114 protein-coding genes and 2 pseudogenes (2 of these 116 running past the window's edge) are annotated in these 113062 nt (G+C 67.2%); 49 read left to right on the top strand and 67 right to left on the bottom strand.

Translation table 11 applies throughout. The features are described 5' to 3' along the window. Together I2456_RS06860 and I2456_RS06855 are read left to right on the top strand one after the other, a co-directional pair. Positions 1 to 1294 carry the 3' portion of a DEAD/DEAH box helicase gene (locus tag I2456_RS06860; protein WP_085075282.1) on the top strand. Its footprint begins 218 nt before the window's first position, so the window shows 1294 of its 1512 coding nt (coding positions 219–1512); the start codon falls outside the window, past its left edge; its stop codon occupies positions 1292 to 1294. 23 nt (positions 1295 to 1317) lie between these two features. Then, the gene (locus tag I2456_RS06855; RefSeq protein WP_085075283.1) at positions 1318 to 2532 is read left to right on the top strand and encodes an Rv3212 family protein; all 1215 of its coding nucleotides are present in this window, start codon (positions 1318 to 1320) and stop codon (positions 2530 to 2532) included. Between the two features lie 6 nt (positions 2533 to 2538). Here I2456_RS06855 and I2456_RS06850 read toward each other — a convergent pair whose 3' ends face one another. Further along, positions 2539 to 3339 carry a ParA family protein gene (locus tag I2456_RS06850; protein ID WP_082952166.1) on the bottom strand — a complete coding sequence of 267 codons (801 nt, stop codon included), beginning with the start codon at positions 3337 to 3339 and terminating at the stop codon, positions 2539 to 2541. Between the two features lie 132 nt (positions 3340 to 3471). On the opposite strand from I2456_RS06850, the gene I2456_RS06845 reads away from it, so the two are divergent. Genes I2456_RS06845 through I2456_RS06835 form a run of 3 tightly spaced genes read left to right on the top strand, consistent with a single transcriptional unit; the run spans position 3472 to position 5647 of the window. Then, positions 3472 to 4071 (top strand): acid phosphatase, encoded by a 600-nt coding sequence (locus I2456_RS06845; RefSeq protein ID WP_068165304.1) that lies wholly within the window; start codon positions 3472 to 3474, stop codon positions 4069 to 4071. Then, on the top strand, positions 4068 to 5168 hold the full coding sequence (locus tag I2456_RS06840; RefSeq protein ID WP_085075284.1) for an isochorismate synthase: 1101 nt from the start codon (positions 4068 to 4070) through the stop codon (positions 5166 to 5168). The genes I2456_RS06845 and I2456_RS06840 overlap by 4 nt, the downstream gene beginning before the upstream one ends. Further along, positions 5165 to 5647, top strand: coding sequence for a GNAT family N-acetyltransferase (locus I2456_RS06835; protein ID WP_085075285.1), 483 nt, complete (start codon positions 5165 to 5167; stop codon positions 5645 to 5647). Before I2456_RS06840 ends, I2456_RS06835 begins: the two co-directional genes overlap by 4 nt. Here I2456_RS06835 and I2456_RS06830 read toward each other — a convergent pair. After that, positions 5599 to 6030 carry a hypothetical protein gene (locus I2456_RS06830; protein ID WP_085075286.1) on the bottom strand — a complete coding sequence of 144 codons (432 nt, stop codon included), beginning with the start codon at positions 6028 to 6030 and terminating at the stop codon, positions 5599 to 5601. The genes I2456_RS06835 and I2456_RS06830 overlap by 49 nt on opposite strands. Further along, positions 6027 to 6176 carry a hypothetical protein gene (locus I2456_RS06825; RefSeq protein ID WP_163703771.1) on the bottom strand — a complete coding sequence of 50 codons (150 nt, stop codon included), beginning with the start codon at positions 6174 to 6176 and terminating at the stop codon, positions 6027 to 6029. Before I2456_RS06825 ends, I2456_RS06830 begins: the two co-directional genes overlap by 4 nt. 40 nt (positions 6177 to 6216) lie before the next feature. Between I2456_RS06825 and I2456_RS06820 the strand changes: the two genes are divergently transcribed. After that, positions 6217 to 7176 carry a diacylglycerol/lipid kinase family protein gene (locus I2456_RS06820; RefSeq protein WP_068162724.1) on the top strand — a complete coding sequence of 320 codons (960 nt, stop codon included), beginning with the start codon at positions 6217 to 6219 and terminating at the stop codon, positions 7174 to 7176. Positions 7177 to 7466: 290 nt separating this feature from the next. Continuing rightward, positions 7467 to 7721: a transcriptional regulator WhiB1 gene (whiB1, locus tag I2456_RS06815; RefSeq protein WP_003874607.1), complete on the top strand. Its 255-nt coding sequence runs from the start codon at positions 7467 to 7469 to the stop codon at positions 7719 to 7721. A gap of 62 nt (positions 7722 to 7783) precedes the next feature. Here the strand turns inward: whiB1 and I2456_RS06810 are convergent, their stop codons facing one another. Then, the gene (locus tag I2456_RS06810; RefSeq protein WP_068029200.1) at positions 7784 to 9286 is read right to left on the bottom strand and encodes a sensor histidine kinase; all 1503 of its coding nucleotides are present in this window, start codon (positions 9284 to 9286) and stop codon (positions 7784 to 7786) included. Between the two features lie 21 nt (positions 9287 to 9307). Next, positions 9308 to 9523 (bottom strand): biotin/lipoyl-binding carrier protein, encoded by a 216-nt coding sequence (locus tag I2456_RS06805; protein ID WP_068029369.1) that lies wholly within the window; start codon positions 9521 to 9523, stop codon positions 9308 to 9310. Between the two features lie 191 nt (positions 9524 to 9714). Here I2456_RS06805 and I2456_RS29085 point away from each other — a divergent pair, with 191 nt between their 5' ends. Then, positions 9715 to 9789, top strand: a complete 75-nt coding sequence (locus I2456_RS29085) for a 50S ribosomal protein bL37 (RefSeq protein WP_116645811.1) — start codon at positions 9715 to 9717, stop codon at positions 9787 to 9789. Between the two features lie 6 nt (positions 9790 to 9795). Here the strand turns inward: I2456_RS29085 and rsrA are convergent, their stop codons facing one another. Together rsrA and I2456_RS06795 are read right to left on the bottom strand one after the other, a co-directional pair. After that, complete coding sequence (gene rsrA / locus I2456_RS06800; RefSeq protein WP_068029196.1) at positions 9796 to 10098, bottom strand: mycothiol system anti-sigma-R factor; 303 nt, start codon at positions 10096 to 10098, stop codon at positions 9796 to 9798. Next, positions 10095 to 10742: a sigma-70 family RNA polymerase sigma factor gene (locus I2456_RS06795; RefSeq protein ID WP_163703795.1), complete on the bottom strand. Its 648-nt coding sequence runs from the start codon at positions 10740 to 10742 to the stop codon at positions 10095 to 10097. Before I2456_RS06795 ends, rsrA begins: the two co-directional genes overlap by 4 nt. A 219-nt stretch (positions 10743 to 10961) precedes the next feature. On the opposite strand from I2456_RS06795, the gene I2456_RS06790 reads away from it, so the two are divergent. From I2456_RS06790 to I2456_RS06775, 4 genes are all read left to right on the top strand, one after another. Further along, complete coding sequence (locus I2456_RS06790; protein ID WP_068029190.1) at positions 10962 to 11810, top strand: SDR family oxidoreductase; 849 nt, start codon at positions 10962 to 10964, stop codon at positions 11808 to 11810. Next, positions 11810 to 12298, top strand: coding sequence for an aminoacyl-tRNA deacylase (locus tag I2456_RS06785; RefSeq protein WP_085075288.1), 489 nt, complete (start codon positions 11810 to 11812; stop codon positions 12296 to 12298). The genes I2456_RS06790 and I2456_RS06785 overlap by 1 nt, the downstream gene beginning before the upstream one ends. 34 nt (positions 12299 to 12332) lie before the next feature. Beyond that, positions 12333 to 13661: an HNH endonuclease signature motif containing protein gene (locus I2456_RS06780; RefSeq protein WP_163703772.1), complete on the top strand. Its 1329-nt coding sequence runs from the start codon at positions 12333 to 12335 to the stop codon at positions 13659 to 13661. A gap of 219 nt (positions 13662 to 13880) precedes the next feature. Next, a complete protein-coding gene (locus tag I2456_RS06775; protein ID WP_085072901.1) occupies positions 13881 to 14978 on the top strand; it encodes an IS110 family RNA-guided transposase in 1098 nt (365 codons plus the stop codon). A 166-nt stretch (positions 14979 to 15144) separates the two neighbouring features. Here the strand turns inward: I2456_RS06775 and I2456_RS06770 are convergent, their stop codons facing one another. Beyond that, complete coding sequence (locus tag I2456_RS06770; protein ID WP_085072833.1) at positions 15145 to 15909, bottom strand: SOS response-associated peptidase; 765 nt, start codon at positions 15907 to 15909, stop codon at positions 15145 to 15147. A gap of 53 nt (positions 15910 to 15962) precedes the next feature. Between I2456_RS06770 and aroA the strand changes: the two genes are divergently transcribed. Further along, positions 15963 to 17261 carry a 3-phosphoshikimate 1-carboxyvinyltransferase gene (gene aroA / locus I2456_RS06765; RefSeq protein ID WP_139822994.1) on the top strand — a complete coding sequence of 433 codons (1299 nt, stop codon included), beginning with the start codon at positions 15963 to 15965 and terminating at the stop codon, positions 17259 to 17261. Next, on the top strand, positions 17258 to 18238 hold the full coding sequence (gene rsgA / locus I2456_RS06760; RefSeq protein ID WP_085072832.1) for a ribosome small subunit-dependent GTPase A: 981 nt from the start codon (positions 17258 to 17260) through the stop codon (positions 18236 to 18238). Before aroA ends, rsgA begins: the two co-directional genes overlap by 4 nt. Here rsgA and I2456_RS06755 read toward each other — a convergent pair. Continuing rightward, entirely contained in the window at positions 18225 to 18698 is a 474-nt protein-coding gene (locus I2456_RS06755; RefSeq protein ID WP_085072844.1) for a winged helix-turn-helix transcriptional regulator, read from the bottom strand. The two genes, rsgA and I2456_RS06755, sit on opposite strands and share 14 nt — an antisense overlap. A gap of 87 nt (positions 18699 to 18785) precedes the next feature. Here I2456_RS06755 and I2456_RS06750 point away from each other — a divergent pair, with 87 nt between their 5' ends. The 3 genes from I2456_RS06750 to I2456_RS06740 are packed head-to-tail and all read left to right on the top strand — an operon-like array spanning position 18786 to position 21420. Further along, on the top strand, positions 18786 to 19961 hold the full coding sequence (locus tag I2456_RS06750) for a thiolase family protein (protein WP_085072831.1): 1176 nt from the start codon (positions 18786 to 18788) through the stop codon (positions 19959 to 19961). Positions 19962 to 19973: 12 nt separating this feature from the next. Then, positions 19974 to 20936 carry a nitrilase-related carbon-nitrogen hydrolase gene (locus I2456_RS06745; RefSeq protein WP_085072830.1) on the top strand — a complete coding sequence of 321 codons (963 nt, stop codon included), beginning with the start codon at positions 19974 to 19976 and terminating at the stop codon, positions 20934 to 20936. Next, a complete protein-coding gene (locus tag I2456_RS06740; protein WP_085072829.1) occupies positions 20923 to 21420 on the top strand; it encodes a DUF302 domain-containing protein in 498 nt (165 codons plus the stop codon). The genes I2456_RS06745 and I2456_RS06740 overlap by 14 nt, the downstream gene beginning before the upstream one ends. A gap of 32 nt (positions 21421 to 21452) precedes the next feature. Here I2456_RS06740 and I2456_RS06735 read toward each other — a convergent pair whose 3' ends face one another. Together I2456_RS06735 and I2456_RS06730 are read right to left on the bottom strand one after the other, a co-directional pair. After that, positions 21453 to 22025 carry a TetR/AcrR family transcriptional regulator gene (locus I2456_RS06735; protein WP_085072828.1) on the bottom strand — a complete coding sequence of 191 codons (573 nt, stop codon included), beginning with the start codon at positions 22023 to 22025 and terminating at the stop codon, positions 21453 to 21455. Beyond that, the gene (locus tag I2456_RS06730) at positions 22022 to 22375 is read right to left on the bottom strand and encodes a DUF962 domain-containing protein (RefSeq protein ID WP_205880197.1); all 354 of its coding nucleotides are present in this window, start codon (positions 22373 to 22375) and stop codon (positions 22022 to 22024) included. Before I2456_RS06730 ends, I2456_RS06735 begins: the two co-directional genes overlap by 4 nt. Positions 22376 to 22448: 73 nt before the next feature. Between I2456_RS06730 and I2456_RS06725 the strand changes: the two genes are divergently transcribed. Continuing rightward, positions 22449 to 23255: an alpha/beta fold hydrolase gene (locus I2456_RS06725; RefSeq protein ID WP_085072827.1), complete on the top strand. Its 807-nt coding sequence runs from the start codon at positions 22449 to 22451 to the stop codon at positions 23253 to 23255. Positions 23256 to 23354: 99 nt separating this feature from the next. Here the strand turns inward: I2456_RS06725 and I2456_RS06720 are convergent, their stop codons facing one another. The 3 genes from I2456_RS06720 to I2456_RS06710 all read right to left on the bottom strand — a co-directional run bounded on the left by I2456_RS06720 (position 23355) and on the right by I2456_RS06710 (position 27738). After that, entirely contained in the window at positions 23355 to 25091 is a 1737-nt protein-coding gene (locus I2456_RS06720; RefSeq protein WP_085072826.1) for a GMC oxidoreductase, read from the bottom strand. Beyond that, complete coding sequence (locus tag I2456_RS06715) at positions 25088 to 26584, bottom strand: flavin-containing monooxygenase (RefSeq protein WP_085072825.1); 1497 nt, start codon at positions 26582 to 26584, stop codon at positions 25088 to 25090. The genes I2456_RS06720 and I2456_RS06715 overlap by 4 nt, the downstream gene beginning before the upstream one ends. Positions 26585 to 26664: 80 nt before the next feature. Then, positions 26665 to 27738 (bottom strand): AraC family transcriptional regulator, encoded by a 1074-nt coding sequence (locus I2456_RS06710; RefSeq protein ID WP_174814165.1) that lies wholly within the window; start codon positions 27736 to 27738, stop codon positions 26665 to 26667. Between the two features lie 27 nt (positions 27739 to 27765). On the opposite strand from I2456_RS06710, the gene I2456_RS06705 reads away from it, so the two are divergent. Further along, on the top strand, positions 27766 to 28092 hold the full coding sequence (locus tag I2456_RS06705) for a DUF1330 domain-containing protein (protein WP_068029148.1): 327 nt from the start codon (positions 27766 to 27768) through the stop codon (positions 28090 to 28092). A gap of 40 nt (positions 28093 to 28132) precedes the next feature. Here the strand turns inward: I2456_RS06705 and I2456_RS06700 are convergent, their stop codons facing one another. The 5 genes from I2456_RS06700 to I2456_RS06680 form a co-directional block, all read right to left on the bottom strand. Beyond that, on the bottom strand, positions 28133 to 29428 hold the full coding sequence (locus tag I2456_RS06700; protein WP_068164543.1) for a fatty acid desaturase family protein: 1296 nt from the start codon (positions 29426 to 29428) through the stop codon (positions 28133 to 28135). Between the two features lie 86 nt (positions 29429 to 29514). Continuing rightward, entirely contained in the window at positions 29515 to 30660 is a 1146-nt protein-coding gene (locus I2456_RS06695; RefSeq protein ID WP_085072824.1) for a ferredoxin reductase, read from the bottom strand. Positions 30661 to 30816: 156 nt separating this feature from the next. Then, complete coding sequence (locus I2456_RS06690; protein WP_116645876.1) at positions 30817 to 31314, bottom strand: DUF6912 family protein; 498 nt, start codon at positions 31312 to 31314, stop codon at positions 30817 to 30819. Next, on the bottom strand, positions 31311 to 32171 hold the full coding sequence (gene ppk2 / locus I2456_RS06685; RefSeq protein ID WP_068164537.1) for a polyphosphate kinase 2: 861 nt from the start codon (positions 32169 to 32171) through the stop codon (positions 31311 to 31313). The genes I2456_RS06690 and ppk2 overlap by 4 nt, the downstream gene beginning before the upstream one ends. A gap of 43 nt (positions 32172 to 32214) precedes the next feature. Beyond that, the gene (locus I2456_RS06680; RefSeq protein ID WP_085072823.1) at positions 32215 to 33624 is read right to left on the bottom strand and encodes a WS/DGAT/MGAT family O-acyltransferase; all 1410 of its coding nucleotides are present in this window, start codon (positions 33622 to 33624) and stop codon (positions 32215 to 32217) included. 199 nt (positions 33625 to 33823) lie between these two features. Between I2456_RS06680 and I2456_RS06675 the strand changes: the two genes are divergently transcribed. Together I2456_RS06675 and I2456_RS06670 are read left to right on the top strand one after the other, a co-directional pair. After that, entirely contained in the window at positions 33824 to 34348 is a 525-nt protein-coding gene (locus I2456_RS06675; RefSeq protein WP_085072822.1) for an Rv3235 family protein, read from the top strand. Positions 34349 to 34386: 38 nt separating this feature from the next. Beyond that, positions 34387 to 34851 (top strand): SRPBCC family protein, encoded by a 465-nt coding sequence (locus I2456_RS06670; RefSeq protein ID WP_085072821.1) that lies wholly within the window; start codon positions 34387 to 34389, stop codon positions 34849 to 34851. A 6-nt stretch (positions 34852 to 34857) separates the two neighbouring features. Here I2456_RS06670 and mddA read toward each other — a convergent pair whose 3' ends face one another. The 15 genes from mddA to I2456_RS06595 form a co-directional block, all read right to left on the bottom strand. Beyond that, positions 34858 to 35625, bottom strand: coding sequence for a methanethiol S-methyltransferase (gene mddA / locus I2456_RS06665; RefSeq protein ID WP_085072841.1), 768 nt, complete (start codon positions 35623 to 35625; stop codon positions 34858 to 34860). 59 nt (positions 35626 to 35684) lie between these two features. Then, the gene (locus I2456_RS06660) at positions 35685 to 37292 is read right to left on the bottom strand and encodes an HD domain-containing phosphohydrolase (RefSeq protein ID WP_085072820.1); all 1608 of its coding nucleotides are present in this window, start codon (positions 37290 to 37292) and stop codon (positions 35685 to 35687) included. Further along, positions 37261 to 38007, bottom strand: coding sequence for a hypothetical protein (locus I2456_RS06655; RefSeq protein ID WP_085072840.1), 747 nt, complete (start codon positions 38005 to 38007; stop codon positions 37261 to 37263). Before I2456_RS06655 ends, I2456_RS06660 begins: the two co-directional genes overlap by 32 nt. 133 nt (positions 38008 to 38140) lie before the next feature. After that, positions 38141 to 41008 carry a preprotein translocase subunit SecA gene (gene secA / locus I2456_RS06650; protein WP_068029119.1) on the bottom strand — a complete coding sequence of 956 codons (2868 nt, stop codon included), beginning with the start codon at positions 41006 to 41008 and terminating at the stop codon, positions 38141 to 38143. A gap of 101 nt (positions 41009 to 41109) precedes the next feature. After that, the gene (hpf, locus tag I2456_RS06645; protein ID WP_371869904.1) at positions 41110 to 41781 is read right to left on the bottom strand and encodes a ribosome hibernation-promoting factor, HPF/YfiA family; all 672 of its coding nucleotides are present in this window, start codon (positions 41779 to 41781) and stop codon (positions 41110 to 41112) included. A gap of 287 nt (positions 41782 to 42068) precedes the next feature. After that, entirely contained in the window at positions 42069 to 42701 is a 633-nt protein-coding gene (locus tag I2456_RS06640; RefSeq protein ID WP_085072819.1) for a ComF family protein, read from the bottom strand. A 70-nt stretch (positions 42702 to 42771) separates the two neighbouring features. Then, the gene (locus I2456_RS06635) at positions 42772 to 43251 is read right to left on the bottom strand and encodes a hypothetical protein (RefSeq protein ID WP_241007873.1); all 480 of its coding nucleotides are present in this window, start codon (positions 43249 to 43251) and stop codon (positions 42772 to 42774) included. 280 nt (positions 43252 to 43531) lie between these two features. Further along, positions 43532 to 44737: a cytochrome P450 gene (locus I2456_RS06630; protein ID WP_085072818.1), complete on the bottom strand. Its 1206-nt coding sequence runs from the start codon at positions 44735 to 44737 to the stop codon at positions 43532 to 43534. A gap of 250 nt (positions 44738 to 44987) precedes the next feature. Then, positions 44988 to 45812: a hypothetical protein gene (locus I2456_RS06625; protein ID WP_085072817.1), complete on the bottom strand. Its 825-nt coding sequence runs from the start codon at positions 45810 to 45812 to the stop codon at positions 44988 to 44990. Positions 45813 to 45859: 47 nt separating this feature from the next. Next, a complete protein-coding gene (locus I2456_RS06620) occupies positions 45860 to 46915 on the bottom strand; it encodes a methyltransferase (RefSeq protein WP_085072816.1) in 1056 nt (351 codons plus the stop codon). Between the two features lie 82 nt (positions 46916 to 46997). Continuing rightward, the gene (locus tag I2456_RS06615; RefSeq protein WP_085072815.1) at positions 46998 to 48626 is read right to left on the bottom strand and encodes a GMC family oxidoreductase; all 1629 of its coding nucleotides are present in this window, start codon (positions 48624 to 48626) and stop codon (positions 46998 to 47000) included. Positions 48627 to 48653: 27 nt separating this feature from the next. Continuing rightward, entirely contained in the window at positions 48654 to 49382 is a 729-nt protein-coding gene (locus I2456_RS06610) for an SDR family NAD(P)-dependent oxidoreductase (RefSeq protein ID WP_085072814.1), read from the bottom strand. 29 nt (positions 49383 to 49411) lie between these two features. Then, a complete protein-coding gene (locus I2456_RS06605) occupies positions 49412 to 50380 on the bottom strand; it encodes a nitronate monooxygenase (protein ID WP_241007872.1) in 969 nt (322 codons plus the stop codon). Positions 50381 to 50426: 46 nt separating this feature from the next. Further along, complete coding sequence (locus I2456_RS06600) at positions 50427 to 51203, bottom strand: Crp/Fnr family transcriptional regulator (RefSeq protein ID WP_085072812.1); 777 nt, start codon at positions 51201 to 51203, stop codon at positions 50427 to 50429. A 94-nt stretch (positions 51204 to 51297) separates the two neighbouring features. Further along, positions 51298 to 52155, bottom strand: a complete 858-nt coding sequence (locus I2456_RS06595; RefSeq protein WP_085072811.1) for a class I SAM-dependent methyltransferase — start codon at positions 52153 to 52155, stop codon at positions 51298 to 51300. A 226-nt stretch (positions 52156 to 52381) separates the two neighbouring features. On the opposite strand from I2456_RS06595, the gene I2456_RS06590 reads away from it, so the two are divergent. Continuing rightward, positions 52382 to 53230 (top strand): mycofactocin-coupled SDR family oxidoreductase, encoded by an 849-nt coding sequence (locus I2456_RS06590; protein WP_085072839.1) that lies wholly within the window; start codon positions 52382 to 52384, stop codon positions 53228 to 53230. Between the two features lie 18 nt (positions 53231 to 53248). Here the strand turns inward: I2456_RS06590 and I2456_RS06585 are convergent, their stop codons facing one another. Continuing rightward, positions 53249 to 54247: a helix-turn-helix transcriptional regulator gene (locus I2456_RS06585; RefSeq protein WP_163703775.1), complete on the bottom strand. Its 999-nt coding sequence runs from the start codon at positions 54245 to 54247 to the stop codon at positions 53249 to 53251. A 50-nt stretch (positions 54248 to 54297) separates the two neighbouring features. Further along, positions 54298 to 55362, bottom strand: coding sequence for an AraC family transcriptional regulator (locus I2456_RS06580; protein ID WP_139822993.1), 1065 nt, complete (start codon positions 55360 to 55362; stop codon positions 54298 to 54300). A 198-nt stretch (positions 55363 to 55560) separates the two neighbouring features. Here I2456_RS06580 and I2456_RS06575 point away from each other — a divergent pair, with 198 nt between their 5' ends. From I2456_RS06575 to I2456_RS06565, 3 genes are all read left to right on the top strand, one after another. Continuing rightward, a complete protein-coding gene (locus I2456_RS06575; protein WP_085072808.1) occupies positions 55561 to 57009 on the top strand; it encodes an FAD-binding oxidoreductase in 1449 nt (482 codons plus the stop codon). Positions 57010 to 57299: 290 nt separating this feature from the next. Beyond that, the gene (locus I2456_RS06570) at positions 57300 to 58097 is read left to right on the top strand and encodes a helix-turn-helix transcriptional regulator (RefSeq protein WP_085072807.1); all 798 of its coding nucleotides are present in this window, start codon (positions 57300 to 57302) and stop codon (positions 58095 to 58097) included. Positions 58098 to 58167: 70 nt separating this feature from the next. Next, the gene (locus I2456_RS06565) at positions 58168 to 59412 is read left to right on the top strand and encodes a cytochrome P450 family protein (RefSeq protein WP_085072838.1); all 1245 of its coding nucleotides are present in this window, start codon (positions 58168 to 58170) and stop codon (positions 59410 to 59412) included. Between the two features lie 31 nt (positions 59413 to 59443). Here I2456_RS06565 and lpqB read toward each other — a convergent pair whose 3' ends face one another. The 10 genes from lpqB to I2456_RS06515 all read right to left on the bottom strand — a co-directional run bounded on the left by lpqB (position 59444) and on the right by I2456_RS06515 (position 69832). Further along, positions 59444 to 61201: an MtrAB system accessory lipoprotein LpqB gene (gene lpqB, locus I2456_RS06560; RefSeq protein WP_163703776.1), complete on the bottom strand. Its 1758-nt coding sequence runs from the start codon at positions 61199 to 61201 to the stop codon at positions 59444 to 59446. After that, the gene (gene mtrB, locus I2456_RS06555) at positions 61201 to 62889 is read right to left on the bottom strand and encodes an MtrAB system histidine kinase MtrB (RefSeq protein ID WP_068159185.1); all 1689 of its coding nucleotides are present in this window, start codon (positions 62887 to 62889) and stop codon (positions 61201 to 61203) included. Before mtrB ends, lpqB begins: the two co-directional genes overlap by 1 nt. Before the next feature lie 46 nt (positions 62890 to 62935). Next, positions 62936 to 63622, bottom strand: coding sequence for a two-component system response regulator MtrA (gene mtrA, locus I2456_RS06550; protein ID WP_065160645.1), 687 nt, complete (start codon positions 63620 to 63622; stop codon positions 62936 to 62938). Between the two features lie 75 nt (positions 63623 to 63697). Beyond that, positions 63698 to 64336 carry a dTMP kinase gene (locus I2456_RS06545; RefSeq protein ID WP_085072805.1) on the bottom strand — a complete coding sequence of 213 codons (639 nt, stop codon included), beginning with the start codon at positions 64334 to 64336 and terminating at the stop codon, positions 63698 to 63700. A 92-nt stretch (positions 64337 to 64428) separates the two neighbouring features. Next, a complete protein-coding gene (gene ahcY, locus I2456_RS06540) occupies positions 64429 to 65907 on the bottom strand; it encodes an adenosylhomocysteinase (protein ID WP_068029063.1) in 1479 nt (492 codons plus the stop codon). Between the two features lie 101 nt (positions 65908 to 66008). Continuing rightward, positions 66009 to 66614, bottom strand: a complete 606-nt coding sequence (gene alkX, locus I2456_RS06535) for a TetR family transcriptional regulator AlkX (RefSeq protein WP_068029059.1) — start codon at positions 66612 to 66614, stop codon at positions 66009 to 66011. A gap of 29 nt (positions 66615 to 66643) precedes the next feature. Further along, complete coding sequence (locus I2456_RS06530) at positions 66644 to 66838, bottom strand: rubredoxin (protein WP_068029057.1); 195 nt, start codon at positions 66836 to 66838, stop codon at positions 66644 to 66646. Next, entirely contained in the window at positions 66835 to 67023 is a 189-nt protein-coding gene (locus I2456_RS06525; protein WP_085072804.1) for a rubredoxin, read from the bottom strand. Before I2456_RS06525 ends, I2456_RS06530 begins: the two co-directional genes overlap by 4 nt. Next, a complete protein-coding gene (locus I2456_RS06520; protein ID WP_085072803.1) occupies positions 67020 to 68258 on the bottom strand; it encodes an alkane 1-monooxygenase in 1239 nt (412 codons plus the stop codon). Before I2456_RS06520 ends, I2456_RS06525 begins: the two co-directional genes overlap by 4 nt. Before the next feature lie 98 nt (positions 68259 to 68356). Further along, complete coding sequence (locus I2456_RS06515) at positions 68357 to 69832, bottom strand: amino acid permease (RefSeq protein ID WP_085072802.1); 1476 nt, start codon at positions 69830 to 69832, stop codon at positions 68357 to 68359. 64 nt (positions 69833 to 69896) lie between these two features. On the opposite strand from I2456_RS06515, the gene I2456_RS06510 reads away from it, so the two are divergent. Beyond that, the gene (locus I2456_RS06510; RefSeq protein WP_085072801.1) at positions 69897 to 71315 is read left to right on the top strand and encodes an FAD-dependent oxidoreductase; all 1419 of its coding nucleotides are present in this window, start codon (positions 69897 to 69899) and stop codon (positions 71313 to 71315) included. On the opposite strand, the gene manA is transcribed toward I2456_RS06510, so the two are convergent. The 4 genes from manA to I2456_RS06490 form a co-directional block, all read right to left on the bottom strand. Continuing rightward, the gene (gene manA, locus I2456_RS06505) at positions 71299 to 72525 is read right to left on the bottom strand and encodes a mannose-6-phosphate isomerase, class I (protein ID WP_085072800.1); all 1227 of its coding nucleotides are present in this window, start codon (positions 72523 to 72525) and stop codon (positions 71299 to 71301) included. The genes I2456_RS06510 and manA overlap by 17 nt on opposite strands. A 7-nt stretch (positions 72526 to 72532) precedes the next feature. Further along, a complete protein-coding gene (locus I2456_RS06500) occupies positions 72533 to 73633 on the bottom strand; it encodes a TobH protein (protein ID WP_085072799.1) in 1101 nt (366 codons plus the stop codon). Then, a complete protein-coding gene (locus I2456_RS06495) occupies positions 73630 to 75027 on the bottom strand; it encodes a phosphomannomutase/phosphoglucomutase (protein ID WP_085072798.1) in 1398 nt (465 codons plus the stop codon). Before I2456_RS06495 ends, I2456_RS06500 begins: the two co-directional genes overlap by 4 nt. Positions 75028 to 75117: 90 nt before the next feature. Beyond that, entirely contained in the window at positions 75118 to 75639 is a 522-nt protein-coding gene (locus I2456_RS06490) for a DUF3499 domain-containing protein (protein ID WP_186246605.1), read from the bottom strand. Between the two features lie 178 nt (positions 75640 to 75817). Between I2456_RS06490 and I2456_RS06485 the strand changes: the two genes are divergently transcribed. Then, positions 75818 to 76237: a metallopeptidase family protein gene (locus I2456_RS06485; RefSeq protein WP_068159192.1), complete on the top strand. Its 420-nt coding sequence runs from the start codon at positions 75818 to 75820 to the stop codon at positions 76235 to 76237. Between the two features lie 13 nt (positions 76238 to 76250). Here I2456_RS06485 and I2456_RS06480 read toward each other — a convergent pair whose 3' ends face one another. Further along, a complete protein-coding gene (locus I2456_RS06480) occupies positions 76251 to 76595 on the bottom strand; it encodes a WhiB family transcriptional regulator (protein ID WP_068029346.1) in 345 nt (114 codons plus the stop codon). 343 nt (positions 76596 to 76938) lie between these two features. On the opposite strand from I2456_RS06480, the gene cofD reads away from it, so the two are divergent. Genes cofD through I2456_RS06460 form a run of 4 tightly spaced genes read left to right on the top strand, consistent with a single transcriptional unit; the run spans position 76939 to position 81396 of the window. Next, positions 76939 to 77928, top strand: coding sequence for a 2-phospho-L-lactate transferase (gene cofD / locus I2456_RS06475; RefSeq protein ID WP_085072796.1), 990 nt, complete (start codon positions 76939 to 76941; stop codon positions 77926 to 77928). Continuing rightward, positions 77925 to 79286 carry a coenzyme F420-0:L-glutamate ligase gene (locus I2456_RS06470; protein ID WP_085072795.1) on the top strand — a complete coding sequence of 454 codons (1362 nt, stop codon included), beginning with the start codon at positions 77925 to 77927 and terminating at the stop codon, positions 79284 to 79286. Before cofD ends, I2456_RS06470 begins: the two co-directional genes overlap by 4 nt. Next, positions 79283 to 80860 carry an Eco57I restriction-modification methylase domain-containing protein gene (locus I2456_RS06465; RefSeq protein ID WP_085072794.1) on the top strand — a complete coding sequence of 526 codons (1578 nt, stop codon included), beginning with the start codon at positions 79283 to 79285 and terminating at the stop codon, positions 80858 to 80860. The genes I2456_RS06470 and I2456_RS06465 overlap by 4 nt, the downstream gene beginning before the upstream one ends. Then, positions 80857 to 81396 carry an NUDIX hydrolase gene (locus I2456_RS06460; protein ID WP_085072793.1) on the top strand — a complete coding sequence of 180 codons (540 nt, stop codon included), beginning with the start codon at positions 80857 to 80859 and terminating at the stop codon, positions 81394 to 81396. Before I2456_RS06465 ends, I2456_RS06460 begins: the two co-directional genes overlap by 4 nt. Here I2456_RS06460 and manB read toward each other — a convergent pair. The 3 genes from manB to rfbD are packed head-to-tail and all read right to left on the bottom strand — an operon-like array spanning position 81378 to position 84277. Next, positions 81378 to 82457 (bottom strand): mannose-1-phosphate guanylyltransferase, encoded by a 1080-nt coding sequence (gene manB, locus I2456_RS06455; RefSeq protein WP_085072792.1) that lies wholly within the window; start codon positions 82455 to 82457, stop codon positions 81378 to 81380. The genes I2456_RS06460 and manB overlap by 19 nt on opposite strands. A 1-nt stretch (position 82458) precedes the next feature. Then, complete coding sequence (locus tag I2456_RS06450) at positions 82459 to 83352, bottom strand: glycosyltransferase family 2 protein (RefSeq protein WP_116645682.1); 894 nt, start codon at positions 83350 to 83352, stop codon at positions 82459 to 82461. A 34-nt stretch (positions 83353 to 83386) separates the two neighbouring features. Further along, on the bottom strand, positions 83387 to 84277 hold the full coding sequence (gene rfbD / locus I2456_RS06445) for a dTDP-4-dehydrorhamnose reductase (RefSeq protein WP_085072791.1): 891 nt from the start codon (positions 84275 to 84277) through the stop codon (positions 83387 to 83389). Positions 84278 to 84344: 67 nt separating this feature from the next. Here rfbD and I2456_RS06440 point away from each other — a divergent pair, with 67 nt between their 5' ends. The 4 genes and pseudogenes from I2456_RS06440 to I2456_RS06425 all read left to right on the top strand — a co-directional run bounded on the left by I2456_RS06440 (position 84345) and on the right by I2456_RS06425 (position 87983). Beyond that, the gene (locus I2456_RS06440) at positions 84345 to 85811 is read left to right on the top strand and encodes an LCP family protein (protein ID WP_085072790.1); all 1467 of its coding nucleotides are present in this window, start codon (positions 84345 to 84347) and stop codon (positions 85809 to 85811) included. Continuing rightward, positions 85799 to 86518, top strand: a complete 720-nt coding sequence (locus tag I2456_RS06435) for a TIGR03089 family protein (RefSeq protein ID WP_085072789.1) — start codon at positions 85799 to 85801, stop codon at positions 86516 to 86518. Before I2456_RS06440 ends, I2456_RS06435 begins: the two co-directional genes overlap by 13 nt. Before the next feature lie 23 nt (positions 86519 to 86541). Then, positions 86542 to 86976, top strand: a pseudogene (locus I2456_RS06430) (HAD-IC family P-type ATPase); the annotation flags it as partial. 83 nt (positions 86977 to 87059) lie between these two features. Continuing rightward, entirely contained in the window at positions 87060 to 87983 is a 924-nt protein-coding gene (locus I2456_RS06425; RefSeq protein ID WP_085072788.1) for a class I SAM-dependent methyltransferase, read from the top strand. Positions 87984 to 87990: 7 nt separating this feature from the next. Here the strand turns inward: I2456_RS06425 and I2456_RS06420 are convergent, their stop codons facing one another. Beyond that, positions 87991 to 88662, bottom strand: a complete 672-nt coding sequence (locus tag I2456_RS06420; RefSeq protein WP_085072837.1) for a cation diffusion facilitator family transporter — start codon at positions 88660 to 88662, stop codon at positions 87991 to 87993. 97 nt (positions 88663 to 88759) lie between these two features. On the opposite strand from I2456_RS06420, the gene I2456_RS06415 reads away from it, so the two are divergent. The 3 genes from I2456_RS06415 (at position 88760) to I2456_RS06405 (ending at position 93388) form a co-directional block, all read left to right on the top strand. Then, entirely contained in the window at positions 88760 to 89686 is a 927-nt protein-coding gene (locus I2456_RS06415) for a class I SAM-dependent methyltransferase (RefSeq protein WP_085072836.1), read from the top strand. Beyond that, positions 89683 to 90864, top strand: a complete 1182-nt coding sequence (locus tag I2456_RS06410; protein ID WP_085072787.1) for a CoA transferase — start codon at positions 89683 to 89685, stop codon at positions 90862 to 90864. Before I2456_RS06415 ends, I2456_RS06410 begins: the two co-directional genes overlap by 4 nt. 265 nt (positions 90865 to 91129) lie before the next feature. After that, positions 91130 to 93388 (top strand): SulP family inorganic anion transporter, encoded by a 2259-nt coding sequence (locus tag I2456_RS06405; protein WP_085072786.1) that lies wholly within the window; start codon positions 91130 to 91132, stop codon positions 93386 to 93388. Between the two features lie 15 nt (positions 93389 to 93403). On the opposite strand, the gene I2456_RS06400 is transcribed toward I2456_RS06405, so the two are convergent. The 6 genes from I2456_RS06400 to I2456_RS06375 all read right to left on the bottom strand — a co-directional run bounded on the left by I2456_RS06400 (position 93404) and on the right by I2456_RS06375 (position 99945). Then, on the bottom strand, positions 93404 to 93844 hold the full coding sequence (locus I2456_RS06400) for a response regulator (RefSeq protein WP_068028990.1): 441 nt from the start codon (positions 93842 to 93844) through the stop codon (positions 93404 to 93406). Then, entirely contained in the window at positions 93841 to 95469 is a 1629-nt protein-coding gene (locus I2456_RS06395) for a sensor histidine kinase (RefSeq protein WP_068028988.1), read from the bottom strand. The genes I2456_RS06400 and I2456_RS06395 overlap by 4 nt, the downstream gene beginning before the upstream one ends. Next, the gene (locus I2456_RS06390) at positions 95469 to 96659 is read right to left on the bottom strand and encodes a PP2C family protein-serine/threonine phosphatase (RefSeq protein ID WP_371869911.1); all 1191 of its coding nucleotides are present in this window, start codon (positions 96657 to 96659) and stop codon (positions 95469 to 95471) included. Before I2456_RS06390 ends, I2456_RS06395 begins: the two co-directional genes overlap by 1 nt. 287 nt (positions 96660 to 96946) lie before the next feature. Further along, positions 96947 to 98116, bottom strand: coding sequence for an acyl-CoA dehydrogenase (locus I2456_RS06385; protein WP_068028982.1), 1170 nt, complete (start codon positions 98114 to 98116; stop codon positions 96947 to 96949). A gap of 84 nt (positions 98117 to 98200) precedes the next feature. Further along, positions 98201 to 98722, bottom strand: coding sequence for a 5-(carboxyamino)imidazole ribonucleotide mutase (gene purE, locus I2456_RS06380; RefSeq protein WP_085072835.1), 522 nt, complete (start codon positions 98720 to 98722; stop codon positions 98201 to 98203). Next, complete coding sequence (locus I2456_RS06375; RefSeq protein ID WP_085072785.1) at positions 98719 to 99945, bottom strand: 5-(carboxyamino)imidazole ribonucleotide synthase; 1227 nt, start codon at positions 99943 to 99945, stop codon at positions 98719 to 98721. Before I2456_RS06375 ends, purE begins: the two co-directional genes overlap by 4 nt. A gap of 99 nt (positions 99946 to 100044) precedes the next feature. Here I2456_RS06375 and I2456_RS06370 point away from each other — a divergent pair, with 99 nt between their 5' ends. After that, the gene (locus I2456_RS06370; RefSeq protein ID WP_068028976.1) at positions 100045 to 100707 is read left to right on the top strand and encodes a GtrA family protein; all 663 of its coding nucleotides are present in this window, start codon (positions 100045 to 100047) and stop codon (positions 100705 to 100707) included. Here the strand turns inward: I2456_RS06370 and I2456_RS06365 are convergent. Both I2456_RS06365 and I2456_RS06360 read right to left on the bottom strand, forming a co-directional pair. Beyond that, positions 100662 to 101180: a PH domain-containing protein gene (locus tag I2456_RS06365; protein ID WP_068162320.1), complete on the bottom strand. Its 519-nt coding sequence runs from the start codon at positions 101178 to 101180 to the stop codon at positions 100662 to 100664. The two genes, I2456_RS06370 and I2456_RS06365, sit on opposite strands and share 46 nt — an antisense overlap. Positions 101181 to 101211: 31 nt before the next feature. Continuing rightward, positions 101212 to 102036, bottom strand: a complete 825-nt coding sequence (locus I2456_RS06360) for a biotin--[acetyl-CoA-carboxylase] ligase (RefSeq protein WP_068162316.1) — start codon at positions 102034 to 102036, stop codon at positions 101212 to 101214. Between the two features lie 85 nt (positions 102037 to 102121). Between I2456_RS06360 and I2456_RS06355 the strand changes: the two genes are divergently transcribed. The 8 genes and pseudogenes from I2456_RS06355 (at position 102122) to I2456_RS06320 (ending at position 109047) form a co-directional block, all read left to right on the top strand. Further along, the gene (locus tag I2456_RS06355) at positions 102122 to 103762 is read left to right on the top strand and encodes an acyl-CoA carboxylase subunit beta (protein WP_085072784.1); all 1641 of its coding nucleotides are present in this window, start codon (positions 102122 to 102124) and stop codon (positions 103760 to 103762) included. Between the two features lie 23 nt (positions 103763 to 103785). After that, positions 103786 to 103998 (top strand): annotated as a pseudogene (locus tag I2456_RS06350) (acyl-CoA carboxylase subunit epsilon); the annotation flags it as partial. After that, on the top strand, positions 103995 to 104642 hold the full coding sequence (locus I2456_RS06345; protein WP_085072782.1) for a Maf family protein: 648 nt from the start codon (positions 103995 to 103997) through the stop codon (positions 104640 to 104642). The pseudogene I2456_RS06350 and the gene I2456_RS06345, both read left to right, overlap by 4 nt. Before the next feature lie 3 nt (positions 104643 to 104645). After that, positions 104646 to 105137, top strand: coding sequence for a pyridoxamine 5'-phosphate oxidase family protein (locus I2456_RS06340; protein ID WP_085072781.1), 492 nt, complete (start codon positions 104646 to 104648; stop codon positions 105135 to 105137). A 38-nt stretch (positions 105138 to 105175) separates the two neighbouring features. Further along, positions 105176 to 106069, top strand: a complete 894-nt coding sequence (locus I2456_RS06335; RefSeq protein WP_068028956.1) for a sulfurtransferase — start codon at positions 105176 to 105178, stop codon at positions 106067 to 106069. Positions 106070 to 106079: 10 nt separating this feature from the next. Then, positions 106080 to 106499: a SufE family protein gene (locus I2456_RS06330; protein WP_068028953.1), complete on the top strand. Its 420-nt coding sequence runs from the start codon at positions 106080 to 106082 to the stop codon at positions 106497 to 106499. 123 nt (positions 106500 to 106622) lie between these two features. Continuing rightward, entirely contained in the window at positions 106623 to 108416 is a 1794-nt protein-coding gene (locus I2456_RS06325; protein ID WP_068028951.1) for an acetyl-CoA carboxylase biotin carboxylase subunit, read from the top strand. 220 nt (positions 108417 to 108636) lie between these two features. Then, on the top strand, positions 108637 to 109047 hold the full coding sequence (locus I2456_RS06320) for an STAS domain-containing protein (protein ID WP_082952160.1): 411 nt from the start codon (positions 108637 to 108639) through the stop codon (positions 109045 to 109047). Here I2456_RS06320 and I2456_RS06315 read toward each other — a convergent pair. From I2456_RS06315 to I2456_RS06300, 4 genes are all read right to left on the bottom strand, one after another. After that, on the bottom strand, positions 109018 to 109806 hold the full coding sequence (locus I2456_RS06315) for an RNA polymerase sigma factor SigF (RefSeq protein WP_068028947.1): 789 nt from the start codon (positions 109804 to 109806) through the stop codon (positions 109018 to 109020). The genes I2456_RS06320 and I2456_RS06315 overlap by 30 nt on opposite strands. Next, positions 109803 to 110240 carry an ATP-binding protein gene (locus I2456_RS06310; RefSeq protein ID WP_068028943.1) on the bottom strand — a complete coding sequence of 146 codons (438 nt, stop codon included), beginning with the start codon at positions 110238 to 110240 and terminating at the stop codon, positions 109803 to 109805. The genes I2456_RS06315 and I2456_RS06310 overlap by 4 nt, the downstream gene beginning before the upstream one ends. 403 nt (positions 110241 to 110643) lie before the next feature. Beyond that, positions 110644 to 110955 carry a protein UsfY gene (gene usfY / locus I2456_RS06305; RefSeq protein ID WP_068029331.1) on the bottom strand — a complete coding sequence of 104 codons (312 nt, stop codon included), beginning with the start codon at positions 110953 to 110955 and terminating at the stop codon, positions 110644 to 110646. A gap of 105 nt (positions 110956 to 111060) precedes the next feature. Next, a complete protein-coding gene (locus I2456_RS06300; protein ID WP_085072780.1) occupies positions 111061 to 111444 on the bottom strand; it encodes a hypothetical protein in 384 nt (127 codons plus the stop codon). A gap of 365 nt (positions 111445 to 111809) precedes the next feature. Here I2456_RS06300 and I2456_RS06295 point away from each other — a divergent pair, with 365 nt between their 5' ends. Both I2456_RS06295 and I2456_RS06290 read left to right on the top strand, forming a co-directional pair. After that, positions 111810 to 112487 (top strand): TetR/AcrR family transcriptional regulator, encoded by a 678-nt coding sequence (locus I2456_RS06295; protein WP_068028935.1) that lies wholly within the window; start codon positions 111810 to 111812, stop codon positions 112485 to 112487. A gap of 48 nt (positions 112488 to 112535) precedes the next feature. Continuing rightward, on the top strand, positions 112536 to 113062 hold the 5' end (the start) of the coding sequence (locus I2456_RS06290; protein ID WP_139822997.1) for an ATP-dependent helicase. Its footprint extends 4021 nt past the window's final position; the window shows 527 of its 4548 coding nt (coding positions 1–527); the start codon lies at positions 112536 to 112538; its stop codon lies off the right edge, out of view.

Genomic DNA, 113062 nt, shown 5'->3' with positions numbered 1-113062 from the left:
GATCACCTCCGACACCGCTGCGCGGCCGTTGACCGGCGCCCCGCGGGCCCTGATCGTGGTCCCCACCCGTGAGTTGTGCCTGCAGGTCACCGGCGACCTGGCCACCGCGGCCAAGTACCTGACCGTGGACGACGGCCGGCGCCTGGCGGTGGTGTCCATCTACGGCGGCCGCGCTTACGAGCCGCAGATCGAGGCGCTGCAGAAGGGCGCCGACGTCGTCGTGGGCACTCCGGGCCGGCTGCTCGACCTGTGCCAGCAAGGCCACCTGCAGCTGGGTGGGCTGTCGGTGCTGGTGCTCGACGAAGCCGACGAGATGCTGGACCTGGGCTTTTTGCCCGACATCGAGCGCATCCTGCGCCAAATACCCGCCGATCGGCAGTCGATGCTCTTCTCGGCGACCATGCCGGACCAGATCATCACGCTGGCCCGCACCTTCATGGTCCAGCCCACGCACATCCGCGCCGAGGCGCCGCACTCGGCCGCCACGCACGACACCACCGAGCAGTTCATCTACCGCGCCCACGCCCTCGACAAGGTCGAGTTGGTCACGCGGGTGCTGCAGGCCCAGGGCCGTGGCGCGACGATGGTCTTCACCCGCACCAAGCGCACCGCCCAGAAGGTTGCCGACGAGCTCGCCGAGCGCGGCTTCAAGGTGGGCGCCGTGCACGGTGACCTTGGACAGGTGGCACGCGAGAAGGCGCTCAAGGCGTTCCGCAACGGCGAGATCGACGTGCTGGTGGCCACCGACGTGGCCGCACGTGGTATCGACATCGACGACGTCACCCACGTCATCAACTACCAGATCCCCGAGGACGAGCAGGCCTATGTGCACCGCATCGGCCGCACCGGCCGCGCCGGTAAGACCGGCGTCGCGGTCACGTTGGTGGACTGGGACGAACTGCCCCGCTGGTCGATGATCGACAAGGCGCTGGGCTTGGGCATCCCAGAGCCGGCGGAAACCTATTCCAGCTCCCCGCACTTGTACGAAGAGCTGGACATCCCGACCGGGGCCGGCGGAACCGTGGGATCCGCGAGCAAGCCGCAGGTCAAGCGCCGCGAAGCCGACGGACAAGCGCCTGAGAAAGCCGAGAAGCCCGCCCGCACGCGCAGCGGCGCCAGGCGCCGGCGCACCCGCGGCGGCAAGCCGATCACCGCACACCCCGCTGCCGCCGGTGCGGACGGCAACGCGGAGTCCGGCTCGGGCGCAGGTTCGGAATCTTCGACCAGCACCTCCCCCCCTCGCCGCCGCCGGCGGCGCCGCAAGCCCGCTGAGGCTTCGGCTTCCGCCAACTGAGCCGACCCGAGCCGCGCTTAGGCATGGTCAAACCCGAACGCCGCACCAAGGTCGACATCGTGGCCGCCGCGACGATCGCGGTCGTCGTCGCCGTGGTCGCGGGGCTGATCTGGTGGACCAGCGACGCCCGGGCCACGATCAGTCGCCCGGCCGCCCGACCGGTGCAGGCTCCGACTCCGCCCCGCGAGGTTCCGGCCACGCTCAAGCAGCTGTGGACTGCGGCCAGCCCCGGGACCCGCGCACCGGTCGCGGTGGGCGGAACGGTGGTGACCGCCAACGGGCGCCAAGTCGACGGCCGCGACCCGGCCACCGGCGAATCGTTGTGGAGCTATGCCCGCGACACCGACCTGTGCGGCGTGAGCTGGGTCTACCACTATGCGGTCGCCGTCTATCGGGATGATCGGGGTTGCGGACAGGTCAGCACCATCGACGGCTCTACCGGCCGACGCGGCCCGGCGCGCAGCAGCTACGCCGACCCGCGGGTGCGGCTGTCCACCGACGGCACCACGGTGTTGTCGGCCGGCACCACCCGGCTGGAGATGTGGCGCTCGGACATGGTCCGGATGCTCGCCTACGGTGAAACCGACGCCCGGGTCAAACCGTCGTCGCGCGGGCTGCATTCGGGATGCACGTTGGAATCCGCTACGGCCAGTGCATCGATGGTGGCGGTGTTCGAGGCGTGCACCAGCCAGGCCGACCTACGTCTGGTCCTGTTGCGCCCGGGCAAAGAAGACGACGAACCGCAGCAGCAGATCGTGCAGGAGCCCGGGGTACGGCCGGGAACCGGGGCCCGGGTGCTGGTGGTCTCCCAGAACAACACCGCGGTGTACCTGCCCACCCCGCAACCCCACGTCGACGTGGTCGACGACACCGGCACCACCGTGGCCAGCACCCCGCTGGCCAAGCCGCCATCGGATGCGGCGGTCGCATCGGTCAGCGGCAACGTGGTGACCTGGTGGACCGGTGACGCGCTCCTGGTGTTCGACGCCAGCAACCTGACGCAGCGCTACACCATCGCCGCAGGGGAAACCGCCGTGCCGCTAGGGCCGGGTGTGATGATGGCGGGCCAGCTGCTGGTGCCGGTCACCGGCGCGATCGGCGTCTACGACCCGGTCAGCGGCGCCGACCTGCGCTATATCCCGGTGGAGCGACCGCCGAGCAGCGCACCGGTGGTCCCGGCCGTGTCAGGCTCCAAAGTGATCGAGCAGCGCGGCGATACGCTCGCGGTGCTGGGCTGAGCGCCGCTACAGTTCGACCGCGAAAGTCGGCAGCGGCTTGCCCGACTTCCAGTGCTTGACCAGCGCCTGCGCCAGTTCCCGGTACGCCACCGCGCCCTTGTTCTTGCGTCCGGAAATCACCGACGATCCCGAAGCGCTGGCCTCGGCGAATCGCACCGTGCGCGGAATCGGCGGCGCGAGCACCGGCAGGTCGTAGCGGTCGGCCACGTCAAGCAGCACGTCGCGGGTGTGGGTGGTGCGCGAGTCGTACAGCGTCGGCAGCGCGCCCAGCAGCTTGAGATCGGGGTTGGTGATCTGCTGGACGTCAGAGACCGTGCGCAGGAACTGTCCGACGCCGCGGTGGGCCAGCGTCTCGCACTGCAGCGGCACGATCACCTCGTCTGCGGCGGTCAGGCCGTTGAGGGTGAGCACGCCCAGCGACGGCGGGCAGTCGATGATGACCACGTCGAAGTCGTCGGACAGCTTGGCCAGCGCGCGTTTGAGCGCATATTCCCGGCCGGCCCGCATGAGCAGCATCGCCTCGGCGCCCGCGAGGTCAATGTTGGCCGGTAGCAACGTCATTCCCTCGAGCGTGGTGACCAGCGCTGCGCTGGGCTCGACGTCGCCGAGCAACACCTCGTGCACCGACACCGGCAACTTGTCCGGGTCTTGCCCCAACGAGAAGGTCAGACAGCCTTGCGGGTCCAGATCGACCAGCAACACTCGCCGGCCCTGATCCATCAACGCCGCACCCAGCGAGGCGACCGTCGTCGTCTTGGCCACCCCGCCCTTCTGGTTGGCCACCGCCAGTACCCGCATCTTCGTCACAAGCGCCGCTCCTGTCCGTCCGCTGCGTCGTGGCGCGCATTACAGTGCCCATCCTGGCATGTTTGCCTCGGCGCGGTTGGGGCGATGGGCCCGGCATGTCTCCACTCGGGAGTACGGGCAGAATCGGTCGGCATGGGACTTCACGACCACCGCCTGGTGCTGCTGCGCCACGGCGAGACCGAATGGTCCATATCGGGCCAGCACACCGGCCGCACCGACATCGACCTGACCGACGATGGACGCAAGCAGGCACAACTGGCCGGGAAGGTTCTTGACCAGCTGGACCTGGTCGACCCGTTGGTGGTGAGCAGCCCCCGCAAACGCTCGGTGGACACCGCCGAACTTGCGGGCCTGACCGTCGACGAGGTGTCGGAAGTGCTTGCCGAGTGGGATTACGGCGCCTACGAAGGCCTGACGACCGCGCAGATTCAGGAATCCGAACCCGATTGGCTGGTGTGGACGCATGGCTGCCGGGACGGGGAGACCGTTGCCGAGGTCAGCGACCGCGCCGATCAGGCGGTCGCCCTGGCACTGAAGACCATGGAATCGCGTGACGTGGTGTTCGTCAGTCATGGCCACTTCTCCCGCGCCGTGATCACGCGCTGGGTTGAGCTGCCGTTGGTCGAAGGCAGCAGGTTCGGTATGGCGACCGCCTCGATCGGAATCTTGGGGTTCGAACACGGCGTACGTCAGCTCAGCGTGCTCGGGTTGACGGGCCAGTTGGGGACGTGAAATTCGAGGAGCCACCGTTCGCGCTGTCCGGCCCTCGAGGGACGTTGGTTGCCGACGGAGTGCGAACCCACTATTGCGACGTGCGCGCCGCGCAGGCGGCCCTGCGATCGCAGGATGCCCGGATTGTGCTGGGCGCGTTGCCGTTTGATGTGAATCAGCCCGCCGCGTTGCTCGCGCCCGACGGGTTGCAGCACTTGTCGGCGCTGCCCGATTGGCCCACTGGCCCACTGCCGTCGGTGCGCATCCAGGCCGCGGTCCCGCCGGCCGCCGAACACCGCGCCCGGATCGACCGCGCTCGCGCGGAACTCGCCGCACCCGGCGCGCAGTTGCACAAGGTGGTGCTGGCCCGCGCGTTGGAACTGGTCGCCGACGCCGAATTGGACGCCCGAGTGATCCTGCGCCGGTTGGTCGCCGCCGATCCCGCCGCCTACGGCTACCTGGTCGACCTGACCGCCGCCGGTGCGGCCTACCGGGGGCAGGCCCTGGTGGGCGCGACCCCGGAACTGTTGGTGGCGCGCAACGGTGACCGCGTCACGTGCCAACCCTTCGCCGGCTCGGCGCCCCGGGCCAGCGACCCTGAAACCGATGCCGCCAACGGCGCGGCCCTGGCCGCGTCGACGAAGAACCGCCACGAGCACCAGCTCGTCATCGACACCATGCGCGCGGCACTGGAACCGCTGTGCGATGAACTGACGATCGCCTCTCGGCCGCAATTGACCCGCACCGCCGCGGTATGGCATCTGTGCACCCCGATCAGCGGCCGGTTGCGCGAATCATCCACGACCGCAATCGATCTGGCGTTGGCCCTGCATCCCACCCCGGCGGTGGGCGGGGTCCCGACCGGAGCCGCCACCGAGCTCATCGCTGCGCTGGAAGGCGACCGCGGCTTCTACGCCGGCGCCGTCGGTTGGTGCGACGCGCGCGGTGACGGCTACTGGGCGGTGTCCATCCGCTGCGCGCAACTGTCCGCCGACCGCCGTACCGCCCTGGCCCACGCCGGGGGTGGCATTGTCGCCGAATCCGACCCCGACGACGAAGTCGCGGAAACCACAACCAAATTCGCGACGATCCTCACTGCGCTCGGAGTGCAGCAATGACGGAGAGCATTCGTCGCGCCGCCCCGCATGACAGCGCCGAGATTGCGGCCATGATCCACGAACTCGCCGAATTCGAGCATGCCGCCGAACACTGCTCGGTCACCGAATCCCTAATCGCCACAGCACTTTTCGGTAGCTCACCGACCGTGCACGGACACGTCGTCGAGATCGACGGCGAAATCGCCGCGATGGCGCTGTGGTTTCTCAACTTCTCCACCTGGGACGGCGTCGCCGGCATCTACCTGGAGGACCTCTACGTGCGTCCGAGGTTCCGCCGTCGCGGTCTGGCCCGCGGACTGCTGGCCACCCTGGCCCGCGAATGCATCGACAACGGATACACGCGCCTGACATGGGCGGTGCTGAACTGGAATTCCGATGCGATCGCCCTCTACGACCGCGTCGGCGGGACGCCGCAAACCGAGTGGACGACTTATCGACTGTCCGGGCCGCGGCTGGCAGCGCTGGCCGAACCCCGCTGATCACCGCCGGCGGCCCACCGCACCGCCGCGGGGCTGAACAGCAATATCAGCGCGGCAATGGCCACGACGGCCAGCGGAATCCCGATCGCTGCCCGGTGCGAACCGACCGCGAGGTACCAGGCGACCGGCAGCAGCAGAAGTTGGGTGAAGACGGCCAGCCCGCGGCCCCAGCGCTTGCCCAGGAACAAGGCGCGGCCGGCGGCCAGCACCACACCGCCGATCAGCAAAAACCAGGCGGCCGTGCCCAGGCCGTTGACCACATGCTGGTCGGCGCCGGCCAATGCGCGCACCGCCAATACGGCGGCCATCACCAGGGCCGCGACGCCTTGTGCCGCAGCCACCAACCCGGCCAGACGCACCGGGGTGGGAGGCGAAACCGTCACAGCGCCAGCGTAGTCACGCTGGGGGTTCCGTCGATGGTGGCGTCCGGGGTGGCGTCGGGCGTGCGCTGGGGGCTTCCGGCGTGCGTCCAGGGCGGCCGAATCCCGGATTTCCCGCCCTGAGAACACAGTCGAAGCCAGGGACGCACGTTCGATCCCCCACCGCCCGCGCGCCTAAGCTCATGCCTCATGCGCGCCATGTTGATCGTGAACCCGATTGCCACCACCATCACACCGGCCGCTCGCGACCTCGTGACGCACGCGCTCGAAAGCCGCCTTCAGCTCACCATCCGGCACACCAAACACGCTGGCCACGCCGACGAGCTCGGCCGTGAGGCCGTGGCCGATGGCTACGACCTGGTCGTCGTCCACGGCGGTGACGGAACGGTTAGCGCGGTGGTCAACGGCATGCTCGGGCGGCCGGGCTCCACTCCGCCGGGGCCGGTGCCGGCGGTGGGCATCGTGCCCGGCGGCTCAGCGAATGTGCTGGCCAGGGCGTTGGGCATAGCCAAAGACGCGCCGGCGGCCTGCAACCAGTTGATTGCCCTGGTCGACGAGTATGAGCGTCATGGTCAGTGGCGCCGCATCTCGCTGATCGACTGCGGCGAGATCTGGGCGCTGGTCAACGCGGGTATGGGTGTGGATGCCGAGGTCGTGGAGGCGGTGGAAGCCAAGCGCAAGAAGGGCGTCAAGGTGACACCGCTGAACTACTGGCGGGTTGCGGTGCCCGTCTCGGTGGCCTTCAGCCGCCGGGAGCCCAACCTCATCCTGGAGCAGCCGGATAGCGAGCCGGTATCGGGCGTGCACTTCGTCTGGGTGTCCAACACCAATCCGTGGACCTACAGCAACAACAAGCCGATGGTGACCAACCCGGGCTGCAGCTTCGAGACGGGTCTCGGCCTGTTCGCGCTCACCAGCATGAAGGTCATTCCCACCCTCCGATTGCTCCGCCAACTGCTGGCGAAACGACCAAAGCTCGAGGCTGAGCAGCTGATCCGTGACGACAATGTGGCCTATGTCCGCATCAAGACCATGACCGCTCCGGCGGCCTGTCAGTACGACGGAGAATATCTCGGCCTGCGCGAATCCATGACGTTCCGCGCGGTCCCCAACGCTTTACAGGTGGTGGCTCCGCCGCCGAAGAAATAGCTTTTGGCCTGCGCAAAGAGAAGCTGTGACCCGCTTGGGACACAAATGTAGGGCGCAACGGGCCAGGCAGTGTAGTACAACGGACTAAGGGCTCAAGTAAGAGATCACTAAAGTGAGATAGCCCACGAGCGCCCGTAACACTATTGACATCTGTTGAGCCTGTGAAACGATCAAAAGGTTGCATGCGAGAGACGTGTGAAGGTACTGGAAACCCTTTCTTGTGCAAGCGTTAACAGCCAAGGAAAAAGTCCCGTGCGCGATGCTGCGCACGTAGTGAGGAGTAGCAACTAATGGATTGGCGCCATAAGGCGGTCTGCCGTGACGAGGACCCGGAGCTGTTCTTCCCGGTTGGGAACAGCGGCCCGGCGCTCGCGCAGATCGCTGACGCGAAGTTGGTCTGTAATCGGTGTCCAGTGACAACGGAATGTCTTGGCTGGGCCCTGAACACAGGCCAGGACTCGGGCGTCTGGGGCGGCATGAGTGAAGACGAGCGGCGCGCCCTGAAGCGTCGTAACGCCCGGACGAAGGCCCGCAGCGGAGTCTGACGACCCCGTAACTGCACAGTGCGGCCCCGACAAAGTCGGGGCCGCACTGTTGTGTTCACAGTTCACAACACCAACCGGCCGCGACGGCCAATCGGCACCCGCAGCACCACATCGGTGCCGCGCTCGCCGCCCTGGCGCATTCCCAGTGATCCGTCCAGCTCGGCCGACACCAGCGTCCGCACGATCTGCAGACCCAGGCTGTCCGATTTCTCCAGGCTGAACCCCTCGGGCAGCCCGCGTCCGTCGTCGTGCACCACCACATCCAGCCAGCGGGCAGAGCGTTCGGCTCGAATCGTCACCGATCCTTCGGCGGCGGCCGGGTCGAAAGCGTGCTCTATGGCGTTCTGCACCAACTCGGTGATGACCATGATCAGGGCCGTCGCGCGGTCGGAATCCAGCACGCCCAGGGCACCGACGCGGTTGATCCGAATGGGCCGGTCCACCGACGCGACGTCGTTCATGATCGGCAGGATCCGGTCGATCACCTCGTCGAGGTTCACCTGCTCGTCGACCGACATGGACAACGCGTCGTGGACCAGCGCAATCGAGGACACCCGGCGCACCGACTCGATGAGCGCTTCGCGTCCCTCGGCGTTGACGGTCCGGCGAGCCTGCAACCGCAGCAGTGCGGCCACCGTCTGCAGATTGTTCTTGACCCGGTGGTGGATCTCGCGGATGGTGGCGTCTTTGGAGATCAGCGCCCGGTCGCGCCGCTTCACCTCGGTGACGTCGCGGATCAGTATCGCCGCCCCGGCGTTCTTGCCGTGCACCACCAGCGGCAGCGTCCGCAGCAGCACGGTGGCCCCGCCCGCGTCGACCTCCATACGCATGCTCGACCCGCCGGCCAGCAGACCCAGTATGTGCTCGGCGACCTCCTGGGCCTCGAACGGGTCGGAGATCAGCGGTCGGGTGACCTTGATGAGGTTATGGCCCTCCAAGTCGCTGGTCAGGCCCATCCGGTGGTAGGCCGACAGGGCGTTGGGGCTGGCGTAGGCGACCACGCCGTTGACGTCCAGGCGGATGAAGCCGTCCCCGGCGCGCGGGGTCGACCGCGACATCGCCACGTCACCCACGTCGGGGAAGGTACCCTCGGCGATCATCTGGAGCAGGTCCGTCGCGCAATCGCGGTAGGCGGCCTCCATATGACCTGACATGCGCTCGACGGCCACGTCGGTTTGATGCTGGGTCAGCACCGCCACTACTTGTTCTCCGTACCGAACCGCCGAGGCCTCGACGTGCGGCCCGGGCAGCGCCCAGGACTCGGTGTCACCGGAACCGGTCTGCCGTACGGTAGTGCCCTTCTCGAAGGTCTCCGCCACCAAAGGCAGCTGCTCGGCGGCGACCACACTGCCCACAGCGTCGGTCTGCAGCACCGTCGGCGCGGTATTCGGGCGGCACTGCGCGACGCATACCAGCACGCCGTCGTCGCGGCGCACCCACATCAAATAGTCGGCGAAAGACAAGTCGGCGAGCAGTTGCCACTCCCCGACCACCGCATGCAGGTGGTCAACCGCATTGCCTGGCAGCACAGTGTGCTCGGCCAGCAGATCACCGAGAGTCGACATGCGATTATGCGGGTCCGGCGCCTAGCTAATCACGGCGATGAGGTCGCCGGCCTGGATGACGTCGCCGACCGCGACGCTCACCTTGCTGACGGTGCCGCCGACTTCGGCGAGCACGGGGATCTCCATCTTCATCGATTCCAGCAGCACCACGACGTCACCCTGACCGATTTGGTCACCCTCGCTGACCACAACTTCGAGCACGCTGGCCACAATCTCGGCGCGAACCTCCTCGGACATTTTCACCCCACTCGTCTCGGCCACTTGCGCATGCTGACTGCCGGTCCATCAGGCTGGTGTATATCGAACCATAAGCCCGTGCGGGCCCGCGGCGCGCGGGCTACTGAGGCCACCGGGCGGCCGCGTGAGATACTGGACAGCAACTGGCGGCCGTTAGCCGCCCTGCCCACACCGAACTACGGAGGTTCCCGATGGCCAAGCGTGGCCGTAAGAAGCGCGACCGCAAGCACAACAAGGCCAACCACGGCAAGCGCCCCAACGCCTAAGACGGCTTACGAACCACCTCGGATGATGGTGGTTCGGCTGATCTCGAGCCGCAAACGCTCGCGCAGCCCCTCCGGGGCTTTTTCGCCCTTGCACTTGGCGGCGATCAGCGTTTTGATCCGCTCTTCGAGTCCGTAATGCTGCAGGCAGCCGGGGCACGCCTCGAGGTGCTGACGCAGCCTTTGCCGCGCCTCCGGCGTGCACTCGCCGTCCAGCAGCGTCCAGACTTCGGCGATCACTTCGGCGCAGCCGACATGGGCGTGGGACTGCCCGTCCGCGCAAGTGCCGGATGGGCCGGAAAACTCACTCATGACGACACCTCCTCGTGCGCCTGCTCGCCGCGAACAAAGCCCCGATCCTTGGCGACATCCAACAGCAGGCCGCGCAGTTGGCGCCGGCCGCGGTGCAGCCTGGACATCACCGTCCCGATCGGCGTGTCCATGATCTCGGCGATCTCTTTATAAGGGAAACCCTCGACGTCGGCGTAGTAAACCGCCATCCGGAATTCCTCCGGCAACGCCTGCAGCGCCTCTTTGATCTCGGTGTCCGGCAGCGCTTCCAGGGCTTCGACTTCCGCCGAACGCAGTCCGGTCGAGGAGTGCTCGGCATTGGAGGCCAGCTGCCAGTCGGTGATCTCCTCGGTCGGATACTCCGCGGGCTGGCGCTGCTTTTTGCGGTAGCTGTTGATGTAGGTGTTGGTCAGGATGCGGTAGAGCCACGCCTTGAGGTTGGTGCCTTCGCGGAACGACCGGAACCCCGCGTAGGCCTTGACCATGGTCTCCTGCAGCAGGTCTTCGGCGTCAGCGGGGTTGCGGGTCATGCGCAGCGCGCCGCCGTACAACTGGTCCAGAAGCGGAATCGCATCACGCTCGAAACGCGCCGTCAGTTCCGCGTCGGTCTCAGGCGGCCTCGGTTCGGCAACCTCCACCTCGGTCACACCATCGATGTCGGCCATCTTGATTAACACGGTCCCTTCGGTTGCGGGGTCATAGGACGTCAACCGCTGCTCGCCCAAGAGGCTCGTCGCCGTTGACACCAGACTCCCCGCCTTCCAATCTAGAGGCTGCAACCGACACTAGAAACCGCACGACATAACAGCGCTAGTCGGCACACTATTTCCGGGCCGCCCGGTCCCCGGGTTCACCCGCCGCGAGCAGGGCGTTAATGTGACGCCATGTCTCTTTCCGGCAAGACCATGTTCATCTCTGGCGCCAGTCGCGGCATTGGCCTGGCGATCGCCAAACGCGCTGCCCAGGACGGGGCCAACATCGCCCTGATCGCCAAGACCGCCGAGCCTCACCCCAAGCTGCCGGGCACCGTCTACACCGCGGCCAAGGAGCTCGAGGAGGCGGGCGGACAGGCCTTGCCCATCGTCGGAGATGTGCGTGACCCGGATTCGGTCGAGTCGGCGGTGGCCAAGACCGTCGAGCAGTTCGGCGGCATCGACATCTGCGTCAACAATGCCTCGGCCATCAATCTCGGCTCGATCACCGACGTGCCGATGAAGCGCTTCGACTTGATGAACGGCATCCAGGTGCGCGGCACATATGCGGTGTCCCAGGCGTGTATCCCGCATTTGAAGGGCCGGGAGAATCCGCACATCCTGACGCTGTCGCCGCCGGTGCTGCTGGAAAGCAAGTGGCTCAAGCCCACCGCGTACATGATGGCCAAGTTCGGAATGACGTTGTGCGCGTTGGGGATTGCCGAGGAGATGCGCGAGGAGGGCATCGCTTCGAACACGTTGTGGCCGCGCACGCTGGTCGCCACCGCCGCGGTGCAGAACCTGCTGGGCGGCGAGGAGGCGATGGGCCGCGCCCGCAAGCCTGAGGTGTACGCCGATGCCGCGTACATCATTTTGAACAAGCCGTCCAAGGAGTACACCGGCAACATGCTGCTGTGCGAGGACGTATTGGTGGAGTCCGGCGTCACGGATCTCTCGGTGTACGACTGCATTCCGGGCTCGCAGCTCGGCGTCGACTTCTGGGTCGACGGCGTCAACCCGCCGGGATACACCGGGCCTTAATGGTCGCCGCGGCGACGCCGGCGATCGCGGCCTTGGTCAAAGTCGGTGTGCCGCACGAGGTTCTGAAGTTCGGCCACGACCGGCGCGAGGATTCGTTCGGTGCCGAGGCGGTCAACGCGTTGACCCAGGACGGCGGTATCGCCGCCGAGCAGATCTTCAAGACATTGGTGATCGCGGTGCCCGATGGTCTGGCCGTCGCGGTGGTGCCGGTGCCGGCGCGGTTGTCGTTGAAGGCGGCCGCCGCGGCGTTGGGGGTTACGAAAGCCGGCATGGCCGAACCCGCCGTCGTGCAGCGTGTCACCGGCTATGTGGTCGGCGCGGTGTCGCCGTTCGGCCAGCGCAAGCCGCTGCCCACCGTTGTCGACTCGAGCGCGCTCGCATGGGATCGGGTGTACTGCAGCGCGGGGCGACGCGGGTGGGATGTCGCCGTGAGTTCGGCGGATCTGATCCGGCTGACCGGGGCGGTCGTGGCGGATATTCGCGCCTGACGCGTTTGTCGGTGCCTGGCGATATCATTCGAACATGCGTTCGAGTACGCGGGAGGAGATCAGTGAGGTCTTCGACGCGCTCGATGCCGACTTGGATCGCTTGTGTGAGTTGTCCTTTGATGCGTTGACCACTCCGGAGCGGTTGCGGTTGTTGGAGCGGTTGGAGCGGGTGGCGCGGCGGTTGCCGGCGGCGCGGCATCAGTTGATCAATCAGCTGGCCGCCCAAGCCAGCGAGGCAGAACTGGGCGGCCGGTTGCCTGCGGCGTTGGCGTCGCGGTTGCGGATCACTCGCGGTGAGGCCAGTCGGCGGATCGGGGAAGCCGCTGATCTCGGTGAGCGCCGCGCGTTGACCGGGGAGGCGTTGGCGCCGCGGTTGACCGCCACCGCCCACGGCCAGCGCGCCGGTCACATTGGTGAGGGTCATGTGCGGGTCATCCGGGATTTCGTCAAGCACCTGCCGGCCCATGTGGATGTGGAGACGCAGGAGAAGGCCGAAGCCCATCTCGCGCGCTTGGCCGGTCAGTACCGGCCAGACCAGTTGGCCAAACTCGCCGAACGCCTGATGGACTGCCTGCACCCGGACGGGGACTACACCGACGACGACCGCGCGCGCCGGCGTGGGGTCACGCTGGGTAAGCAGGACGTCGATGGCATGTCGCGGCTGACGGGCTATTTGACCCCTGAAGCGCGCGCCACCCTGGAAGCGGTACTGGCGAAACTGGCCGCCCCGGGCATGTGCAACCCCGACGACGACACCCCGTGCGTCGAAGGGGCGCCGTCCGAAGACGCGGTCCGCCACGATCTGCGCTCGGCGGCCCAACGCAACCACGACGGGATGCTGGCGGCGTGTCGGGCCCTGCTGTGCAGCGGTGAGCTGGGCCAGCACAACGGCCTACCCGCCAGCATTATCGTCACCACCACCCTGCGCGACCTCGAAGCCGCCGCCGGGAAAGGCCTGACCGGCGGGGGCACCCTGCTGCCCATGTCCGACGTCATCCGACTGTCCCGCCACGCCCACCACTACCTGGCCATCTTCGACCGCGGCAAAGCCCTGGCCTTGTATCACACCAAACGCCTGGCCTCCCCGGCCCAGCGCATCGTGCTGTACGCCAAAGACCGCGGCTGCACCGCCCCGGGCTGCGACGTCACCGGCTACTACTGCGAAGTCCACCACGTCATCCCGTACGCACAGTCCCGTACGACCGACATCAACCAGTTGACCCTGGCCTGCGGCGGCCACCACCCACTCGCCGAACAGGGCTACACCACCCGCACCAACACCCAAGGCGACACCGAATGGATCCCCCCACCACACCTGGACCACGGCCAACCCCGCACCAACACCTACCACCAACTTGTCTAATGCGTGCAGGGAATCAGGTCTGCAGCCATGATTCCTAGGTGATGACCGGTCAAGGCTCGACCTTCCACTGTCGCCTGCTGGCTGACTCCGGGGTGGCTTGCCGGCCGGTCACCACCGCCTCAGGCAAGGAGTGGCTGAAGAGAGGCCTGCGTAGCCGAAAGTTGGTGTGCCCTCCTTGCTTCCAAATTGAGTTCATGAAGAAGGGTTGGTGCTCTTTCGGTGACGACAAATACTCACCTCCGCCGGGTAGTGATTGCCGTTGATCCTCACAAGGGGTCATGGACCGCTGCCGCTGTCGATGCCGCTTTGGTTCCTTTGGCCACCATTCGCGTCCCAGTTAGCCGCGATGGTTACCGGACGCTGCGGCGTTTTGCTCGTCGATGGCCCCACGCAGACTGGGCTATCGAAGGAGCCCCTGGTCTCGGGGCGCCGCTGACCACGCGGCTGCACGCAGAGGGCATCGAGGTCCTTGACGTGCCAGCCAAGCTCGCTGCACGGGTCCGGCTGCTGTCGAGCGGCCACGGCCGCAAAAATGACAATGCCGACGCACTATCAGTGGGTATCGCGGCGCTCACATCGCACGCGCTCAACAGCGCCCAGAACACCGCGGAGACCACGGCACTGCGTGCGATCGTCGAGCATCGCGATGACCTGGTCAAGGTTCGCACTCAGACCATCAACCGACTCCACGTCGTACTGACAAAGCTGGTTCTCGCCGGCGCCGGGCGCAACCTGACCGCAGACCAGGCTGCTGGACTCCTGCGCGCTGCTCGACCTCGCCACCCCGCCTCGAAAGCGTTGCGTAACCTGGCGCTCGATCTGATCAGCGAGGTGCGTCAGCTCGATCGCCGGATCACCAAAGCCACCAATGACATTGATGGCGCAGTCACCGCCACCGGCACCAACCTGACTCAACTAGCAGGCATCGGAGCCCTCACCGCAGGCAAAATCCTCGCGCGGGTTGGAGACATTACCCGTTTCCGCTCGGCGGCCGCCTTCGCCAGCTACACCGGCACCGCTCCCATCGAAGCCTCCTCCGGCGATGTGGTCCGCCACCGGCTATCCCGGGCAGGCGACCGCCAGCTCAACTACTGCCTGCACGTCATGGCGTTGACCCAGATCCGGCGCCCATCCCCAGGCAAGACCTACTACCTGCGCAAACGTTCGGAAGGAAAAAGCCGCAAAGAAGCCATGCGCTGCCTCAAACGGCGCCTATCTGACGTTGTCTACCGCCAATTACAGCGCGAAGCTCCCAGATTCAGGGCTGACCCGGCGGGACACATGGGGGCGGCTCAGAAGTCCCGCGCGGCCGGCTAAAACCCCAACACCGACGCTTCGGACTAAGTCACTCAACCGGGCCAGCTAACAACCACCATATAACCGAACCACCACACCATTGACACAGAGAGGCGCCACCCCGAAAAACTCCTGATGGACGGAGACGACGACGAGGATTGCGACGCCGGGGCGGCATGAACAGCCGCTAGAGCAACGTGATCTGCTCGGGCTCCGGCTCGGCCGGTTCCAGCAGCTCGGGCCCGTTGTTGCGCACGCTGTTCACCAGCGTCGACACCGGCCGCATCGCGATGCCGCTGACGTCTGGCGGCTTGGCCAACAGGTCCTCGTTGAGCGGCGCGTCGGGATTGAGCCAGGCGTCCCAGTCTTCTTCGGGCAACATCAGCGGCATCCGGTCGTGAATTCCGGCCAGCTCCCCCACCGCATCAGTGGTGATGATCGTGCAACTCAGCAGCGGCTCAGCGTCTTTGGCGGGTTTCCACACCGACCACAACCCCGCCATGCAGATCAGACCGCCGTCCTCCCGATGCATGAAGAACGGAGTCTTGGCGCTTTTCTTGCCCTTCGGGCCCTCCAAGCTTCCTCGCCACTCATACCAACCGTCCATCGGCACCAGACACCGCTTCGACTTGGCGCTCGACCGGAACGCCGGGGAGGTGGCGACCTTGTCCGCCCGGGCGTTGATCAACAGAGGCCCCTTGGTATCCGGGGCGCCATCCGGCCCGGCCTTGACCCAGGGCGGCAGCAGTCCCCAGCGCATCAGGCGTAACCGCCGCGTCGGGTCGTCGTCGGGATCACTATGGCGGGTGACCACGGCTGCGATGTTGACCGTCGGGGCGACGTTGTAGTTGGGACCCGCAACATCTGACGCGGCGCTGGTGGCTTCGTCGATCGCGTGAATCTTCTCGGCCAGCAGGGCCGGGTCGGTGGTGACCGCAAATCGTCCACACATATCTCCATGGTGCCTAATACCCATGACACCCGCCGACACGGCAGGATGAGACGGTGAGCAACAAGCGCTGGCCGGCCCCATTCGCACCGGCGCCGGTGCGCGCAACGGTCACCATCCCGGGCTCCAAATCGCAGACGAACCGCGCGCTGGTGCTCGCCGCACTGGCTGCCGCGCAGGGTTCGGGACGATCCACCGTCAGCGGCGCGCTCCGCAGTCGCGACACCGACCTGATGATCGGCGCGCTGAAGACGCTCGGTCTGCGCGTCGACGTCGCGGACAGTGAGTTGACGGTCAGCGGCCGCATCGAACCCGGACCCGACGCCCGGGTGGACTGCGGCCTGGCCGGCACGGTGCTGCGGTTTGTCCCGCCGCTAGCGGCGCTGAGCGCGACATCGGTCACCTTCGACGGCGACGAGCAGGCGCGGACCCGGCCGATCGCGCCGCTGCTGGATGCGCTGCGCGACCTCGGTGTCCCCATCGACGGCACCGCCTTGCCGTTCCAAGTCCGAGGCACGGGATCCGTTGCCGGCGGCACCGTGGCCATCGACGCGTCGGCGTCATCACAATTCGTCTCCGGGCTCCTGCTGTCCGGGGCATCGTTCACCGACGGCCTGACCGTCGAGCACACCGGTTCGACGCTGCCATCCGCGCCGCACATCGAAATGACCGTGGCGATGCTGCGCCAAGCCGGCGTCGACGTCGACGCCGCAACCCCCAACCGTTGGCGGGTGCGGCCCGGCACGATCGCGGCCAGGCGTTGGGACGTCGAGCCGGACTTGACCAACGCGGTCGCGTTTCTGGCCGCCGCCGTCGTCACCGGCGGGGCTGTCGAGATCACCGGTTGGCCTGCCACCAGCGTCCAACCCGCCGACCACATCCTGGCGATCCTGAAGAACATGAACGCCACTGTTCGGCAGAAGGATTCGTCACTGTCGGTGGAAGGCTCGGCGGAATACGGCGGTTTCGAGGTGGACCTGCGCGCCGTCGGCGAGCTCACGCCGTCCGTCGCCGCCCTGGCGGCGTTGGCCACGACCGGATCGGTGTCACGACTGAGCGGCATCGCGCATCTGCGCGGCCACGAAACCGACCGGCTCGCGGCCTTGAGCGCCGAGATCAACCGCCTGGGCGGCAATTGCAAGGAGACCGCCGACGGTCTGGTGATCACCGCGACGCCGCTGGGACCCGGGGTGTGGCAGGCCTACGCCGACCATCGGATGGCAATGGCCGGGGCTATCGTCGGGCTGCGCGTGCCCGGGGTCGAGGTCGACGACATCGGCGCCACCACGAAGACGCTGCCAGAGTTCCCGCGCCTCTGGGCGAGCATGTTGGCCCCTGAGGAGTCGAGCGGTTGAGACCCGGCGACTACGACGAATCCGACGTCAAAGTCCGCTCCGGACGCGGCTCGCGACCGCGTACCAAGACACGCCCCGAGCACGCCGACGCCGAGGCCGCCATGGTGGTCAGCGTCGACCGCGGCCGTTGGGGATGTGTGCTGGACGGGCGGCCCGATCGGCGCGTCACCGCCATGCGGGCGCGCGAACTGGGCCGCACCCCCATCGTCGTCGGTGACGACGTCGACATCGTCGGTGACCTCTCCGGCCGCCCGGACACCCTGGCCCGCATCGTGCGACGCGGACCGCGGCGAACGGTGTTGCGGCGCACCGCTGATGACACCGACCCCACCGAACGAGTGGTCGTCGCCAACGCCGACCAGCTGCTGATCGTGGTGGCCATGGCCGACCCGCCGCCCCGCACCGGGCTGGTCGACCGAACGCTGATCGCCGCCTTCGCCGGCGGGTTGACACCGATTCTGTGCCTGACGAAAACCGACCTGGCACCGCCCGGGCCGTTCGCCGAGCAGTTCGTCGATCTGGACCTGACGGTGGTGGTCGCCGGTCGCGACGACCCGCTGCTCGCGGTGGCCGACCTGCTCGAAGGCAAGGTCACCGTGCTGCTGGGGCACTCCGGAGTGGGCAAGTCGACCCTGGTGAATCGCCTTGTGCCGCAGGCTGACCGGGCAGTCGGCGTAGTCACCGACCTCGGCCGGGGGCGGCACACCTCCACGCAGTCGGTGGCGCTGCCGTTGGACAATTCGGGCTGGGTGATCGACACCCCGGGGATTCGTTCGTTCGGATTGGCCCACATCTCGCCCGACGATGTACTGATGGCGTTCTCCGACCTCGCCGATGCAATCGAAGACTGCCCGCGCGGCTGCGGGCACATGGGACCGCCGGCCGACCCGGAATGTGCGCTCGACACCCTTTCCGGTCCGGCGGCGCGCCGGGTCGCGGCGGCCCGGCGATTACTGGCCGCACTCAGGGAGACTTGACCAGCCGCATGCCGAGCTCGTCGGGAGTCACCAGATGTCCTTCGGTGCAGCGCATTTCGACCTCAGTCTCGGCGCCGCAGCCCAAATGGGTCAGCCGCAGGCGATTGCGCCCGGGCAGGTGCTGTCGGCCCCACTGAAACATCGACCACACGACGGGCATGAAGTCGACGCCGGCCTCGGTGAGCACGTACTCGTCGCGGCTGCGCTGTCCGGGTTCCTGGTAGGGCTGTCGCCTCAGCAGCCCGAGGTCGACCAGTTCGGTCAGCCGTGCCGACGTGGCAGCCTTGGTGATTCCCACCCGGCGGGCGAAGTCGTCGAACCGCGTGGTGCCGTAGTAGGCCTCGCGCATGATGAGCATGGCCGACTTCGTACCGACCACCGCCATAGTCTTCTCGATCGCGCACTCTCCGACCGCTGACCAGGCATCGCGGTCGGCCAAAGGTCCTTGCAGCATTGTCATGCACATCACCTCCAATCTAGGTTGCACTCAGTATACCTAGGTGTTATAGCTAGGTATAGCGATAAATACTCAGCTCAAGGAGGAGCCATGTCTCGCGACGCCGTCATCGTCGGTGCGGTACGCACCCCCATAGGTAAGGGCAAAGCCAACGGTGCGCTGCACGACGTACTGCCCGCCGACTTGCTGGCGCACAGCTTGCGCGAACTGGTCTCCCGCACCGGCGTTGACCCGGCGCAGATCGACGACGTCATCGCCGGCGCCGTCACCCAGGTGGGCGATCAGGCCGTGAACATCGCCCGAAATGCCTTGCTGGGCGCGGGATTCCCCGAGTCGGTGCCCGGTGTCACCATCGACCGCCAATGCGGCAGCAGCCAGCAAGCCATCAGTTTCGCCGCTCAGGGCGTGATCGCCGGCGCCTACGACCTGGTGGTGGCCGCCGGTGTGGAGTCGATGTCTCGGGTTCCGATGGGCACCTCGGTGCTGCCCGGCAGCAACCCGTTCGGCACCGACATGGCCGCGCGTTACCCCGAGGGCCTGGTTCCCCAAGGCATCAGCGCCGAACTGATCGCGGCCAAGTGGGGCTTTTCGCGCACCCAACTCGACGAGTTCTCCGCGGCCAGTCACGAAAAGGCCGCCCGCGCCACCAAGGACGGCCTGTTCGACGACGAACTGGTTCCGATCGCGGGGCTGGCCACCGATGAGATCATCCGCCCCGGTACGACGGTCGACACGCTGGCCGCACTCAAGCCCGCGTTCTACAGCGAGGCCACGGCCGCGCGCTTCCCACAGATCCAGTGGCAAATCACCCCTGGCAACTCCTCGCCGCTGTCCGACGGCAGCGCGGCCCTTTTGATCACCACCAGCGAGACCGCCAAGAAGCTGGGGCTGCGTCCGCTGGCGCGCATCCACACCACGACCGTCGTGGGTTCGGACCCGCTGTACATGCTGACCGGCGTCATTCCGGCCACCGAGAAAGTGTTGCGGCGCTCCGGGCTCAGCTTGGCCGACATCGACCTGTTCGAGGTCAATGAGGCGTTCGCGCCGGTCGTGCTGGCCTGGGCACAAGACACCGGCGCGGACCTGGCCAAGACCAACGTCAATGGTGGCGCCATCGCAATCGGCCACCCGCTGGGGGCCAGTGGCGCACGAATCATGACCACGCTGATCAACGCCCTAGAGCAGCGCGGAAAGCGTTATGGCCTGCAGACAATGTGCGAGGGCGGCGGCATGGCCAACGCCACCATCATCGAGCGTCTCGGCTAGAAGGGCAGACCGATGACCGTAATCCGAGCCGCCGCAGTGCAACTCAGTCCGGTGCTCTACAGCCGCGAGGGCACCGCACAGAAGGTGGTCGACAAGATTCACGAGCTGGCACTGCGCGACGTCCAGTTCGCGACCTTCCCGGAGACCGTGATTCCGTACTACCCCTACTTCTCGTTCCTGCAGCGCCCGTTCGAGATGCGGGCCGAACACCTCAAGCTGATGGAACAGGCGGTGACGATTCCCTCCCCGGAGGTCGGCGCGATCAGCGCGGCGGCCCGCGCGGCCAACATGGTGGTCTCGGTGGGGGTCACCGAGCGCGACGGCGGTTCGCTGTACAACACGCAGTTGTTGTTCGACGCCGACGGCACCCTCATTCAGCGCCGGCGCAAGACAACGCCGACCTATCACGAACGGATGGTTTGGGGCCAGGGCGACGGCAGCGGATTGCGCGCCGTCGACAGCGCGGTTGGCCGCATCGGCCAGTTGGCGTGTTGGGAGCACTACAACCCGCTGGCCCGTTACGCCATGATCGCCGACGGGGAGCAAATTCATTCCGCGATGTTCCCCGGCTCCTTCGGCGGCGACCTGTTCGCCGAGCAGACGGAACTCAGTGTGCGCAACCACGCACTGGAATCCGGCGCGTTCGTCGTCAACGCCACCGCGTGGCTCGACGCCGATCAACAGGCCCGCATCGCGGCCGACACCGGGGCTCCGTCAGCTCCCATCTCCGGCGGCTTCTTCACGGCGATCATCACACCGCAGGGTCAGTATCTGGGCGAGCCGCTGCGCTCCGGTGAGGGTGAAGTCATTGCTGATCTTGACTTTTCGTTGATCAATAATCGCAAGGTCTTGATGGATGCCCGCGGTCACTACAGCCGGCCGGAACTGCTCAGCCTCAACGTCGACCGCACGCCGGCCGCGCATACTCACAATGAGGTGCGCCAACTCGAGGAGCTCGCTGATGTCAGCAGCTGAAACCCGTTTCGACGGCGTGCGGGTGCGCTACGACAGCACCAAGAGCTACGACGAGGTTCTGGCCGCGCTGTTCGCCGACATCGGCGAGAAGCCGGTGCCGATCGGTGACATCGCCACGAGTAACGCTGAGTGGGATTCGTACCGGCGCCAGGTCGAATCTCACGTCGGGTCAAGCGGATTCATGCTCTTCGGTCTGATCGACCATGGCGCCTGGATCAGCAAAGCCGGAATCGACCGCAAGGCGTTGCGCGTCATCCTCGGCAACCCGCTGATCGCCATCACCATGTTGCGCCACGACGTGACCGCGGGGCTGTTCGCACCGGTGGAACTGTTGGTGCAAAACGAACCCGAAGGCAGCAGTCTGACCTATGTCAAGCCGTCGTCGTTGATGGTCGTCGAACCGAACCCGGAATTGCTCAGCGCGGCAAACGAACTCGATGCCAAGTTGGCGGCGCTGGCCGCGAAGGTGACCGGCAACCCGTAACCGCTTCCGAAGGAACGGCGTTACACCGCAAGTCAATGCAGGAAGCGTTTCAGGGCGTCGCGAACGGCCGGAAGCGCCTTGGTTGCTTGGTGTTCGATGAGGGCGGCTTCGGCGACCATGCCCACCCACAACTGCGCGCTTTCGTAGGGGTGTGGGTGTTCGAGCGCGGCGAAGTCGGCGCGGCACAGCTCGGCGTTGGTCTTATTTCGCTTGCCGATCTCACCGGTCACCGCGGGCTCGGCGCGAGCTTCCAGCAGTAACGCGCGCACGCCCCGGTCGCGCAAGCAACCGTCGAGGAAGGCGTTGGCCCCAGTGAGCAGGCGCTCGCGCCCGGGCGGCACGTCGTTGATGGTGTCTTGCACACGCGCGCCCAACCGATCGTGGAATTCGCGGTGCAACGCAAGCAGATACGACGCGCGGTCACCGAAGTGGTGAAAGAAAGTGCCTTTCGCCACGCCGGCGTCCTGCACGATGAGATTGACACTCAACCCGGTGAGACCGGTGCGTTCGGCCAGCCGCAAACCCGCATCGATCAACGCTTCCCGCGTTCTGGCCATGGCCTCCTTGCGCCGACCCGTCGGGGCGGGGGGCGGCGTCGAGGTCATGGGAGGACTCTAGCCCTGCCCCTGCGCGCCGTTCGGCGTTGACTGCGGCGCGCAAGGAGCTGACCGTACTGCTCGCACACGTGGATCAATCCGGTGAGCTGGTAAGTGATCCAGCCCTTGTGCGTCGAGGGCATGTTGTGCTCGAAGAGTCGGTGCCCGGCGATCTGCAGCAGCCAGCCTCCGGCCAACATCGGCACTCCCACCCTGGGCTTGACCACCAACAGGGGCATTCCCGCCAAGATCACCGGCGTGCCGATCATGTGCGTGAGTCGTACACCGCGGCTGCGGTGTTGCGTTCGGTAGTAGGCCATCTTCTCGGAGAACTCGGCGTCGGACGGCGGAACGGTCATTCTTGGCTCCTTGTGATCGGGACGACCGCGATGCTATTTTTGACCGACCGGACGGTCAATGAAAGGAAGTGCGATGGTCGAGAGGGTCCCGACCCGGGTCGGCGAGGTGGCCTACAGCGATTGCGGAGCGGGCCCGGTGGTCGTGTTGCTGCACGCGACGATGCATGACCGTCACGATTTCGACGCGATCGCGTCGAGGCTCGTCTATGACCATCGCGTCATCGCGGTGGACTGGCCGGGCCACGGCGACTCGCCTCCCCCGTCACCGAATTACCGACCTACCGCAGCCTCGTTTGCCGACGTTCTCGCCGATTTCGTTGCAGCACTGGACCTTCCACCAGCAGCCTTCATCGGAAATTCCGTCGGCGGCTTCGCCGCGGCGCGCTTGGCGATCACCGAACCGCAGCGGGTTTCGCGGTTGGTGTTGGTCAACTCGGGCGGTTTCATCACCAGTCCCGCCAGCAAGCTGTACTGCCGCGCGCTGGGAACGCCGGTAGTGATGAGACGAATCCTGCCGCGGTTCGTCCGCAGTTATCTGAAGGCGACCAGCGACAACGATCGCCTGGTGCAGGAGCGGACACTGGCCCGCGCACGTACCGGCGAGGGGGTCGAACTCACGGCCGCATTGTGGCGCAGTTTCGCCTCACCCGAGTACGACCTACGCGCGGACGCAGCGCGCATCACCGCGCCGTGCCTGATCGTGTGGGGCTCGCACGATACGGCCATTCCCTTACGATTCGGCCGACTCACAGCGGCCAGGATTCCCGGGTCGCGGTTGCAGACGTTGCCGACGGGCCATGTGCCGTTCTCGTCGGACCCCGACGGGTTCCTCTCGATCGTCGAACCGTTCCTGGTTACTGCCATGGGGCGGCCCCAGTGACCGCTATGAGAGTGCACTGACGGCTTTGAGTGTGCGCTCACAGCGGGAAGTAGGCGAAAACCCTGCCCTGGCTTCACCCTCGACGCCGCCACCGCACACTCAACCGAACAACCTGACGACCCGGCCGTCGAACGACCCGTCGGTGCGACGCAACGCCCCCGGCGCGCCCACCGGGACGGCCGGATTGTTCGGGGCGACCGGGGCGACGCGGACATAGGACGAGCCCAGCGGCGGCCGCGGATCCGCCTCGCCCTTGTTCGGCCACAGCGACGTGGCGCGCTCGGCCAGCGCAGTGATGGTGAGCGACGGGTTCACGCCCAGATTCGCGGTGATCGTGGAGCCGTCGATGACATGCAGCCCCGGATGGCCATGCATCCGGTGGTAGGGGTCCACGACGCCGTCGGCGGGCGTTTCGCCGATCACGCAGCCGCCGATGAAGTGTCCGGTCATCGGGATGTCGGCCAGGTCGGCCCAGGCGCCGCCGGCGATACCGTCCATGTGCTCAGCCGCACGCCGGGCTACCTCGTGGCCGACCGGAATCCAGGTCGGGTTCGGCTCCCCCACGCCTTGCCGGGTGACCATGCGTCGCCCGAACAGCCAGCGCCGGGTGAAGGTGGTCAGCGAGTTGTCGTGGGTCTGCATCACCAGCAGCGGAATGGTCTGCTCCGACCACCGCTTGGGGTTCAGCAGGCGGCGCAAATCCCGGCGTTGCCGCACGAATTCCTTCATCCCGGTCCGCCACCGCCGTCTGCCGTCCAGACTGTCGACCAGCACGGTGCCCAGCAGCCCCATCAGGTTGGAATCGTGGCCGTATCGGCAGGGCTCCACGTGGGTGTGCTCATCGGGGTGGATGGACGACGTGATGGCCACGCCTTCGGAATAGTCGACGTCGTCGCTGCGCGCCCGCACGGCCAGGATCGCCTCGGAGTTGGTCCGGGACAGCTCCCCCAGCCGCGGCGAAACGTGCGGCAGGCTGCCCCGGTCGCGCAGCCGGTGCAGTAGCCGCTGGGTGCCCAGCGCGGCGGCCGAGAACACCACCTGCTCCGCGGTGAAGGTGCGACGGCTCCGACGCAGCTTGCTGCCGGTACGGCGGGTGACCACGTCATACCCGCCCCCAACATGGGGCCGAACGTCGATAACCGTGGTCAGCGGATGAACCGTCGCGCCGAGCTTCTCCGCCAAGTAGAGATAGTTCTTGACCAGCGTGTTCTTGGCATTGTGCCGACACCCCGTCATGCATTCGCCGCAGTGGCGACACGCGTTGCGCTCGGGTCCCGCACCGCCGAAATACGGGTCACCGACCGCAGCGCCCGGGGCGGCCGGACTGCCGTCGGCGCCGGTGAAGCACACGCCGACCTGGGTGGCGTGAAAGGTATCCGCGACGCCGAGGTCGGTGGCCACTTGCAGCAAGACCTTGTCCGAGGGCGTCGTTCGCGGATAGGTCTCGACGCCGAGCATCCGCTTGGCCTGGTCGTAGCAGGGTACGAGCTCGTCTTTCCAGTCGGTGATGCCGCTCCACAGCGGGTCGGCGTAGAAGGGGTCGCCGGGCTCGTACAGCGTGTTGGCGTAGACGAGCGAGCCACCACCCACCCCGGCGCCGCTGAGCACCACGGCATCGGAGAGGACGTCGATGCGCTGGATCCCGTAGCAGCCGACCGACGGCTTGAAGAGGTAGTCCCGGACGTGCCAGCTGTTCTTTGCGAAGTCCTGATCGCCGAACCGTCGGCCCGCCTCGAGTACACCGACGCGATGGCCCTTCTCGCTGAGCCGCAGTGCGGTGACGCTGCCGCCGAAGCCGGACCCGATGACGAGCACGTCGTAGTCGAAAGCGCTCACGCGCTGACCTCCTGCGTTTCTTTCGCGGGCAGCACTTCGTGGTAGTCCTCGAGGGCCGCGACGCGGGTGCGGCGCTGGTATTCGTGGACCAGCCCGGGCCAGTTGGTGGTGACCCGGCCCGACGCGGTGCGATACCAGGACTGGCAGGTTGTCCAGACGCCGCTGTCCAGCCGGGACTGGATCGCCGCGTCGTAGGACTGTTCGACGTCGCGGCGCACCTCGAACGCGCGGGCCACACCGCCGCGGGCCAGCTCCTCGGTGATCTGACGGATGTAGCGGGCCTGCTGCTCCATCATCAAGATGATCGAGCTGCTCCCCAGGTTGGTGTTGGGGCCATAGATCAAGAACATGTTGGGGAAGCCGGGCACGGCCATGCCCAGGTGGGCGCGGGCACCGTCGGCCCACTCGGTGTGCAGGTCGCGCTCGTCGCGGCCGGTGACGGTCATCGGGGCGAGGAACTCGGTGGCCTTGAACCCGGTGCCGTAGATGATGACGTCTACTTCGTGCAGCCGGCCGTCCGCGGTACGCACACCGGTCGTGGTGACCTCGGTGATGGCGTCGGTCTCGACGTCGACATTGTCCTGGGCCAGCGCCGGATACCACTCGCTGCTGAAGAGCACCCGCTTGCAGCCGATCGGGTAATCGGGTGTGAGCTTGGCGCGCAGCACCGGATCCTTGATGTGGCGCTTGAGATTTGACGACGCAAGGCCTTGCAGCACCCGGGCCAGGGGCGCCGCCTTGGTCAGCGCGAAGCCCAGCAGCTCGGTCGTCTCCCAGATGGCGCCGCGCATCGCCGCGGCGAAGCCGGGAACCTTCTGGAATGCGGCGTGGTGGGTGTCGGTGTAGGCGCGATCCAGCTTCGGCACGACGTAGGGTGCGGAGCGCTGAAAGACGGTGACCCGTGCCGCGGTCTGGCGAATACGCGGGACGAACTGAATCGCCGACGCGCCGGTACCCAGCACCGCGACGCGCTTGCCGGCCAGGTCGACGTCGTGGCGCCACTGCGCGGAGTGGAACGACGGGCCGGTGAACGTGTCGAGTCCGGCGATGTTCGGCAGTGCCGGGCGGGACAACTGCCCGACTGCGGGCACCAGGACATCGGCCTCGAGGACTTCCCCGCTCGCGGTCGTCACCTGCCAGGTGGCGCTGCCGTCGTCGTAAGCGGCCGAGGTGACCTCGACCCCCGTCCGCACCAAGTCACGCAGGCCGAACCGCTCGGCGGTGTGCTGGATGTAGCCCAGGATGTCGGGTTGCTCGGCGTAACGCCGGCCCCAGTCGGTCTTTCGGGCAAACGAGTACGAGTACAGGTTCGACGGGACGTCGCAGGCGGCACCGGGATAGGTGTTCTCCCGCCAGACGCCGCCGATGTCACCGGCTTTCTCCAGCACCGTCACGTCGGCCAGACCGTCTCGGGAGAGCTCGTAGGCGGCGGCCAAGCCACCGAAACCGGCGCCGATCACCAGCACACGCGGACGACGAGTAGTCGAAGTCATAGGAAAAAATTACGAGCGCGCACCGCCTTGTCGGCAGCCGATTGCGGACGCCAAATCCATAATCGCGGCCAAACTGGCCGTCACACCGCCAACGACCGGCCGCGGGGCGCCGCCGCCCGCTGATAGCGGGCCGGAGTCGTGCCCGTCCACCGCTTGAACGCGGCGATGAAGCTCGTCGCCTCGGCATAACCCAGCCGCAGCGCGACGTCTTCCACCGAGAGTGCACCGGTCGCCAACAGCTCCTCGGCGAGGAACCGGTGGACTTCCTCGACCAGGTCCCGGAAGGTGGTGTTCTCCTCGACCAGACGCCGCCGCAACGTCCGCTCGCTCATCGCCAACTGCCGCGCCACGCTGGCGATCGTGTGCGGCTTCCCGTCGATCGATGCCAACCGCTCCCGCACGCGCCGGGCTACCCCGGTCCGCTGTCGACGGCGTTCCAGCAGGGCGTCGCATTGCTGCTCGCAGATGCTCACGCTCAGCTCGCTGGCCTGAGGTAACCGGCTTTCCAGCAGCGCGGCCGGCCAACAGGCCACGTTGGCGGGTGCGTCGTAACGCGGCGTCACGCCGAACGCCGCACGGGCCGCGGCATCACCCGAGGACGGCTGCGCACCCGCGAACTCGATGGCCGTGAACGGAATAGGACTGCCCAGCAACTCCGACATCACTCGGGCGACCGCCGCCAGGTCACGGCGCACCAGGAAGTCGGCAACCGGACCGGTCAGGTCGGGTAGATCGAGCCGCAACGCCGCCACTGGTCCGTCCACGGTGACACTGGGCAGACAGAATCCATAGCTGAGTTCATAGAACCGGGCGGCAAAACGCACCGCATCGCCCAGCGTCGAACTCGTCAGGCAGGCGAAACCGAAGATGCCGAACGATCCGACGTAATAACTGCCGCCCACCCGCACACCCAGGTCGGCGGCACCGGTCTCCTTACCCAAAAGTGTCACCAGATTCGTCACGACAGCCAGCTCTTGGCGCCCGACGATCATCCGGTTGGGGTCGCGCAGGTCGGCCTCGGACAAACCCGACCCGCTGAGCAGCTCGGAGACGGCAAGCCCGTTGGCGCAACCGAATTCGGTCATCAACGCGACGCTTCCGGTGTTGCGTGGGAAGTCCCAGTGCGACACCTGCTGTCCGGCAAAGACCTGCACGTGTCCCAGTATGTAGCGTGAGCGGCCGTGACCGTTTATGCCTTGAACTTGTTCGACGTGGCCGACCGAGCCGAATACACGCAGTACGCGCGGCAGGCGCCCGCGCAAGTGAACGCACACGGTGGTCGCGTCGTTGCGCTGGGGCAGTTCAGCGAAGCGGTAACCGGCGACATCGCGCCGCGGCAGGTGTTGATCCTGGTCGAGTGGGAGTCCCGGGAGGCCTTCGACGCCTATCGCAGCGACCCGCAACTGGCAGACCTGCACCCGCACCGCGAACAAGGCTCGTCCAACTACGTCTGGCACCTGTTCGACCGGTTGGAGGACTTGCGTCCCGTTCTACAGAGTCCGACGTAGGACCTGAACCGCTCGGTGATCGGGGGCGTCGCAACGCCGATCAGGCCGCCAAGTCCTCGGCGTCGCTGATCATCTGTTCGGCCTGCTTGGCGGCCCGTTTATCGCGCCGCCAACCCCGCACAGTGGCAATGGCGGTCCGCAGCCCGCGGCGGCGCCCGGTGGCCGGGTCGGTGCCGGCGAAACCCGGCTCCAGCTCGGCGAACATCCGCTCGCTACGGGTCTCCGGCGCGTTGTCGGCATCGTCGCGCAGGTACTTGTTCGGCAGCGACAGCTTGGCGAGCGTGCGCCACGTCTTGCCGTACTGCATCAGGAAAGAGCCCGTGGTGTAAGGCAAGTCGTACTTGTCGCACACCTCCCGCACGCGCAGCGAAATCTCGTGCAGCCGGTTGCTCGGCAGGTCGGGATACAGGTGGTGCTCGATCTGGTGGCACAGATTGCCGCTCATGAACCGCAGGGCGGGTCCGGCCTCGAAGTTGGCGCTGCCCAGCATCTGGCGCAGGTACCACTGCCCCTTGGTCTCGCCGATCATGTCGGTCTTGGTGAATTTCTCTGCGCCGTCGGGAAAGTGGCCGCAGAAGATGACGGCGTTGGCCCACACGTTGCGGATGATGTTGGCCAGGGCGTTGGCCTTCATCGTGGACGCGTAGGTGGCGCCCGGCGACAGCGAGGTCAGCGCCGGGAATGCGACGTAGTCCTTGAAGAGCTGTTGACCGGCCTTGGCCAGGAACTCGTCGATCTTCTCCCGGGCCTCGTTGTGGTCCATCCGGTTCTTGACCAGCTTGCCGATTTCCACGTGCTGCAGGCCAACGCCCCATTCGAACAGGAGCGCGAGCAACGTGTTGTACACCAGATTGAAGGCGTTGAATCGCTTCCAGCGCTGGTCGCGGGTGACGCGCAGCAGACCGTAGCCGACGTCGTCGTCCATCCCGAGGATGTTGGTGTACTTGTGATGCACGAAATTGTGTGTGTAGCGCCAGTGCTTGGACGATCCGCTCATGTCCCACTCCCAGGTCGAGGAGTGAATTTCCGGGTCGTTCATCCAGTCCCACTGGCCGTGCATCACGTTGTGGCCGATCTCCATGTTCTCGATGATCTTGGCCACACCGAGCGTCACGGCGCCTGCCCACCAGGCCGAGCGCCGTGAGCTGGCGGCCAGGATCAACCGGCCACCCACTTCCAGGGCGCGTTGTGCGGCGATGGTGCGGCGGATGTAGCGGGCATCGCGCTCGCCACGAGAGTCTTCAATGTCCTGGCGAATGGCGTCCAGCTCAACTGCCAGGTTTTCGATGTCAGCGTCCGTCAGATGCGCGAACACTTCGACGTCGGTGATAGCCATCGGCTTGCCTCCCTACGGTCATGCAATCGGTGACCTTGTACCTACGCCATCGTAACCTACGAAGCCGTAAGTTACCAGTGGGTAGCTTAAATGTTCACGACACAGTCACCCGACGCGGCGGTCACACACGTCTGGACGCGGCTGCCGGGGTCGTGCTCTCGGCCGGTGCGCAGGTCACGGACATGACCATCGACCAGCTCCACCACGCATGACTGGCATATACCCATTCGGCAGCCGAATGGCATCTGAACACCGGCATTTTCACCGGCGTCCATCACCGATGTGGCCGCGTCGGCGGATACGCTCTTGCCGCTGCGCGCGAAGGTGACCGTCCCGCCGGCTCCGGCGGGCGCGGCCTTGGACACCGCGAACCGCTCGAGGTGTAGGCGATCGCCGATGCCCGCCGCGGACCACACCTTCTCGGCCTGGTTGAGCATGGCTTCGGGCCCACAGGCCCAGGTCTGACGGTCGCGCCAGTCGGGCACGGCCTCGTCGAGGCGGGACAGGTCCAGCCGGCCCTGGGCACGCGTTTCACGCAACGACAGGCGATAGCCGGGGTGTTCGTCGGCCAGCTCGGTCAGCTCGGCGCGGAACATCACGTCTGAGGCCGTGGGCGCCGAATGCAGGTGCTCGATGTCGGTGATCTGGTCGCGACGGGCCAGGGTGCGCAGCATCGACATGATGGGCGTGATGCCCGAGCCTGCGGTCAGGAACAGGATGGACGACGGCGCCGGATCGGGCAGCACGAAGTTGCCCTGCGGTGCGGCCAGCCGCACGATGGTGCCCGGTTCGACGCCGGCCACCAGGTGGCCGGACAGGAAGCCTTCCGGCATCGCCTTGACGGTGATGGTGATCGTCCGCGTCGCGCCGGAGGTTGCGGCCGGGCTCGAGGTCAGCGAGTAGGACCGCCAGCGCCACCGTCCCTCGACCAGCAGGCCGATCCCGATGTACTGGCCCGGCTGATAGTCGAAGCTGAAGCCCCAGCCCGGCTTGATGACCAACGTGGCGGAGTCTTCGGTCTCCCGGCGCACCTGCAGGATGCGGCCGCGCAGTTCCCGCGCGGACCACAGCGGGTTGGCCAGATGCAGATAGTCGTCCGGCAACAGCGGGGTGGTGATGCGCGAGGCGATTTTGCGCAGTGCATGCCAGCCGGGGTGCGTCTGACCTTCCACGATCGTGGGACGCGTGGTGTCGACGACGTTTCCGGTGATCGACGCGTTTCTCTTGCCCATAGGAAGCTCCTGCTCGGTTGCGGCCCTCAGCTTCCGCTGCGTTGACAGCGATTTCCCGCCCGTCCAATAAAGCTACGGTACCGTAGGTTACTGGCCCGTATCCATAGCTGAGCGTGCAGAATGCGTCACACCGCGCTGACGACAAAGATTCCCGGTCTACAGCAGCTCAAGCAGAAAAGGCAGTTCCTGGTTGGCGTACCAGGCCAGATCGTGGTCTTGGGCGTCACCGACGACGAGCTCGGCATCCTCGTCCCCGAGATCGGCGGAATCGATGACTTCGATCGCAGCCCTGATGTCGGTTTCGGCGGCGACGTTGTCGACGTACGCCGCGATCACGTGATCCATTGCCACGGGTCCGGCCAGTCGGACGACGGCGTCGTCCAAGTCGGGGCGGTACGTCGCGTCGTCCACCTCGGCGGCCAGCACTGCCCGCCGGGGCGGCAGTGCACTGTCGTCGGCGGCCAGCAGGCGTAGCGAGGCCAGTGCCGCCTCGCGCAGTGCCACCTCGGCGAGTTCGTCGTCGTCACCCTCGGCGTAGGACTCGCGCAAGGTGGGGGTCACGGCGAAGGCGGTGCCGTTGACCGGCCATAGCGAACCCTCGGCGACGAGTTGCTGCAACATGGCCAGCGTTGCCGGGATGTAGACCTGCATCACCACAGTGTGGACGCGTAGTCGTCGACGTATGTCGACAGCTCACGGGGAGGTCGCTGATAGGTGCTGCTGACCACCGGCCGTTCGGGCAGTTCCACTTTCGGCCGTTCCACCTCGCGGTAGTCGATGCTGGACAGCAGGTGCGCCATCATGTTCAGTCGCGCGTGTTTCTTGATGTCGGATTCCACGACATACCAAGGACTGCTCGGTGTGTCGGTGTGCACCATCATTTCGTCCTTGGCCCGCGAATAGTCCTCCCACCGATACACCGATTCCAGGTCCATGGGGCTCAGCTTCCATTGCCGGACCGGATCGTTGAGACGGGCCTTGAAACGCCGCAGCTGCTCGCCCTCGGACACGGAGAACCAGTACTTGCGCAACAGGATTCCGTCGTCGATGAGCATCTGCTCGAAGATCGGCGTCTGGCGCAGGAACAAGACATACTCTTGCGGCGTACAGAATCCCATGACTCGTTCCACCCCGGCCCGGTTGTACCAGGACCGATCGAACAGCACCATCTCGCCTTTGGCGGGCAGATGGGCGATGTAACGCTGGTAGTACCACTGTCCGCGCTCCCGCTCGGTGGGTGCGGGCAACGCGGCGACGTGAGCGATTCGCGGGCTGAGATATTCGGTGATCCGTTTGATGGCGCCGCCCTTGCCCGCCGCATCGCGGCCCTCGAAGATGACGACGACCCGCGCGCCGGACTGCCGCACCCACTCCTGCAGCTTCACGAATTCCGTTTGCAGCCGGAATAATTCGGCTTCATAGACGTCGTCGGGAATCTTGCGCACGTTCGGCCCGCCGGCCTTGTTCTTCGCCTTGCCGGTGGCGTGGTCGCCGTTGCTGGGGGTGCTCACATCAACGGATGTTATATGCCCGCAGCGATTTCGAACGCCCGGACTACCGCGAGACTTCGAGCAGCTCTTCCAGTGCCTGATTCAGCAGTGCCGGCAACATGTCGACATCGCTCATGGCGTCCCGGTCGGCGTTGATTCCGTAGTACAACATGCCGTTGTAGGAGGTGACACTGATCGCCAACGCCTGGTTCTGCAGCAACGGCGGCACCGCATAGGTCTCCAGCAACTTGGTGCCGGCGATGTACATCTGCGACTGCGCGCCAGGAGCATTGGTGATCAGCAGGTTGAACAGTCGCGCCGAATACGTTGTCGCCACCCGGATCCCCATCGCGTGCAGAGTGGGTGGCGCGAACCCCGACAGCGTCACGATGGTTCTGGCGTCGACCCGGCTGCCCGCCGTCGGGTGGGATTCGGTGGCGTGGGCGATCTGCGAAAGCCGTATCACCGCATTGCCTTCCCCCACCGGGAGGTCGATCAGGAACGGGGTCACCTGACTGATCGCCTGACCGGGTCCGGTGGCGTCCAGCGGGTCGTCGGCGTACACCGACAGCGGGGCCATCGCCCGCACCGTGGTCGCCATCCCGACCGCTTCGCCGCGAGACATCAGCCAGTTGCTCAACGCCCCGGCGATCACGGCCAGCACCACGTCGTTGACGTCGCAGTCGTAGCGGGCGCGGACCGTCCGGTAATCCTCCAGCCGGCCACGAGCCACGGTGAACCGGCGATTGCGCGACACGGTGGCGTTGAGCGGACTGCTGGGGGCCGTACCGCGCGCCACCGTGCGGGCGACATCGAGGAACCGCCGTCCGGTGTCGACGAGCTGACCGTAGTTGGTGGCCGCCCCGGCCACCGCCGAGCCGACGGCCTGTAATTGCGCACCGGGCCCGACGATCCAGTCACCGATCGCGCCCAGGACCAGCCGGGTGTTGCCGGGGTCGCGTTCCGGGACCCAGATGTCTTCGGGGAACGCCGGTGGCCGCCGGGTGCGATCGGCGATCACGTGCCCGATTTCCAGCGCGGACATGCCGTTGATCAAGGCTTGGTGGGACTTGGTGTAGAGCGCGATGCGGTTCTTGGCCAGACCCTCGACGAGATACATCTCCCACAGCGGCCGCGATTTATCCAGCGGCCGTGCGGCCAGGCGGGCGATCAGTTCGTGCAGTTGTTCGTCGGTGCCCGGTGACGGCAGCGCCGAACGCCGGACGTGGTAGGTGATGTCGAAGTCCGGGTCGTCCAGCCACACCGGGCGGGCCATGCCGAACCGCACTTCGCGCACCTTCTGGCGGTAGCGCGGAATCTGCGGTAGCCGCTGTTCCACGGTGGCCAGCAGCGTCTCGTAGCTCAAGCCGGCGCGCGGGCGGCGCAGGATGGACAGCGACCCGACGTACATCGGGGTGGCAGTGTTCTCCAACCGATAGAAGGACGTGTCGGCCGGGGACAACCGAGTCACCATTGCGGCCGCGTCCTCCTGTCACTGCGCCCGTAATTCGGCGGCTGGCCGGATGTGGTTTTCCGCCCACCGTAACGGCAGATGGGCGGTCGCGATGGCGCGGGTACGCCACCGCGAAATTTGTGCCATGATGGCCGGCATCTGAAGATGGTCTGCCACTCTCCAGCAGGCTTGCGTTGCACCATGAGCTGGAGAGTGCCCGTTGAGCGTCAGTCCTATTGTCTCCCACCGTGACACCTTCGCCGTGCGGCCGGTGGTCGACTATGAACCCCCGACCTCAAGCGTTCCGCGCTGCCGACAATCGGCGTTGCGTCCAAGCCCTCGGGTGCCGCACCGGCCGCCTGGTGACGGCGGCGCGGGGCCCGTCGCCGCGCCGTCCCCGACGACCTCGCTGCCGATGCGACATGCCGGAACCTTCGCCGACGCCGCGTTGCGCCGAGTGCTGGAAGTCATCGACCGGCGCCGCCCGGCGGCGCAGTTGGGTTGCCTGCTGACACCGGCCCTGCTCGACTCGGTGGTTTCGGTCAGTCGTGCGCTGGGCCCGCCCCAGGGCGCGGCGGTGCTGCGGCGGATGCGTCTGCAGCCTGTGGTGGCACAGCCGCTCGCGGCCGAGGTCTTCGGGACCTACAGCCGCGGACAGCGCATCCATGCGATCGCCTGCCGGGTGGAGCAGGTGACGGTCGGCGACGCGGCCCGCTGGCTGGTCGTCGCCCTGCACATTGGCTGATTGAGGGCTGACGAACTCACGGCGGCTAGATTGGCCGGATGGACGGGAACACAGTCAGCGTCGAGCGCGTCATCGATGCCTCCCCCGAGCGGATCTTCGCGTTGCTGGCCGACGCCGGGCGACATGTGCTCTTCGACGGCTCGGAATCGCTGAACCGGGCCACGCAGCATTCGGTGCCCCTGGCGCAGGGCACCAAATTCGGGATGGCGATGCGGGGTCGGCGGGAGACGCTGTTTCTGCCCTACCGCACCGTCAACACCGTCATCGAGTTCGAACCCGACCGCCGCATCGCCTGGCAGACCTTCGGCGCGGGCGGTCTGGTCGGCGGCCGCATCTGGCGCTATGAGCTGAGCCCGGTCGATGGCGGCACATTGGTGCGCGAGACCTGGGACGTGTCCCGCGACAAGCAGCGGTGGCTGATCACTCGCGGCACCATGCCTGAACAGACTGAAGACGGGATGCGGGCCACGCTGGACCGAATCGCCCGGCTGGTCGCGGACTAGCCCGGACTAGCCCGAAACCTGCTCTCGCCCAAAGGGTTCGCCCCGATGCGGGCGTGGTATGGGTAGCAGCATGGGCACCTCGCGACGGTAGGCGCGGTACTCATCGCCCAGTGCGGCCACCAGGTCGTGCTCCTCGAGCTGCAGCGCCACCAGGATGTAGGCCGTGGTGGCGCCGGAGAACAGTAAATGCCCTGCCGTCATCGTCGGCGTGGCCCAGAAGGCGATGACGAAACCGAGCATCAACGGGTGGCGAACGAGTCGGTAGAACAGGTTGCTGCGGAATTCGACTTCGGTGTAGGGCTCTTTGCGCCAGGCCAGATAGACCTGCCGCAAGCCGAACAGGTCGAAGTGGTTGATCATGAACGTGCTCAAGAACACGATCGCCCAGCCGAGCCAGAACAGCGCCCACAGCGCCCAACGAGCGACGGGCTGACGCACGTCCCAGATCGCTGCCGGCATCGAGCGCCACTGCCAATACATCAGCAGCAGCGCAAGACTGGACAGCAAGACATAAGTACTGCGCTCAATTGCCTGCGGCACGAACCGCATCCACCATCTCTTGAACGCCGGGCGCGCCATGACGCTGTGCTGAATGGCGAAGACCGCCAGCAACCCCATGTTGATCAACACCGCCGGCCACAGCGGCGCGGCGACGCCAAGATCGATGCTGCGTGGCACCACAAAGTTTCCCACGAAACCGATCGCGTACAAGAAAGCCACCAGGAAGACGGCGTAACTTGCGACGCCGTATCCGATTGTCAGGTACCGCTTCATGAGCTGATTGTGCGCTTCCGAGGTCCCCGCGTACATGGGTTATCTGCCTCAATTTGGCGTTAGCTGCTGACCAGCCCGTGCCGAAGCGCGTACATGCTGGCGCCGATACGATTGGAAACGCCGATCTTGGCGTAGGTGCGCTCCACGTGGTTGCGGGCGGTCTTCTCGCTGATGACCAACTGCGCGGCGATGTCTTTGTTGGACGCACCCCGGGCGACCAGGCACAGCACCTCGACCTCGCGGGGGGTCAGCCCGTCCGGACGCGCCTTGGGCCGCTGGTCGCGATGCCCGGCGGCGTGCAGCACCGCCTCGGCGGCGACGGCGTCGAGTTCGCCGGCCTGGACGCGGCCCTGAAGCCGACGGGCCGCCGACTGCGGTGTCAGCTCGTCCCGGTATGGCCTTGGCTCGCAGGCGGATTGGTAACTGACCGCTGCCGCCAGTATTCGGTCCGGGAGCCCCAGTGCGGTACCGGTGAGTCCGCGGGGATATCCCGACCCGTCCAGGCACTCGTGATGGTTACCGGCCACCTCGGCGACCTGCCGCAGCGCGGGAACCTGTTTGAGGATCCGCACGGTGAAATACGGGTGCAGCCGTATCCGTTCGAAGTCTGCCGCGCTCAACGCATTTGGGCTGGACCAGATGTGGTTGGACACACCGATGCGGCCGAGGTCGTGCACGTGACCGGCACGCCGGGTCAACGCGGCCGCCTCGGCGTCCAATCCGGCAGCCAGCGCGGCGCTGCCCGCAAGCTGCGCGACGGCCCGCGAATGCCCCAGCGTGAATGGGCATTTCAGGTCGACGAAGTCACCCAGCGCAATCAGCAGCGCGTCGAGCGTCTGCTCGTCCACCCGCTGACGATCGGGTGCCGCGCGCAGGGCCGCCGCCCACGCGTCGCCGGTGAGCGGTCCGGCCAGTATCGCCTCGGCATCAGCCAGGAAGGCATCGGCCACGACGGGATCGAACTGTCCCCCCCGCCGGGAGCGCACCATCGCCATCGCGCCCGCGCTGCCGTAGGTGCGGTGGTGCACCTCTGCCAGTTCGGCAAGCTGGGCGACTCGCATCTGAATGGGGATGTCCTCAGCGCGGGCGCCGCTGGGCAGGCCGCCGCCGTCGTAACGTTCGAACGCGAAGCCCAGCGCCGCCTGCACGTCGGGGCCCAGGCCCATCCGGTCGGCCAGCAGCGCCGCAGAGGTGCAGTGCGAGTGGATCATTCGGGAGAGTTGGCCGCGCGCGTCGACGAACAGCGCGGTCATGATGCTCAGTCGGTTCAGCAGCGGCTGACCGCGCCCGACGTTTCCGATCAGGAATCGCCAGTACGGCAGACCGGCCCAGTCGACCAGATAGGAGTCGTGGCGGACCGCGATGTCGTCGCCGAACCAGCGCGCATATTCATGAGAGTCGGCGTGACAGCCGATCCACATGATCAGCGTCGTGTAGTACACGCAGTCGCGCTGCTGTTTGGTCAGGCCCAACCGATCGGCGAGCCGGGTGGCGATCAGCGCGGCCCGCAGCATGTGTTCGGCGGGCTGGCCCAGGCCCAGGTCGATCGCCACCGACAGCGCGGCGAGCAGCTCCGCGCGGGTCGGTAGTTCGGGGGCCTCGGCAGCGGCGGGCACGACCCTATTGTGCGGCCGGTCAGCTGAACGAGACAGTGCGATGGACGCCATGGTGACGATCCGCGTCGAAATTCTCGAAGTGTCCCGAGCCCACGACGAACAACCCCCGCTGCGGCGGACGGAAGCCGGCGAGCTGGGCTTGGTCGGGCAGCGGCCCGACGGGACCGAGGTCCGTGCCAGCCAGCACGGCCCGCGACCGCGACACCGCCCACACCTGCCTGGGCGCAATCATGAAGCGCTGGCCGTTGGGAGCGGTTCCGGCCAGCCGGAGCTGGCCGGCGTGCAGCGTTACACCGGCCGCTCGGCCCAGCGCGCCCAGCACCGTCCGATTGGTCCACGCTCCGGCGGGCAACCTGCGGCCGATGGCGCTCATCATCCGGGTGGCCGGCGTCGCGCGCAGGTCGATTTCCCACTCCAGCAGGCCGGTGATCCCGACGAACAGGGACCACGGCGTCACCCAGGCGATGTCGATCTCGCACTGCACGGCGGCGTTGGTGGTGACCGTGCTGAAGTAGCGAGAGCAGCTCTGCGGGCCCGGGGTGGTCGCGTAGAAGGTCCACCGGCCGTTCGGGTCGCGATGCCACACCGACCGGTAGGCGGGTGCGAAGGTCGCGGCGGGAAAGTGCCGCAGTGCAAGATAATTGCCGTTGGCAAAGGGCAGGCCCATGACACCGAAGCCGACGAATCGTTCGTCGTCTCCGGCGGGGAGGGTCGGGTTCTGCAGGACCGCCGTGGCGGCGTCGAGGGGGGTGCGGTATTTGGTCATGCACGAATGTTGCGCGTCGCCGCGTGGACCGCACATGAGGCGACTGCCTCAATTGCTCACCCGGTTGGCGAGTGTGCGGCCAGCCGCACGCTGGGTGCCGAATGCGCGGCTAGCCGCACACTCGGCGGGACGGTCAGCGCTTCTTCACCGATTTCGGCGGCTTGGTCGCGCGACCTTGCCGGCGCGCGGCTTCCCGACGCTCGCGCCGGCTGCCGCCGCCGGCCACCCCGGCCTGCGTCTTCTGCGCGCCACCGCCGTTGCGCTGCACCTGCGCCGAGCCGTCCTCGGACGGGCCGGAATAGGTGAGCGCCGGCGCCTCGCTGTCAGCATCGTCAATGCCCTTGGCGCGCAACGTGCTTGGCGGCTCTTCCCGGACGGGCGCTGGCGTCCCGTCGGCGCCACCGTTGTCCCCGCCGGCCGCGGCGGTCGCGAACTGCTCCAGCCCTTCGGGCGCCTCGACGGGCGCCACCTGCGGCGTGGGGTTGGGAACGGCTTCCACGGTGACGTTGAACAAGAAGCCGACCGACTCCTCCTTCATGCCGTCGAGCATCGCCATGAACATGTCATAGCCCTCGCGCTGGTATTCGACCAGCGGGTCACGCTGGGCCATGGCGCGCAGCCCGATGCCCTCCTTGAGGTAGTCCATCTCGTAGAGGTGTTCGCGCCACTTGCGGTCGATGACGTTGAGCAACACATTGCGCTCCAGCTGACGCATCGCGCCCTCGCCGGCAAGCTCCTCGAGCTCGGCTTCCCTTGCCGCGTAAGCCCTTTCGGCGTCGGCGAGCAGTGCTTCCAGCAACTCCTCGCGGGTCAAGTCGTCGCGCTCGGACTCTTCGTCCTGGCGCGTCAGCGTCTCGTGGCTGATGCCGACCGGGTACAGCGTCTTCAGCGCCGTCCACAGCGCATCCAGATCCCAGTCCTCGGCGTAGCCTTCGGTGGTCGCGCCGTTGACGTAGGCGGTGACGACGTCACGGACCATGTCCAACGCCTGGTCCTTGAGGTTCTCCCCTTCCAGGATGCGGCGGCGCTCGGCGTAGATGACCTTGCGCTGCTGGTTCATCACCTCGTCGTACTTGAGGACGTTCTTTCTGACCTCGAAGTTCTGCTGCTCGACCTGGGTCTGGGCGCTCTTGATGGCGCGGGTGACCATCTTGGCTTCGATGGGCACGTCGTCGGGCAGGTTCAGCCGGGTCAGCAGTGATTCCAGCGCGGCCCCGTTGAACCGGCGCATGAGCTCGTCGCCCAGCGACAGGTAGAACCGGGACTCACCCGGGTCACCCTGGCGGCCGGAACGGCCGCGCAACTGGTTGTCGATGCGCCGCGACTCGTGGCGTTCGGTGCCCAGCACGTACAGGCCGCCGGCTTCGATCACCTCGGCGGCCTCTTTGCCGGCCTCTTCCTTGACGATCGGCAGTTCTTCGTGCCAGGCCTGCTCGTATTCGTCGGGGGTTTCCACCGGGTCCAGGCCGCGTTCGCGCAGCCGCTGGTCGGTCAGGAAGTCGACGTTGCCGCCGAGCACGATGTCGGTGCCGCGGCCGGCCATGTTGGTGGCGACGGTGATGCCGCCGCGCCGCCCCGCCACGGCGACGATGCCGGCCTCTTGCTCGTGGTATTTAGCGTTGAGCACGTTGTGCGGGATGCGCTTCTTGGTGAACTGGCGCGACAGGTACTCCGAGCGCTCGACGCTGGTGGTACCGATCAGGACCGGCTGGCCCTTCTCGTAGCGTTCGGCGACGTCGTCGACCACGGCGAGGTATTTGGCTTCCTCGGTCTTGTAGATCAGGTCGGATTGGTCGGTGCGGATCATCGGCTTGTTGGTCGGGATGGAGACCACGCCCAGCTTGTAGATCTCGTGCAGCTCGGCCGCCTCGGTCTGGGCGGTACCGGTCATGCCGGCCAGCTTGTCGTAGAGCCGGAAGTAGTTCTGCAGCGTGATGGTGGCCAGCGTCTGGTTCTCGGCCTTGATCTCGACGTGCTCCTTGGCCTCGATGGCCTGGTGCATGCCTTCGTTGTAGCGGCGGCCGATCAGCACGCGGCCGGTGAACTCGTCGACGATCAGGACTTCGCCGTTGCGGACGATGTAGTCCTTGTCCCGGTTGAACAGCTCCTTGGCCTTCAGCGCGTTGTTGAGGTAGCTGACCAGTGGGGAGTTGGCGGCCTCGTAGAGGTTGTCGATGCCGAGTTGGTCTTCGACGAACTCGACCCCTTTTTCGTGCACGCCGACGGTGCGTTTACGCAGGTCGACCTCGTAGTGGACGTCCTTTTCCATCAGCGGCGCCAGCCGGGCGAACTCGGTGTACCAGTTGGAGGCGCCGTCGGCCGGGCCGGAGATGATCAGCGGGGTACGGGCCTCGTCGATCAGGATGGAGTCGACCTCGTCGACGATGGCGAAGTTGTGCCCGCGCTGCACGAGGTCGTCCAGCGAGTGCGCCATGTTGTCGCGCAGGTAGTCGAAGCCGAACTCGTTGTTGGTGCCGTAGGTGATGTCGGCGTTGTAGGCGACCCGGCGCTGGTCAGGAGTCATCTGGGCGAGGATGACCCCCACCTCCAAGCCGAGGAACCGGTGCACGCGACCCATCCACTCGCTGTCGCGTTTGGCCAGGTAGTCGTTGACGGTGACGACGTGCACGCCCTTGCCGGCCAGCGCGTTGAGGTAGGCGGGCAGCACACAGGTCAGCGTCTTGCCTTCACCGGTCTTCATCTCCGCGACGTTGCCCAGGTGCAGCGCCGCCGCGCCCATCACCTGAACGTCGAAGGGCCGTTGGTCGAGCACCCGCCAGGCGGCCTCACGGGCCACGGCGAACGCCTCGGGCAGCAGATCGTCGAGGTCTTCGGGGTTTTTCTCGTCGGCCAGGCGGCTTCTGAACTCGTCGGTCTTGGCCCTCAGTTCGGCGTCGCTGAGCTTTTCGACGTCGTCGGACAGCGTGTTGACATAGTCAGCGACCTTGGTGAGGCGCTTGACCATGCGACCTTCACCAAGGCGCAGCAACTTCTGAAGCAAAGCTATGTCCCTTACGGGTAGGAGTCATTCTTGTTGAATTCGGCGACTCCCATGGTAGGTGACGACCGCGTGATGGCCGTTCATCCTGCAGTCCCGGCGAATCAGGCCAGTCGGATGAGGCCGTAATCGTAGGCGTGGCGGCGGTAGACCACCGACGGCCGTTCGGTCTCCTTGTCCAGGAACAAGAAGAAGTCGTGGCCGACCAGTTCCATTTCGTAGAGCGCGTCGTCGACTGACATGGGTTTGGCCGGGTGTTCCTTGGTCCGCACGATTCGTCCGGGCTCATGTTCGACGATCGCTTCTTGGTCGAGGGGCTCGGCCGGCTCCCCGTCGATCATGTTCTGGGGCGGGAGCGTGACTGCGGTGGCTTCGGCCACTGAGACGGGGGTCTTGTCGCCGTAGTGGACCTTGCGGCGATCCTTGCCGCGGCGCAGCCGGTTCTCCAGCTTGTTGACCGCGGCCTCCAGCGCGCCGTAGAAGCTGTCGGCGCAAGCCTCCCCGCGCACAACCGGCCCGCGCCCGCGAGCGGTGATCTCCACGTGCTGGCAGGACTTGCGTTGGCGACGGTTGGGTTCGTGGTCGAGTTCGACGTCGAACAGATAGATCGTTCGGTCCAAGCGCTCGAGTCGGACGAGTTTCTGCGAAACGTAAGTGCGGAAATGGTCAGGAATCTCGACGTTGCGGCCCTTGAAGACGATTTCGGCGTGCGGTGTTGGTTCGACCTGTTCGTCGGTTCCAGCGGGGGCCTGCTCCAGAACCTGTGTGGAATCCACGGTGACTCTTGACATTCGTGACAACTCGTTTCTCTTGTCCACGTCACACGCGACCTGCGTGCACGGCGTTCAGATACGCCCCGACGGGGTTAGAGCGGTCATGGAAACATCGACCGCCGCAGGCTGCCCGCCGGAGCAAGATGTCGAATACTCACCTCCTACCGCGGTGCCGGGTCAACCTGAGGAAGATCGCGACCGTGAGTCGTTAAGGCTGATTTCGACGTTAGCCCGTGTTCGCCTCCCCGTGCCACCCAATTGGTGCAGCTGTTGCGAGTTCTTCACGTTCTCTAGGCCGCCGCGATCGTCAGAACCGCGGCGACGCGCACCCCGGCGGCGTGCAGCACCCGCACCGACTCGCGGGCCGTGGCGCCGGTGGTGACGATGTCGTCGACGAGCACCACATCGTTGCGCGGCCGACGACCGCGCAGCAGGACCCGGCCGGCGATATTGCGCTCCCGCGCCGACGTGCCCAGCCCCACGGAGTCGCGCACCAGGGCTCGCATCCGCAGCGCCTGCACCACGTCGATGTCGGGGTGGCCGGCCACCGCGGCCGCAGCGACCCGGGTAATGGGGTCACCGCCGCGCCGCCGCGCCGCCGAGCGCCGCGTCGGCGCCGGCACGATCGTCAGCGGGGTGTCGACCATGCCCCACGACAGCAGCCGGTGCACACCGATCGCCAGCGCCCGCGCCAGGGGCTCGACCAGATCGTCGCGGCGGTGCTCCTTCAACGCCAGGATCGCCTGGCGGCGGGCACCCCGGTACGGGCCGAGCGCGAACACCGGCACCTGAGGATCGACGCGGGGATCGACCACATGTGGTTGGTCGACGGCCACCGAAAGCTCGGCCGCGCACGCCTCACACCAGCGGGTCGACGGCGCACCACAACCACCACATTCCAGCGGCAGAATCAGATCGAGCATGCCCGCAGTGTGGCGGTCGGGGGTGACAAGAAGACCGGTAGTTGAGTGGCGGCGGAGCCCCGGCGGAGCGCTACTGCGGGTGCGGGCCGGCCGCCCCGCACGCGGGCAGAGCTGCCGTCGTTCCCGCCAGGACCGCCGGAATCGGCGCCGGCGCCGGCGCAGGTGGCGGCGGACCCGGCAGAATCAGCGGATCGAAGGTGAGGGCCGGCCCGGCGGGCGCACCCTTACCCGCGCCGGCCGCCTTGTTCACCGGAGCGGCAGCCGGCCCCGCGGCAGGAGGCGCGGCCGCGCCCGCAGCCGGCACCACCGGTGCCGCAGGAGGAGCAACCGGCGCTGGCGGGGCCCCAACGGGCGCGACCGGCACGGGCGGCACCACTGGCGGCACGGCCGGGATCACCGGGGCGAGAGGCACCGCGCCGGCTACCGGCGGACCAGGCAGCACTACCGGCGCGGCGGGCATCGGCAGAGCACCCACACCCGCCAGCTGCTCGATGCACGAGGGGCCGCCGGTCGGCAACGGCGCGGCCGCCGCGCTCGGCGTGAGCGCCATTGCGGCCCCGCATAGCCCCGCGCCGGCGACAACCGCCAAGCAGAATCGATCAATCGACAACGCCCGCTCCGTTCGTTATTGCGTGATGCGCCCGTACCTCACGCGACAATGGGGAACCGTATCGGGGCACCGGTTTCTTGCCTAGACCAGTGATTTTTGGTTGCCGAACCGATACTGTGCACCGGCCGCGTCGTGACCGCGGCTTTGTCAATCGGTGACTTGACGAATGCGTCGACCCCACCGCGGCGATAGCCAGGCTCATCTGCCCGTCCGGCCCGCGCTAGGACGCCGCAGCTGGCTTCGACGGCGTGAACACGACCGGCATCGATTCCAAGCCGCTAACGAAATTCGCTGGGCGCAAAGGCATTTCGGCCCCATCGGCGATCCGCAGGTCGGGCAATCGGTGCAGCACGCGGGCCAGCATGATCGAGAGCTCCAGCCGCGCGAGCTGATTGCCCAAGCAGAAGTGCGTGCCGAAACCGAACGCGAGGTGATTGTTGGGTCGTCGATCCACGCGGAAGTGCTCGGGGTCGCCGAAGACCGTTTCGTCGAAATTCGCCGATTCGAACAGCAGCATCATTTTCTCGCCGGCCTGCAGCTGGGCGCCGTGAAAGTCTGCCGCGGCCGTCAGAGTGCGGCACATGTTCTTGATCGGCGAGGTCCACCGCAGCATCTCTTCGACCGCGCTGGGCACCAGGGCGGGGTCGCCGCACAACCGCTCCCATTGGTCGCGGTTGCGCGACAGCTCCGCGACTCCCCCGGACAAGGTGTGCCGGGTGGTCTCGTCGCCGCCGATGAGGATGAGCAACGACTCGTAGACGATTTCGTCGTCGGACAACCTGCACCCGTCGACCTCGGCATTCGCCAGCACGCTGAACAGGTCGTCTGTCGGGTCTGTCCGCCGCCGGCCGACGGCGTCCATTGCGAACGTCGTGTAGGCCTCGAACGCGTCCCGCACCGCCCGCACCGACGCCTCGTCGTCCGACCTCGGGCCGCCCACCAGCAGCTCGGACCAACGCAGCAGCGTCGCCCGGTCCTCGGGCAGCACGCCCAGCATGTCGCCGATCACCGCCATCGGCAGCGGTGCGGCGATGTCACGCACGAAATCGCAGCAACCGGTCTCGCACACCGCATCGATCAGCTCGTCGCACAGCCTGGCGATGGACGACGCCTTGTCCTTCACCCGCTTGCCGGTGAACGCGGCGCTGACGAGCTTGCGCCGCAGCAGATGTGCGGGATCGTCCATGTCGATCAGGTAGGGCAGCTGCGGGTACGCGGGCCGGATTCCGCCGGCATTGGAGAACAACTCAGGGTTGCGCTCGGCATCGATGACCGCCCGATACGTGGCCGCCGCGGCAAGGCCATTGCGGTCGCGGAAGACCGGCTGGTGTGCCCGCATCCAGCGGTACGCCTCGCGGGCGCGCCCGTCGGCGTAGAAACACCCGTCGGTGAGATCGACGTCGATGGTGTGCGGCGTGGCCCCCATGGCAAATCACGCTATGGGCGCCCGCCCGAACCGTCTGGCCGCCACGCGAACGCCTCTGGACCGGATGCGCATCAGGCGCTGCGCCGCAGCGTCTTCGCCGGTGGCTCACGAAGCGCGCGGCGTGGGTGGCGGCGAATCGGCCGAATCGGCCGAGGTTGGAAAAACCCCACCGGCAGGCCATGGCCGCCACGGTGACCGCCCCTATCCGCGTGCCTGCACCGTCCGCCCTCCGGGGATCGGTGGGTGGCCCTCAGCCCCAGAGCAGCGACGGCCAGGTGAAGCTCAGCGCGCCCTGACTGAGTTGGGTGATCAGATCCTCCAAGTACTTCAGCGGCAACTCCATGCGCCACTCCGGGAGGCGACCGCTGACCTGCAGCGAATCGGCGCCCAACGTGACGTCGGTGATCACCAGCCCGTGCGGCAACTCGGGCAGCGCCACCTGATAGCCCGGGGTTCGGGCGGGCAGTCGCCACCGTCGTCGACCGGTGACCAGCATGCGCGGGCGCAGCCACACGCTCGTGCCGACCACGTCGACGTCGACCTCGACGCCTCCCCATCCCGGTTGGCGTGCCCAGCGCAGCCGCGCCGTTCCCCCTTCACACAGCTCACCGCGCACCTCGGGCGCCGCTTGGCGCAGCACGTCGTCGAACATGGTGCTGGGCAGCACCAAGGTCAGATCGGCGGGGGCGGCAATCACCAGCGGCGGCACCCCGGGCCGGATGTGCACGTTGTGCAGTACCGCTACGGCGCTTTCGAGATACTTTCCGTCCCAACGGATGTCGCGCGCACCCACCCGTACCGCGCCGAGTTGGCCGACGGCCAAGCCCTGCGGATCCATGGTCGAGTCCAGCTCCGCGACGACCAGAACCACGTCGTGGTCGCCGATCCGAACCGTGACCTCCTTGCCGATCAGCAGCTGCTGCAGGGTGGCGAACAACGTCCGGTACGGAACGGCGATCGCCTGAGCGGCCCCGGCGCTGACCGACGGCAACCCCGTCGACGACCACAGCGACGCCAGCATGTCCAGCGCACGCAGCGGCTCGTCCCAGCGCAACCGGGGAAAACTAGGCGACATCGACAGGGCCTCTCCTCAGTGTGAGGGTAGCCCGTTCCGTCGGTCTCTCAAGAGTTCAGGCGCTGCACCGGCGCCTGGTCGGCGACGGCCTCGATGACGCTCTGTTGCGAGCCCAGCCGCCGCACAGCCACGCGCCGCAGCCCGGCCTGGGCCAACAGCGCGTCGAACTCGGCAAGGGAGCGTTCCCGACCGCCGACCACCGCAAGCATTTCCAGATCCATCAGAGCGGTCATCGGCGAATCATCGGCCTCGTTCACCACGAACTCGATGATGGCGACGCGGCCGCCGGGAGTCATCGCCGCTCGGCAGCGGCCCAGGATCTGCACGCAGTCCGCGTCCTCCCAGTCGTGCAGGATGAACTTCAACAGATACAGGTCGGCCGGTGGCAGCGCCTTGAAGAAATCGCCACCGAGCACTTGGGTGCGATCGGCGAAGTCGCCGGCGTTGATACCGGCCGCGACGTCGGCGGCGACATGCGGACGATCGAAGACGATGCCCCGCAGCAGCGGATTCCTTTGCTGCAGTTGCCCCAGCAGTGCGCCATGCGCTCCGCCGACGTCGACTGCCAGCTTGACCTCACTGGTGTCGATGGCATCGGCGACATCGAGTGCCCACAGCGAGGTCACGGCTGCCATGGCGGCGGTGACCTGCTGAGACTGCGCCGGATGCTGACGCAGGTACTCAAAGGCATCCATGCCCAAAACGTCAGTCGCCCGGCTACGGCCGGTTCGCACCGACTCCACGAACTTCGACCAGGACAACCAGGACGCGTCGTTGGTTACACCGAGGACCAGACCCCACAACGATGTCGGTGCGTCCTTGCGCAAGGTGTCCAACAGTGCGGTGGCATGAAAGCGCTGCTCGGCGTCGATGGTCAGCAAGCCAAGCGGGATACCGGCCCGCATCAGCCGGAAGGTGGTCTGCGGCGCACTGCCTTCTCGTGCGGCCACTTCCGCGGCGGTAAGCGGGCCCGCGGCAAGGTGATCCGCCAGCGAAAGATCAGCGAACGCCCGGATGGTTTGACTGACCCGGTAACCGAAGATCATGTCTAGCATCGTCTGTTGAAGATCAGCGTTGCGCACCATGCTCGCATCTGTCGACATGCAATTCGCCTTTCGTCGGCGTCGGGCGGCCTGCTGGTAACAAGCAGCCGCACAACGTATCTGGGGATTGAGATCTCTAGAATCACGTGCTTACCGGCCGGCTTGTCAGGCCGTATTCGGACTTGATCTCGTCGGCGGCCCGCTCGCCGATGACCACACACGGCGCCATGGTGTTCCCGCTGGTTATTCGGGGCATGACGGAACCGTCAGCCACCCGCAGGTTTTCGATGCCGTAGACCTTCAGGCTGCCGTCGACAACGGCGAGCGGATCGCGGCCCATCTTCGCCGTGCCCACGTGATGCCAGAAGCTGAGGGCGGCGTCGCGCAGATAGTGCACCAGGCTCTCGCCGGTCAGATCACCGGGCATGACCTCGCGTTTGGCGAACGGCCGCAATGGCGCTGAATTGCCGACCCGACGCATGCCGTCGACGCATTGCACGGCCAACGCGAGGTCATCGGGGTGTGACATTCCGTTGTGCGTGACTCGGACCGGTTGATCGGGATCCGGGCCGGTCAGTTGCACCATGCCGCGGCTCTTGGGGTGGCTGAGCGCCCCGTGGAAGATCCAACCGGTATCGGGCAATCCGTATCGCGCAATGTTTTCCGGGCTGGCGAGCAGCAGCGCGCCTTGGCACGCGAAGAAGTCAGGACGTTCGCCGTCATTCCCGTTGGGCCAGAACAACATAATATCTCCCGTCCCGTGCAGCGGCTGATCGTCGGGTGCCTGCCACACGCAGGTGAAGCCGAGGTGATCATGGAAGTTGCGCCCCACGCCGGGCAGATGCTGTTCGACGGTTATCCCTAACGGCCGCAGCTGATTGTGGTCGCCGATTCCGGAGAGCATGAGGGCCTTCGGGGTGTGGATTGCGCCCAGGCAGAGCACCACCTCCACGTCGGCGTCGAACTGCCGCACTTCGTCGCGGTAACGGACCTCCACCCCAGCCGCCCGATTGCCACGGATCACCACTCGACGCACGATCGCCCGGGGCAACACGGTCAGGTTCGGCCGATCCAGGTAGGGATATGTGTAGGAACGGAATACGGATTGGCGCCTGCCGCCACGCACGATGAGATCCATGATCGCCACACCGCCCGGACGTTCCATCAGCTCCCCGTTGGGACTGTCGAAAGTGGCTACGCCCAGATACTTCGCGGCTTCGAGCACCGCAGCTGCGGCCGGATGTGGATGGCACTTCGGTTCGAGATAGACAGGTCCTCCGCTGCCTCGACGCTCGTCCATCGTGGCGCCATGCCAATCTTCGACGCGCCGGTAGACCTCCGATACCGACTCGTAACTCCACGCGTCGTTCCCGGACTCCGCCGCGAAGAAGTCCCAGTCTGCTTTGTGGCCCCGCACCCAGGCCATCACGTTGATGCTGGAGCCACCACCGAGGACCTTGCCCATCGACAGCACCAACTGTCGGCCGTTGAGGTGCTCGTTGGGCTCGGCGGGAAAGGCCCAGTCGGTCACGCCGCCGAGATTGGTCGGCCAAAGATCCGGTTCGGTGACACTCGGGATGTCATCGCTTCCGCCAGCCTCCAACAACAACACAGTGACCGCGGGATCCTCGGCCAACCGACGCGCAATGACCGAGCCGGACGATCCAGCCCCGCAGACGATGAAGTCGTACCGCTGCTTCAAGTTTGCGGCCAGACGCTCCTGGTTCTCCCGGATTCGCCGGTCCAGATCAGTGGCCGAATCAGTCAACATCCGTTGCTACCTCACTGTTTCGCTGATTCATGGATTGGTGTGACCGGCGCTCTGTCCGCCGTCGATGTGGAGAATTTCACCGGTCACGAACGGGGACATCTCCAGGTAGAGCGCACCGTGCACGACGTCTGCGACGCCGCCGATCCGGTTCTGCGGGTGCATACGCGCGTAGGCGGCACAGGCGTCGACACCAGCGTGTAGCGGGGTATCGATGACCCCGGGGGATATGGCGTTGACCCGGATGCCTCTGCCGGCATATTCGATCGCCAATGACCTGGTGGCGGCGGTCAATCCGCCTTTGCTCAATGCGGTCAACACTGACGGAATGGCCGCGCACGGTTGCTCGACCAGCGCGGTGGTGATGTTGACGATATGGCCGCCGCGGCCGTGGTCGAGCATGTGGGCGATCACGCGCTGGGTCACTTGGAAAAAGCCGAGGACGTTGACCGATGTGACTCGCGCGTAATCCTCAGGGGTGTACTGGGTGAACGGTTTCGGGACGAAGACACCGGCGTTGTTGATCAGAGTATCGATGCGGCCAAAGCGCGTCACCGCCTCGGCAACGATGTGCTCGGCGGTTGCCGGCTCGGCGATGTCACCCGCGACGCAGACGACTTCTGGATGGCTCGAGTCGGTGATGGTGCGCGAGTTGGCGATCACCCGGTAGCCATGCTTGCGGTAGGCCTCGACCAAGCCCGCACCGATGCCGCGCGACGCGCCGGTGACGACGGCAACTTTCTCACTGCTGAATTCCATTTCCAATCAGCTCCTTTGGTGTGACCGGGTCAGCCCGCGAGTTCGCGCACGATGTCGGCTGCCGCGGCCGTTCTTGCGTTGCGAAATGCGGTGCCGGCCCATAAAGCCGCGCCGTGCGGATCACCGACCTTGAGGGCGGCTTCCTGTAGCGGTGCTGTCATCATGGCGATTTCCGGGAAGCCGGATACCGCGTCGGCGTCGTGTTCGTCGGTGAATCGGTTGCGCAACGCGCGCGCGTACCGTCCGGTGAAGGCCCGCGTCACCACAGTCTGGCGAAACTCCGCGGCACCCAACGCCTTTCGGTGCACCGCATGGGTTCCGGCTTCCTCGGCGAGCAGAAACGCCGTACCAAGCTGCACGGCGGCGGCACCGGCGCCGCGCACCCGCAATACATCCGCGGCAGTCCCCAGCCCACCGGCCGCGGCGACCGGGCAATCGAAGCACGCCACCAGCGCGGTGACCAGATCATCGAGGGGATCGTCGGGCGGCGCGGCCAGCGCGTCGAAGGTGGCCCGGTGGCCACCGGCACTGGGACCTTGCGCGACCAGCGCATCCACGCCGCCGCCCAGTGCGATCACCGCTTCCCGAACCGTGGTGACAGTGCCGAGGGTCATGATGCCGAGCTGACCGAGCCGCCGGCACTGCTCCTGGATCGGTGCGCCGAAGGTGAACGACACCACTTGCGGTCGCAGATCGCAGACCACGTCGAGCTTGGCGTCGAACTCGTCGTCAAAATGGCGCGGTGCACCCAGCGCTACACCGTAGTGTTCGGCTTCTCGCTCCAACGCCGAGGCGTAAGCGGCGAGCCTTTCCAGGCTGGCGACGCTGCGCTGTGGCACAAAGAGATTCACGCCCAGTGGGCCCGAGGTCAGCTTCCGAGTGGCGGTGAGTGCATCGGTCAGCTCTTCGGCAGACAGTAAGCCGCCGGCCAAGAAGCCCAGACCTCCCGCGTTGGTCACCGCGGCGGCCAGCGCGGGGGTAGAGGGACCGCCAGCCATCGGCGCCGCCATCACTCGGACACTCAAATCGGCCAAGGTGAATCGGTTAAACACGGCAAACCTCCGGTGCGTTCATCGCCCGCACCGACGCTAGCGCCTGCCCATCGACGATGACGAAACTTGTTGCGTCGGAATACAGCCAGCCGCGATCGGTGAATTCGCGTAACGTCGCGGCAACGGCCTCCGGAGCTACCCCCACCATTGCAGCGAAGTCTGCCAGCGTCATGTCGTGGACCACCCGAACTACCTCGCCCTCGCGCCGGCCGAACCGCTGGCTCAAACACAGAAGGCGGCCCGCGATGCGGCTTGCCGCGACGTTGCACCTGAAGTCGACGAGGCAGTCGATTGCGGCCTTCGCCCGGCGCGCGAACAGGCGCAGCACCTGATCCGCGACCTCTGGGCGCGCGGCCATGCAACTCAGGAGCTGATCGCGTTCGATGGGAACCGCCGTGACGTCGGTGAGGGCGGTGACGCTCAATTCGCCGGATTCCTCATCGAAGATGCTTGTCGCGCCGAATGTTTCTGGCGGCCCCACCACTGACAACAGAACTTGGCAACCGTCCAGGCGCCGGTAGTGCAACTTCGCCTTGCCGGATACGACGATGTACAACCGACCGGCGAGGTCGGTTCGGGTGTCGACGACGCGCCCGGTCCGGAAGTGTCGCGGTTTCAATTCCCTCGAGACCGCCGACACGATGTGGGGATCAGTCCTACTGAAGAGGCCGGAAGCAACCAGCGCCCGGTAGACGTCGCTTTGCTCTCCGGCGCAGCGCCATGACGCCGCAGTGACTCGCGCAGGTGGAGAGGCGACTGCAGAGCTCATCACATCGTTCAAGTTAGGCAAGCCGACACAGGGATTGATAGCCAATCTGCGCAGCTTGCTGTCCTAGGCGCGTACGGAATCCGGGCCGTGGGCCTCAGGTCGCATTGTCGGCAGCGCCGGTCCTACGTGCCTTCAGGGCGTACATCACCGGGAATTTCGGTGCGCTCTCCGGCATCGCCCACCAGCCGTCGGTCGTTCGCTCCATCACCGGCCAGCGCCGCCACGGCAGCCTCGCGGTCTCAGTGAGGCTTTCGATGTGCAGACCGGCTTGCACGACGGCGGTGACAACTTCGCCCACGCCGTGCGCCCACTCGTAGTGCACGGTGTCACCAGCCAATACCGGACCGTCGGTGTAGCTGTAGGCGCTGTCGCGCTCGTTGGCGCCCCGTCCGCTCAAGTAATCGTGACGGATGACCAGATCGTCTGGCACGCCTGGCTTCTGGGTCGGTCCGAGCGCGTTGAGCAGCGGATGAAACTCGACCAGGTAGAGGAAGCCATCCGGCTTGAGCAGACCGGCCACGGTGTGCGCCCACGCCGTCAAGTCCGGCAGGTAGCACAGCGCTCCCTTGCCGGTGTAGACGATGTCGAAACGATGCGCGCCCAGGGCCGCTACCGCGTCGTACACATCGGCGCAGACGTAGTCGATGGCCAGCCCGGCTTCGTCTGCGATCCGGTGCGCCTCGCGCACGCAGACCGCGGAGAAGTCCAGGCCGATGGTGTCAGCACCCTTGCGCGCGAATGCCATCGTCTCGGTGCCCAAGTGGCATTGCAGGTGCGCGACCTCGCGGTTCCCCAGCTCGCCGAGGTCGCGCCACTCGAAGTCAGCAAACCAGCTCTCCGGGTCCCGTTGGCCGACTCCATAGAACGCGCTGCCCACGTGAATTGGCGCGCGAGCGTCCCAATTGCGCTGATTGGCAGCGAGTTTCGCGGGCGCTTCATCGTCGCAGACCACACTCAAGCCCTCCTGGCAGGTATGCGTCCAGTGTGGCTCGGCGGCCTACCGTCCCGCCAGTGTTGCGTGCGCCCCTGGGCAACATTGGTTGTCGGTGCTGCGCACGGCGGGCTTGGACTCATTGTTCGCATCTGGACTACGACGCTGCGCGCAGTGGCTATTTGTCACATGGTCGTCCGGATACCGTCGAAGTCAATGACATCGGTGGTTGCGGGAGATGGATGCGATGGTGGACAGGGTTGCGGGCAAGGTCGCGTTCATCACTGGAGCTGCTCGAGGCCAAGGACGTTCGCACGCAGTCGGACTCGCCGGAGAGGGTGCCGACATCATCGCGGTCGACAACTGCTGTGACGTCGAAACGGCGCCCTATCGGGGCGCTACCCAGGACGACCTGGCTCACACGGTCAAACTGGTCGAGGCAGCGGGACGGCGGATCCTTCCCGTCGTCGCCGACGTGCGCGATCTAGCCGCATTGCAAGCCGCAGTTCGTCAGGGTGTCGAAACCTTCGGCGGCATCGACATTGCGATCGCGAACGCCGGCATCGTCTCCTTCGGTTCCACAGTGGAGCTCGAGGAAGACACCTGGCAAACGATGCTTGACGTCAACCTCACCGGAACGTGGAAGACGGTCAAAGCCGTAGCGCCGGCCATGATCGAGCGGCGCCAAGGTGGGTCGATCATCCTCATCAGTTCCATCGCGGGTCTGGTCGCCTTCGTCAACCTGGCACATTACGTCGCCGCCAAACACGGCGTCACTGGGCTCATGCGGGCGCTGGCCGCGGAATTGGCACCGCACGGCATCCGGGTGAACTCCGTGCATCCGGGCACCGTTCACTCACCTATGTTCGGCAACTTAGAGTCATTCGAAGCGTTCACCGGCATGGTTGGCGCCACCAGTGAGCAAGTCGCGAAACTGACGATGGGAATGAACGCCCTTGCCGTGCCATGGCTGGAAGAGGCCGACGTCACTCCAGCGATCGTCTATCTCTCAGCCGAGGAGAGTCGTTATGTCACGGGAACCACCGCGGTCATCGACGCTGGGGCGGTCCTGCCCTTCAAGATCCCTCATTGCTGACGATTACCGCAGCGAACACTAGGCACCGCGACAGAACTGCCAGCGGCGCAACGTCTTCCAGGGCGGCTCTTGGTAACGTGCGCTGTGGGCAGCAGCGAACCGGCCGAGGTTGGTAAAACCCCAGCGGTACGCGACCGACGCCACGGTGACCGTCGCGGGGTCCGCGTTCAGCAAGTCCTGGTGCGCCCGGCGCAGGCGAACGTCGCGCAGGTATGCCATCGGCGTGGTGCCCAGGTTCTGTTTGAAGGCTTCCTGCAGAGAACGGACGCTGACACAACAGCGCGCGGCCAGCGTCGAGACCGTCAGCGACTGGTCGGCTTCGGCCTCGATGAGCTCGATGGCCGCGCGGAGTGCCGCGGGCGCAGGCTGCGTGGTCTGGTCAGCCAGCTCCGCACGGAACGGGTGGTCGGCGGCAAGTAGCAGGCCGTGAACCACGCTGTCGGTGAAGGGCATCCCCACCATCGGCTGCTGCAGGACACTGTCGGGCCGGAACAACTGCTGGGCCAACAGTGACACCATGTTGATCCAGCTCTGAACGGCTTGCGTCGTGTCGGCCATGGTGGGTTGGAAGTCGATCTGGGAAGTCACCGACCGCCCGAGCGCACCTGCCAGCGCGTCTTCCACGGCATGGCGATCGATCATGACGGCCAGCAGACGGCCGACGTAACTCGATACGCCGGCTTTGCCCTCGGGTCGATAGACCCCGAGTGGGCCGGGCGCTGCGACGATGGAAGGATCGTTGCCACATGCGGACGAGGGAGTCGCGACGGGGACAGTCACGTGATAGTGGGGGCGCATCTCCCCGCCGTTCACCCATACGTTGTCGTGAAAGTCCGCGTCCAACAGGGTGATCGGGCCGAGGCGGCGGATCCGGTGCGCGAATGAGAAAGCACCTGCCGGCCCGAGCGGCCCGATGTCTGGCCACCAGTACGACATTGACCCTTGCTGACTGTTGCGTAGTTGTGCGAAGTCGTCGACCGACCGCACCGTGACCCATGCGTCGGTATCTATCGTCACCGACGCATCTTTCAATCGATCCGCCATGGCGATCCTCTCTCTCGGCATGGCTATTCAGGGTTTTTGGCGACCATGTCACTTACCGCTGAATTGTTGTTGTGGGGATAGCCGCCTGGCGTGGCGTTGCGGCGGTACGCTTTGCGCCGCAAAGTCTCCGTCGGTGTTTCACGGTAACGCGCTGCGTGGGCCGCGGCAAACCTACCCAGGTTGGTGAAGCCCCACCGGTGAGCCACGGAAGAGACGGTGACCACGGATGGTTCGGACTCGAGCAGCGTCTGGTGGGCTCGGCGCAACCGCACCTCGCGCAGATACGCCATCGGCGAGGAGTCCAGGTGCCGCTGGAATCCTTGCTGCAGCGCGCGGACACTGATGTGACTGCGGCTGGCAATGGCGCTCAGGGTCAGGGGCAGATGGGCTTCGGCTTCGATAATGTCGATCGCCGTCTGGATCGCGCGAGGTGCATCCAGCCCGTCTGCTCCGGTAACGGCGTCGTGGTGGGAGTGTTCAGCAGCAACCAGGAATCCACGCACCAGGCTGTCGACGAACGGCAATCCGACAATTGGCTGTGTCACCACGCTCTCGGGACGGAAAAGCTGCTCTTTGAACGACACCACCAGGTTGATCCAGCTTCGCGTCGGCGCCGTGCCAGAGGGCATGACGGGGGTGAAGTCGGGTTGGGCCATCACCTGCCGACCGATCGCATCGCTGAGAGCATCATCGACGGCGCAACGGTCGATCTTGAGGGAGATCAACTTCGTTCCGGCGGTCCAGCGCGCCGCGGTGTGGCCCTGTGGGGCGTACACGGAAGCCGCACCTGGCCCACCCATGAGCGAAAAGCCCCGATGAAGACCTTCGATGCGGCCCGACAGCGGCACCAGGATCCGGTAAGCACCGCATACCTCGCCGGCATCCATCGAGAAGTCCGATCCGACGTCGACTTCGGAGAGGGTTACCCCACCCATCCGGGCTCTGCGGTGGGACAGCGAGAACTCGGCAGGGTCAGTCAACAAATGCATATGGGGCTGTCCGCAGCAGACCGTGGCGAAGTCGTTGAACTCCTTCGCCGGCGTCCATATCAGCGTGTCTGCAGCGTCCGCCGTCGGTCCTTTCCTCACTCGGTCGCCCTTTACTCACCGTGGGTAGATGTCTCAGCACACCCGCGGACGCGACGCTAGCGGCGGTGACTATCCTGCGCTATAGCAGGACAGCGGCTCTGCGTGATTCGTCCACAGCGCTGCGTATTTCGGGTATGCAGTCTGCGCGGGCCCCCGTTACTGTCGGGGGTGCCGGGCAGCCCGGGGGTGAAGGGTGCGATGAGCGACGCGACTCCGTTTGCTGGACAACCCATTTCCGCAGACGAGCTTGCCCAATTGAGCGATCGGCTAACTGGCGACGTGGTGCACCCGGAGCATCCGGACTTTCACAGCGCGCGTCGAATCTGGAACTACATGATCGATCGCCGCCCCGCGGCAATCATCCGGTGCGGCAACGATACTGACGTTGCTACGGCGATCGCGTTCGCCCGTGAACGCAACCTTGCACTGGCGGTCAAAGGCGGTGGCCACAGCGTCGCCGGCCATTCAATGATCGACGACGGCGTGGTCATCGACCTGTGCAGAATGCGCCAGGTCAAGGTAGATCCCGAGGCCGGCAGGGTACGCGTGGGCGGTGGTTGCCTGCTCGCCGATATGGATCAGGCCACCCTGGTCCACGGTCTGGCGACCCCGGCCGGTGTGATGTCGCAGACCGGTGTGGCGGGTCTGGCGCTGGGCGGAGGACAAGGCTGGCTGACCCGCAAGTACGGCCTGACGTGCGACAACCTGGTTTCGGCTCGCGTGGTCTTGGCCGACGGCAGTGTCGTGCGAGCCAGCGCCAGTGAGAACGCCGATCTGTATTGGGGATTGCGCGGAGCCGGCGCCAACTTCGGCGTGGTGACCGAATTCGAGTTCGCGACACATCCCGTGGCGCAAGCTCTTCCGGTCGGCATCGCACTGTATCGACTGGACGAGGCGGCCGGCGCGATCGCTCACTATGACCAGATGATGCGGCGGGCACCCGATGACCTGAAAGTGACGGTGTACTTACGCCGCGCGACGGCCGACCTCGGAATACCTGAAGAGTTGCTCAACGAACCGGTATGCATGCTGCTCAGCGTGTGGACCGGCGACACCGCCGACGCGCAAGAGATCAACGACGAGTTGTGGAGCGGCGCCCCAACACTTCTGGGCAACCTCGCCATGATGCCATTCCTGGACCTGCAGTCGGCCAACGATGCGCTGCTGGGCCCGGGCGCATGCAACTACACCAAAGGTGGCTACCTCGGGCCGATTACCGGTGACTGCACCGAAGCGCTCCTTGACGCCGCCCGCCGACTGCCGTCGCTGGTCTCAACGGTGGAGATCTCCTATCAGCACGGCGCCCAGGATCTGCTGGCTGAGAACGACACTGCGTTCGCCGACCGTCATGCGGATCACTTCATCAATATGCTGACCCGCTGGCAGCCCGACGAAGAATGGCAGCCACACGTCAACTGGGCGCGCGAGACGTCCGCGGCGACGTCTCGGTGGCAAACCGGCGGGGTCTACGCCAATTTTCTGGCGGCCGACGATGACGACCGAGTGCGCGACGCCTACCGGAACGGCAAATACGAGCGGCTGGCCAAGATCAAGCACCGGTACGACCCGGACAACATCTTTCACAACAACCCGAATATCCTGCCCGGCAATGGGTTAGGCGGCAGAACGGGTGCTCAGGCGACCTGAGGCGCGCGATGCGGGTACCGCTCAGCGCGGCAGGGCGTCGGTACAACCGTTTGAAAGGCAGTACAACCTGCGATACCATCGATACGAAAATAGTGGTAGCAGTGGAAACGCGGGGTGAGCGCGACGCCCCGGGTTGGATGCTGACTGAGTTGCTCCATTCAACAGCGAATCGTTGAGACACCGTTAAAAACGGCCGCCGCAACATTTTAGGGCCGTTGGCAGCTGGCCTGCAACTGACACCGGACGGAGGTCAAACGCTGATACCTGAGACGTCGGCAGGGCTGAGCGCCTTGCCCGAAACATCTGCCCTCGGACAATTCCTGCGGGCCCGGCGAAGCCGGGTACAGCCGGCCGATATCGGTTTGCCTGCCGGTGGACGCCGCCGAGTCACAGGGTTGCGCCGAGAGGAAGTCGCAGTGCTCGCCGGCATCAGCACCGACTACTACGTGCGTCTGGAGCAAGGGCGAGAAGATAATCCGTCGGATCAGGTGCTTGAGGCCATTGGCCGGGCTCTACAGCTGGACGAGCAAGCCGTCGCGTACATGCGCAATTTGACCCACCGTGACGACGCTCGTGTCGACTCGTTCCAACAGCTTCATCCGGCGATCCAGGTCTTGATCGACAGTTGGCCGCTCACGATCGGGCACGTCGTCGACCCGGGCCTAACCGTGGTCGCCGCCAACAAGTTGGCCACGGCGTTCTCGCCCCACTACTCGGTGGGAGCCAACACGCTACGGGCATTGTTCGTAGAGCCGGACATGCGCCATTTCCACCGCAACTGGAAGCCGTTGACCGCGTGGGCGGTGCCCTTGATTCGTGCCTTGTATGGTCAGCACCCAGATCCGGCTTTGCTGAGCCTGGTTGCCGAGTTGCATGACACCAGCCCACGGTTCAGACAATTGTGGGCCCGACACGACGTGAGACAGGTAGCCGCCGGAGTCATGTTGGTGAACCATCCGCGGGTAGGACCCCTGGATCTCAACTATCAGCAGATGATGTTGCCGTCGACCGGTCACTGGCTCGTCGCGTACTGGGCCGATGCCGGTTCTGCGTCCGAGGCCGCGCTGCGCCGCCTGGTCAGTCATTGACCCTGGGAGTCACGCAACCAGGAAATCGGCATCCTGGATAACCGCGGTGGGCGTACGCACTATGCGAGCTATGAGCCAGAACGACTGCCGGGTCGCAACAGAGCCTGTCCCGGCGCAGCCCTTGCCTCGGCTTGGCCGGGCCTTCGTCCAGAATCCGCACGCCACCTACAGCCAGCTCCGCGCCAGCGGCCCAGCGTGTCGCGTCGCGATGTGGGGTGGCCATCACGTCTGGCTGATCACCCGATATGCCGAGGCGAAAGCTGCTTTGGTCGATCCACGGCTGAGCAAGAACTGGCGTGCGGTGATGGAGCTCTACCCGGCAGGCAGAGACAGCCCGCATCAGTCGGTGCTCTACAGCCACATGCTGCTCCAGGACCCGCCTGACCACACTCGGTTGCGCAAACTGGTCACCAAAGCCTTCACTGTCCGCAGCGTGCAACGGATGCGGCCGACGATTGGCCGCATCGCCGACGAACTGCTCGATCCCATCGCAGCCACCGCCGCCGCGCACGGGGTGGTGGACCTGATGGAGTCGTACGCGCTCCAGTTGCCACTACGGGTGATCAGCGAGTTACTCGGCGTGCCGCCGGAGGTGCGCAGCGCCTTTCGCAGGCACGTTGAGCCTCTCTTGACCACCGCCAACCCCGATGAGTTAAGCGCCGCCGAGGAGGCGCTGGCCGAACTGTTGGCCAGATTGATCGATGCCAAGCGTCAGGTGCCCACCGAAGACCTGCTGGGCGCTTTGGTGCAAACGTCGGTTGCCGATGATGAACTGTCCCCGGACGAGCTGGTGTCGACCGCTTTCCTGCTGATCTTGGCGGGCTACGAGACCACGGTGAACCTCATCGGCAATGGCGTCCTGGCGTTGTTGTGCAATCCAGCTCAGCTGGCGGCAGTGCGCGCCAATAGCGCACTGTTACCGCAGGCCGTCGAGGAATTTCTGCGCATCGAGAGCCCACTCAATATGGCCACCCAACGGTTCACCACCGAGGCTGTGACAGTCGGCGACGTCGAGATACCGGCGGGTCAACCGGTGTTGGTGGCGCTGCTTTCGGCCAACCACGACGACCGCCAGTTCGACGATCCCCATCGCCTCGACGTGACCAGAACGCCCAACCCACATCTCGCGTTCGGCTACGGCATTCACCATTGCCTGGGCGCGCCACTGGCGCGCCTCGAGGGGGAGATCGCGATTGGTCGGCTGCTTGCCCGATTCACGCGAATCAGCTTGTGTGACAACTTTTCTCCCGAGTACCGCAGCAGCACTTTGATGCGTGGCCTGACCGCGCTTCCGGTCCGTTTATCGGTGACGTGACGAGCGGGACAACGCGGCTCTGCCGGCGGGGTCATCCCGGCAGTACCGGCGCCGCGCCCGCGATCACCAGGCCGGCCACATCCGACCAGCCCTGCGGATTTTCCGCGGCCGACGGCGAATACTGCAGCACCCCCTGGGGCGCGGAGACGTACACCGTGGAGGGGTTGGCCGCGATCGCGAACAGCGGGATCTGCAGGCCGTGGGACGGCGCATCGGAGTTGACGCCGTCGAGGTTCACATACGACACCGGATGAGTGGCGTCGTTGCGGGTGACGACGATGTCGTCGCTGGTGCGCCAGTACAGCGACACCACCGAAGAGCCCAGGCCGAAACCCAGCCGCCGTGGGTAGGTCAGCGCGAACTGGCCCGCCTGCGTCTGCTCGACACTGGCCAGGATCACCTGCCCGTCGATCACCATCGCGGCCCGGGTGCCGTCCCGGGACAGCTGCAAGTCGGTGATGGGACCGGGGAACCGGGAGGCGATTGCGTTGGAATCCACCGGAATTCGCGCCGGCTGCCCGGACGCCGGCTCCTGAATCGCGCGCAGCACGTTGTTGGTGTCGACCACCACCCACACCGCGTCGTCCAGCGACCAGCTCGGCCGCGACAGGTTGTGTCCGTCCGCCGACTGCACGGCCTCGCCCCCGAGGTCACCGATCCACAGTGACGCCGCCATGTCGGGCGCGCCGCGGCGCAGGGTGACCACCGCGGCCACTTGCCGGCCATTGCGCGACAGCGCCGCACCGGTCTGATCCCCCATCCGGCCGAACGCGCCGGGCACGGTGGTGACCCGCTGTCCGTCCAACTTGACCAGCGACCCACTGACCAGCGCATGCAGGCCGGCTCCGGCGCCGTCGGCGACACCGGGGTCGGTGGCGGCGACGTCGGAGGTGTTCCAACCCTGCACGAATCGGTCGTCGAGCGGGGCGCCGTCGGCGTTGATCACATACGGGCCCCGGATATCCGCGCGCGCCAGCGTCCAAATGATCTGTGCGGCAAGCAATGTCCGGCTGTGCGGGTCGGTGGTGGCCAGCTTCTCCAGATCGACGCGCGCGCCGCCGTACCCCTTGCCCACCCCGCTCTTGCCGCCGTCGGCGCGGGTCACCGGTCCGCGTAGCCGCAGCGGCGGGGACAGCAGGTTGCGCACGCTGTGCACCATCTCCGGGCGGGGCCCGGCCAGCACCTTGGAGACGAGCTCGGTGGCCAGCTGGTCGTGGTCGGACACCGCGACGTAGCGCGGATCCGGGACCACCGTTTTGCCGGTGGGGTCGGCGAAGTACAACGTGTTGCGCTTGTAGGTGGCCTGGAACTGCTGCCAGTCCAGAAACACCCCGTTGGGCAGCCGGTCAATGCGCCATCCGCCGGAGGTCTTGACCAACTCGATGGGTCCGGGATCCGGCAGCTGGCCATCGGCGGTCTCGAAGACGCCCATGTCGGACAACGAACCCAGGATGTCTGCGCGCATGTTGGCCGAAACCCGTTCCGCGCCGCGGGTTTCGACGAAGACGACGTGGTCGATCAGCAGTGCGCTACCGGCGTCGTCCCAGGAGTTGGACGCCGATTGGGTGAGGAACTGGCGTGCGGCCAGATGGCGGTTGGCCGGGTCGGCGGTGGCTTTGAGGAATTCGCGCAGCAGCACATCGGGGTCCATGCCGGGGGTCGGCTTGGGCAGGTTCGACGGTGCGGGCCGTTCCACGGTGCCGATGGCTTGCGGGGCCGAGGAGCTGGGCACGCTCGCGCAACCACCGAGCAGCAGGGCGACCATCAACAGGGCCAGCAGCCGGCGCATCAGCCGCTCCGCTCGGCGTGTTCACGCGGGCGGACTTTGGGCTCGGGGGCAATCGGTTGGGCGGCCGGCTGACCGTTGGGTTGCGGAACGGGCTTCATCGGCAGCGGGCTGGTGGTCACCTTGTGCCCGCGCACCAGGGGCAGCGTGAGCCGGAAGCAGGCGCCGTTGCCCGGCTCCCCCCAGGCTTCCAGTCGGCCCTGATGCAACCGGGCGTCTTCGATGCTGATGGCCAGGCCCAGGCCGGTGCCGCCGGAGCGCCGCACCCGCGACGGGTCCGAGCGCCAGAACCGGCTGAACACCAGCTTCTCCTCCCCCGGCCGCAATCCCACGCCGTAGTCGCGCACGGTGACCGCGACGGTGTCTTCGTCGGCGCCCATCCGGATGCGCACCGGCTTGTGCTCGGCGTGGTCGATGGCGTTGGCGATCAGGTTGCGCAGGATGCGTTCGACCCGGCGCGCGTCGACCTCGGCGATGACCTCCTCGGCGGGCATGTCGACGAGGAGCTCGATGCCGGCATCCTCGGCGAGGTGGCCGACGTTGACCAGTGCGCTGTTGACGGTGGTGCGCAGGTCGACCGCCTCGACCGACAGCTCGGCGACACCGGCGTCGTGCCGGGAGATCTCCAGCAGATCGCTGAGCAGGCTCTCGAACCGGTCCAGCTCGTTGACCATCAACTCGGTGGACCGGCGCAGCGCCGGGTCGAGGTCGGCGCTGTGGTCATAGATCAAGTCGGCGGCCATCCGCACGGTGGTCAGCGGGGTGCGCAGTTCGTGACTGACGTCGGAGGTGAAGCGGCGCTGCAGGTTGCCGAATTCTTCGAGCTGAGTGATCTGCCGCGACAGGCTCTCGGCCATGTCGTTGAACGACACCGCGAGCCGGGCCATGTCGTCCTCGCCGCGCACCGGCATGCGTTCGGACAGATGCCCGTCGGCGAACCGCTCGGCGATCCGCGACGCCGAGCGCACCGGCACCACCACCTGCCGCGACACCAGCAGCGCGATCCCGGCCAGCAGCACCAGCAGTACCAGCCCGCCGGTGGCCATGGTGCCGCGAACCAGCGTGATGGTGGCCTGCTCATTGGCCAGCGGGAAGATGAGGTAGAGCTCGAGGTTGGCCACCCGCGACGATGTCGGGGTGCCGACGATCAGGGCCGGTCCGGAGAAGCCATCGGTGTGCACGGTCGCGTATTGGTAGGCCGCCTGCCCGGCCTTGACGAAGCCGCGCAGCGAGCTGGGCACCTGGTCGACCGGCCCGGCGGTGGACGCGGCGCGCGGCCCGTCACCGGGCACCACCAGCATCGCGTCGAAGGCGCCGGCCAGGCCGGCGCCCGAGGCGGGATCCGTCTTGGACGTCAGGGTATTGCGCGCCAGTTGCAGGCTGCTGTCCAGCGAGCGCGTTTCCTCACCGTTGACGATTCCGGTCACGGTGGTGCGCGCCCGCTCGATCTGGTCGATCGCCGCCTTGACCTTGATGTCGAGGACGCGGTTGGTGACCTGACTGGTCAGCACGAAACCCAGGGCCAGGATCACCGCCAGCGAAAGCCCCAGCGTCAACGCCACGACCCGCAGCTGCAAAGACCGGCGCCAGGCGATCGCGACGGCGCGACTCAGCGCGCTCAAGCCGCGCGTCATGGGGGCACTTCGCCCCCAGCGGTGACCTCTGATGCGTCTCCGCGAGCCCCACATCACGCGCGTCGCTCTCCCCTAACGCGACGCTCAGCACCGAAGGTGCGGGTCACGGAGGTCCGGCCTTGTATCCCACTCCTCGAACGGTCAACACCACAGTCGGGTTCTCAGGGTCTTTCTCGACCTTGGCCCGCAGACGCTGGACGTGCACATTCACCAGGCGGGTATCCGCCGGGTGCCGGTATCCCCATACCTGTTCGAGCAGCACATCACGAGTAAACACCTGACGCGGTTTGCGCGCCAACGCGACCAACAGGTCGAACTCGAGCGGTGTCAGCGAAATCTGCTCGCCGTTACGGGTGACCTTGTGCGCCGGGACGTCGATGTCGACATCGGCGATCGAGAGCATCTCGGCGGGCTCGTCGTCGTTGCGGCGCAGCCGGGCCCGCACCCGGGCCACCAGCTCCTTGGGCTTGAACGGCTTCATGATGTAGTCGTCCGCGCCGGACTCCAGGCCGAGCACCACGTCCACGGTGTCGGTCTTGGCCGTGAGCATGACGATCGGCACGCCGGAGTCGGCGCGCAGCACGCGGCACACGTCGATGCCGTTCATGCCGGGCAGCATCAAGTCCAACAGCACCAGATCCGGGCGCAGCTCGCGCACCGCGGTCAGGGCCTGAGTGCCGTCACCGATGACTGCGGTGTCGAAACCCTCCCCACGCAACACGATGGTGAGCATCTCGGCCAGCGAAGCGTCGTCGTCGACGACGAGAATCCTTTGCCTCATGGCCTCCATGGTGTCACCGATTCGGGACAAAACTGGCGCACCACACGGGCGTTTCTTTCTCAGTAACGGCAAAAACCGTCAAAATCAGCCTTTCGAGGACGCCAGAGTGGCGGCCAGAGCGCTCGGATCGACATCTGCGTCGACGACCAGCCACCGTCCACCCCAGCCCGCCGCGGCCAGTTGGGCGTACACCGCACCGGTGCGGTGCTGCAGGCCGTCGTCGCGTTCGTAGCTGTCCCGGGCCCGGCCGGGATCGGCTTCGGCGCGGCTGCGGGCGCGCTGTCCGGCCAGTTCGGTGGGCACCGCGAGCAGCACCTGCCAGTCCGGCGCGGGCAGTCCCAGCCGCTGGTATTCCAGCCGCTGCACCCAGGCCACCGCCTCGCCGGCGGCGTCTTGATGCAGCCGGGCCGCGCTGTAGGCCGCGTTGGAGGCGACGTAGCGGTCCAGGATCACCACGTCGTAGTCGCGCGTCAGCCCCTCGATCTGCGCGATGGCGGCGGCGCGGTCGAGCGCGAACAGCAGCGCCATTGCATAGACCGAGGACGACAGATCACCGTGCTCGCCGTGCAGCGCCTCGGCCGCGATGTCCGCGGTCACCGCTTGGCCGTACCGCGGGAACGCCAGCGTGGTCACCGACTTGCCGGCGGATTCGAACGCCGCCCGCAGCCCGTCGGTCAACGTGCGCTTGCCCGAACCGTCGACACCTTCGATCGCGATCAGCACCGCGCGAGCCTATCGGTGGTAGCGCGAGCAGACGCAGACTCGCACTGGAAGAGGTTCCTGCGTGCGATTCTGCGTCTGCTCGGCGGAGAAACTCAGTAGCGGTAGTGGTCCGGCTTGTAGGGGCCCTCGACGTCGACACCGAGGTATTCGGCCTGCTCCTTGGTCAGCTTGGTCAGCTTGCCGCCGAGCGCCTCGACGTGGATCTTGGCCACCTTCTCGTCCAGGTGCTTGGGCAGCCGGTAGACCTCGTTGTCGTACTCGTCGTTCTTGGTCCACAGCTCGATCTGGGCGATCACCTGGTTGGAGAAGCTGTTGCTCATCACGAACGACGGGTGGCCGGTGGCGTTACCCAGGTTGAGCAACCGGCCCTCGGAGAGCACGATGATCGACTTGCCGGTGTCGCCGAAGGTCCACTGGTCCACCTGCGGCTTGATGTTGAGCTTGGTGGCGCCGGAGCGCTCCAGTGCGGCCATCTGGATCTCGTTGTCGAAGTGGCCGATGTTGCCCAGGATCGCCTGGTCTTTCATCGCCTTCATGTGCTCGAGGGTGATGATGTCCTTGTTGCCGGTCGCGGTGACGACGATGTCGGCGTCGCCGATGACGTCCTCGACGCGTTGCACGTCGAAACCTTCCATCAGCGCCTGCAGCGCGTTGATGGGGTCGACCTCGGTGACGACGACGCGGGCGCCCTGCCCCTTGACCGACTCCGCGCAGCCCTTGCCGACGTCGCCGTAGCCGCAGATCAGCACCTTCTTGCCGCCGATCAGGGCGTCGGTGCCGCGGTTGATGCCGTCGATCAGGGAGTGCCGGCAGCCGTACTTGTTGTCGAACTTGGACTTGGTGACCGAGTCGTTGACGTTGATCGCCGGGAAGGCCAGGTCACCGGCCGCGGCGAACTGGTAGAGGCGCAGCACACCGGTGGTGGTCTCTTCGGTGACGCCCTTGACGGACTCGGCGATCTTGGTCCACTTGCCCTTGTCGGTCTCGAACCGGCGGCGCAGCAGGTCGAGGAAGATCTTCCACTCCGCCGAGTCGTCCTCTTCGGCGGATGGCACCACGCCGGCCTTCTCGTACTGCATGCCGCGCAGCACCAGCATGGTGGCGTCGCCGCCGTCGTCGAGGATCATGTTGGCCGGCTTGTCGGGGTCGGGCCAGGTCAGCATCTGCTCGGCGGCCCACCAGTACTCCTCGAGCGTCTCGCCCTTCCAGGCGAACACCGGAACACCCTTGGGCTCCTCGGGGGTGCCGTGCGGGCCGACGACGACGGCTGCCGCGGCGTGGTCCTGGGTGGAGAAGATGTTGCAGGACGCCCAACGCACTTCGGCGCCCAGCGCGGTGAGGGTTTCGATCAGCACGGCCGTCTGCACGGTCATGTGCAGTGAACCCGAGATGCGGGCGCCTTTGAGGGGTTGCACCTCGGCGTACTCGCGGCGCAGCGACATCAGGCCGGGCATCTCGTGCTCGGCGATGCGGAGCTCCTTGCGACCGAACTCCGCTAGCGACAGATCGGCGATCTTGAAGTCGATGCCGTTACGAACATCTGGGGTCAGCGCATTTTCCGTCGTCGTCATGGCGTGTTTGGTCCTTACTGGGAAAACTTACGGGGGCCGAGCAACTACTTAGCTTCGGTATGCTCTTGTGCCACTGTAGCCGTCGGCCCCCGGGCGTCATGTCAGGGGACGATGTTGACCCCGTGCCGCTCGGCGAACGGCGTCATCAACCGGGCCAAGTCCGCCGCGACGTCGTGGTCGGCCTCCGGCGGCATCGACACGTAGCTCAGGCACAGCCGCACGATCGCCCGCGACAGCACGTTGGCGTCGTCGTCGCTGGTGGCCACCCAGGTCTGGGTGAAAGCGGTGGCCAGCCGGGTCGAGGCGCGGGTGATGATGGGCGCACTGTCGGTGGTGATGAGCTGCAGCAGGTCCGGCTTGGCGACGCCGGTGAGCAGCGAGATCACCAGCGGATCGGCCGCCGACTCGGTGAAGAACGCCCGGAACCCCTGCAGGAAGGATTGGTAGATGTTGCCGACGTTGGCCTCGAGGGCGGCATGCACCTCGTCGACCAGGCGGTCGGCCAGGCGCAGTGCGTAGCCCTGCGCCAGGCCCTGCCGGGAGCCGAACTCGTTGTAGATGGTCTGCCGGCTGATGCCCGCGGAGCGCGCGACGTCGGACAGGGTGATCGCCGACCAGTCGCGGGTGAGCAGCAGGTCGCGCATCGCATCCAGCACCGAATCCCGGAGCAGGGCTCGCGACGCCTCGGCGTAAGGAATGCGCTTCACAGGCGCGACAATAGTCGTGTTCGAGGCGCTCACGGCCGAGCCACCTCGACCATGATGAAGTCGGACTTGGCCGCGCCGCAGTCCGGGCAGCTCCAGTCCTCCGGGATGTCGTCCCAGCGGGTGCCGGGCGCGATGCCGTCTTCGGGCCAGCCCAGCGCCTCGTCGTATTCGAAGCCGCACTGAACGCACTGGTACAGCTTGTAGTCGTTGGCCTGGTCGCTCATTTGCTCGCTCCTATCGGTTGGAAATCGACCTTTTCGCGCACCGAGCAGTCCGGGCAGCACCAGTCCTCGGGGATCTGGTCCCATCCGGTGCCCGGGGGGAAGCCTTCGCGGGCGTCGCCTTTGGCCTCGTCGTAGACGTAGTCGCAGACAGGGCACTGGTAGGCGTTTGACGCCGGGCTCGTCATGCGGCACCGCCATACCGAGCCAGCATCTTCTCCCGCAGCCGCGGTTGCACGTTCACCTTGGTGATGTCGCCGTCGTAGTGCGCGAGTACCCGGTGGTCCATCACCTTGCGCCACAACGGCGGGAAGTAGGTCAGCGAGATCATCGACGCGTACCCGCTGGGCAGGTTCGGCGACCCTTCCATGCTGCGCAGCGTCTGGTAGCGCCGGGTGGGGTTGGCGTGGTGGTCGCTGTGCCGCTGCAGGTGGTAGAGGAACAGGTTGGTGACGATGTGGTCGGAGTTCCAGCTGTGCACCGGCGCGCACCGCTCGTAGCGGCCGTTCGCGTTCTTCTGCCGCAACAGCCCGTAGTGCTCGAGGTAGTTGACGGCTTCCAGCAGGCTGAAGCCGAAGACCGCCTGGATGACGACGAACGGCAGCAGGCCCCACCCGAACACCGCGATCAACGCGCCCCACAGCACCAGCGACATGGCCCACGCGTTGAGCACATCGTTGGACAGGTAGGTCTTGGGGTGCCACGGGCTGTTGCCCTGGCGGCGGATGCGCTGCGCCTCCAGCTTGACCGCAGAACGCAGGCTGCCGAGGACGCTGCGCGGCAGGAACTCCCAGAACGTCTCCCCGAAGCGCGCCGAGGCGGGGTCCTCCGGCGTCGAGACGCGGACATGGTGGCCGCGGTTGTGCTCGATGTAGAAGTGGCCGTAGCAGGTCTGCGCCAGCGTGATCTTGGACAGCCAGCGCTCCAGGGAGTCCTTCTTGTGGCCCATCTCGTGCGCGGTGTTGATGCCGACGCCGCCGAGCACACCGACCGACAGCGCCAGGCCGAGCTTGCCGGCCCACCCCAGTCCGCCGTCGAAGCCCAGCCAGTGCAGGTCCGACGCGGTGAACAGGTAGGCGCCCAGCAGCACGCTCAGGTACTGGAAGGGGATGTAGAGGTAGGTGCAGTAGCGGTAGTACTTGTCGTTTTCCAGCCGCTCCATCACCTCATCAGGCGGGTTCTGGCCGTCGGGTCCGAAGCGCAGGTCCAGCAGCGGCAGCAGGACGTAGACCAGGATCGGGCCGATCCACAGCGGCACCTGTGCGCCGGCGTGCCAGCCCAGGTGGTTCATAGCCCAGATGATCGGCAGCATCACGAACAGCGCCGTCGGGGCGATCAGGCCCAGCAGCCACAGGTGGCGCTTCTTGTCGCGCCACTGTGCTGCGGGCAGCTCGGGGAGTTCGGATTGGTACTGGGTGGTCATATGCCAAACCTCCTTGTGAGTCACACCACGTTGGATTTGGACAATACCGCGCTCGGAGTCTCATGTCTAGACACGAAACGCTGTTTTGTAAACCAGAGCTAGATTTGGGCGCCGGCTTCCCGGCGGCCCTGCACCGAATGGCGCCGGCCGTACCCGAAGTAGATGGCGGCGCCGAGCACCAGCCAGACCGCGAACCTGATCCAGGTCAGGGCGGTCAGGTTCAGCATCAGCCACAGACACGCGCACACCGAGGCGATCGGGAGTGCCGGAACCCACGGCGCGCGGAACCCGCGCTCCAGGTCCGGGCGGCTGCGGCGCAGCACGATCACCCCGGCCGAGACCAGCACGAAGGCAAACAGCGTCCCGACGTTGACCATTTCCTCGAGTTTGGTGATCGGGAACACCGACGCGGTCGCGGCGATGACCACCGCGACCAGCACGGTGATCCGCACCGGGGTGCCCCGCGACCCGGTCTTGGCCAACTGCCGCGGCAGCAGGCCGTCGCGCGCCATCGCGAACAACACCCGGCACTGCCCGAGCATCAGCACCATCACCACGGTGGTCAGCCCGGCCAGCGCGCCGACCGAGATGATGCCGCTGGCCCAGTGCACCCCGTTGGCCGAGAACGCGGTGGCCAGGTTGGCCTGCCCGCCGCCGGCGCCGGTCCGCAGTTGCGTGTAGGACACCATGCCCGAGAGCACCACCGACACCGCCACGTAGAGCAGGGTGACGACGCCCAAGGAAGCCAGGATGCCGCGCGGGACGTCGCGCTGGGGGTACTTGGTCTCCTCGGCCATGGTGGCGACGATGTCGAACCCGATGAACGCGAAGAACACGATCGATGCACCCGCCAGCACGCCGTACCAGCCGTAGTGGCTGCCGCCGGCGCCGGTGACCAGCGACAGCACCGACTGGTCCACGCCGCTGCCCTCCTGCTCGGCCTGCGGCTTGGGAATGAACGGTGAGTAGTTGGCCGCCTTGACGTAGAACGCGCCGACGATCACCACCAAGAAAACGACCGACACCTTGATGGCGGTGACGACGGCGGAAAACCGCGACGACAGCTTGGTGCCCAGCGCCAGCAGCACCGCCACCGCGGCGACGATCACCAGCGCGCCCCAGTCCAGCTGAAACGACCCGAAACGCGCGGTGGCTCCGCCGAACCCGAACACGGTGCCCAAGTAGCTGGACCAGCCCTTGGCGACCACCGCGGCCCCGACCGCCAGTTCCAGCACCAGGTTCCAGCCGATGATCCAGGCCAGGAGCTCGCCGAAGGTGGCGTAGGAAAAGGTGTAGGCGCTGCCGGCGACCGGCAGGGTGGAGGCGAATTCGGCGTAACACAGTGCCGCCAGCGCGCAGGTGGCCGCGGCGATCAGAAACGAGATCCAGATCGCCGGGCCGGTGATGTCGCCGGTCGTCGACGCGGTGACGGTGAAGATGCCCGCGCCGATCACCACCGAGACGCCGAACACCATCAGGTCCCACCAGGTGAGCTCCTTGCGCAGTCGGGTGGTGGGCTCATCGGTGTCGGCGATCGACTGTTCCACCGACTTGATGCGCCATCGACCGGCCATGTCAACCGTCCCTGTTGTCGTGGGTCACCCGCTGGACCAGCACAGTAGTGGGTAGTCTGCGGGAATGCGGGGGAGCGTTCAAGACAGAGACCACGCGGTAGTCATCGGCGGCAGCATCGCCGGCTTGTGCGCCGCACGGGTCCTTTCCGACTTTTTCGACCGGGTAACGGTTTACGAGCGGGACAACCTGCCCAGCGCGCCGGCCAACCGCGCCACGGTCCCCCAGGACCGGCACCTGCACATGCTGATGGCGCGCGGGGCCAACGAGTTCGAAAGCCACTTCCCCGGGTTGCTGGACGACATGGTGGCCGCCGGTGTGCCGATGCTGGAAAACCGGCCCGACTGCATCCATCTGGGCGCCGCGGGCCATGTGCTGGGCACCGGTCATACCTTGCGCGACGAGTTCACCGCCTACGTGCCCAGCCGGCCGCACCTGGAGTGGCAGATCCGGCGCCGGGTCCGTGACATCGACAACGTCGAGATCGTGCAGCGCAACGTGTTCGAGCCGCGGTACGACCGCGCTCAGCGCAAGGTGACGGGCGTGCTGCTCGATCCCCCGGCCGACGGCCCGGGTGGGGAGCCGGAGTTCGTCGCCGCCGACCTGGTGGTCGACGCGGCCGGGCGCGGCACCCGGTTGCCGGTGTGGCTCGAGCAGTGGGGCTACCCGCGCGCGCCGGAGGCGATCATCGACATCGGCATCCACTACGCCACCCATCAGTTCCGGCTGCCCGAGGGCACGCTGCGGGAGAAGGTGGTGGTCGCCGGGGCGTCGCACGACCAGTCACTGGGGTTGGGCATGCTGCACTACGAAGACGGCACCTGGGTGCTGACCACGTTCGGGGTGGCCAACGCCAAACCCCCGCGGACCTTCCCCGAGATGCTCGCGCTGGCCGAGGAACTGCTGCCCGCCCACTTCAACGAGGCGCTGGCGAAAGCCACTCCCATCGGCGAACCGGCATATCACGCCTTCCCGGCGAGCAGGTGGCGCCGCTATCACAAGCTCAAGCGGTTCCCCGGCGGCATCGTGCCGTTCGGTGACGCGGTGGCCAGCTTCAACCCGACGTTCGGGCAGGGCATGACCATGACGTCGTTGCAGGCGGGTCATCTGCGCAAGGCGCTGGAAGCCACCGACAAAGATCTGGCCACCGAACTGGCTCGGCTCACCGCGAAGACCACCTATCCGGTGTGGATGATGAACGCCATCGGCGACATCACCTTCCACCACGCCGAGACCGGGCCCATCCCGTGGTGGTGGCGGCCGTCGGGCGCACTGTTCGACCAATTCCTCGGCGCGGCCGAGACCGAACCGGTGCTGGCCGAATGGTTTTTGCGCCGGTTCTCCCTGCTCGACAGCCTGTACATGATTCCGCCGCCGCGCATCGTCGGTCGCACCATCGCCCACAACATGCGGCTGTGGCTCAAAGAGCGCCGCGAGCTGCGCGGGCACACCGAAGAGCGCCGAGCGGTTACAAGCCGACCGTAGCCCGGAACAACGTCGCGGGTTCCTGCGCCCTCAGCCGGATCGGGCAGTCGTCGGCGGACACCCAGGCCGCGGCGCCCCGCTCGAGCGTGACCGAGCCGGACTTGCCACACACCGTCGTGGAGCCCTCGGTGCACAGCAGGATCTGCGGGCCGTCGTGACGGCAGGGCGCGTCGACCTCGTGGCCCAGGTGCTCGCCGTCGAGCACCAGCTGTGCCACCGCGAACTCCACGGCCGGGGTGTCGTACACCAGGCCCAGCCCGTCGCGCACGATCGGCGCCCGCAGCTGCGATTCGGCGGTGGGGGTGAAGTCCAGCACCCGCAACAGTTCGGGCACGTCGACGTGTTTGGGGGTCAGTCCGCCACGTAACACGTTGTCGGAGTTGGCCATCACTTCCACCGCGAAGCCGCGCAGATAAGTGTGCAGGTTGCCGGCCGGGAGGAAGATCCCCTCCCCGGGGGCCAGCGTGATGCGGTTGAGTAATAGCGCGGCCAGCACGCCGGCGTCGCCGGGATAGCGTTCGCCGAGTTCGAGGACCGTCTTGACTTCACCGGCGAATTCGGTGGCGCCCGAGCTGATGTACCCGATGGCGCCGTCGAGGACGGCGGGCACCAGCACGTCGATGTCGGGCTGCGGGGCGGTGATCCAGGTGGTGAACAGCGCGCGCAGTCCGTCGGCGTCGGACTGATCGCTCAGCAACCCGATGAACGGGTCGAGGTCGGAGACGTTGAGCGCCCGCAACAGCTCCGCCGTGCGGGCCGCGTGACGAAACCCGGCCAGCGCCTCGAACGGTTGCAGCGCCACCAGCAGCTCCGGCTTGTGACTGGTGTCGCGGTAGTTGCGGATCGGAGAGTTGACCGGAATGCCAAGGCGCTCTTCGCGCAAGTACCCTTCGACGGCCTGTTCGGCGCTGGGATGGGCCTGCAACGACAGCGGCTCGTCCGCGGCCAGCACCTTGACCAGAAACGGCAGCACGTCACCGAAACGCGCGCGCGCGCCGGAGCCCAGCTGCCCCTCTGGGTCGGCGACCAACGCCTCCAGCAAAGACTTTTCACCGTCGGGGGTCGCCAAGTAGGCGGGGTCACCCGGGTGCGCGCCGAACCACAGTTCCGCCTCCGGGTGCGCCGCGGGGACCTGCCGTCCGGTGAACTCGGCGATGGCGGTACGCGACCCCCACGCGTACGTGCGTAACGCTCCCCGCAGCAGTTCCACGGTCTCTCTATCCCCGGACCAATCGCAGATAAACGGCGGCCATCTCCAGCCGAACGGCCAATACTGCCAGTTGCTGTTCGGTGCGTCCGGCGCCCCCCGGCGCCACCGGCGCCGCCGTGGCGTCGAGTCCCTCGGCCGCATCGGGCACGTCGTGGGCCGAGACCAGGACGACGTCGTCGAGCCCGGCGACGCGGGCGCTGACCACCGTGCGCTCTTCGGCCAGCGTCAGCGCCAACACCCGCAGCCGCTGCGGCAGCGGACCGTCGAGCTCTTCGTCGTGGAACAGGCCCTCGGCCGCGTCGGGAAGACCGGCGGCCGGCCGGTCTCGCAGCGCCACCACGGCGTCGGCCAGTCCGGCCGCGGCGGTGGCCTGGTGGGCAATGCGCAGCAGGACCGAACTGCCGTGCCGGGCCAGCGCCACGGTGGCCGCGTTGTCACCCACCAGTGCGACCTGATGGTCGGATATGCGGGCGGCCAGGGTCTTGGCCGGATTGGTGAACACATCCCGGCCCGCGCTGTTGCGCAGCACCTCGGCGTCGAGTTCGTCGGCTAGGGCCGCCAGATCGATGGGCAGCCTCGGGTCGACGGTTCGCATGGCCGCCAACCCCGCGGCCAAGTAGCGGCATAACCCGAACTCGTCGCGGACCAACAGCCGCGGGGGCAGCGCCGCGACCCGCCCGGCCGTGGAGTCCCGCAGCGGACCCTCATAAGGCGCCACCACCAAAACCCTTGCGCCCCTGCGCACTCCGGTCGCCGCCGCCGCGATCAGCCCTGGGTCACCGGGGTCGTCTCCGGCGACGATCAACACGTCCAGCGGCCCCACCCACGCCGGCGCTTCGGTGGCCACCGCGATGGGCTCCGCGGCCGCGCCGCTCAGGGTCGCGGCGAGCATGGTCCCGGCGGTCTCGGCCGCGCCTCGCGTAGCCACCCAGATGATGGTGCGCGGACGCTCGTCGCTGCGCAGCAAGTCCAGGTCGCCCTCGTCGGCGGCTGCGGCGACCGCACGCACCTGCGCGCCGGCCATGGACGCCGACCGCAGCAGTGCGTCCCGGTCGGCGGCGATCAGGCCATCGGTGTCTTCGAAGTCGATGACCTGGGTGGCGCTCATGGTCCGCCCTTCTCCTGCGTTGTATGGGCCGCGATTTCCGCGCTGACGTGTTGCACGACGGTGTCGACATCTTCGGTGCTGCGGCCCTCGACGTTGAGCCGCAGCAACGGCTCGGTGTTGGAGCTGCGCAGGTTGAACCAGCTGCCGTCGCCCAGGTCGACCGTGACGCCGTCCAGGTGGTCGATGGAGTGGATGCGGCTGCCGAACGACTTCAGCACGCTTTCCACGCAGGCCGATGCGTCGGCCACGGTGAAGTTGATTTCCCCGGACGACTCATAGCGTTGGTAGTCCGCGGTCAGCTCGGACAGCGGCCGGTCCTGTTCGCCGAGGGCGGCCAGGACGTACAGGGCGGCCAGCATGCCGGAATCGGCGCCCCAGAAGTCCCGGAAGTAATAGTGCGCGGAGTGTTCGCCGCCGAAGATGGCGCCGCTGTCGGCCATCATCGCCTTGATATAGGAGTGTCCTACGCGTGAGCGCAACGGGGTGCCGCCGCGCTCGGCGACCAGTTCGGGCACCGCACGCGAGGTGATCACGTTGTGGATGACCGTGGCGCCGATCTCGCGCTGCAACTCCCGCGCGGCCACCAGGCTGGTGACCGTCGACGGCGATACCGGCTGGCCCCGCTCGTCGACCACGAAGCACCGGTCGGCGTCGCCGTCGAACGCCAGGCCGATGTCGGCATTGGTGTCGCGCACATAGGCCTGCAGGTCGACCAGGTTCGCCGGGTCCAGCGGATTGGCTTCGTGATTGGGGAAAGCTCCATCGAGCTCGAAATACAACGGCAACAAGGTGATCGACTCGATCGCGCCCAGTACCGCCGGCGCGGTGTGACCGGCCATGCCGTTGCCCGCGTCCACCGCCACCCGCAGCGGCCGCAAGTCGGTGGTGTTCACCAGCGATCGCAGGAAGTCGCCGTACTCGGCCAGCACGTCCTTGTCGGTGATGTTTCCCGCCGGCCCGTCGAACCCGGGAACCCCGGCGATCAGGGCGTCGCTGATGGTCTTCAATCCCGTGTCGGCGCCGACCGGTTTGGCGCCGGCCCGGCACAGTTTGATGCCGTTGTAGGCCGCCGGGTTGTGGCTGGCGGTGAACATCGCGCCGGGGCAGTCGAGCAACCCGGAAGCGAAGTAGAGCTGGTCGGTCGACGCCAAACCGATGCGCACCACGTCGAGCCCCTGGCCGGTGACCCCGGCCGCAAACGCCGCGGCCAGCGCCGGGGAGCTGTCGCGCATGTCGTGACCGATGACCACCTGGCTTGCGTCTTCGCCGCGCATGAGCCCGGCGAACGCCGCGCCGACGTCGTTTACCAGCGGTTCGGTGATCTCCTCACCGACGAGTCCGCGAACGTCATACGCCTTGATGACACGGTGGATAGCCGCGGCGGGCCAAGACATTCTCGGGGTCTCCTGACGACCTTGGTGTTATTCAACTCTTGGCGTCAGCCTATCCGCCCGGCGAAGGGGCGGCCCCAAACGGTCGGACCGTCAGTCGGCGGGATCGGGCAATACCCGAAGATGTCCCCGCCGGCGTCCGGACCGACGCTCGGGGGGTGCGAGCACCCCACCGCTGGGTGCGGCGGCATGTGCCCCGGCGGACTGCAGGTGCGGATCACTCGCAACTCCGACCGAGGGCGGGGGCACGTCGTCCCCGTAACCGTCGTACGTGTCGGAGCCATTCAGGTAACCGTTGAGCGGCGCGCCCGAAGCGCCGGCGTAGGACCGGGTTGCGCCGGAACGGCCTTCGCGCACGGCATCCGCCAGCGCCACCAGGTCATCCTCGTCGGGATGGGTGGGCTCGAGGGTAAGAGGTCCGGCGTGGCGCACGAGCTCCCACCCACGCGGTGCGGTGATGCGGCCGGCATGACCGACGCACAAATCCCAGGAGTGGGGTTCGCGCGCGGTAGCGAGCGGACCCACCACGGCAGTCGAGTCCGAGTAGACGAACGTCAACGTTGCCACTGCGTAGTGCGGACACCCGGGCCGGCAGCAGCGACGGGGTACGTTCACGTTCGAAAGGCTATCGTGCGGCAACGCCGCCGAAGCGACGGACACGCGCATCCGGCGTTCGATGTCTAACCGTTACGATCGGCGCGTGAGCGATCCGCACGGCTTCCCGCGAAGCGGTCGGTTCGAGCCCGGGTCGGTACGGCCGCCCGCCCACCGGGGGCGGCGGCGGGGGCGAGATCTGCGGGGTCCGTTGTTGCCGCCGACCGTCCCGGGGTGGCGCAGTCGCGCCGAGCGCTTCGACATGGCGGTGCTCGAGGCATACGAACCCATCGAGCGGCGCTGGCACGACCGGGTGGCAGAACTTGACGTCGCGGTCGACGAGATTCCGCGCATTGCGGCCAAGGATCCCGAGAGTGTGCAATGGCCGCCGGAGGTCATCGCCGATGGACCCATCGCGCTGGCCCGGTTGATCCCCGCCGGGGTCGACGTTCGCGGCAACGCAACGCGGGCGCGGATTGTGTTGTTTCGCAAGCCAATTGAGCGACGCGCGAAAGACACCGTCGAGCTCGCTGAGTTACTGCACGAGATCTTGGTGGCCCAGGTGGCGATCTACCTGGACGTAGAGCCCTCGGTCATCGACCCGACGATCGATGACTGACTGACGCAAGCGGTCAGATGATGCCGCGCTTGAGGCGGCGACGCTCCCGCTCCGACAGACCGCCCCAGATACCGAAGCGCTCGTCATGAGCCAGGGCGTAGTCGAGGCATTCGTGACGGACCTCGCACCCCAGGCAAATCTTCTTGGCCTCGCGGGTGGAGCCGCCCTTCTCTGGGAAGAACGCCTCGGGATCCGTTTGCGCGCACAGCGCGCGGTCCTGCCACTGATCGGCCGGCACCGGTTCGGGTTCAGGTTCGAATGCGACCGGCGCATCGGGAACCACGCTCAGGTGAGGACGCATGGGTGCCACAGGGGGCACCGTCGCCGATCCGGCAGTGGTGTGCGGTGCGCTACCCATCAGGCCCCTAAGGTGCTCATAGGACATGCCTCCGCCTCCTCACTAATAGAGTGAAATGGTTGCCACTGTTTTGATGTACAGCTACCTAATTCGAACAAGTGATCGAATCTCGGTCTGCGACACCGGAACCGGCCGGCCAACCGGGAAATGACACTGATGTGATTAGACACGGGTTCACAGGTTCGCGCAAGCGTTTCGCCGCATTTCCATATCAGTTCGTGACCAATTTTCGGCGTTTCTGTTGTGAATGGATACCGGCGTGTCTGGTGTTACTGATCACAGGTTCCGCGGGTGGCTCTAGCGCCGAAGATCCGTGCGGCACCGGCAGGTACTGTCCTGCGGTGTGAAGGTCACCGTTCTAGTCGGTGGAGTCGGCGGCGCCCGGTTTCTGGTCGGGGTCCAGCAGTTGCTCGGTCTAGGCCAGTATGCCCCACCGCATTCCGAGCCGGGTCACGAGCTGCGCGCCGTGGTCAACATCGGTGACGACGCGTGGATTCACGGGGTGCGCGTGTGCCCGGATCTGGACACCTGCATGTACACCCTCGGCGGTGGCGTTGACCCACAGCGCGGCTGGGGCCACCGCGGCGAAACCTGGAATGCCATGGCGGAGTTGGCCGCCTATGGCGTGCAGCCCGATTGGTTCCAACTCGGGGACCGCGACCTGGCCACCCATCTGGTGCGCACGCAAATGCTCAATGCCGGCTACCGACTGACCCAGATCACCGCGGCGTTGTGTGACCGCTGGCAACCCGGTGCGCTGCTGCTCCCGGCCAGTGACGACCGTTGTGAAACGCACGTGGTGATCACCGATCCGGCCGACCAGACCACGCGGGCCATTCACTTCCAGGAATGGTGGGTGCGCTACCGCGCGCAGGTGCCCACGCACAGCTTCGCCTTCATCGGTGCCGAAAAGGCGGCCGCCACAAGCGAAGCGGTGGCGGCCATCGCCGAGGCCGACGTCATCCTGGTGGCACCGTCCAATCCGGTGGTCAGCGTCGGCGCCATCCTGGCCGTCCCCGGTATCCGCGCGGCGTTGCGCGCAGCGAGCGCCCCAATCGTCGGCTACTCCCCCATTATCGGCGGAAAACCGTTGCGCGGCATGGCCGATGCCTGTCTGTCCGTCATCGGAGTGGAGTCCACCGCCGAGGCGGTCGGTCAGCACTACGGTGCCCGCCGGGGCACCGGGATACTGGACTGCTGGCTCGTCCACGAGGGCGATCGTGCCGACATCGACGGGGTGGCGGTGCGAGCGATACCGCTGTTGATGAGCGATCCGAAAGCGACCGCCGAGATGGTGCGCGCGGGCCTCGAGCTTGCGGGCGTGGCCCCGTGACCCGTCCGGCGGACCCACCCGGCGAGCACGGCGCGGCCGCGACGATCGAGATCCTGCCGGTGATCGGGCTGCCGGAGTTCCGTCCCGGTGACGACGTGGGCGCGGCCCTGGCCGCGGCCGCGCCGTGGCTGCGCGACGGTGACGTCGTCGTGGTGACCAGCAAGGTGATCTCCAAGTGCGAAGGCCGACTGGTGCCCGCACCGGCCGACGAGGAAGAGCGAGACCGGTTGCGGCGCAAGCTCGTCGAACAAGAGGCGGTGCGAGTGCTGGCGCGCAAGGGCCGCACCCTGATCACCGAGAACCGGTTCGGGCTGATCCAGGCGGCCGCCGGAGTGGACGGCTCCAATGTCGAGCGGTCCGAGCTGGCGCTGCTGCCTGAGGATCCCGATGCCAGTGCCGCGGCGGTGCGCGCGGGGCTGCGCGAACGGCTCGGTGTCAACGTCGGCGTGGTCATCACCGACACCATGGGCCGTGCCTGGCGCAACGGCCAGATCGACGCCGCGGTGGGCGCGGCCGGGTTGCCGGTGCTGCACAACTATTCCGGTGCCGTCGACGCCTACGGCAATGAACTGGTGGTCACCGAGATAGCGGTGGCCGACGAGATCGCGGCCGCGGCCGATCTGGTGAAGGGCAAACTGACCGCGCTGCCGGTGGCGGTGGTGCGCGGGCTGACCCTGACCGATGACGGCTCGACGGCCCGGCAGTTGCTGCGCGCCGGTGAAGAAGACCTGTTCTGGCTCGGCACCGCCGAAGCGATCGACCTGGGCCGCCGGCAGGCGCAACTGCTGCGACGGTCGGTGCGCCGGTTCAGCGACGAGCCGGTACCCGCCGAACTGGTCGAGGCCGCCGTCGCCGAGGCACTGACCGCACCCGCCCCGCACCACACCCGCCCGGTGCGGTTCGTGTGGCTGACCACCCAGGCCACCCGCACCCGCCTGCTCGACCGCATGAAAGACAAGTGGCGCACCGACCTCGCCGGTGACGGGAGGCCCGCCGAGTCGATCGAACGCCGGGTGGCACGCGGCCAGATCCTCTATGACGCACCGGAAGTCGTCATCCCCTTCCTGGTTCCCGACGGCGCGCACAGCTACCCCGACGCCGCCCGTACCGAAGCCGAGCACACCATGTTCACCGTGCCGGTCGGCGCGGCCGTACAGGCGTTGCTGGTCGCGCTGGCGGTGCGCGAGGTGGGCAGTTGCTGGATCGGCTCGACGATCTTCGCCGCCGATCTGGTTCGCGAAGTGCTGGAGCTGCCCGCCGACTGGGAACCGTTGGGCGCCATCGCCGTCGGCTACCCGGCCGAGCCCGCCGGGCCGCGTGACCCGGTGGCCGTCACCGACCTGTTGCTCCGCAAGTGACGACGTTCGCGGGCAAGGCGCCCGCCTCGGCCGACAAGGTCCGCGGCGGCTATTACACCCCCGCGCCCGTCGCGCGGTTCCTGGCCGACTGGGTGTGTCAGGCCGGCCCGCGCGTCCTGGAACCCGCCTGCGGCGACGGCCGCATCCTGCGCGAGCTTGCCGCCCGCAGCCATCGTGCGCACGGGGTGGAACTCGACGGCCAGGAGGCGGCCAAGGCTCGCCGGTTCGCCTCCGTCGACACCGAAGACTTCTTCACCTGGGTTCCCGATGGCGGCGGCTGGGACGGCGTGGCCGGCAACCCGCCCTACATCCGCTTCGGCAACTGGGCGTCCGAGCAGCGTGAGCCGGCGTTGGCGCTGCTGGCCCGCGAAGGGTTGCGCCCCACCAAATTGACCAATGCCTGGGTCCCGTTCGTCGTGGCCAGCACCACGCTGGTGCGCGACGGCGGGCGCGTCGGGCTGGTCTTGCCCGCGGAGTTGCTGCAAGTCGGCTACGCCGCGCAGCTCCGCGAGTTCCTGCTGCGCCGGTATCGGGAGATCACGCTGATCAGCTTCCAGCGCCTGGTGTTCGACGGCATCCTGCAGGAGGTCGTGTTGTTCTGCGGCGTGGTCGGCCGCGCACCGGCTCCGGCGCGGATCCGCACTGTGGCGGTGCGCGACGCCGACGCGCTGGCGCACGCCGATCTTCAGGTCGAGTGGGCCCCGGCGCTGCTGCACGAGCAGGAGAAGTGGACCAAGTACTTCCTCGACCCTGCCGCGATCGACTTGTTGCGGACCCTCAAGCGCTCCGACTCGCTCACCAGGATGGGCCGGCTGGCCGAGGTCGACGTGGGCATCGTGACCGGCCGCAACAGCTTCTTCACCTTCACCGACGCCGACGCGCACACACTGGGCCTCCGCGACCACTGCGTCCCGCTGGTTTCGCGCAGCGCCCAGCTCACCGGCCTGGTGTACGACAGTGGTTGCCGCGCCGGCGATCTGGCGACGCACCACCGCACCTGGCTGCTCAATGCGCCACCGGAACCCAGTGACCCGGCGCTGCTGGCCCACATCGCCTCCGGCGAACAAGCCGGTGTGCAGCAGGGCTACAAGTGCTCGGTGCGTACGCCGTGGTGGCGGACGCCGTCACTGTGGGTTCCCGACCTGTTCCTGCTGCGCCAGATTCACCGGGCGCCACGGCTGACCGTCAACGCCGCGGCCGCCACGAGCACCGACACCGTGCATCGGGTCCGCGTCAAGGCGGAGGTGGATCCGACCGCGCTGGCCGCGGTGTTCCACAACAGCGCCACCTTCGCGTTCGCCGAGATCCTGGGCCGCAGCTACGGCGGCGGCATTTTGGAGCTGGAACCCGCCGAAGCCGAGCAGCTGCCGATTCCCGCGCCGACGCCCGCCGACACCGAACTCGCCGCAGACGTCGACCTGTTGTTGCGGGCCGGCGAGGTCGAGAAGGCACTCGACCTGGTCGATCGGCGGGTGCTGGTCGAGCGGTTGGGCTGGTCGCCGCAACTGGTCGCCGGGTGCCGCGAAGCGTGGGCGACGCTGCGGGATCGTCGGCGCAAGCGAGGGGCGCGGTGACGCTGCGCGACTCGGTCATCGCGACCCTCACCGACTGGCAGGCCCCGGACCCGGGGCAGGACTCAGTGCGTCATGCGGTGTTGGCCTTCGTCGAGGCCCGCACCGACGCCTGCCGTCGGGACTGCACGCCCGGGCACGTCACGGCATCGGCGCTGGTGGTCGACGACGGCGGACAGGTGTTGCTCACCCTGCATCCGCGCATCGGCCGCTGGGTGCAACTGGGTGGCCATTGCGAGGACGACGAGAACATCCTGGCCGCGGCGCTGCGCGAGGCCACCGAGGAATCCGGCATCGCCGGCTTGCGGATGGCGCCCGACCTGGTCGCCATCCATGTGCACCCGGTGGTGTGCTCGCTGGGCGTGCCGACTCGGCACCTGGACCTGCAATTCCTGGCGCACGCGCCGGCCGGGGCGCAGATCGCGATCAGCGACGAGTCGGTGGATCTGCGGTGGTGGCCGCCGGATGCGCTGCCGCCCGATGCCGACGACGGGCTGAAGTATCTGGTCGCCCGCGCGACTCAGACGTCCGAGGAGTAGCGGATCCCGCCGTCGGGCAACGACACCCCCGGCCACACCCGCGCACCACGCAGCAGCTCACAGCGCGCACCGATGTCGGCGCCGTCACCGATGACACCGTCGCGGATGAGCGCCCGCGGGCCGATCCGCGCACCGAAGCCGATGATCGAACGCTCGATCACGCTGCCCGCTTCCACCTTCACACCGTCGAAGATCACCGCACCGTCCAGCCGCACACCGGGGCCGATCTCGGCGCCGCGCCCGACGACGGTGCCGCCGATCAGCACCGCGCCGGGAGACACCGCGGCACCGTCGTGCACCAACTGCTCGCCGCGGTGGCCGTGCAGGGCCGGCGACGGCGCGATGCCGCGGACCAGGTCGGAGGATCCGCGCACGAAGTCCTCCGGGGTACCCATGTCCCGCCAATAGGTGGCATCGACGTAGCCGCACACCTTGACGTCGGCGGCCGACAGCAGCGTCGGGAACACCTCCCGCTCCACCGACACCTCGCGGCCCCGGGGGATGCGGTCGATGACGTGGCGCTCCAAGACGTAGCAGCCGGCGTTGATCTGGTCGGTCGGCGGATCCTGGGTCTTCTCCAAGAATGCGGTGACCCGGCCGTCGGCGTCGGTGGGCACGCAGCCGAACGCGCGCGGATCACCCACCCGCACCAGGTGCAGCGTGACGTCGGACTGATGCGCTTGGTGGAAGTCCAGCAGCTGGCCTAGGTCGGCGCCGGACAGGACGTCGCCGTTGAACACCAGCACGGTGTCGTGGCGCAGCTTGCCGGCCACATTGGCGATCCCGCCGCCGGTGCCCAGCGGATTTTCCTCGGTCACGTACTCGATCTGCAGGCCCAGCTTGGACCCGTCGCCGAACTCCGCCTCGAACACCTCGGCGCGGTAGGACGTCCCCAGGATCACGTGTTCGATGCCGGCCGCGGCGATCCGCGACAACAGATGGGTCAGGAACGGCAGCCCGGCGGTCGGCAGCATCGGCTTGGGCGCCGACAGGGTCAGGGGCCGCAGCCGGGTGCCTTTGCCGCCGACCAGGACCACCGCATCGACTTGGTGGGTGTCCAACTCAGTGCCGCCCTTCTGCCAGGTTCAGTTCGCGCCGCCCCTTGCGCAGTTCGCGGCGCACCATCAGGCGCGAGCGCATCGCCAACGATCCGCGCAGCATCCAGCGCAACGGAGCGCGCCGCCAACCGGCATGGCGATCCGCCAAGAAGATATAGGTACTGCGGTGATGGGCGGCCAGGTGACTAGCCGGGTCCCGTCCCGTCGAATGCCCCTTGTGGTGCAGAACTTCGGCGGACGGCACGTAGACCGACAGCCAGCCCGCTTTGCCCAGCCGGTCGCCGAGGTCCACGTCCTCCATGTACATGAAGTAGCGCTCGTCGAACCCGCCCACTTCGCTGAACGCCGCCCGGCGGACCAGCAGGCACGACCCGGACAGCCAGCCCACCGGTCGTTCGGTGGGTTCCAGGCGCTCCTGCCGGTAGGCCGCGGTCCACGGATTGCGCGGCCAGATCGGCGCGAGCACGGCGTGCATGCTGCCGCGGACCAGGCTGGGTAGGTGGCGCGCCGAGGGGTAGACCGAGCCGTCGGGATCGCGGATCAGCGGCCCCAACGCCCCGGCCCGGGGCCAGCGTTGGGCCGCCTCCAGCAGGGCATCGATGCTGCCCGGGCCCCATTGCACGTCGGGATTGGCGACGATGACCCAGTCCTGCATCCAGGCTTCGTCGGCCAGCCCGTCGAGTTGGGCTACGGTGCGGTTGACCGCGGTTCCGTAACCGAGGTTGGCTCCGGTCGGCAGCAACCGCACGTTGGGGTAGCGCTCGACGGCGGCCTGCGGGGTTCCGTCGGTGGAGCCGTTGTCGGCCAGCAGGACGCTGACCGGGCGATCGGTGGCCAGCGACAACGACGCCAGGAAGCGCTCCAGGTGCGGACCCGGCGAATAGGTCACCGCAACCACCGGCAGGACGTCAGTCACGCGTAGAGGGTAACGCTCACTTCGCGGTGGCTTGGTTGGCAGCCGCCAGCGCAGCGACAAGTGCACTGCGCCAAGGCCGTAGCGGTGTCAGGCCGGCCGCCTCCCAGGACCGTCCCGACAGCGCGGAATACGACGGCCGGGGGGCGGGGCGCGGGAACTCGTCGCTGCTCACCGGGTGCACGCGCCGCGGGTCGGCGCCGCTTTCCTCGAACACCGCCTGCGCCTGCCCGAACCGGGACACCGCGCCCTGGTTGGCGGCGTGTAGCACCCGTCCGCGCGCGTTGTCGTTCGGCAAGGAGTCGGCGAGTTCCAGCAGCGCGGCGGCCAGGTCGGCGGCGTAGGTCGGCGAGCCGGTCTGGTCGTCGACGACCTTGATCGGGCCGTCTGAGCCGGCCAGCCGTTGCATGACGGCGACGAAGTCCTTGGTGGCTCCCCCGGTGTAGACCCAGGCGGTGCGCACCACGATGGCCTGCGGCAGTGCGGCCAGCACGGCCTGCTCGCCGGCGAGTTTGCTGCGGGCGTACACCCCTTGCGGCGCCGTTTGGTCGTCGGGCTCGTACGGGCGCGGCGGCGCGCCGCCGAAGTCCCCGTTGAAGACGTAGTCGGTCGAGACATGCACGAAGTCGGCGCCCACCCGCCCGCAGGCGCGGGCCAGGTGCTCGGGACCGGTGGCGTTGACGGCGTAGGCGCCCGCTTCGTCGCTTTCCGCACCGTCGACGTCGGTGTAGGCCGCGCAGTTGAGCACCACGTCGCCGTCCTGGATGAACCGCTCGGCGGCCGCCGGGTCGGTGATGTCCCACTCCGAGGAGGTCTTGGCGAGCAGGTCGCGGCCCTGGCGTCCGGCCAGCGCCACCAGATGGCCGCCCAACTGCCCGCCCGCACCCGTGATCACGATCCTTCGCGACATGGTCCCGAGTCTGGCACGCCGGGCTCGGCTACCCGGAAAGCGGCTGTGACACAAGTAGCCTACAGTGATGCCTGTGCAACGTGTGGTTCGCGCGGTTGCCACCGCATTGACCCTCGCCATCGTCCTTGGCACCGGAGTCGCGTGGACCAACGTCAAGTCCTTCGAGGACGGCATCTTCCACATGTCGGCGCCGTCGCTGGGCCACGGCGCCGACGACGGCGCGATCGACATCCTGCTGGTCGGCCTGGACAGCCGCACCGACGCGCACGGCAACCCGCTGACCGCCGAAGAACTGGCCACCCTGCGCGCCGGTGACGAGGAAGCCACCAACACCGACACGATCATCTTGGTCCGCATCCCCAACAACGGGAAGTCCGCGACGGCGATCTCCATCCCCCGCGACTCCTATGTGCAGGCACCGGGGCTGGGCAAGACGAAGATCAACGGCGTCTACGGCCAGACCCGGGAAGCCAAGCGCACGACGTTGGTGAAGGCCGGGGCGTCGGCCACCGAAGCCGCCGCCGCGGGCACCGAGGCCGGGCGTGAGGCGCTGATCAAGACGGTCGCCGACCTCACCGGCGTCACGGTCGACCACTACGCCGAGATCGGGCTGCTCGGCTTCGCGTTGATCGCCGACGCGCTCGGCGGTGTCGACGTCTGCCTCAAAGAGCCGGTGTTCGAACCACTTTCGGGCGCCGACTTCCCCGCCGGGCAGCAGAAACTCAACGGGCCCCAAGCGCTCAGCTTCGTCCGGCAGCGCCACGAGTTGCCTCGCGGCGACCTCGACCGGGTGGTGCGCCAACAGGCGGTGATGGCCTCACTGGCCCACCGCGTCATCTCCGGCAAGACCCTGTCGAGCCCCACCACGCTCAAGCGACTGGAGCAGGCCGTGCAGCGCTCGGTGGTGCTGTCCTCCGGCTGGGACATCATGGACTTCGTCCGCCAGCTGCAACAGCTGGCCGGCGGCAACGTCGCCTTTGCCACCATTCCGGTGCAAGACGGGGCGGGGTGGAGTGACGACGGCATGCAAAGCGTGGTCCGGGTGGACGCCCACCAGGTGCAGGACTGGGTTGGCAGCCTGCTGCACGAGCAAGATCAGGGCAAGACCGAAGAATTGGCCTACACCCCGGCCAAGACCACGGTCAACGTCGTCAACGACACCGATATCAACGGCCTGGCCGCGGCGGTGTCAGATGTTTTGTCCGGCAAAGGCTTCAGCACGGGCAACGTCGGCAACAACGACGGCGGGCACGTGAAGGCCAGCCAGGTGCGCGCCAACAAGACCGATGACCTGGGCGCGCAGCAGGTCGCCAAGGAACTGGGTGGATTGCCGGTGATTTCCGACCCGTCGCTGGCGGCCGGAGCGGTGCGGGTGGTGCTGGCCAACGACTACACCGGCCCGGGCTCCGGGCTGGAAGGCGGCGGCACCGTGACGCCGGCTCGGGCCAACATCGTCGGCTCCAACACCGACACCGCTCCCCCGCCCTCGCCGATTCTGACCGCCGGTTCCGACAAGCCCGAATGCATCAGCTGACCACGCTCAGCGGCGCCATCCTGGACCCGATGCTGCGCGCCGACCCCGTCGGCCCGCGCATCACCTACTACGACGATGCCACCGGTGAACGCATCGAACTGTCCGCGGTGACCCTGGCCAACTGGGCCGCCAAGACCGCCAACCTGTTGCGCGACGAGCTGGGCGCCGGGCCGGGCAGCCGGGTCGCGGTGCTGCTGCCGGCGCACTGGCAGACCGCCGCCGTGTTGTTCGGGGTGTGGTGGATCGGCGCCGAGGTCCTGTTGGAACCCGACGCTGCCGACCTCGCGCTGTGCACCGCCGAGCGGCTGGACGAGGCCGACGCCGCCGTCGCCGGCGGGGAGGTCGCGGTGTTGTCGCTCGACCCCTTCGGCAAGCCGGCCGCGGACCTGCCCGTGGGCGTCACCGACTACGCGACCGCCGTGCGCGTCCACGGCGACCAGATCGTTCCCGAGGGCCGGCCCGGTCCGGCGCTGGCCGGCCGTTCGGTGGAGCAGGTGTTGGCCGACTGCGAAACCTCCGCCGCGACACGGGGTTTGACGGCCGCCGACCGGGTGCTGTCCACGGCCTCGTGGACCACTCCCGACGAGCTGGTGGACGGCCTGCTGGCGGTGCTGTCCGTCGGTGCGTCGTTGGTGCAGGTCGCCCATGCCGACGCGGCGGCGCTGCCGCGCCGCATCGAGACCGAAAAGGTCACCCGGTCGCTCTAGACGTGGCCCGGGCGCGGCCAGGTTCCGACGAGCTGGGCATCGACGAGTGGCGCGCCGAGGTGATGCCCGAGGACAAGCTCGAGGTGGTGCGCGAGCTGCAAGACCACGGCTACGTCGTGGGCATGGTCGGTGACGGCATCAACGACGCCCCCGCCCTGGCCGCCGCCGACATCGGCATCGCGATGGGGCTGGCCGGCACCGACGTCGCGGTGGAGACCGCCGATGTGGCGCTGGCCAACGACGACCTGCATCGCCTGCTCGACGTGCGGGACCTGGGCGCGCGGGCCGTGGACGTGATCCGGCAGAACTACGGCATGTCGATCGCCGTCAACGCCGCCGGGCTGCTGATCGGGGCGGGCGGCGCGCTGTCGCCGGTGCTGGCCGCGATTCTGCACAACGCATCCTCGGTGGCGGTGGTGGCCAACAGCTCCCGGCTGATCCGGTACCGCCTGGACTGACAGGAAACTCCAACCCAGTCCCGAGCCCCCCGTCGTTACCCTGTCTAAAGAGTGGGACCACGGCGGCAGAAGGGACTTTCGAGGTGGGGCGTACCGACAACGACACCTGGGATCTGGCGACCAGCGTGGGGGCTACCGCGACCATGGTCGCCGCAGGACGGGCCAGGGCGACCAGGACCGGGCTGATCGACGACCCGTTCGCCGAGCCGCTGGTGCGCGCGGTCGGCGTCGACTTCTTCACGCGTTGGGCCGCAGGCGAACTCGACGCGAGTGACGTCGACACCCCCGACGCCCCGTGGGGGATGCAACGCATGACCGACCTCCTGGCGGCCCGCACCCGCTACATCGACGCCTTCTTCGCCCAAGCCGCGGACGCGGGCATCCGCCAGGTGGTCCTGTTGGCCGCCGGGCTGGACGCGCGGGGTTATCGGCTGCCGTGGCCCGCCGGGACGACGGTGTTCGAGATCGACCAGCAGCAAGTGATCGATTTCAAGACCAGCACCATCGCGGCCCTGGACGCCGACCCGACCGCCGAGGTGCGTGCCGTGGGCGTCGACCTGCGCCACGATTGGCCGGCCGCGCTGCGCCAGGCGGGGTTCGCCGCCGAGCAACCCACCGCGTGGGCCGCCGAAGGGCTGCTCGGTTTCTTGCCGTCGCAGGCCCAGGACCGGCTGCTCGACGACATCACCGCGCTCAGCGGCGACGGCAGCCGGCTGGTCGCCGAGGTGTTCGAGAACACCGCGTCCAACCAGCAGGCGCTCAACGGTGCCGCCGAGAAATGGCGCGAACACGGCCTGGACCTGGTGCTCGACGACCTGGGCTTCCCCGGCGACCGCAACGATGTGGCGGCCTACCTCGCCGAGCGCGGATGGGAGCCGGTGAGCACGCCGCTGAACCAGTTGCTGAGCGATACCGGCCTGCCGTTGCAGCCCACCGACCCCGACGCGCCGTTCAGCAAGAACTACTACTGCACCGCGGTCCTGCACCGGGCCACGTCGCGACCCTGAGCTGAGATCAGCAGCCGCAGTCCAGGCCTCGCCAGGCGCGCACGCCTTGCCAGACCGCGACCGCGGCGATGGCCAACCCGATGGCGGGATCGACCCACCACCCCCCGGCCCACCACGCGGTGACCGCCAGGCCGACCAGCACGGCGGCCGCCTGCGCCGCGCACAGGTAGTTCTGGGTGCCCTCGCCCTTGGTCGCCGCCGAACCCAGCCGGACGGCGAGCCGGTGTTTGACCCAGCCCAGCACCGGCATGAGGACCAGCGCGCCGGCGGTCAGGGCGATGCCGATCACCGAGGTCTCGGCGTGGTGCTCGCCGGCCAGGTAGCGAATCGACTCCGCGGCGATGTACGGCGCGGTCAGCCAGAACGACACCGCAACGCCGCGCTGGGCGCGCCGCTCGGCGGTGTGCGACAACGTCCGGGCCCCGCTGAAACGCCACACCACCATCGCGCTGGCCAACGCTTCGGCCCCGCCGCCCAGCGCCCAGCCGGTCAGTGCGATGGACCCCACCGCCAGGCCCTGCCACAGACCGACGACTCCCTCGGACAGCATCACCGCCAGGCTCAGCCAGGCCAGCAGCCGCGCCCATCGAGCATCGCGCTGCCACGCCGCGTCCCGCCCCGGCGCGGCATGGGTGGCCGTGTCGCAGCAGGTGTCGGCAGTGACCTGAGCCGGGGACATCTCCATCTCGACGATGGTAAAGGCTGGACCGGCCGAATTGCCGCAACGCTTGTGGTTAATCTGGCTAAGCAGTATCGGGGCCGTCGAGGGGATCGCAATGGGGCGCACCGCCAACGACACCTGGGACGTGGCGTCCAGTGTGGGCGCCACCGCCGCCATGGTGGCGGCCGGACGCGCCCGCGCCACCCGGGCCGCGCTGATCGACGACCCGTTCGCCGAACCGCTGGTGCGGGCGGTCGGCATCGACTTCTTCACCCGCTGGGCCAGCGGCGAACTGGACCCCACCGACGTCGACATCCCGGATTCTCCGTGGGGCATGCAGCGCATGACCGACCAGCAGGCGGCCCGCACCCGCTACATCGACACCTTCTTCCGCGCCGCCGACGGCGCCGGGATCCGCCAAGTGGTCCTGCTCGCCTCCGGCCTGGACGCGCGCGGCTATCGGCTGCCCTGGTCGGCGGGCACCACGGTCTTCGAGATCGACGTGCCGCAGGTGCTGGAATTCAAGGCCGCCGCCATGGCCGCCCTGGGCGCCGTCCCGACCGCCGACGTGCGAGGGGTCCCCGCGGACCTGCGCCACGACTGGCCCAGCGCGCTGCGCCGGGCGGGCTTCGACGAACGGCGACCCACCGCCTGGGCCGCCGAAGGACTCTTCGGATACCTGCCACCGCAGTCGCAGGACCGGCTGCTCGACGACATCACCGCGCTCAGCGCGCAGCACAGCCGGCTGACCGCGGAGGTGTTCTTCAGCGCCCCGGCCAACCGGGACCTCTTCGACGCCATCTACGCGCGCTGGTATCAGCACGGACTCGACGTCAACATCGAACAACTCGGCTTCCCCGGCGACCGCAACGACGTGGCGACCTACTTAGAAGGCCACGGCTGGCGGGTGGCCCGTACCGCCATCAATCAGCTGCTGACCGACAACGGCTTCGCCCCGCACGCGGTGGACGGACCCGTCACCGAACAGGCCCCGTTCGCCCAGAACTATTACTGCACCGCCGCAAAGGAAGGGCTTCGATGACCGACGGCGCCGCCAAACCCCTCGACGGGTTCCGGGTACTGGACTTCACCCAGAACGTGGCCGGCCCGCTGGCCGGGCAGATCCTGGCCGACCTCGGCGCCGAAGTGATCAAGGTCGAGGCCCCGGGCGGTGAGGCGGCCCGCCAGATCACCTCCGTGCTGCCCGGGCGACCACCGTTGGCCACCTACTTCCTGCCCAACAACCGCGGCAAGAAGTCGGTGACCGTGGACCTGGCCACCGCGGAGGCCAAACAGCAGATTCTGCGACTGGCCGACACCGCCGACGTGGTGCTGGAAGGGTTTCGCCCCGGCGTCATGGAACGCAAGGGCTTAGGGCCTGAGGACCTGCGGAGCCGCAATCCCCGACTCATCTACGCGCGGCTGTCGGCCTACGGCGGCAACGGCCCGCACGGCAGCCGGCCCGGGGTCGATCTGATGGTCGCCGCCGAGGCCGGCATGACCACCGGAATGCCGACGCCCGACGGCAAGCCGCAGATCATCCCGTTCCAGCTCGTCGACAACGCCAGCGGGCACGTGCTGGCCCAGGCGGTGCTGGCCGCGCTGCTCAACCGGGAGCGGCACGGGGTGGGCGACACCGTGCGGGTCGCGATGTACGACGTCGCGGTGAGCCTGCAGGCCAACCAGCTGACCATGCACCTCAACCGCCCAAGTGAACCCCGGCCCAAACCCGCCGGCGCACCGAACACCAAGCGGCGCAAGAGCGTCGGCTTCGCAACTCAGCCCTCGGATGCCTTCAAGGCCGCCGACGGCTACCTCGTCATCAGCGCGTACGTGCCCAAGCACTGGGCGAAGCTGTGCGAAATCATCGGCAGGCCCGACCTTTTGGACGACGAGCGCTTCGTCGACCAGCGGGCTCGGGCGCTGAACTACCCGGAGTTGACCGAAGAGCTGGAGAAAGCGCTGGCCGGCAAGACCGCCGCGGAATGGGTGGCATTGCTGCAGGAGGGCGGGCTGATGGCCTGTCTGGCCTATACCTGGAAGCAGGTCGTCGACACTCCCCTGTTCGCCGAGAACGATCTCGCCTTGCGGGTCGGCGCCGGCGAACAGGCCGTCACGGTGATCCGCACCCCGGCGCGTTACTCGAGCTTCACCGCCGTGGTCAGCGAACCGCCGCCGTCCCCCGGCCAGCACAATGACGCGTTTCTCGCCAAATCCTAAGCACCGCGCTACGCGGACAGCGCAATTCTTTGAATTGGCAATGAATTCGCGCTAGGCCCGCCGATTCGCTGTGGCCAGCACGCACCATTTCTCACATACCTTATGTGGGCGGCCTGAATTTGCTGCTCGCTATTTGACCTCGCATACGACGCCGGGTGGACACCTAATTGACAGCTCACGTTCACGCCGATCATGAAGGGTCATCTGCCTGCGGCAGTGGGCCGCCACCGACGACCTGTGTACCGGCTCGGAGGAGTCAGAAACGATGAGCACCGCTGTCCAGAATCCCCCCGCTGCTGCAGCCCCGTCCCGAGCGCATTCGCTGATCTCCAACCTGCGGCACGACTTCCCGGCATCGCTGGTGGTGTTCCTTGTGGCACTGCCGCTTTCGCTGGGCATCGCCATCGCGTCCGGCGCTCCGCTGGCGGCCGGGCTGATCGCCGCGGTGGTGGGCGGCATCGTCGCCGGATCGTTGGGCGGGTCCGCGGTCCAGGTCAGCGGACCCGCGGCCGGTCTGACCGTGGTGGTCGCCGACCTGATCGACCAACTCGGCTGGCCGATGCTGTGCATCATGACCATCGGCGCCGGCGCCCTACAGATCATGTTCGGGGTGAGCCGCATGGCCCGTGCCGCCTTGGCCATCGCCCCGGTGGTGGTGCACGCCATGCTGGCCGGCATCGGGATCACCATCGCGCTGCAGCAGATCCACGTGCTGGTGGGTGGGACATCGCGCAGCTCGGCCTGGAAGAACATCGTCGCGCTGCCCAACGGCATCCTGCATCACGAACTCCACGAAGTCATCGTCGGCGGGTCGGTCATCCTCATCCTGGTGTTCTGGAACAAGCTGCCGCCCCGGGTGCGGATGATCCCCGGCGCCCTGATCGCGATCGTGGCGGCGACGGCGCTGGCCAAAATCGCCGGACTGGACGTCGAGCGAATCAACCTGTCCGGCAACTTCTTCCAAGCGATCAGCTTGCCCCACTTCGCCGCGAAAACACCCGACGGCCAGCCCTGGACCCAGTCAATCGGCGCCATCGCCATCGGCGTCCTGACCATCGCGTTGATCGCCAGTGTCGAATCGCTGCTGTGCGCGGTCGGGGTCGACAAGCTGCACAACGGCCCGCGCACCAACTTCAACCGGGAGATGATCGGCCAGGGCAGCGCCAACATGTTGTCCGGGTTTCTGGGCGGACTGCCCGTCACCGGCGTCATCGTGCGTAGCTCGGCCAACGTGGCCGCCGGTGCTCGCACCCGGATGTCGGCGATCCTGCACGGCGTCTGGGTGCTGCTGTTCGCGTCGCTGTTCACCAACCTGGTGGAGATGATTCCCAAGGCAGCGCTGGCCGGTCTGCTCATCGTCGTCGGCGTGCGGCTGATCAAGCTGGCCCACATCCGATTGGCTTGGCGCACGGGTAATTTCGTGGTCTACGTCATCACCATCGGGTGCGTGGTATTCCTCAACCTGCTCGAGGGCGTGGCCATCGGACTCGCCATCGCAATCCTGTTCCTGCTGATCCGGGTGGTGCGCGCGCCCATCGAGGCCAGGCCGGTGGGCGGAGAGGCCAAGCAGTGGCAAGTCGACATCGACGGAACCCTGAGCTTCCTGCTGCTGCCGCGGCTGACCAACGTGCTCTCGACGCTGCCGCGCGGCTCCGACGTCACGCTACACATCAACGCGGACTACATCGATCATTCGGTGTCCGAGGCGATCTCGGACTGGAAGACGGGGCACGAGACGACCGGCGGAACGGTCACCATTGTGGAGACGTCGCCGGCCAACCTGGTGAGCGCGCACAGCCGTCCGCCCAAGCGCCACTTCCACTCCCGGTCCCTGCGTGAGGCACCGTGGCCGTCTCGGCGCGACACTCATCACGACGACGACGAGGCTTCGATTCGGCACGGCGTCCGGGAGTACCACCGCAACGGGGTGGAGTCGCTGCATCACCACGTTCCCGAGCTGATCGATTCGCCGAACCCGGACACGGTGTTCCTCACCTGTGCCGACTCCCGGATCTTGCCGGACGTCATCACCGCGAGCCGGCCCGGTGACCTGTACATCGTCCGCAATGTCGGCAACCTGGTGCCGACGGAATCCACCGAACGCTCGGTCGACGCCGCACTCGACTTCGCCGTCAACCAACTCGGCGTGACATCGGTTGTGGTGTGCGGACATTCGTCCTGCCGGGCGATGAAGGCGCTGCTGGAGAACGCCGCCGACGACACCACCGCCCCGATGGGCGATTGGCTGCGTCACGCCAGTGAGAGTCTGGCCGCCTTCCGGGACGGACACCCGGCGCGCCGCAGCGCCACCTCCAATGGCTTTGCCTTCAGCGAAGTCGACCAATTGGCGATCGTGAACGTGGCCATCCAGGTGGAGCGGCTGACCCGCCATCCCATCCTGGCTCCCGCGGTGCAGTCCGGTGCCCTACAGGTCGTGGGCATGTTCTTCGATTTCGCGACGGTCCATGTGCACGAGGTGGACGCGCACGGCATCGTCGAGGCCGAGACCGCCGACACGCACTGACGCCAACGGCGTCGGTCAGCCCTGCGGCAGCCGCACGACCTGCAGGAAGAACTCGTCGATCTGCCGCACCGCCGTCATGAACTGGTCGAGGTCCACCGGCTTGGTGACGTAGGCGTTGGCGTGCAGCTTGTAGCTGCGCAGAATGTCCTCTTCGGCCGAGGACGTGGTGAGCACCACGACCGGAATGCGGCACAGGTCGGGGTCGGACTTGATTTTTTCCAGCAGGTGCCGGCCGTCGTATTTGGGCAGGTTCAGGTCGAGCAGGATCAGATCCGGCCGCGGCGCGTGCTGGTAGGCACCGCGCTGGTACAAGTAGTTCAGACCCTCTTCGCCGTCGTGCGCGACATGCAGCCTGTTCTTGAGCTTGTTGTGCTCGAACGCCTCTCGGGTGATCAGCTCGTCGCCTGGGTCGTCTTCGACGAGCAGGATGTCGATCGCGCGACCTTCTGGGGTCATCTCTGCGTTCCTCCCGTAATGGCTAAGTCGTCGGGTGCGCCCACGGGGTGGGCAGGGGGCTCGGGGGTGGCTTCGGCAACGGGCAGCGTGAACTCGAACCGGGTTCCATCCGAGTAGGACGTATCGATCCAAACACGGCCGCCGTGGTGCTCGATGATCTTCTTGCACAGCGCCAGACCCAGGCCGGTACCACCGTACACATCGCGACCGTGCAGGCGCTGGAATATGACGAAGACCTTGTCGGCGAACTCTTCGGGGATACCGATGCCGTTGTCGGTCACGCTGAACAGCCATTGCCCGTCCCGGTCACCGGTTCCCGGTTGGCAGTCGATGACGATGCACGGCGGCACGCCCTCTTGCCGGAACTTCACCGCATTGCCAATCAGGTTCTGCCACAACATGGTCAGCAGCGTCGGGTCGCCCATGACCTGCGGCAGCCGCTTCGGGCGCTCGATGCGGGTGCCCGATTCCTCGACCGCGGTGGACAGGTTGGCGATGGCGGCGTCCAGCGCTGTGTCCAGCGTGACCTCGCCGTACTTGGTGCCCAGCCGGCCGACCCGGGAGAAACTGAGCAGGTCGTTGATCAGCACCTGCATCCGCTTGGCTCCGTCGACGGCGAATTCGATGTATTGCAGGCCGCGCTCGTCGAGCTTGTCGCCGTATCGCTTCTCGAGCAACTGGCAGAACGAGGCGACCTTGCGCAGCGGCTCCTGCAGGTCGTGCGACGCGACGTAGGCGAACTGTTCGAGTTCGGCATTCGAGCGGCGCAACTCGATCGCCTGCTCGTCCAGCAGAGCTTGGGCCGAACGCGACGCGTTGAGCTCTGCCACGATGCGCTGGCGCATGTTCTCCACATCATTGGCGATATCGCGGATGTCTTTGGGCCGATCGGGCGCGACGATCGATTCCTCGAAGTCGCCTTCGGTGATCCGCCGACATGACGCGGCCAACGATGCGAGCGGAGTGGTCACCGCGCGCCGAATCAGCAGGCCCAACAGTGCCGCCGTCGTGATGAACACCAGCACGATGAAGCCCAGCACCCGATTCCGCCAGCGGTTGAAGCGTTCGACGTTGGCGGCCCCGTCGTCGCGAGCCGCGGCAAGCTTGTCGTTCTGGACATTGAAAAGCGTTCGGAGATGGTCGAATTGGGTCTTTCCCAGGGTGGCTATATCGCTGTTCATGACGGTCGGAGAGGCTGGGATCACGGTGGCGATCAGCGGCTCGGCATAACTCGTCCGCCAGATGGCGGCGGCACCTTCGATGGCGTCCAGGTCGGCTAGCAGCTCCGGGCGGTGACTCACCCGGCGGCGGATGTCGTCGGCCGCCGCTTTCTCGGCGCGTTGGCCGTCGTAATAGGGGCTGAGGAACTGGGGATCGGCGGCCATCAGGTAGCCGCGCACCCCGGTCTCCTGGTCGCGCAGGGCCGACTGCAGCAGCGCCGCCTGCACGCGCGCCGGCTGAACTTCGTCGCGCAGCTGGCGCGACATCTCGTCGGTGCGGTGGAGCAACACGGCGCTGGCTATCGCGCCGATGAGCACCACCGCGCCCATGACCGACAAGACCAGCGCCTGCCAGCCGCGCACCGTGAGCTGCGCTCCCCGCAGGGGCGCCGACGCCTCGGCCATCAGGGCATCCCCATCGTGCGCTCGACGCGCACCACGGCAATGTCGTCGGTGAGCCCACCGCGCGATTGGGCACGTTCTTGAGCGCCGTCGATCAGCGCGTCGACGAACGCGGGGCCCGGCAGGTTGACGTGCGAGCGTGCCAGCGCCAGCAGACCGTCCTCGCCGAGGCGTTCGATGCCACGACCGGAATAGCCTTCGAACAACCCGTCGGTGAGCAGCAGCAGGCCCTGACCGGGCGGCAGGTCGAAGTCGTAGTGCGGCCAGTGGTCGAAACGCAGGCCCAGCGCGGGGCCGCCCGGCGGCTCGATCCACTCCACCGTGTCCGCGCTTTGCAACAACATTCCGGGGTGGCCGGCGCGGACGGCGGTGACGCGGGAGCTGTCGGGATGGATCGCCAGGCTGAGCACCGTCGCGAAGATCCCCGTGTCGGTGCGCTCGGCGTGCAGGACCCGCTCGAGGCGGCGCATCAGGTCGACACCGTGAATGCCGGAGAAGGTGAGCGTGCGCCAGGCGATCCGCAGTGCCGCGCCCAGGGCCGCCTCGTCCGGGCCATGCCCGGCGACGTCACCGATCAGGACGTGCACGACCCGGTCCGGCATCTGGACGACGTCGTAGAAGTCTCCGCACAGCAGCGCGTTCTCCCGGCTGGGCCGGTAGCGGGTGACGATGTCGACGCCCGGGTTCTCCAGCAAAATCGGCGAGGGCAGCAGCCCCCGTTCCAGCAGGGCGTTCTCCCGGGCGCGCAGCTGGGTGGCATGCAGGTCGGCCGCGATGAGTTCGGCGCGTTTGCGCTCGATCGCATACAACAGCGCCCGGCGCAGCATCTCCGGCTCGACGCGGCCCTTGACCAGGTAGTCCTGCGCACCGGCGGCCACGGCCGAAGCGCCGAAGTACTCGTCGTTCAGTCCGGTCAGCACCACGATCGGGACGGTGGCGTCACTTTTGAGGATGCGGTCCAACGCGTCGATGCCGTTGGCGTCGGGCAGGTTCAGGTCGAGCAGTACGCAGTCTGGGCGGGACGAGGCGAGTTCGCGCTCCGCGTGCGCCATCGATTGGGCCCACACGACGTCGATGTTGGCGACGGCGTCGGCGATCAGGTCTTCCACCAACACCGCGTCACCGCGGTCGTCTTCGACCAACAGGAGCGAAAGCGATTGCCAATGAGCCGTCGAGTCGAGGCCGGGAGCGATACCTGGCGTCAGTTCGGGTTCATGTGGCGCACGCACGGCAGCCAACGTCCTTCAAGTAACACCCCCTGGCCGTGGTAACACCCGTCTGCTCGAGTAGGACGAAGAACGACAATAGTCGGCAGCATCACAGACTGCGCGCGTGACCTTCGACCCCCGCCGGCCGCCCGATAGCGTGCGGATTGGTTGCCCGCGTGCATCCTATGCGGTATGGCTGGCCTTTCCCTGCAGATACGCCGACATCACGCCGGGGTTTCCGGCCGGCCGGTTGCGGTTGAGGTGAACGGGGATCAGCGCAGCAGGGCGCGGCTCATCACCACGCGCTGAATCTGGTTGGTGCCTTCGTAGATCTGGGTGATCTTGGCGTCGCGCATCATGCGTTCCACCGGGAAGTCCTGGGTGTAGCCGTAGCCGCCGAACAGCTGCACGGCGTCGGTGGTCACCTCCATCGCCACGTCGGAGGCAAAGCACTTCGACGCCGCGGAGATGAAGCCGAGGTTGGACTCGCCGCGCTCGGCGCGGGCGGCGGCGTGGTAGACGGTCAGCCGCGCCGCTTCCACCTTCATCGCCATGTCGGCGAGCATGAACTGCACACCCTGGTTGTCGCTGACCGGGCGGCCGAACTGCTTGCGTTCCTTGGTGTAAGCGATCGCGGCGTCGACCGCGCCCTGGGCGATGCCGACGGCCTGGGCGCCGATGGTGGGGCGGGTGTGATCGAGGGTGGCCAGCGCGGTCTTGAAGCCGGTGCCCGGCTCGCCGATGATGCGGTCGCCGGGAATGCGGCAGTTCTCGAAGTACAACTCGGTGGTGGGCGAACCCTTGATGCCCAGCTTCTTTTCTTTCGGGCCGACGGTGAATCCCTCGTCGTCGACGTGCACCATGAACGACGAGATGCCGTTGGCGCCCTTGTCCGGGTCGGTGACGGCCATGACGGTGTACCACGACGACTTGCCGCCGTTGGTGATCCAGCACTTGGCGCCGTTGAGGATCCAGTCGTCGCCGTCGGCCTTGGCGCGGGTGCGCATCGCCGCGGCGTCCGAACCGGCTTCCCGTTCGCTCAGGGCGTAGGAGGCCATGGCCGTGCCGTCGGCGATCGAGGGCAGCACCTGCTTCTTCAGTTCGTCGGAGCCGCGCAGGATCAGACCCATGGTGCCCAGCTTGTTGACCGCCGGGATCAGCGACGCCGAGGCGTCGACGCGGGCCACCTCCTCGATGACGATGCAGGCCGCCACCGAGTCAGCGCCCTGGCCGCCGTACTCCTCCGGGACGTGTACGGCGTTGAAGCCGTTAGCATTCAGCGCGTCCAGAGCTTCCTGCGGGAAGCGGGAGTTCTCGTCCACGTCGGCGGCGTGGGGAGCGATCTCCTTTTCCGCCAGCGCCCGGATCGCGGCCCGCAATTCCTGGTGCTCTTCGGGTAACTGAAACAGATCAAACGTCGGGTTTCCGGCCCAACCGGCCATCTCGAGCCTCCTTGCGCTATGCCTACGGCGCCGTATCTCCCGGGCCGGTGCTGGGCCCGCGAGGAACAAACACTCGCCAGGCTACTAGCCAGTAACTTTACCCTGAGAATCGCGCAGCGCCGCATCCTTGGCCCGCACGCTCTGCGCCAGCTCGTCTTGGAACGCCAGGATGCGCGCCCGCAGCTGCGGGTCGGACGACCCCAGGATCCGCACCGCCAGCAACCCGGCGTTGCGGGCGCCGCCGATGGACACCGTGGCCACCGGCACCCCGGCCGGCATCTGCACGATCGACAACAGCGAATCCAGGCCGTCGAGGCGGCCCAGCGGCACCGGGACCCCGATCACCGGCAACGGCGTCGCCGCGGCGACCATGCCGGGCAGGTGCGCCGCGCCGCCTGCCCCGGCGATGATCACCTCGAGGCCGCGGTCGGCCGCGCTGCGGGCGTAGTCGAACATCACCTGCGGCGTGCGATGGGCCGAGACCACCCGCACCTCGGCCGGAATGTCGAACTCGGCCAGCGCCGCGGCGGCATCGGCCATCACCGACCAGTCGCTGTCGCTGCCCATGATGACCCCGACCCGGGGTCGGTGCTCAGGCTCTGTCATGAATGCGCATCCCATCCATCCGCCCACTGCCCGTGCGCCAACCAGTGCGCCGCCAGCTCCGCCCGTTCCCGCAGCTGCGGCAGCGCCGCGGGGTCCGCGCCGAGGAAGTTGATGTGCCCGACCTTGCGTCCGGGCCGCTCCGCCTTGCCGTACAGGTGCACCCGCGCGTCCGGCATGCGGGCGAACAGATGATGCAACCGCTCGTCGACCGACATGGCCGGCGCCTCGGCGGCACCGAGCACGTTGGCCATCACCGTCACCGGCACGGTGACTTCGGTGTCGCCGAGCGGGTAGTCCAGCACCGCGCGCAGATGCTGTTCGAACTGGCTCGTCTTGGACCCGTCCATGGTCCAGTGCCCGGAGTTGTGCGGGCGCATCGCCAACTCGTTGATCAGCAGCCCGCCCTCGACCGTCTCGAACAGCTCGACGGCGAGCACACCGACAACGCCCAGCTCGGCGGCCAACCGCAGCGCGAGCTGCTGAGCGGCGGCAGCCACGTCATCGGGCAGGTCCGGGGCAGGCGCGATCACCTGCACGCAGATCCCGTCGCGCTGCACGGTTTCCACCACCGGCCACGCCGCGCCCTGCCCGAACGGCGAACGCGCCACCAGCGCCGACAGTTCGCGGCGCAGCTGCACCCGCTCCTCGACCAGCACCGGCACCCCGCCTTCCAGGTACTCACGGGCAATGTCGCGGGCTTGGGCCAGATCACGCGCCATCCGCACACCGCGCCCGTCGTAACCCCCGCGGACCGCCTTGACCACCAGGCCGGCGTCGCCGGGGGCGTCCAGGCCGGCCGCGAACGCATCCAGCTCGCCCAGGCGGTCGAGGTTGTCGATTCCGGTGTAGCGGGGTACCGGCGCGCCCAGCGCTTCCAGGCGCTGGCGCATCACCAGCTTGTCCTGGGCATGCACCAGGGCCTGCGGCGGCGGCGCGACGTTGACGCCCTCGGCGACGAGCTTTTCCAGCAGCTCGGTGGGGACGTGTTCGTGGTCGAAGGTCAGCACGGTGGCGCCGCTGGCCACTCGGCGCAGGTCGTCCAGCTCGGTGTGGGACCCGATCACCACGTTCGGGCTGACCTGCGCGGCCGGCTCGTCGGCCGCGGTGACCAGGACGCGCAGGTTCTGGCCCAGCGCGATGGCGGCCTGATGGGTCATCCGGGCCAGCTGACCACCGCCGACCATGGCGACAACAGGGGTGCGGGGACTCGGCACGGCCATCATGGTGTCATGGCGTCTGACCGGCGTGTTTAGCGGCTGCGGAACCAAATCGTTATGTATTATTTTGCACCGCTTTCGCGTACGACCGTAGACTGCCGAGTTGTGTCCTTTGCCGATGCCACAATTGCGCGCCTGCCCAAGGTCATGCAGCCCGTCGCGGAACGCCACCACGAATTGATCAAATTCGCCATCGTGGGCGGCACGACATTCATCATCGACTCGGCAATTTTCTACACCCTCAAGCTGACAATTCTCGAGCCGAAGCCGGTGACGGCCAAGGTCATCGCGGGAATCGTCGCCGTCATCGCGTCCTACGTGCTCAACCGGGAGTGGAGCTTCCGCGACCGCGGCGGCCGCGAACGCCACCACGAAGCGCTGTTGTTCTTCGCCTTCAGCGGCGTCGGTGTGTTGCTGAGCATGGCACCGCTGTGGATCTCGAGCTACGTCCTCGAGCTACGTGTGCCCATGGTGTCGCTGACGTTGGAGAACATCGCCGACTTCATCTCCGCCTACATCATCGGAAACCTGCTGCAGATGGCGTTCCGGTTCTGGGCCTTCCGGCGCTGGGTGTTCCCCGACCAGTTCGCGCGCAACCCGGACAAGGCGCTGGAGTCGGCGCTGACCGCCGGCGGCATCGCCGAGGTGTTCGAGGACGAACTCGAGGGTGGCAACGTGACCCTGCTGCGGGCCTGGCGCGGCCGGCGCGGCAAGGGCACCGCTCAGCTGGGCGACTCCTCGGTCCCCAAGGTGTCGAAGACTTCGTGATACAGCAGCGCGTGCACCTCGCGCAGCCGCGGAATGTTGTGGAACTCCAACGGATCTTGTGACGCCGACTCGATGATCAGCGTCCCGGTCCGGAAGATCCGTTCGAAGATCCGGTCCCGGAACTCCACGCTGTTGATCCGGGCCAGCGGGATGTCGATGCCGCTGCGGGTGAGCACTCCCTGCCGGTACATCACCCGCCGGTTGGTCACCACGAAATGGGTGGTCAGCCAGGTCAAAAACGGCCACAGCGTCAGCCAGCCCACGATCACCAGCCAAATGCCCCAGACGACGCCGTAGATGATGTTCTTGGCCAGTTGCTGCCACGGCGTGGAGTTGACGAAGCCCGAGCCCGTGGCCGCCAGCGCGGTCACCAGGATCAGCACCACCACGGGCCAGATCAGACGCTTCCAGTGCGGGTGACGATGCAACACCACCTGTTCGCCCGCGGCCAGGGCATTGTCCGGATAGCTCATGACGGTGACCCTAGTGCCCGGCCGGGCGAAGCTACCGCAAATGCACCACGTCACCAGCGGAGACGACGACGATCTCGGGCGGTTTGCCGGAGTCGTCGAGCCCGGTCTCCAAGCGCAGTTGCCCATGATCGTCGATGTCGCGGGCGATGCCGACGAGTCGGCGACCGCCGGGCAGTTCGGCGCGCACCTGGGACCCGATGGTCAGGCTGCGCGCCCGGTAGTCGGCCATCAACTGCGCGTCGGCGCCGCGGGCTTGTCGCCAGCCGGCGATGCGCTCGGCGAGTTCGCGCAGCAGCCGGCGAACCAGCAGGTCGCGGTCCGGCGCGGTGACGCCCTGGTCCAGCAGCGAGGTCGCGCCGGCTCCCTCGACCTCCTGCGGTGCTTGGGTGACGTTGAGCCCGATCCCGATCACCGCGTAGGGCTGCGCGACTTCGGCCAGGATGCCGGCCAGCTTGCCGCCGCCGGCGAGCACGTCGTTGGGCCACTTCAGGCCCGCCTCGACGGTGGTTTCCGTCGCCACCGCGTCGACCACCGCCAGTCCCGCGGCCAGCGTCAGCCACCCCCAGGCCGCGGGTGGGACGTCATCCACCCGCACCCCGACCGACAGCGTGATCTGCGCGCGCGGCGCCGCCGACCAGCCACGTCCGTGCCGCCCCCGGCCGGCGGTCTGGTGTTCGGCGATCAGCACCGACCGGTCGATATCGGCACCCGCAGCCGCCCGGGACAGCAGGTCGGCGTTGGTGGATCCGGTTTGCTCGACGACGTCGAGTTGCCGCCAGAATGACGTGCCGCCGATCACCTCCGCCCGCAACGCAGCGGCGTCCAGGGGCACCCTCAGCTTTTCACGGTCGGTCACCTCCCCAGCCTAAAGAACGGCGGGTAGCCGACATGAGTGGTGCGGGAACCGACCGCCGATGCGCCTGCCGATACCATCGATTCCCATGACGAGCGTTACCGACCACACCGCCGAGCCCGCCGCCGAGCACACCATCGACATCCACACCACCGCCGGCAAGCTGGCGGAGCTGCACAAGCGCCGGGAAGAGTCGTTGCATCCGGTCGGCGAGGCCGCCGTCGACAAGGTGCACGCCAAGGGCAAGCTCACCGCGCGGGAACGGATCTACGCGCTGCTGGACGAGGATTCCTTCGTCGAACTCGACGCCCTGGCCAAACACCGCAGCACCAACTTCGGGCTGGAGAAGAACCGCCCGGTCGGCGACGGTGTGGTGACCGGTTACGGCACCATCGACGGCCGCGACGTGTGCATCTTCAGCCAGGACGCGACCGTGTTCGGCGGCAGCCTGGGCGAGGTCTACGGCGAGAAGATCGTCAAGGTGCAGGAACTGGCGATCAAGACCGGTCGCCCGCTGATCGGCATCAACGACGGCGCCGGCGCCCGCATCCAGGAGGGCGTCGTCTCGCTGGGCCTGTACAGCCGCATCTTCCGCAACAACATCCTGGCCTCCGGTGTCATCCCGCAGATCTCGCTGATCATGGGAGCCGCCGCCGGCGGGCACGTCTACTCCCCCGCCCTGACCGACTTCGTCGTGATGGTCGACCAGACCAGCCAGATGTTCATCACCGGCCCCGACGTCATCAAGACCGTCACCGGTGAGGACGTCACCATGGAGGAACTCGGCGGTGCCCACACCCACATGGCCAAGTCGGGCACCCTGCACTACGTCGCCTCCGGCGAGCAGGACGCCTTCGAGTGGGTCCGCGAGCTGCTCAGCTACCTGCCGCCCAACAACTTCACCGACCCGCCACACGAACCGGTTCCGGTGCCGGCTGGCGCCATCGAGGAAAACCTGACCGATGAGGACCTCGAACTCGACACGCTGATCCCGGACTCACCAAACCAGCCCTATGACATGCACGAGGTGATCACCCGCATTCTCGACGAGGACGAGTTCCTCGAGATCCAGGGTGGTTACGCCCAGAACATCGTGGTCGGGTTCGGCCGCATCGACGGCCGTCCGGTCGGAATCGTGGCCAACCAGCCGACGCACTTCGCCGGCTGCCTGGACATCAACGCCTCGGAGAAGGCCGCGCGGTTCGTGCGGACCTGCGACTGCTTCAACATCCCGATCGTCATGCTGGTCGACGTGCCGGGCTTCCTGCCCGGCACCGGCCAGGAATACAACGGCATCATCCGGCGCGGCGCCAAGCTGCTCTACGCCTACGGTGAGGCGACCGTCCCGAAGATCACCGTCATCACCCGCAAGGCCTACGGCGGCGCGTACTGCGTCATGGGTTCCAAGGACATGGGGTGCGACGTCAACCTGGCCTGGCCGACCGCCCAGATCGCGGTGATGGGCGCCTCGGGCGCCGTCGGCTTCGTCTACCGCCAGAAGCTCAAGGAAGCGGCCGAGGCCGGCGAGGATGTCGAGGCGCTGCGCCTGCATTTGCAGCAGGAGTACGAAGACACTCTGGTCAACCCGTATGTGGCCGCCGAGCGCGGGTACGTCGACGCCGTGATCCCGCCGTCCTACACCCGCGGCTACATCGGGACCGCCCTGCGGTTGCTGGAACGCAAGATCTCCCAGCAACCGCCGAAGAAGCATGGGAACATCCCGCTATGAGCGCTGAGCCGACCGACCAGCCACAGCCGTCGGAACCGCACATCCGGGTGCTCAAGGGGCAACCCACCGACGCCGAACTGGCCGCGCTCATCGCGGTGCTGGGCAGCGTCGGCAGCCCGCCCCCGCCGCCCGCGCCCGAACCCACCCGGTGGGGCCTTCCAGTCGACAAGCTGCGCTACCCGGTCTTCAGCTGGCAGAAGATCACGCTGCAGGAAATGATCCACATGCGCCAATGACCCGGCTGGTGCTCGGGTCCGCGTCCTCCGGCCGGCTCAAAGTGCTTCGTCAAGCCGGCATCGATCCGCTGGTGGTGGTGTCGGGCATCGACGAAGATGCGGTGATGGCCGCGCTGGGCCCACACTCCGCGCCCGCCGACGTGGTGGCCGCGCTGGCGCGCGTCAAAGCCGAGCAGGTGACCACCATGCTGGTGGGACCGCAAAGCATCGTGGCCGCCGACTGCGTCGTGATCGGCTGTGATTCGATGCTGCTGTTCAACGGCCGGCTGTGCGGCAAGCCGCGGACCGTGGACGAGGCCCGCCACCTCTGGCTGTCCATGGCCGGCGGCGCCGGTCAACTGCTCACCGGCCACTGCCTCATCCGCATGACGGACAACAGAGTCGTCTATCAGGGCGGCGAAACCTCAGTCACCACAGTGTATTTCGGCACTCCGTCGGCAGCAGACCTGGAGGCTTACCTGGGGACCGGGGAATCGTTGCGGGTTGCCGGAGGCTTCACCCTCGACGGGTTGGGGGGCTGGTTCATCGACCGCGTCGACGGTGACCCGTCTGCGGTGGTGGGCATCGGGCTGCCGGTGACCCGGTCGCTGCTGCACCGCGCCGGGGTGTCGCTAGCCGCGTTGTGGGCAGCCAACCCCGCCTGAGCCATGCAGACCACCTGGACCGAGTTCGCCGCCCAAGCGCCGCAGATCGCCGCCATCTTCGCCCGTCGCCACCGCGCCACCGGCAACCTGTGCCTGTTGGCCACCCTGCGCTCCGACGGGTTCCCGCGGATCAGTCCGATGGAGCCCCGGTTCTTCGAGGACCGACTGTGGCTGCCCGGCATGCCCGCCACCACGAAATTCGCCGACCTCAGCCGCGACCCCCGATTCTGCCTCCACACCGCCACCGTTGACACCCAGGTCAGTGAGGGCGACGCGAAGCTGTGGGGCCTGGCGCGCTACTGCACCGACGACGCGCTGCGGCACCGCTTCGCCGTCGACCTGCTACAGGAGACCGGAATGGACTTGCGCGGACAGCCATACCCGCTGTTCGGCACCGAGATCACCGGGGGGTCGGCCGTCGTCCTGCAAGACGGCCACCTCGACATCAGCGTCTGGAAGCCGGGCGCGCCGGAACGAGTGGTACGCAAGCACTGATCGACGACCGCGGCGGTGCCGGTGAGTAGGCTGGCAACGTGCCGTTGCCTCCTGATCCAAGTCCCACCCTGCTCGGTTATGCCCACCCCGAACGGCTCGTGACGGCGGACTGGCTGTCCGCCAACATGGGCGCACCGGGTCTGGCCATCGTGGAATCCGACGAAGACGTGCTGCTCTACGACATCGGCCACATCCCCGGAGCCGTCAAGATCGACTGGCATACCGACCTGAACGACCCGCGCGTGCGCGACTACATCGACGGCGAACAGTTCGCCGAACTGATGAACAGCAAGGGCATCGCGCGCGAGGACACCGTGGTGATCTACGGCGACAAGAGCAACTGGTGGGCGGCGTACGCGCTGTGGGTCTTCACGCTGTTCGGCCACCCCGACGTGCGGCTGCTCAACGGGGGCCGCGACCTGTGGCTGGCCGAAGGCCGGGAAACCACGCTCGAAGTGCCGACCAAGACGTCCACCGGCTACCCCGTCGTGCAGCGTAACGACGCACCGATCCGGGCGTTCAAAGACGACGTCCTCGAGTCTCTGGGCAGCGGGCCGCTGATCGACGTGCGCTCCCCGGACGAATACACCGGCAAACGCACCCACATGCCCGACTACCCCGAAGAGGGGGCGTTACGCGGCGGCCACATCCCGACCGCGCGCTCCATCCCGTGGGCCAAGGCCGCCGACGAAAGCGGCCGGTTCCGCAGCCGTGAGGAGCTCGAGGAGATCTACGGCTTCATCACCCCCGACGACAAGACCATCGTCTACTGCCGCATCGGGGAACGGTCCAGCCACACGTGGTTCGTGCTGACCCACCTGCTCGGCAAACCGGGAGTGCGCAACTACGACGGCTCCTGGACCGAATGGGGCAACACCGTGCGGGTGCCGATCGTGGCCGGCGAGAGCCCAGGTGAAGTGCCCGCTCGATGACTCGTCTGCCATGAGCCTGCCCGCTCCCTTAGCCGAGGTGGTGTCCGACTTCGCCGAAGTGCAGGGCCAGGACAAGCTGCGGCTGCTGCTGGAATTCGCCGACGAACTGCCGCCGCTGCCGGCCGATCTGGCCGAGGCGGCGATGGAACCGGTGCCAGAATGCCAATCCCCGCTTTTCCTGCATGTCGACGCCGACGACCCCGACCGGGTGCGGCTGTATTTCAGCGCCCCCGCCGAGGCACCGACCACCCGCGGTTTTGCGTCGATCCTGGCGACCGGGCTGGACGAACAACCCGCCGCCGACATCCTGGCGGTGCCCGACGATTTCTACACCGAACTGGGGCTGGCCGCGCTGATCAGCCCCCTGCGGCTGCGCGGAATGTCAGCGATGCTGACGCGCATCAAGCGCCGGCTACGCCAAGCCGGATGACTTTGGGGGACACCGCCTAACTCGGCTTACGGCGCAGCGCTTAGACTTCGACATCGTTGTAAGAAATTCTCTTAGAGAAACAGCGGCAAGAGTCGCCCGCAGATATGCCATACAGGAGGCGCAGTGGCTAGTCACGCCAGCTCGAGGATCTCCAAGGTGCTAGTCGCCAATCGCGGCGAAATTGCAGTCCGGGTGATCCGGGCGGCCCGCGATGCCGGGCTGGCTAGCGTGGCGGTCTACGCCGAACCTGACGCCGACGCCCCGCACGTGCGGTTGGCCGACGAGGCGTTCGCGCTGGGCGGGCAGACCTCCGCGGAGTCCTACCTGGATTTCGGCAAGCTGCTCGACGCCGCCGCCAAATCGGGCGCCAACGCCGTGCACCCCGGTTACGGCTTCCTCTCGGAAAACGCCGACTTCGCCCAGGCGGTCATCGACGCGGGGCTGATCTGGATCGGACCCAGCCCGCAGTCCATCCGCGACCTCGGCGACAAGGTCACCGCGCGCCACATCGCCGCCCGCGCGCAGGCGCCGCTGGTGCCGGGCACTCCGGACCCGGTGAAGGACGCCGACGAGGTGGTGGCATTCGCCCAGGAATACGGCGTGCCGGTGGCGATCAAGGCCGCGTTCGGTGGCGGCGGCAAGGGCATGAAGGTGGCCCGCACCATCGAGGAGATTCCGGAGCTGTACGAGTCGGCGGTGCGCGAGGCCACCGCCGCGTTCGGCCGCGGCGAGTGCTTCGTCGAGCGCTATCTGGACAAGCCCCGCCACGTCGAGGCCCAGGTCATCGCCGACCAGCACGGCAACGTCATCGTCGCCGGAACCCGCGACTGCTCGCTGCAGCGCCGCTTCCAGAAGCTGGTCGAAGAGGCGCCGGCACCATTCCTGACCGACGCCCAGCGCAAGGAGATCCACGAGTCCGCCAAACGGATCTGCAAAGAGGCGCACTACTACGGCGCCGGCACCGTCGAATACCTGGTCGGCCAGGACGGGCTGATCTCGTTCCTCGAGGTCAACACCCGCCTGCAGGTCGAGCACCCCGTCACCGAGGAGACCGCCGGCATCGACCTGGTGCTGCAGCAGTTCAAGATCGCCAACGGCGACCGGCTGGAACTGACCGAAGACCCCACTCCGCGCGGGCATGCCATCGAGTTCCGGATCAACGGCGAGGACGCCGGCCGCGGCTTCCTGCCCGCGCCCGGCCCGGTCACCCGGTACGACATCCCCACCGGTCCTGGGGTCCGGCTGGACTCCGGGGTCGAGGCCGGTTCGGTCATCGGTGGCCAGTTCGACTCGATGCTGTCCAAGCTGATCGTGTACGGCGCCGACCGCCAAGAGGCGCTGGCGCGCGCCCGCCGCGCCCTCGACGAGTTCCACGTCGAAGGGCTTGCCACCGTCATCCCATTCCACCGCGCGGTGGTGTCCGACCCGGCGTTCATCGGCGACGACAATGGCTTCTCGGTGCACACCCGCTGGATCGAGACCGAGTGGAACAACACCGTCGAGCCGTTCACCGGCGGTGAGCCCCTCGACGAGGACGAGTCCCGGCCGCGCCAGAAGGTGGTCGTCGAGGTCGACGGCCGCCGCATCGAGGTGTCGCTGCCCGGCGATCTCGCGTTGGCCAACGGCGCGCCCGACGCCGTGGGGGTCATCCGCCGCAAGCCCAAGCCGCGCAAGCGCGGCGCCAACGCCGGCGCGGCGGCCTCCGGTGACGCGGTCACCGCACCCATGCAGGGCACTGTGGTCAAGGTCGCGGTCGAGGAGGGTCAGGAGGTCGCCGCCGGTGACCTGGTGGTGGTCCTCGAGGCGATGAAGATGGAGAACCCGGTGACGGCCCACAAGGACGGCGTCATCACCGGTCTGGCCGTGGAACCCGGCGCCGCCATCACCCAGGGGACAGTGCTCGCCGAAATCAAATAGGCAAGCACAACAGCGGCCATCTGACCAGGGAAACTGAGAATGAGATTAGAGACGTTGTCGTCTGTCACCTCCCCCGGGTAGGGTACAGAGAGGTTGAGTTCACAGCCGCCCGGAATACGTCCTGTAATTGTTCGGGGCCTAACGGTGGAGGCGGTTTCTCGCCTCATCAGCGGCTCTTCGCACCCTTGACGTGATCCACAGTACGAACCTTTTTCGACTGATGGAGCCACATATGTCATCTGTGAACCACTCTCGTCTTCGCACCGGTACCGCAGAATTCTCCGCCCATTGGGGATCTGCGGCCGGGGTGATCACCGCCCAAGGTGAGCTCGACGCGGCCAACGCCGACGAGTTCGCCGATTACGTCCAGCGCTGCACCAAACACTGCAAGCGCCTTGTCCTGGACCTACGCGGCGTGGATTTCATTGGCACGGCCGGTTTTTCGGCCCTGCACCGAATCAACGTGGTGTGCTCGGCGGCCAACGCCCACTGGGCGATGGTGCCCAGCCGCGAGGTGTCCCGGCTACTGCGGGTCTGCGATCCCGACGGCGCATTGCCGATCACGGATTCGATCAACGACACCGCCGAGACCGAACCGGGTCTACTGCAGCTGATCCCGGAGCCGTGTTAACGACTTAGCCAGCAGGCGGGACACGTGCATCTGCGAGATGCCCACCCGCTCGGCGATCTGAGTCTGCGTCATGGACTCGAAGAACCGCAGGATCAGCACGGTCCGTTCCCGCTCGGGCAAGGCCTCGAGCAATGGGCGAAGGGCTTCCCGGTTCTCGATCTGGTCCAACCCCGAGTCGACGTCGCCCAACGTGTCAGCAATGGCACGGGCGTCGTCGTCTTCGCTGCCGCCGCCGCTGTCGATGGACAGCGTGTTGTAGGAGCTGCCCGCGACCAGCCCTTCCACGACCTCGCCGCGGTCCATCCCGAGTTCCGCGGCGAGTTCGGTGGCAGTGGGTGCTCTGCCCAGTCGTTGCGATAAGTCGGCGGTGGCGGTGCCTAGCCGCAGATGCAGTTCCTTGAGGCGCCGCGGCACCTTGACCGACCAGCTGTTATCGCGGAAGTGGCGGCGGACCTCCCCCATGATGGTCGGCACCGCGAAAGACACGAAATCCGAACCGGTTTCGACGTCGAACCGGACGACGGCGTTGACCAGGCCCACCCGCGCTACCTGAATCAGATCGTCGCGCGGTTCCCCGCGACCTTCGAAGCGCCGGGCGATGTGATCGGCCAACGGCAGGCAGCGTTCGACGATTTTGTCTCGGTGGCTCTGGAATTCCGCTGAGTCGGTCGGCAATCCCGCCAGCTCACGGAACATGTCGGGGACATCGGCGTATTCGTTCGGTCGCGAATTCGAACCGCCGGCGGAAGGTGTTGTCACCTGCCAGGCGCCGCCCGTCGCGCGGTCAACGAGATACCGAAGACGCTGCCGGCAGCGTCGGGCTGACGACCGTCGTGGAAGGTCTTGACGTCGTCAGCCAGCGACGTCAGGACATGCCAGCTGAAGCTTCCGGGCGCAACCACGTCGTGAGTATCGCAAGACGCCGAGGCTTCCACCACGAGTTCGTCGTCGCGCGGATCGACCACCAACCGCAGTGTCGCGTCCGGCGTGGCTGAGCGGATCAACCGGGTGCACACCTCGTCGACCGCCAGCCGCAGGTCCGCCACGGCGTCGAAGTCGAGGTCCTCGAAGGTTCCGATGGCACCCACCAAAGTGCGCAGCATCGCCAGGTTCTCCAGGCGCGCATCAACGCTCAACTCGACTGCGCGAGCCCCGCGATGGCGCCCCTCAGTGCGTAGCTCCGCATCGGTCATGTGGCCTCCCGGCAATGTTTGACCGACACCACCGCTGGCCGGGACCCCACCCATACTGCTAGGGGTTCCGTCCTGAAGCTGGGGTTCTAGCCGGTTGCTCATGATCGCCATCGGCTATTCAACCAGTCGCCGGTGCGGCACACGTGACCGGCACCAGGGCGGCGCGTCGGCACTACCGCTTTGCGATAGTGGCCGCGAGCACGCCGGTGCTGCCGAGCAGGGTCGCCGTATGGACTGGTGTCGGTGAATTCGTGATTTTCGACCCCATGATGGGGCAGCCACGCTGACGCAAAAGTGCCGGTATTCATCATGGTCTACACCTGATACCCCGACGCAGCTCAGGGTAAAACCACGAGAAATTGTGTTCTCCGACGCAAATTCGCGTTTTTCGATGCCCGCCGGTCTAGCTGGCGTACCGCTGCCTGTGCACCTCGGGATGTTCGGCGTACCACCGATCGGCGATGCGGCGGATCCGCCGATGTTCGACCGCCAACCACACCAGGCCGCAGACCGCGGCGACGACCGCCACCACCCCCGCGGTCATGCCTTCGGCGTGGTGTCCGCTGCCGAAAGCGGCCAGGGATCCGACGCCACCGATGACCCCCGCGACGACCAACAGGTAACCGGGCCAGTGCAACACATCGATCAGCGATTCACCGGCGAGTGGCCGCGTCGTCCGCAAGTGGTCGACGGGGTCTCGAAAGGTATCCCCCATGGCTCCTCCTTCCGCGAATCCGCCCTGCACCAGGCGATACATCAACGGTAGAACTCGCCCATCCGGTTGGGGAGGGCCAGGAGGAACGAATATCGGAAGTGGCGGCTAGAGCGCCAGCACGGGTCCGGCGATCGGCGGCACTCCCATGGACACCGTCAGCACCATCACCGTGAGCAGGAACCATCCGGCGCCGTGCCATCCCCACCAGGTGCCGTCGTCGCGCCACACCCGGTAGGTGCGCAGGAAGGCCCACAAACCGCCGGCCAACAGGATCAGGGGTGCACCGAACGCCAGCATGGTCCGCTGCGGGGCGCCGCAGGCGACGGTATCGACGCTCACGCCGGGACAGGTACTGACCCACAGCGCGGCCATGACCAGGAAGGCCACCCCCGCGGCCGTGGTCAAGACGGCGAACCGCGCGGCCGAATGCACCTCGTGGTCTGCTCGCCCCAGGCGATCCCCAGGCAACCGCTGATGTACTTCCTGCATCGGAAGCCCCCTCTGAATCCCGCTTCGATGAGCTTGATCGATCGTTAGCTACGTCGCGTCGGCTACCGCTTTAGTTACACCAATGTGGAGGCCGCTTTTGCACCTGTACCCAGCAACAAGCCACTACAAACGCTTGCGGTGCAGGTCACAGCGCCGAAATAGCCACCCGCAGCGCTGCGCCGGGACGGCAGGACCACGGGGCCGGCGGCCGGCGGTGGCGACGCCAGAGTGTCGCTGTGCGGGGCTGACTTCATGGCGAATTTGCTCGCGAATCGGTCCCGCGCACGCCTCCTGCGGCGAAGCGGAAAATCCGGCCACAATCGTCCTAGCCGGACTCATATTTTGCGTGAGTAGTATCTCTGCTTATGGCGACGGCCAGAAGGCGCTTATCCCCGGAGGATCGACGGGCTGAATTGCTCGCTCTGGGGGCAGAAGTCTTCGGCAAGCGTCCCTACGACGAGGTTCGTATCGACGAGATCGCCGAGCGGGCCGGGGTGTCGCGCGCCCTGATGTACCACTACTTCCCCGACAAGCGGGCGTTCTTCGCTGCCGTCGTCAAGGACGAGGCCGACCGGTTGTACGAGGCCACCAACGTGCAGCCCGCGCCCGGACTCACCATGTTCGAAGAAATCCGGATGGGCGTGCTGGCCTACATGGCCTACCACCAGCAGAACCCGGAAGCGGCCTGGGCCGCCTATGTCGGGTTGGGCCGGTCGGACCCGGTCCTGCTGGGCATCGACGACGAAGCCAAGAACCGTCAGATGGAACACATCATGACCCGCATCGGCGAGGTGGTCGGGGGGATTCCCGGCTCCAGCCCGCTGGAGGCGGAAGTGGAGCGCGATCTGCGGGTCATCATCCACGGCTGGCTGGCGTTCACCTTCGAGATCTGCCGCCAGCGCATCATGGACCCGACCACCGACGCCGACCGGCTTGCCGACGCCTGCGCCCACACGCTGCTCGACTCGATCGGCCGGGTACCGGGGATCCCGGAAGAGCTGGCGCACGCGATGGCCACCGCCCGAGTGGTCCCGCGACAATAAGTTGTCGGTGCCCGTTGGCACCATGGTGAGGTGAGCTCCGCCCCGTCCCTGCCCGCCGAATCCCTCGGCCGATTCAGCGCGATCACCCGCGACTGGTTCGCCAGCACATTTCCCGCGCCCACCACCGCCCAGGCCAGTGCGTGGTCGGCGATCGCCGCCGGGGACAACACGTTGGTCATCGCGCCGACGGGTTCCGGCAAGACGCTCGCGGCGTTCCTGTGGGCGCTGGACAGCCTGGCCGCCGCGCCGGAACGGCCGAAGGGAACCAGTGTCCTTTATGTCTCCCCGCTCAAGGCGCTGGCCGTCGACGTCGAACGCAACCTGCGCACCCCGCTCGCGGGGTTGACCCGGCTGGCCGAGCGCCGCGGACTGCCCGCACCGAACATCAGCGTGGGCGTCCGTTCCGGTGACACCCCGCCGGCGCTGCGTCGCCAGCTCATCTCTCATCCACCCGACGTGCTGATCACCACCCCGGAGTCACTGTTTCTGATGTTGACTTCGGCGGCGCGCGAAACGCTGACCGGGGTGCGAACCGTCATCGTCGACGAGGTCCACGCCATCGCCGCCTCCAAACG

It is taken from the genome of Mycobacterium kubicae (assembly GCF_015689175.1).
Taxonomy (GTDB): domain Bacteria; phylum Actinomycetota; class Actinomycetes; order Mycobacteriales; family Mycobacteriaceae; genus Mycobacterium; species Mycobacterium kubicae.
The sequence above is the reverse complement of the archived record's forward strand: the minus strand, read 5'-3'. Positions and strand labels throughout refer to the sequence as shown.

Excerpts from the sequence above, each read along its gene's own strand:
- I2456_RS06855 (WP_085075283.1), top strand. The coding sequence starts at position 1,318 with ATGGTCAAACCCGAACGCCGCACCAAGGTCGACATCGTGGCCGCCGCG.
- I2456_RS06845 (WP_068165304.1), top strand. The coding sequence starts at position 3,472 with ATGGGACTTCACGACCACCGCCTGGTGCTGCTGCGCCACGGCGAGACC.
- I2456_RS06835 (WP_085075285.1), top strand. The coding sequence starts at position 5,165 with ATGACGGAGAGCATTCGTCGCGCCGCCCCGCATGACAGCGCCGAGATT.
- I2456_RS06820 (WP_068162724.1), top strand. The coding sequence starts at position 6,217 with ATGCGCGCCATGTTGATCGTGAACCCGATTGCCACCACCATCACACCG.
- whiB1 (WP_003874607.1), top strand. The coding sequence starts at position 7,467 with ATGGATTGGCGCCATAAGGCGGTCTGCCGTGACGAGGACCCGGAGCTG.
- I2456_RS06810 (WP_068029200.1), bottom strand. The coding sequence starts at position 9,286 with ATGTCGACTCTCGGTGATCTGCTGGCCGAGCACACTGTGCTGCCAGGC.
- I2456_RS06805 (WP_068029369.1), bottom strand. The coding sequence starts at position 9,523 with ATGTCCGAGGAGGTTCGCGCCGAGATTGTGGCCAGCGTGCTCGAAGTT.
- rsrA (WP_068029196.1), bottom strand. The coding sequence starts at position 10,098 with ATGAGTGAGTTTTCCGGCCCATCCGGCACTTGCGCGGACGGGCAGTCC.
- I2456_RS06795 (WP_163703795.1), bottom strand. The coding sequence starts at position 10,742 with ATGGCCGACATCGATGGTGTGACCGAGGTGGAGGTTGCCGAACCGAGG.
- I2456_RS06790 (WP_068029190.1), top strand. The coding sequence starts at position 10,962 with ATGTCTCTTTCCGGCAAGACCATGTTCATCTCTGGCGCCAGTCGCGGC.
- I2456_RS06785 (WP_085075288.1), top strand. The coding sequence starts at position 11,810 with ATGGTCGCCGCGGCGACGCCGGCGATCGCGGCCTTGGTCAAAGTCGGT.
- I2456_RS06780 (WP_163703772.1), top strand. The coding sequence starts at position 12,333 with ATGCGTTCGAGTACGCGGGAGGAGATCAGTGAGGTCTTCGACGCGCTC.
- I2456_RS06770 (WP_085072833.1), bottom strand. The coding sequence starts at position 15,909 with ATGTGTGGACGATTTGCGGTCACCACCGACCCGGCCCTGCTGGCCGAG.
- I2456_RS06755 (WP_085072844.1), bottom strand. The coding sequence starts at position 18,698 with ATGACAATGCTGCAAGGACCTTTGGCCGACCGCGATGCCTGGTCAGCG.
- I2456_RS06750 (WP_085072831.1), top strand. The coding sequence starts at position 18,786 with ATGTCTCGCGACGCCGTCATCGTCGGTGCGGTACGCACCCCCATAGGT.
- I2456_RS06745 (WP_085072830.1), top strand. The coding sequence starts at position 19,974 with ATGACCGTAATCCGAGCCGCCGCAGTGCAACTCAGTCCGGTGCTCTAC.
- I2456_RS06740 (WP_085072829.1), top strand. The coding sequence starts at position 20,923 with ATGTCAGCAGCTGAAACCCGTTTCGACGGCGTGCGGGTGCGCTACGAC.
- I2456_RS06735 (WP_085072828.1), bottom strand. The coding sequence starts at position 22,025 with ATGACCTCGACGCCGCCCCCCGCCCCGACGGGTCGGCGCAAGGAGGCC.
- I2456_RS06730 (WP_205880197.1), bottom strand. The coding sequence starts at position 22,375 with ATGACCGTTCCGCCGTCCGACGCCGAGTTCTCCGAGAAGATGGCCTAC.
- I2456_RS06725 (WP_085072827.1), top strand. The coding sequence starts at position 22,449 with ATGGTCGAGAGGGTCCCGACCCGGGTCGGCGAGGTGGCCTACAGCGAT.
- I2456_RS06715 (WP_085072825.1), bottom strand. The coding sequence starts at position 26,584 with ATGACTTCGACTACTCGTCGTCCGCGTGTGCTGGTGATCGGCGCCGGT.
- I2456_RS06700 (WP_068164543.1), bottom strand. The coding sequence starts at position 29,428 with ATGGCTATCACCGACGTCGAAGTGTTCGCGCATCTGACGGACGCTGAC.
- I2456_RS06695 (WP_085072824.1), bottom strand. The coding sequence starts at position 30,660 with ATGGGCAAGAGAAACGCGTCGATCACCGGAAACGTCGTCGACACCACG.
- I2456_RS06680 (WP_085072823.1), bottom strand. The coding sequence starts at position 33,624 with ATGGTGACTCGGTTGTCCCCGGCCGACACGTCCTTCTATCGGTTGGAG.
- I2456_RS06670 (WP_085072821.1), top strand. The coding sequence starts at position 34,387 with ATGGACGGGAACACAGTCAGCGTCGAGCGCGTCATCGATGCCTCCCCC.
- mddA (WP_085072841.1), bottom strand. The coding sequence starts at position 35,625 with ATGAAGCGGTACCTGACAATCGGATACGGCGTCGCAAGTTACGCCGTC.
- I2456_RS06660 (WP_085072820.1), bottom strand. The coding sequence starts at position 37,292 with ATGGCGTCCATCGCACTGTCTCGTTCAGCTGACCGGCCGCACAATAGG.
- I2456_RS06655 (WP_085072840.1), bottom strand. The coding sequence starts at position 38,007 with ATGACCAAATACCGCACCCCCCTCGACGCCGCCACGGCGGTCCTGCAG.
- I2456_RS06640 (WP_085072819.1), bottom strand. The coding sequence starts at position 42,701 with ATGCTCGATCTGATTCTGCCGCTGGAATGTGGTGGTTGTGGTGCGCCG.
- I2456_RS06635 (WP_241007873.1), bottom strand. The coding sequence starts at position 43,251 with ATGGCGCTCACGCCGAGCGCGGCGGCCGCGCCGTTGCCGACCGGCGGC.
- I2456_RS06630 (WP_085072818.1), bottom strand. The coding sequence starts at position 44,737 with ATGGGGGCCACGCCGCACACCATCGACGTCGATCTCACCGACGGGTGT.
- I2456_RS06625 (WP_085072817.1), bottom strand. The coding sequence starts at position 45,812 with ATGTCGCCTAGTTTTCCCCGGTTGCGCTGGGACGAGCCGCTGCGTGCG.
- I2456_RS06620 (WP_085072816.1), bottom strand. The coding sequence starts at position 46,915 with ATGTCGACAGATGCGAGCATGGTGCGCAACGCTGATCTTCAACAGACG.
- I2456_RS06615 (WP_085072815.1), bottom strand. The coding sequence starts at position 48,626 with ATGTTGACTGATTCGGCCACTGATCTGGACCGGCGAATCCGGGAGAAC.
- I2456_RS06610 (WP_085072814.1), bottom strand. The coding sequence starts at position 49,382 with ATGGAATTCAGCAGTGAGAAAGTTGCCGTCGTCACCGGCGCGTCGCGC.
- I2456_RS06605 (WP_241007872.1), bottom strand. The coding sequence starts at position 50,380 with ATGGCTGGCGGTCCCTCTACCCCCGCGCTGGCCGCCGCGGTGACCAAC.
- I2456_RS06600 (WP_085072812.1), bottom strand. The coding sequence starts at position 51,203 with ATGAGCTCTGCAGTCGCCTCTCCACCTGCGCGAGTCACTGCGGCGTCA.
- I2456_RS06590 (WP_085072839.1), top strand. The coding sequence starts at position 52,382 with ATGGTGGACAGGGTTGCGGGCAAGGTCGCGTTCATCACTGGAGCTGCT.
- I2456_RS06575 (WP_085072808.1), top strand. The coding sequence starts at position 55,561 with ATGAGCGACGCGACTCCGTTTGCTGGACAACCCATTTCCGCAGACGAG.
- I2456_RS06565 (WP_085072838.1), top strand. The coding sequence starts at position 58,168 with ATGAGCCAGAACGACTGCCGGGTCGCAACAGAGCCTGTCCCGGCGCAG.
- lpqB (WP_163703776.1), bottom strand. The coding sequence starts at position 61,201 with ATGCGCCGGCTGCTGGCCCTGTTGATGGTCGCCCTGCTGCTCGGTGGT.
- mtrA (WP_065160645.1), bottom strand. The coding sequence starts at position 63,622 with ATGGAGGCCATGAGGCAAAGGATTCTCGTCGTCGACGACGACGCTTCG.
- ahcY (WP_068029063.1), bottom strand. The coding sequence starts at position 65,907 with ATGACGACGACGGAAAATGCGCTGACCCCAGATGTTCGTAACGGCATC.
- I2456_RS06530 (WP_068029057.1), bottom strand. The coding sequence starts at position 66,838 with ATGAGCGACCAGGCCAACGACTACAAGCTGTACCAGTGCGTTCAGTGC.
- I2456_RS06525 (WP_085072804.1), bottom strand. The coding sequence starts at position 67,023 with ATGACGAGCCCGGCGTCAAACGCCTACCAGTGCCCTGTCTGCGACTAC.
- I2456_RS06520 (WP_085072803.1), bottom strand. The coding sequence starts at position 68,258 with ATGACCACCCAGTACCAATCCGAACTCCCCGAGCTGCCCGCAGCACAG.
- I2456_RS06515 (WP_085072802.1), bottom strand. The coding sequence starts at position 69,832 with ATGGCCGGTCGATGGCGCATCAAGTCGGTGGAACAGTCGATCGCCGAC.
- I2456_RS06510 (WP_085072801.1), top strand. The coding sequence starts at position 69,897 with ATGCGGGGGAGCGTTCAAGACAGAGACCACGCGGTAGTCATCGGCGGC.
- I2456_RS06500 (WP_085072799.1), bottom strand. The coding sequence starts at position 73,633 with ATGAGCGCCACCCAGGTCATCGACTTCGAAGACACCGATGGCCTGATC.
- I2456_RS06495 (WP_085072798.1), bottom strand. The coding sequence starts at position 75,027 with ATGTCTTGGCCCGCCGCGGCTATCCACCGTGTCATCAAGGCGTATGAC.
- I2456_RS06480 (WP_068029346.1), bottom strand. The coding sequence starts at position 76,595 with ATGGGTAGCGCACCGCACACCACTGCCGGATCGGCGACGGTGCCCCCT.
- rfbD (WP_085072791.1), bottom strand. The coding sequence starts at position 84,277 with ATGTCGCGAAGGATCGTGATCACGGGTGCGGGCGGGCAGTTGGGCGGC.
- I2456_RS06440 (WP_085072790.1), top strand. The coding sequence starts at position 84,345 with ATGCCTGTGCAACGTGTGGTTCGCGCGGTTGCCACCGCATTGACCCTC.
- I2456_RS06435 (WP_085072789.1), top strand. The coding sequence starts at position 85,799 with ATGCATCAGCTGACCACGCTCAGCGGCGCCATCCTGGACCCGATGCTG.
- I2456_RS06420 (WP_085072837.1), bottom strand. The coding sequence starts at position 88,662 with ATGTCCCCGGCTCAGGTCACTGCCGACACCTGCTGCGACACGGCCACC.
- I2456_RS06415 (WP_085072836.1), top strand. The coding sequence starts at position 88,760 with ATGGGGCGCACCGCCAACGACACCTGGGACGTGGCGTCCAGTGTGGGC.
- I2456_RS06410 (WP_085072787.1), top strand. The coding sequence starts at position 89,683 with ATGACCGACGGCGCCGCCAAACCCCTCGACGGGTTCCGGGTACTGGAC.
- I2456_RS06405 (WP_085072786.1), top strand. The coding sequence starts at position 91,130 with ATGAGCACCGCTGTCCAGAATCCCCCCGCTGCTGCAGCCCCGTCCCGA.
- I2456_RS06400 (WP_068028990.1), bottom strand. The coding sequence starts at position 93,844 with ATGACCCCAGAAGGTCGCGCGATCGACATCCTGCTCGTCGAAGACGAC.
- I2456_RS06395 (WP_068028988.1), bottom strand. The coding sequence starts at position 95,469 with ATGGCCGAGGCGTCGGCGCCCCTGCGGGGAGCGCAGCTCACGGTGCGC.
- I2456_RS06385 (WP_068028982.1), bottom strand. The coding sequence starts at position 98,116 with ATGGCCGGTTGGGCCGGAAACCCGACGTTTGATCTGTTTCAGTTACCC.
- purE (WP_085072835.1), bottom strand. The coding sequence starts at position 98,722 with ATGACAGAGCCTGAGCACCGACCCCGGGTCGGGGTCATCATGGGCAGC.
- I2456_RS06375 (WP_085072785.1), bottom strand. The coding sequence starts at position 99,945 with ATGATGGCCGTGCCGAGTCCCCGCACCCCTGTTGTCGCCATGGTCGGC.
- I2456_RS06365 (WP_068162320.1), bottom strand. The coding sequence starts at position 101,180 with ATGAGCTATCCGGACAATGCCCTGGCCGCGGGCGAACAGGTGGTGTTG.
- I2456_RS06355 (WP_085072784.1), top strand. The coding sequence starts at position 102,122 with ATGACGAGCGTTACCGACCACACCGCCGAGCCCGCCGCCGAGCACACC.
- I2456_RS06345 (WP_085072782.1), top strand. The coding sequence starts at position 103,995 with ATGACCCGGCTGGTGCTCGGGTCCGCGTCCTCCGGCCGGCTCAAAGTG.
- I2456_RS06340 (WP_085072781.1), top strand. The coding sequence starts at position 104,646 with ATGCAGACCACCTGGACCGAGTTCGCCGCCCAAGCGCCGCAGATCGCC.
- I2456_RS06330 (WP_068028953.1), top strand. The coding sequence starts at position 106,080 with ATGAGCCTGCCCGCTCCCTTAGCCGAGGTGGTGTCCGACTTCGCCGAA.
- I2456_RS06320 (WP_082952160.1), top strand. The coding sequence starts at position 108,637 with ATGGAGCCACATATGTCATCTGTGAACCACTCTCGTCTTCGCACCGGT.
- I2456_RS06310 (WP_068028943.1), bottom strand. The coding sequence starts at position 110,240 with ATGACCGATGCGGAGCTACGCACTGAGGGGCGCCATCGCGGGGCTCGC.
- usfY (WP_068029331.1), bottom strand. The coding sequence starts at position 110,955 with ATGGGGGATACCTTTCGAGACCCCGTCGACCACTTGCGGACGACGCGG.
- I2456_RS06300 (WP_085072780.1), bottom strand. The coding sequence starts at position 111,444 with ATGCAGGAAGTACATCAGCGGTTGCCTGGGGATCGCCTGGGGCGAGCA.
- I2456_RS06295 (WP_068028935.1), top strand. The coding sequence starts at position 111,810 with ATGGCGACGGCCAGAAGGCGCTTATCCCCGGAGGATCGACGGGCTGAA.